This window comes from Sulfitobacter sp., from assembly GCF_039977885.1.
Taxonomy (GTDB): domain Bacteria; phylum Pseudomonadota; class Alphaproteobacteria; order Rhodobacterales; family Rhodobacteraceae; genus Sulfitobacter.
The window spans coordinates 1-109,103 of the sequence record NZ_JBDWCI010000020.1; the positions used below are offsets into that span (position 1 = coordinate 1).

Annotated in this window: 127 protein-coding genes, 1 tRNA gene and 1 other RNA gene (1 of these 129 running past the window's edge); 57 read left to right on the top strand and 72 right to left on the bottom strand. The window is 57.7% G+C overall.

The genetic code is table 11. The features are described from left to right. From ABJM03_RS13520 to parC, 5 genes are all read right to left on the bottom strand, one after another. The coding region (locus ABJM03_RS13520) for a GTP-binding protein (protein WP_348414884.1) at positions 1-138 on the bottom strand (138 nt) is incomplete at its 3' end. 140 nt (positions 139-278) lie between these two features. Beyond that, positions 279-884, bottom strand: a complete 606-nt coding sequence (locus tag ABJM03_RS13525; protein ID WP_348418315.1) for a hypothetical protein — start codon at positions 882-884, stop codon at positions 279-281. A 133-nt stretch (positions 885-1,017) separates the two neighbouring features. Beyond that, positions 1,018-2,154, bottom strand: a complete 1,137-nt coding sequence (locus ABJM03_RS13530; protein ID WP_348418317.1) for a M48 family metallopeptidase — start codon at positions 2,152-2,154, stop codon at positions 1,018-1,020. Next, positions 2,151-3,470 carry a DUF898 family protein gene (locus ABJM03_RS13535; protein ID WP_348418318.1) on the bottom strand — a complete coding sequence of 440 codons (1,320 nt, stop codon included), beginning with the start codon at positions 3,468-3,470 and terminating at the stop codon, positions 2,151-2,153. Before ABJM03_RS13535 ends, ABJM03_RS13530 begins: the two co-directional genes overlap by 4 nt. After that, complete coding sequence (parC, locus tag ABJM03_RS13540; RefSeq protein WP_348418320.1) at positions 3,451-5,754, bottom strand: DNA topoisomerase IV subunit A; 2,304 nt, start codon at positions 5,752-5,754, stop codon at positions 3,451-3,453. The genes ABJM03_RS13535 and parC overlap by 20 nt, the downstream gene beginning before the upstream one ends. A gap of 200 nt (positions 5,755-5,954) precedes the next feature. On the opposite strand from parC, the gene ABJM03_RS13545 reads away from it, so the two are divergent. The 6 genes from ABJM03_RS13545 to ABJM03_RS13570 all read left to right on the top strand — a co-directional run bounded on the left by ABJM03_RS13545 (position 5,955) and on the right by ABJM03_RS13570 (position 10,119). After that, entirely contained in the window at positions 5,955-6,527 is a 573-nt protein-coding gene (locus ABJM03_RS13545; protein WP_348418322.1) for an SH3 domain-containing protein, read from the top strand. Between the two features lie 75 nt (positions 6,528-6,602). Further along, positions 6,603-7,433: an SDR family NAD(P)-dependent oxidoreductase gene (locus ABJM03_RS13550; RefSeq protein WP_348418324.1), complete on the top strand. Its 831-nt coding sequence runs from the start codon at positions 6,603-6,605 to the stop codon at positions 7,431-7,433. Between the two features lie 60 nt (positions 7,434-7,493). Next, positions 7,494-7,691 carry a twin transmembrane helix small protein gene (locus tag ABJM03_RS13555; protein WP_348418325.1) on the top strand — a complete coding sequence of 66 codons (198 nt, stop codon included), beginning with the start codon at positions 7,494-7,496 and terminating at the stop codon, positions 7,689-7,691. Between the two features lie 5 nt (positions 7,692-7,696). Beyond that, positions 7,697-8,269 (top strand): cob(I)yrinic acid a,c-diamide adenosyltransferase, encoded by a 573-nt coding sequence (locus ABJM03_RS13560; RefSeq protein WP_348418327.1) that lies wholly within the window; start codon positions 7,697-7,699, stop codon positions 8,267-8,269. A gap of 165 nt (positions 8,270-8,434) precedes the next feature. Continuing rightward, positions 8,435-9,193 carry an electron transfer flavoprotein subunit beta/FixA family protein gene (locus ABJM03_RS13565; RefSeq protein WP_348418329.1) on the top strand — a complete coding sequence of 253 codons (759 nt, stop codon included), beginning with the start codon at positions 8,435-8,437 and terminating at the stop codon, positions 9,191-9,193. Then, the gene (locus tag ABJM03_RS13570; protein ID WP_348418331.1) at positions 9,193-10,119 is read left to right on the top strand and encodes an electron transfer flavoprotein subunit alpha/FixB family protein; all 927 of its coding nucleotides are present in this window, start codon (positions 9,193-9,195) and stop codon (positions 10,117-10,119) included. The genes ABJM03_RS13565 and ABJM03_RS13570 overlap by 1 nt, the downstream gene beginning before the upstream one ends. 61 nt (positions 10,120-10,180) lie before the next feature. On the opposite strand, the gene ABJM03_RS13575 is transcribed toward ABJM03_RS13570, so the two are convergent. Next, a complete protein-coding gene (locus ABJM03_RS13575; RefSeq protein WP_348418333.1) occupies positions 10,181-11,008 on the bottom strand; it encodes a DUF6473 family protein in 828 nt (275 codons plus the stop codon). Positions 11,009-11,168: 160 nt separating this feature from the next. On the opposite strand from ABJM03_RS13575, the gene ABJM03_RS13580 reads away from it, so the two are divergent. Continuing rightward, the gene (locus tag ABJM03_RS13580; protein ID WP_348418335.1) at positions 11,169-12,044 is read left to right on the top strand and encodes a 3-hydroxybutyryl-CoA dehydrogenase; all 876 of its coding nucleotides are present in this window, start codon (positions 11,169-11,171) and stop codon (positions 12,042-12,044) included. Positions 12,045-12,053: 9 nt separating this feature from the next. On the opposite strand, the gene ABJM03_RS13585 is transcribed toward ABJM03_RS13580, so the two are convergent. From ABJM03_RS13585 to ABJM03_RS13615, 7 genes are read right to left on the bottom strand one after another with little or no spacing between them, the layout of a single operon-like run. Continuing rightward, on the bottom strand, positions 12,054-12,923 hold the full coding sequence (locus ABJM03_RS13585; RefSeq protein WP_348419133.1) for a lysophospholipid acyltransferase family protein: 870 nt from the start codon (positions 12,921-12,923) through the stop codon (positions 12,054-12,056). A gap of 60 nt (positions 12,924-12,983) precedes the next feature. Continuing rightward, the gene (locus ABJM03_RS13590; RefSeq protein WP_348418337.1) at positions 12,984-13,253 is read right to left on the bottom strand and encodes an HPr family phosphocarrier protein; all 270 of its coding nucleotides are present in this window, start codon (positions 13,251-13,253) and stop codon (positions 12,984-12,986) included. A 12-nt stretch (positions 13,254-13,265) separates the two neighbouring features. Then, complete coding sequence (locus ABJM03_RS13595; RefSeq protein WP_348418339.1) at positions 13,266-13,658, bottom strand: PTS fructose transporter subunit IIA; 393 nt, start codon at positions 13,656-13,658, stop codon at positions 13,266-13,268. Then, on the bottom strand, positions 13,655-14,551 hold the full coding sequence (rapZ, locus tag ABJM03_RS13600) for an RNase adapter RapZ (RefSeq protein ID WP_348418341.1): 897 nt from the start codon (positions 14,549-14,551) through the stop codon (positions 13,655-13,657). The genes ABJM03_RS13595 and rapZ overlap by 4 nt, the downstream gene beginning before the upstream one ends. After that, a complete protein-coding gene (locus ABJM03_RS13605) occupies positions 14,548-14,979 on the bottom strand; it encodes an HPr kinase/phosphatase C-terminal domain-containing protein (RefSeq protein ID WP_348418343.1) in 432 nt (143 codons plus the stop codon). Before ABJM03_RS13605 ends, rapZ begins: the two co-directional genes overlap by 4 nt. A gap of 4 nt (positions 14,980-14,983) precedes the next feature. Further along, positions 14,984-16,678 (bottom strand): sensor histidine kinase, encoded by a 1,695-nt coding sequence (locus ABJM03_RS13610; RefSeq protein ID WP_348418345.1) that lies wholly within the window; start codon positions 16,676-16,678, stop codon positions 14,984-14,986. 33 nt (positions 16,679-16,711) lie between these two features. Then, positions 16,712-17,413 carry a response regulator transcription factor gene (locus ABJM03_RS13615; protein ID WP_348418347.1) on the bottom strand — a complete coding sequence of 234 codons (702 nt, stop codon included), beginning with the start codon at positions 17,411-17,413 and terminating at the stop codon, positions 16,712-16,714. Between the two features lie 393 nt (positions 17,414-17,806). On the opposite strand from ABJM03_RS13615, the gene ABJM03_RS13620 reads away from it, so the two are divergent. Next, a complete protein-coding gene (locus ABJM03_RS13620) occupies positions 17,807-19,405 on the top strand; it encodes a phosphoenolpyruvate carboxykinase (RefSeq protein ID WP_348418349.1) in 1,599 nt (532 codons plus the stop codon). Between the two features lie 103 nt (positions 19,406-19,508). On the opposite strand, the gene ABJM03_RS13625 is transcribed toward ABJM03_RS13620, so the two are convergent. After that, the gene (locus tag ABJM03_RS13625) at positions 19,509-20,411 is read right to left on the bottom strand and encodes a LysR family transcriptional regulator (protein ID WP_348418350.1); all 903 of its coding nucleotides are present in this window, start codon (positions 20,409-20,411) and stop codon (positions 19,509-19,511) included. Between the two features lie 172 nt (positions 20,412-20,583). Here ABJM03_RS13625 and ABJM03_RS13630 point away from each other — a divergent pair, with 172 nt between their 5' ends. Continuing rightward, positions 20,584-20,946 carry a helix-turn-helix transcriptional regulator gene (locus ABJM03_RS13630; RefSeq protein ID WP_348418352.1) on the top strand — a complete coding sequence of 121 codons (363 nt, stop codon included), beginning with the start codon at positions 20,584-20,586 and terminating at the stop codon, positions 20,944-20,946. On the opposite strand, the gene ABJM03_RS13635 is transcribed toward ABJM03_RS13630, so the two are convergent. Next, complete coding sequence (locus tag ABJM03_RS13635) at positions 20,947-21,714, bottom strand: sulfite exporter TauE/SafE family protein (protein WP_348418354.1); 768 nt, start codon at positions 21,712-21,714, stop codon at positions 20,947-20,949. Between the two features lie 145 nt (positions 21,715-21,859). On the opposite strand from ABJM03_RS13635, the gene ABJM03_RS13640 reads away from it, so the two are divergent. From ABJM03_RS13640 to ABJM03_RS13650, 3 genes are all read left to right on the top strand, one after another. Next, positions 21,860-23,545 carry an acyl-CoA dehydrogenase family protein gene (locus ABJM03_RS13640; RefSeq protein ID WP_348418356.1) on the top strand — a complete coding sequence of 562 codons (1,686 nt, stop codon included), beginning with the start codon at positions 21,860-21,862 and terminating at the stop codon, positions 23,543-23,545. 103 nt (positions 23,546-23,648) lie between these two features. Further along, positions 23,649-24,170, top strand: a complete 522-nt coding sequence (locus tag ABJM03_RS13645) for a TetR/AcrR family transcriptional regulator (protein ID WP_348418358.1) — start codon at positions 23,649-23,651, stop codon at positions 24,168-24,170. Next, the gene (locus tag ABJM03_RS13650; RefSeq protein WP_348418360.1) at positions 24,167-24,556 is read left to right on the top strand and encodes an META domain-containing protein; all 390 of its coding nucleotides are present in this window, start codon (positions 24,167-24,169) and stop codon (positions 24,554-24,556) included. Before ABJM03_RS13645 ends, ABJM03_RS13650 begins: the two co-directional genes overlap by 4 nt. Here the strand turns inward: ABJM03_RS13650 and recO are convergent. The 11 genes from recO to folK form a co-directional block, all read right to left on the bottom strand. After that, positions 24,540-25,265 (bottom strand): DNA repair protein RecO, encoded by a 726-nt coding sequence (gene recO / locus ABJM03_RS13655; RefSeq protein ID WP_348418362.1) that lies wholly within the window; start codon positions 25,263-25,265, stop codon positions 24,540-24,542. The two genes, ABJM03_RS13650 and recO, sit on opposite strands and share 17 nt — an antisense overlap. Continuing rightward, positions 25,265-25,594, bottom strand: a complete 330-nt coding sequence (locus ABJM03_RS13660; protein WP_348418364.1) for a DUF1491 family protein — start codon at positions 25,592-25,594, stop codon at positions 25,265-25,267. The genes recO and ABJM03_RS13660 overlap by 1 nt, the downstream gene beginning before the upstream one ends. A 28-nt stretch (positions 25,595-25,622) precedes the next feature. After that, a complete protein-coding gene (era, locus tag ABJM03_RS13665) occupies positions 25,623-26,540 on the bottom strand; it encodes a GTPase Era (protein ID WP_348418365.1) in 918 nt (305 codons plus the stop codon). Then, positions 26,537-27,223: a ribonuclease III gene (rnc, locus tag ABJM03_RS13670; protein WP_348418367.1), complete on the bottom strand. Its 687-nt coding sequence runs from the start codon at positions 27,221-27,223 to the stop codon at positions 26,537-26,539. Before rnc ends, era begins: the two co-directional genes overlap by 4 nt. After that, positions 27,220-28,056: a signal peptidase I gene (gene lepB, locus ABJM03_RS13675; protein WP_348418369.1), complete on the bottom strand. Its 837-nt coding sequence runs from the start codon at positions 28,054-28,056 to the stop codon at positions 27,220-27,222. Before lepB ends, rnc begins: the two co-directional genes overlap by 4 nt. A 53-nt stretch (positions 28,057-28,109) precedes the next feature. Then, positions 28,110-28,523 carry a holo-ACP synthase gene (gene acpS, locus ABJM03_RS13680; protein WP_348418371.1) on the bottom strand — a complete coding sequence of 138 codons (414 nt, stop codon included), beginning with the start codon at positions 28,521-28,523 and terminating at the stop codon, positions 28,110-28,112. Further along, complete coding sequence (locus ABJM03_RS13685) at positions 28,520-29,275, bottom strand: pyridoxine 5'-phosphate synthase (RefSeq protein ID WP_348418373.1); 756 nt, start codon at positions 29,273-29,275, stop codon at positions 28,520-28,522. The genes acpS and ABJM03_RS13685 overlap by 4 nt, the downstream gene beginning before the upstream one ends. Continuing rightward, the gene (locus tag ABJM03_RS13690; protein ID WP_348418375.1) at positions 29,268-29,951 is read right to left on the bottom strand and encodes a DUF2062 domain-containing protein; all 684 of its coding nucleotides are present in this window, start codon (positions 29,949-29,951) and stop codon (positions 29,268-29,270) included. The genes ABJM03_RS13685 and ABJM03_RS13690 overlap by 8 nt, the downstream gene beginning before the upstream one ends. Beyond that, entirely contained in the window at positions 29,948-32,101 is a 2,154-nt protein-coding gene (locus tag ABJM03_RS13695) for a bifunctional (p)ppGpp synthetase/guanosine-3',5'-bis(diphosphate) 3'-pyrophosphohydrolase (protein WP_348418377.1), read from the bottom strand. Before ABJM03_RS13695 ends, ABJM03_RS13690 begins: the two co-directional genes overlap by 4 nt. 41 nt (positions 32,102-32,142) lie before the next feature. Then, positions 32,143-32,496 carry a DNA-directed RNA polymerase subunit omega gene (gene rpoZ, locus ABJM03_RS13700; protein ID WP_348418379.1) on the bottom strand — a complete coding sequence of 118 codons (354 nt, stop codon included), beginning with the start codon at positions 32,494-32,496 and terminating at the stop codon, positions 32,143-32,145. A gap of 72 nt (positions 32,497-32,568) precedes the next feature. Then, positions 32,569-33,141: a 2-amino-4-hydroxy-6-hydroxymethyldihydropteridine diphosphokinase gene (gene folK / locus ABJM03_RS13705; RefSeq protein WP_348418381.1), complete on the bottom strand. Its 573-nt coding sequence runs from the start codon at positions 33,139-33,141 to the stop codon at positions 32,569-32,571. A 144-nt stretch (positions 33,142-33,285) separates the two neighbouring features. Between folK and ABJM03_RS13710 the strand changes: the two genes are divergently transcribed. From ABJM03_RS13710 to ABJM03_RS13740, 7 genes are all read left to right on the top strand, one after another. Continuing rightward, the gene (locus ABJM03_RS13710) at positions 33,286-33,855 is read left to right on the top strand and encodes an NYN domain-containing protein (protein WP_348418383.1); all 570 of its coding nucleotides are present in this window, start codon (positions 33,286-33,288) and stop codon (positions 33,853-33,855) included. Positions 33,856-33,997: 142 nt separating this feature from the next. Further along, the gene (gene ispH / locus ABJM03_RS13715; RefSeq protein WP_348418385.1) at positions 33,998-34,948 is read left to right on the top strand and encodes a 4-hydroxy-3-methylbut-2-enyl diphosphate reductase; all 951 of its coding nucleotides are present in this window, start codon (positions 33,998-34,000) and stop codon (positions 34,946-34,948) included. Between the two features lie 82 nt (positions 34,949-35,030). Then, positions 35,031-35,486: a DUF3429 domain-containing protein gene (locus ABJM03_RS13720; RefSeq protein WP_348418387.1), complete on the top strand. Its 456-nt coding sequence runs from the start codon at positions 35,031-35,033 to the stop codon at positions 35,484-35,486. Beyond that, positions 35,483-36,076 (top strand): class I SAM-dependent methyltransferase, encoded by a 594-nt coding sequence (locus ABJM03_RS13725; protein ID WP_348418389.1) that lies wholly within the window; start codon positions 35,483-35,485, stop codon positions 36,074-36,076. The genes ABJM03_RS13720 and ABJM03_RS13725 overlap by 4 nt, the downstream gene beginning before the upstream one ends. Next, positions 36,069-36,524 carry a ribonuclease HI gene (rnhA, locus tag ABJM03_RS13730; RefSeq protein ID WP_348418391.1) on the top strand — a complete coding sequence of 152 codons (456 nt, stop codon included), beginning with the start codon at positions 36,069-36,071 and terminating at the stop codon, positions 36,522-36,524. Before ABJM03_RS13725 ends, rnhA begins: the two co-directional genes overlap by 8 nt. Next, positions 36,521-36,880, top strand: a complete 360-nt coding sequence (locus ABJM03_RS13735) for a hypothetical protein (protein ID WP_348418393.1) — start codon at positions 36,521-36,523, stop codon at positions 36,878-36,880. Before rnhA ends, ABJM03_RS13735 begins: the two co-directional genes overlap by 4 nt. Continuing rightward, the gene (locus ABJM03_RS13740; RefSeq protein WP_348418395.1) at positions 36,877-37,500 is read left to right on the top strand and encodes a trimeric intracellular cation channel family protein; all 624 of its coding nucleotides are present in this window, start codon (positions 36,877-36,879) and stop codon (positions 37,498-37,500) included. The genes ABJM03_RS13735 and ABJM03_RS13740 overlap by 4 nt, the downstream gene beginning before the upstream one ends. A gap of 73 nt (positions 37,501-37,573) precedes the next feature. Here the strand turns inward: ABJM03_RS13740 and ABJM03_RS13745 are convergent, their stop codons facing one another. The 5 genes from ABJM03_RS13745 to def (ABJM03_RS13765) are packed head-to-tail and all read right to left on the bottom strand — an operon-like array spanning position 37,574 to position 40,236. Beyond that, a complete protein-coding gene (locus ABJM03_RS13745; RefSeq protein WP_348418396.1) occupies positions 37,574-37,810 on the bottom strand; it encodes a hypothetical protein in 237 nt (78 codons plus the stop codon). Between the two features lie 4 nt (positions 37,811-37,814). After that, on the bottom strand, positions 37,815-38,729 hold the full coding sequence (fmt, locus tag ABJM03_RS13750) for a methionyl-tRNA formyltransferase (protein ID WP_348418398.1): 915 nt from the start codon (positions 38,727-38,729) through the stop codon (positions 37,815-37,817). Between the two features lie 3 nt (positions 38,730-38,732). After that, positions 38,733-39,230: a peptide deformylase gene (gene def, locus ABJM03_RS13755; protein WP_348418400.1), complete on the bottom strand. Its 498-nt coding sequence runs from the start codon at positions 39,228-39,230 to the stop codon at positions 38,733-38,735. Further along, a complete protein-coding gene (gene def, locus ABJM03_RS13760; RefSeq protein WP_348418402.1) occupies positions 39,227-39,721 on the bottom strand; it encodes a peptide deformylase in 495 nt (164 codons plus the stop codon). The genes def (ABJM03_RS13755) and def (ABJM03_RS13760) overlap by 4 nt, the downstream gene beginning before the upstream one ends. Next, the gene (def, locus tag ABJM03_RS13765; protein ID WP_348418404.1) at positions 39,718-40,236 is read right to left on the bottom strand and encodes a peptide deformylase; all 519 of its coding nucleotides are present in this window, start codon (positions 40,234-40,236) and stop codon (positions 39,718-39,720) included. The genes def (ABJM03_RS13760) and def (ABJM03_RS13765) overlap by 4 nt, the downstream gene beginning before the upstream one ends. 97 nt (positions 40,237-40,333) lie before the next feature. Between def (ABJM03_RS13765) and ABJM03_RS13770 the strand changes: the two genes are divergently transcribed. Further along, positions 40,334-41,503 carry a MalY/PatB family protein gene (locus tag ABJM03_RS13770; protein WP_348418405.1) on the top strand — a complete coding sequence of 390 codons (1,170 nt, stop codon included), beginning with the start codon at positions 40,334-40,336 and terminating at the stop codon, positions 41,501-41,503. 290 nt (positions 41,504-41,793) lie between these two features. After that, positions 41,794-42,768 carry a glutathione S-transferase family protein gene (locus ABJM03_RS13775; protein ID WP_348418407.1) on the top strand — a complete coding sequence of 325 codons (975 nt, stop codon included), beginning with the start codon at positions 41,794-41,796 and terminating at the stop codon, positions 42,766-42,768. On the opposite strand, the gene ABJM03_RS13780 is transcribed toward ABJM03_RS13775, so the two are convergent. Further along, on the bottom strand, positions 42,765-43,148 hold the full coding sequence (locus tag ABJM03_RS13780) for a response regulator (RefSeq protein ID WP_348419134.1): 384 nt from the start codon (positions 43,146-43,148) through the stop codon (positions 42,765-42,767). The two genes, ABJM03_RS13775 and ABJM03_RS13780, sit on opposite strands and share 4 nt — an antisense overlap. Positions 43,149-43,327: 179 nt before the next feature. On the opposite strand from ABJM03_RS13780, the gene cobD reads away from it, so the two are divergent. From cobD to ABJM03_RS13795, 3 genes are read left to right on the top strand one after another with little or no spacing between them, the layout of a single operon-like run. Continuing rightward, entirely contained in the window at positions 43,328-44,278 is a 951-nt protein-coding gene (gene cobD / locus ABJM03_RS13785) for a threonine-phosphate decarboxylase CobD (protein ID WP_348418409.1), read from the top strand. Continuing rightward, positions 44,275-45,186: an adenosylcobinamide-phosphate synthase CbiB gene (gene cbiB / locus ABJM03_RS13790; protein ID WP_348418411.1), complete on the top strand. Its 912-nt coding sequence runs from the start codon at positions 44,275-44,277 to the stop codon at positions 45,184-45,186. Before cobD ends, cbiB begins: the two co-directional genes overlap by 4 nt. 21 nt (positions 45,187-45,207) lie before the next feature. After that, on the top strand, positions 45,208-46,386 hold the full coding sequence (locus ABJM03_RS13795) for a lytic murein transglycosylase (RefSeq protein WP_348418413.1): 1,179 nt from the start codon (positions 45,208-45,210) through the stop codon (positions 46,384-46,386). 59 nt (positions 46,387-46,445) lie between these two features. On the opposite strand, the gene ABJM03_RS13800 is transcribed toward ABJM03_RS13795, so the two are convergent. The 3 genes from ABJM03_RS13800 to ABJM03_RS13810 form a co-directional block, all read right to left on the bottom strand. After that, complete coding sequence (locus ABJM03_RS13800) at positions 46,446-46,793, bottom strand: hypothetical protein (protein WP_348418415.1); 348 nt, start codon at positions 46,791-46,793, stop codon at positions 46,446-46,448. A 42-nt stretch (positions 46,794-46,835) separates the two neighbouring features. Continuing rightward, positions 46,836-50,291, bottom strand: a complete 3,456-nt coding sequence (gene smc / locus ABJM03_RS13805) for a chromosome segregation protein SMC (protein ID WP_348418417.1) — start codon at positions 50,289-50,291, stop codon at positions 46,836-46,838. Between the two features lie 119 nt (positions 50,292-50,410). Next, positions 50,411-50,818 carry a hypothetical protein gene (locus ABJM03_RS13810; RefSeq protein WP_348418419.1) on the bottom strand — a complete coding sequence of 136 codons (408 nt, stop codon included), beginning with the start codon at positions 50,816-50,818 and terminating at the stop codon, positions 50,411-50,413. A gap of 198 nt (positions 50,819-51,016) precedes the next feature. On the opposite strand from ABJM03_RS13810, the gene ABJM03_RS13815 reads away from it, so the two are divergent. Both ABJM03_RS13815 and ABJM03_RS13820 read left to right on the top strand, forming a co-directional pair. Then, positions 51,017-51,559, top strand: coding sequence for a hypothetical protein (locus ABJM03_RS13815; RefSeq protein ID WP_348418421.1), 543 nt, complete (start codon positions 51,017-51,019; stop codon positions 51,557-51,559). Between the two features lie 71 nt (positions 51,560-51,630). Then, a complete protein-coding gene (locus tag ABJM03_RS13820) occupies positions 51,631-52,398 on the top strand; it encodes an FCD domain-containing protein (RefSeq protein ID WP_348418423.1) in 768 nt (255 codons plus the stop codon). On the opposite strand, the gene ABJM03_RS13825 is transcribed toward ABJM03_RS13820, so the two are convergent. The 6 genes from ABJM03_RS13825 to ABJM03_RS13850 form a co-directional block, all read right to left on the bottom strand. After that, a complete protein-coding gene (locus ABJM03_RS13825; RefSeq protein WP_348418425.1) occupies positions 52,395-52,880 on the bottom strand; it encodes a DUF2867 domain-containing protein in 486 nt (161 codons plus the stop codon). The two genes, ABJM03_RS13820 and ABJM03_RS13825, sit on opposite strands and share 4 nt — an antisense overlap. A gap of 74 nt (positions 52,881-52,954) precedes the next feature. Then, positions 52,955-53,515, bottom strand: a complete 561-nt coding sequence (locus tag ABJM03_RS13830; protein WP_348418426.1) for a F0F1 ATP synthase subunit B — start codon at positions 53,513-53,515, stop codon at positions 52,955-52,957. Positions 53,516-53,519: 4 nt separating this feature from the next. Next, on the bottom strand, positions 53,520-54,080 hold the full coding sequence (locus tag ABJM03_RS13835; RefSeq protein WP_348418428.1) for a F0F1 ATP synthase subunit B': 561 nt from the start codon (positions 54,078-54,080) through the stop codon (positions 53,520-53,522). Positions 54,081-54,166: 86 nt separating this feature from the next. Then, positions 54,167-54,391 carry a F0F1 ATP synthase subunit C gene (locus ABJM03_RS13840; RefSeq protein WP_348418430.1) on the bottom strand — a complete coding sequence of 75 codons (225 nt, stop codon included), beginning with the start codon at positions 54,389-54,391 and terminating at the stop codon, positions 54,167-54,169. 57 nt (positions 54,392-54,448) lie between these two features. Then, entirely contained in the window at positions 54,449-55,207 is a 759-nt protein-coding gene (locus ABJM03_RS13845; protein ID WP_348418431.1) for a F0F1 ATP synthase subunit A, read from the bottom strand. A gap of 62 nt (positions 55,208-55,269) precedes the next feature. Next, the gene (locus ABJM03_RS13850; protein WP_348418433.1) at positions 55,270-55,593 is read right to left on the bottom strand and encodes an AtpZ/AtpI family protein; all 324 of its coding nucleotides are present in this window, start codon (positions 55,591-55,593) and stop codon (positions 55,270-55,272) included. Between the two features lie 229 nt (positions 55,594-55,822). Here ABJM03_RS13850 and ABJM03_RS13855 point away from each other — a divergent pair, with 229 nt between their 5' ends. Next, positions 55,823-56,164, top strand: coding sequence for a metalloregulator ArsR/SmtB family transcription factor (locus tag ABJM03_RS13855; RefSeq protein WP_348418435.1), 342 nt, complete (start codon positions 55,823-55,825; stop codon positions 56,162-56,164). A gap of 187 nt (positions 56,165-56,351) precedes the next feature. Here the strand turns inward: ABJM03_RS13855 and ABJM03_RS13860 are convergent, their stop codons facing one another. Both ABJM03_RS13860 and ABJM03_RS13865 read right to left on the bottom strand, forming a co-directional pair. Continuing rightward, positions 56,352-57,248: a DMT family transporter gene (locus ABJM03_RS13860; RefSeq protein WP_348418437.1), complete on the bottom strand. Its 897-nt coding sequence runs from the start codon at positions 57,246-57,248 to the stop codon at positions 56,352-56,354. Continuing rightward, a complete protein-coding gene (locus tag ABJM03_RS13865) occupies positions 57,245-58,126 on the bottom strand; it encodes a LysR family transcriptional regulator (protein WP_348418439.1) in 882 nt (293 codons plus the stop codon). The genes ABJM03_RS13860 and ABJM03_RS13865 overlap by 4 nt, the downstream gene beginning before the upstream one ends. A gap of 324 nt (positions 58,127-58,450) precedes the next feature. Between ABJM03_RS13865 and ffh the strand changes: the two genes are divergently transcribed. The 14 genes from ffh (at position 58,451) to ABJM03_RS13935 (ending at position 68,485) form a co-directional block, all read left to right on the top strand. Continuing rightward, positions 58,451-59,938 (top strand): signal recognition particle protein, encoded by a 1,488-nt coding sequence (ffh, locus tag ABJM03_RS13870; RefSeq protein WP_348418441.1) that lies wholly within the window; start codon positions 58,451-58,453, stop codon positions 59,936-59,938. A gap of 94 nt (positions 59,939-60,032) precedes the next feature. Then, the gene (locus ABJM03_RS13875) at positions 60,033-60,332 is read left to right on the top strand and encodes a chorismate mutase (protein ID WP_348418443.1); all 300 of its coding nucleotides are present in this window, start codon (positions 60,033-60,035) and stop codon (positions 60,330-60,332) included. Between the two features lie 52 nt (positions 60,333-60,384). Beyond that, on the top strand, positions 60,385-60,771 hold the full coding sequence (gene rpsP / locus ABJM03_RS13880; protein WP_348418445.1) for a 30S ribosomal protein S16: 387 nt from the start codon (positions 60,385-60,387) through the stop codon (positions 60,769-60,771). A gap of 18 nt (positions 60,772-60,789) precedes the next feature. Continuing rightward, positions 60,790-61,419, top strand: coding sequence for a 5,6-dimethylbenzimidazole synthase (gene bluB / locus ABJM03_RS13885; protein WP_348418447.1), 630 nt, complete (start codon positions 60,790-60,792; stop codon positions 61,417-61,419). Continuing rightward, a complete protein-coding gene (locus ABJM03_RS13890) occupies positions 61,419-61,568 on the top strand; it encodes a hypothetical protein (RefSeq protein ID WP_348418449.1) in 150 nt (49 codons plus the stop codon). Before bluB ends, ABJM03_RS13890 begins: the two co-directional genes overlap by 1 nt. Next, entirely contained in the window at positions 61,565-62,098 is a 534-nt protein-coding gene (rimM, locus tag ABJM03_RS13895) for a ribosome maturation factor RimM (RefSeq protein WP_348418450.1), read from the top strand. Before ABJM03_RS13890 ends, rimM begins: the two co-directional genes overlap by 4 nt. Positions 62,099-62,100: 2 nt before the next feature. Continuing rightward, positions 62,101-62,883: a hypothetical protein gene (locus ABJM03_RS13900; RefSeq protein ID WP_348418451.1), complete on the top strand. Its 783-nt coding sequence runs from the start codon at positions 62,101-62,103 to the stop codon at positions 62,881-62,883. Further along, on the top strand, positions 62,883-63,671 hold the full coding sequence (locus ABJM03_RS13905) for a hypothetical protein (RefSeq protein WP_348418452.1): 789 nt from the start codon (positions 62,883-62,885) through the stop codon (positions 63,669-63,671). The genes ABJM03_RS13900 and ABJM03_RS13905 overlap by 1 nt, the downstream gene beginning before the upstream one ends. Further along, positions 63,668-64,465, top strand: coding sequence for a tRNA (guanosine(37)-N1)-methyltransferase TrmD (gene trmD, locus ABJM03_RS13910; RefSeq protein ID WP_348418453.1), 798 nt, complete (start codon positions 63,668-63,670; stop codon positions 64,463-64,465). Before ABJM03_RS13905 ends, trmD begins: the two co-directional genes overlap by 4 nt. 85 nt (positions 64,466-64,550) lie before the next feature. After that, the gene (locus ABJM03_RS13915) at positions 64,551-64,715 is read left to right on the top strand and encodes a DUF1328 family protein (RefSeq protein ID WP_348418454.1); all 165 of its coding nucleotides are present in this window, start codon (positions 64,551-64,553) and stop codon (positions 64,713-64,715) included. A gap of 226 nt (positions 64,716-64,941) precedes the next feature. Beyond that, entirely contained in the window at positions 64,942-65,316 is a 375-nt protein-coding gene (gene rplS / locus ABJM03_RS13920; protein WP_348418455.1) for a 50S ribosomal protein L19, read from the top strand. A gap of 5 nt (positions 65,317-65,321) precedes the next feature. Then, the gene (gene rpmE, locus ABJM03_RS13925) at positions 65,322-65,543 is read left to right on the top strand and encodes a 50S ribosomal protein L31 (RefSeq protein WP_348418456.1); all 222 of its coding nucleotides are present in this window, start codon (positions 65,322-65,324) and stop codon (positions 65,541-65,543) included. A 212-nt stretch (positions 65,544-65,755) separates the two neighbouring features. After that, entirely contained in the window at positions 65,756-66,565 is an 810-nt protein-coding gene (locus ABJM03_RS13930) for a division plane positioning ATPase MipZ (protein WP_348418457.1), read from the top strand. Positions 66,566-66,808: 243 nt separating this feature from the next. Beyond that, complete coding sequence (locus ABJM03_RS13935; RefSeq protein ID WP_348418458.1) at positions 66,809-68,485, top strand: ABC transporter substrate-binding protein; 1,677 nt, start codon at positions 66,809-66,811, stop codon at positions 68,483-68,485. Between the two features lie 21 nt (positions 68,486-68,506). Here the strand turns inward: ABJM03_RS13935 and ABJM03_RS13940 are convergent. The 5 genes from ABJM03_RS13940 to clpS form a co-directional block, all read right to left on the bottom strand. Continuing rightward, positions 68,507-68,583, bottom strand: a tRNA-Met gene (locus ABJM03_RS13940). A gap of 63 nt (positions 68,584-68,646) precedes the next feature. Then, positions 68,647-69,537 (bottom strand): oxygen-dependent coproporphyrinogen oxidase, encoded by an 891-nt coding sequence (gene hemF / locus ABJM03_RS13945; RefSeq protein WP_348418459.1) that lies wholly within the window; start codon positions 69,535-69,537, stop codon positions 68,647-68,649. Positions 69,538-69,609: 72 nt separating this feature from the next. Then, entirely contained in the window at positions 69,610-70,410 is an 801-nt protein-coding gene (locus tag ABJM03_RS13950) for an SDR family oxidoreductase (RefSeq protein ID WP_348418460.1), read from the bottom strand. Between the two features lie 20 nt (positions 70,411-70,430). Then, positions 70,431-71,423 carry a class I SAM-dependent methyltransferase gene (locus ABJM03_RS13955; RefSeq protein ID WP_348418461.1) on the bottom strand — a complete coding sequence of 331 codons (993 nt, stop codon included), beginning with the start codon at positions 71,421-71,423 and terminating at the stop codon, positions 70,431-70,433. Positions 71,424-71,426: 3 nt separating this feature from the next. Beyond that, positions 71,427-71,765, bottom strand: coding sequence for an ATP-dependent Clp protease adapter ClpS (gene clpS / locus ABJM03_RS13960; RefSeq protein WP_348418462.1), 339 nt, complete (start codon positions 71,763-71,765; stop codon positions 71,427-71,429). A gap of 91 nt (positions 71,766-71,856) precedes the next feature. On the opposite strand from clpS, the gene ABJM03_RS13965 reads away from it, so the two are divergent. Both ABJM03_RS13965 and ABJM03_RS13970 read left to right on the top strand, forming a co-directional pair. After that, on the top strand, positions 71,857-72,585 hold the full coding sequence (locus ABJM03_RS13965) for an HAD family hydrolase (RefSeq protein WP_348418463.1): 729 nt from the start codon (positions 71,857-71,859) through the stop codon (positions 72,583-72,585). Beyond that, positions 72,566-72,892, top strand: a complete 327-nt coding sequence (locus ABJM03_RS13970) for a hypothetical protein (RefSeq protein ID WP_348418464.1) — start codon at positions 72,566-72,568, stop codon at positions 72,890-72,892. Before ABJM03_RS13965 ends, ABJM03_RS13970 begins: the two co-directional genes overlap by 20 nt. A 69-nt stretch (positions 72,893-72,961) precedes the next feature. On the opposite strand, the gene ABJM03_RS13975 is transcribed toward ABJM03_RS13970, so the two are convergent. The 8 genes from ABJM03_RS13975 to ABJM03_RS14010 all read right to left on the bottom strand — a co-directional run bounded on the left by ABJM03_RS13975 (position 72,962) and on the right by ABJM03_RS14010 (position 80,024). Further along, positions 72,962-73,093, bottom strand: a complete 132-nt coding sequence (locus ABJM03_RS13975) for a hypothetical protein (protein ID WP_348418465.1) — start codon at positions 73,091-73,093, stop codon at positions 72,962-72,964. Then, positions 73,093-74,277, bottom strand: coding sequence for a formate dehydrogenase subunit gamma (locus tag ABJM03_RS13980; protein ID WP_348418466.1), 1,185 nt, complete (start codon positions 74,275-74,277; stop codon positions 73,093-73,095). Before ABJM03_RS13980 ends, ABJM03_RS13975 begins: the two co-directional genes overlap by 1 nt. An 80-nt stretch (positions 74,278-74,357) precedes the next feature. Then, on the bottom strand, positions 74,358-74,951 hold the full coding sequence (gene fdh3B, locus ABJM03_RS13985) for a formate dehydrogenase FDH3 subunit beta (RefSeq protein ID WP_348418467.1): 594 nt from the start codon (positions 74,949-74,951) through the stop codon (positions 74,358-74,360). 12 nt (positions 74,952-74,963) lie between these two features. Further along, positions 74,964-77,942 carry a formate dehydrogenase subunit alpha gene (locus ABJM03_RS13990; protein ID WP_348418468.1) on the bottom strand — a complete coding sequence of 993 codons (2,979 nt, stop codon included), beginning with the start codon at positions 77,940-77,942 and terminating at the stop codon, positions 74,964-74,966. Positions 77,943-78,000: 58 nt separating this feature from the next. Next, positions 78,001-78,192, bottom strand: coding sequence for a twin-arginine translocation signal domain-containing protein (locus ABJM03_RS13995; protein WP_348418469.1), 192 nt, complete (start codon positions 78,190-78,192; stop codon positions 78,001-78,003). A 55-nt stretch (positions 78,193-78,247) separates the two neighbouring features. After that, positions 78,248-78,859 (bottom strand): molecular chaperone TorD family protein, encoded by a 612-nt coding sequence (locus ABJM03_RS14000; protein ID WP_348418470.1) that lies wholly within the window; start codon positions 78,857-78,859, stop codon positions 78,248-78,250. After that, positions 78,856-79,461, bottom strand: a complete 606-nt coding sequence (locus ABJM03_RS14005; protein ID WP_348418471.1) for a DUF3306 domain-containing protein — start codon at positions 79,459-79,461, stop codon at positions 78,856-78,858. The genes ABJM03_RS14000 and ABJM03_RS14005 overlap by 4 nt, the downstream gene beginning before the upstream one ends. Then, positions 79,458-80,024, bottom strand: coding sequence for a DUF3305 domain-containing protein (locus ABJM03_RS14010; protein WP_348418472.1), 567 nt, complete (start codon positions 80,022-80,024; stop codon positions 79,458-79,460). Before ABJM03_RS14010 ends, ABJM03_RS14005 begins: the two co-directional genes overlap by 4 nt. A 289-nt stretch (positions 80,025-80,313) precedes the next feature. Here ABJM03_RS14010 and ABJM03_RS14015 point away from each other — a divergent pair, with 289 nt between their 5' ends. The 5 genes from ABJM03_RS14015 to ABJM03_RS14035 all read left to right on the top strand — a co-directional run bounded on the left by ABJM03_RS14015 (position 80,314) and on the right by ABJM03_RS14035 (position 84,782). After that, positions 80,314-82,263 carry a 4Fe-4S binding protein gene (locus ABJM03_RS14015; RefSeq protein ID WP_348418473.1) on the top strand — a complete coding sequence of 650 codons (1,950 nt, stop codon included), beginning with the start codon at positions 80,314-80,316 and terminating at the stop codon, positions 82,261-82,263. Between the two features lie 69 nt (positions 82,264-82,332). After that, positions 82,333-82,527 (top strand): DUF6494 family protein, encoded by a 195-nt coding sequence (locus ABJM03_RS14020; protein WP_348418474.1) that lies wholly within the window; start codon positions 82,333-82,335, stop codon positions 82,525-82,527. Between the two features lies 1 nt (position 82,528). Next, entirely contained in the window at positions 82,529-83,593 is a 1,065-nt protein-coding gene (locus ABJM03_RS14025; protein ID WP_348418475.1) for an Mrp/NBP35 family ATP-binding protein, read from the top strand. Then, a complete protein-coding gene (locus ABJM03_RS14030; protein WP_348418476.1) occupies positions 83,590-84,291 on the top strand; it encodes a biotin/lipoate--protein ligase family protein in 702 nt (233 codons plus the stop codon). Before ABJM03_RS14025 ends, ABJM03_RS14030 begins: the two co-directional genes overlap by 4 nt. Further along, positions 84,288-84,782: a DUF6505 family protein gene (locus tag ABJM03_RS14035; protein ID WP_348418477.1), complete on the top strand. Its 495-nt coding sequence runs from the start codon at positions 84,288-84,290 to the stop codon at positions 84,780-84,782. Before ABJM03_RS14030 ends, ABJM03_RS14035 begins: the two co-directional genes overlap by 4 nt. Here ABJM03_RS14035 and ABJM03_RS14040 read toward each other — a convergent pair whose 3' ends face one another. Genes ABJM03_RS14040 through ABJM03_RS14050 form a run of 3 tightly spaced genes read right to left on the bottom strand, consistent with a single transcriptional unit; the run spans position 84,783 to position 86,988 of the window. Next, positions 84,783-85,586, bottom strand: coding sequence for a substrate-binding domain-containing protein (locus ABJM03_RS14040; RefSeq protein WP_348418478.1), 804 nt, complete (start codon positions 85,584-85,586; stop codon positions 84,783-84,785). Further along, a complete protein-coding gene (locus ABJM03_RS14045) occupies positions 85,583-86,287 on the bottom strand; it encodes an ATP-binding cassette domain-containing protein (RefSeq protein ID WP_348418479.1) in 705 nt (234 codons plus the stop codon). The genes ABJM03_RS14040 and ABJM03_RS14045 overlap by 4 nt, the downstream gene beginning before the upstream one ends. Further along, the gene (locus tag ABJM03_RS14050) at positions 86,284-86,988 is read right to left on the bottom strand and encodes an ABC transporter permease (RefSeq protein WP_348418480.1); all 705 of its coding nucleotides are present in this window, start codon (positions 86,986-86,988) and stop codon (positions 86,284-86,286) included. Before ABJM03_RS14050 ends, ABJM03_RS14045 begins: the two co-directional genes overlap by 4 nt. 551 nt (positions 86,989-87,539) lie before the next feature. Here ABJM03_RS14050 and ABJM03_RS14055 point away from each other — a divergent pair. Continuing rightward, positions 87,540-89,039: a D-alanyl-D-alanine carboxypeptidase family protein gene (locus ABJM03_RS14055; RefSeq protein WP_348418481.1), complete on the top strand. Its 1,500-nt coding sequence runs from the start codon at positions 87,540-87,542 to the stop codon at positions 89,037-89,039. Here the strand turns inward: ABJM03_RS14055 and ABJM03_RS14060 are convergent. Next, on the bottom strand, positions 89,036-89,908 hold the full coding sequence (locus ABJM03_RS14060; protein ID WP_348418482.1) for a LysR family transcriptional regulator: 873 nt from the start codon (positions 89,906-89,908) through the stop codon (positions 89,036-89,038). The two genes, ABJM03_RS14055 and ABJM03_RS14060, sit on opposite strands and share 4 nt — an antisense overlap. Positions 89,909-89,998: 90 nt before the next feature. Here ABJM03_RS14060 and ABJM03_RS14065 point away from each other — a divergent pair, with 90 nt between their 5' ends. Continuing rightward, positions 89,999-90,145, top strand: a complete 147-nt coding sequence (locus ABJM03_RS14065; RefSeq protein WP_348418483.1) for a hypothetical protein — start codon at positions 89,999-90,001, stop codon at positions 90,143-90,145. 208 nt (positions 90,146-90,353) lie between these two features. Here ABJM03_RS14065 and ABJM03_RS14070 read toward each other — a convergent pair whose 3' ends face one another. The 5 genes from ABJM03_RS14070 to ABJM03_RS14090 form a co-directional block, all read right to left on the bottom strand. Beyond that, positions 90,354-91,934 (bottom strand): ABC transporter ATP-binding protein, encoded by a 1,581-nt coding sequence (locus ABJM03_RS14070; RefSeq protein ID WP_348418484.1) that lies wholly within the window; start codon positions 91,932-91,934, stop codon positions 90,354-90,356. After that, a complete protein-coding gene (locus ABJM03_RS14075; protein WP_348418485.1) occupies positions 91,934-93,046 on the bottom strand; it encodes an ABC transporter permease in 1,113 nt (370 codons plus the stop codon). Before ABJM03_RS14075 ends, ABJM03_RS14070 begins: the two co-directional genes overlap by 1 nt. Then, positions 93,046-94,191 (bottom strand): microcin C ABC transporter permease YejB, encoded by a 1,146-nt coding sequence (locus tag ABJM03_RS14080; protein WP_348418486.1) that lies wholly within the window; start codon positions 94,189-94,191, stop codon positions 93,046-93,048. The genes ABJM03_RS14075 and ABJM03_RS14080 overlap by 1 nt, the downstream gene beginning before the upstream one ends. 3 nt (positions 94,192-94,194) lie before the next feature. Next, positions 94,195-96,054 carry an extracellular solute-binding protein gene (locus tag ABJM03_RS14085; protein WP_348419135.1) on the bottom strand — a complete coding sequence of 620 codons (1,860 nt, stop codon included), beginning with the start codon at positions 96,052-96,054 and terminating at the stop codon, positions 94,195-94,197. Between the two features lie 256 nt (positions 96,055-96,310). Next, complete coding sequence (locus ABJM03_RS14090; RefSeq protein WP_348418487.1) at positions 96,311-96,811, bottom strand: cytochrome c family protein; 501 nt, start codon at positions 96,809-96,811, stop codon at positions 96,311-96,313. 128 nt (positions 96,812-96,939) lie between these two features. On the opposite strand from ABJM03_RS14090, the gene ABJM03_RS14095 reads away from it, so the two are divergent. Then, positions 96,940-97,794, top strand: a complete 855-nt coding sequence (locus tag ABJM03_RS14095) for a prephenate dehydratase (protein WP_348418488.1) — start codon at positions 96,940-96,942, stop codon at positions 97,792-97,794. On the opposite strand, the gene ABJM03_RS14100 is transcribed toward ABJM03_RS14095, so the two are convergent. After that, positions 97,785-98,255 carry an SRPBCC family protein gene (locus ABJM03_RS14100; protein WP_348418489.1) on the bottom strand — a complete coding sequence of 157 codons (471 nt, stop codon included), beginning with the start codon at positions 98,253-98,255 and terminating at the stop codon, positions 97,785-97,787. The genes ABJM03_RS14095 and ABJM03_RS14100 overlap by 10 nt on opposite strands. 109 nt (positions 98,256-98,364) lie before the next feature. After that, complete coding sequence (nudC, locus tag ABJM03_RS14105; protein WP_348419136.1) at positions 98,365-99,333, bottom strand: NAD(+) diphosphatase; 969 nt, start codon at positions 99,331-99,333, stop codon at positions 98,365-98,367. 167 nt (positions 99,334-99,500) lie between these two features. Here nudC and ffs point away from each other — a divergent pair. After that, positions 99,501-99,598: signal recognition particle sRNA small type (ffs, locus tag ABJM03_RS14110), an RNA gene on the top strand. A gap of 95 nt (positions 99,599-99,693) precedes the next feature. Here the strand turns inward: ffs and ABJM03_RS14115 are convergent. After that, complete coding sequence (locus tag ABJM03_RS14115; protein WP_348418490.1) at positions 99,694-100,530, bottom strand: neutral zinc metallopeptidase; 837 nt, start codon at positions 100,528-100,530, stop codon at positions 99,694-99,696. Between the two features lie 58 nt (positions 100,531-100,588). Between ABJM03_RS14115 and ABJM03_RS14120 the strand changes: the two genes are divergently transcribed. From ABJM03_RS14120 to recR, 4 genes are all read left to right on the top strand, one after another. After that, a complete protein-coding gene (locus ABJM03_RS14120; RefSeq protein WP_348418491.1) occupies positions 100,589-100,951 on the top strand; it encodes a DUF202 domain-containing protein in 363 nt (120 codons plus the stop codon). A gap of 86 nt (positions 100,952-101,037) precedes the next feature. Beyond that, positions 101,038-102,798: a DNA polymerase III subunit gamma/tau gene (locus ABJM03_RS14125; protein ID WP_348418492.1), complete on the top strand. Its 1,761-nt coding sequence runs from the start codon at positions 101,038-101,040 to the stop codon at positions 102,796-102,798. 64 nt (positions 102,799-102,862) lie between these two features. Beyond that, positions 102,863-103,207: a YbaB/EbfC family nucleoid-associated protein gene (locus tag ABJM03_RS14130; RefSeq protein ID WP_348418493.1), complete on the top strand. Its 345-nt coding sequence runs from the start codon at positions 102,863-102,865 to the stop codon at positions 103,205-103,207. 50 nt (positions 103,208-103,257) lie between these two features. Further along, on the top strand, positions 103,258-103,851 hold the full coding sequence (gene recR, locus ABJM03_RS14135; protein WP_348418494.1) for a recombination mediator RecR: 594 nt from the start codon (positions 103,258-103,260) through the stop codon (positions 103,849-103,851). A 110-nt stretch (positions 103,852-103,961) separates the two neighbouring features. Here the strand turns inward: recR and ABJM03_RS14140 are convergent, their stop codons facing one another. The 3 genes from ABJM03_RS14140 to ABJM03_RS14150 all read right to left on the bottom strand — a co-directional run bounded on the left by ABJM03_RS14140 (position 103,962) and on the right by ABJM03_RS14150 (position 107,346). Then, the gene (locus ABJM03_RS14140) at positions 103,962-105,140 is read right to left on the bottom strand and encodes a type III PLP-dependent enzyme (protein ID WP_348418495.1); all 1,179 of its coding nucleotides are present in this window, start codon (positions 105,138-105,140) and stop codon (positions 103,962-103,964) included. A 236-nt stretch (positions 105,141-105,376) separates the two neighbouring features. Then, positions 105,377-106,468, bottom strand: a complete 1,092-nt coding sequence (locus ABJM03_RS14145; protein ID WP_348418496.1) for an endonuclease/exonuclease/phosphatase family protein — start codon at positions 106,466-106,468, stop codon at positions 105,377-105,379. Between the two features lie 110 nt (positions 106,469-106,578). Beyond that, positions 106,579-107,346, bottom strand: a complete 768-nt coding sequence (locus ABJM03_RS14150; RefSeq protein ID WP_348418497.1) for a DUF1013 domain-containing protein — start codon at positions 107,344-107,346, stop codon at positions 106,579-106,581. 127 nt (positions 107,347-107,473) lie between these two features. Here ABJM03_RS14150 and ABJM03_RS14155 point away from each other — a divergent pair, with 127 nt between their 5' ends. Then, positions 107,474-108,112 carry a ribonuclease T2 gene (locus ABJM03_RS14155; protein WP_348418498.1) on the top strand — a complete coding sequence of 213 codons (639 nt, stop codon included), beginning with the start codon at positions 107,474-107,476 and terminating at the stop codon, positions 108,110-108,112. 86 nt (positions 108,113-108,198) lie between these two features. Here the strand turns inward: ABJM03_RS14155 and ABJM03_RS14160 are convergent, their stop codons facing one another. Further along, a protein-coding gene (locus ABJM03_RS14160) for an NAD(P)H-quinone oxidoreductase (RefSeq protein ID WP_348418499.1) crosses the window boundary here: on the bottom strand, positions 108,199-109,103 show its 3' portion. It continues 82 nt past the right edge of the window; only the last 905 of its 987 coding nucleotides appear in the window; its start codon lies off the right edge, out of view — the gene reads right to left on this strand; the stop codon is at positions 108,199-108,201.

A 109,103-nucleotide genomic window follows, 5' to 3' on the forward strand; every position in this document is an offset into this window, starting at 1 on the left:
GTCAATCTGGTCATAGGCTTTGAAGTCACCGAAGTACTTCGTGATCGCCGCTGTCAGTGTCGTTTTACCGTGGTCAACGTGGCCAATTGTGCCGATGTTGACGTGTGGTTTGGTACGTTCAAACTTTTCCTTTGCCATGGTAGGCGCCCTTCCAAAACTCAGATGGCCCAATTGGGACCTCTATTGCATATGGCGCGCGGCATATTTGGTCTGAGCGGTAAAATCAAGCACGTCTTGTCCCATGCGCGCAGTTTCCTGCTTTGCGCATTACTTCGGTCCTAGCCAGCTTCTTGTGCGGTGCCTTCTTGGGCGGCCTCGTCCGCCGCCGGCTCCCCCTCGAACCAACCCTCTTCCCGGTTTCTACCAACAAGGAATGTTTCAATTTGCTTGACGGCATTCTGGCTGAGATTCTTGAATTGCTCTTCGGCTGTGCTGGTAAACCCGGAGCCGACAATCGGCCCCTGATCAATAGATTCGATGACCGTAATCTGCTTGGCTTTGGGGGTAAGTTTGCGATTCTGCGCATCATCCCAAACGGTAATTCTGATAATCATCGCCGACTTTGGCGCCGCGACCAACGGCACACCCGGAGGCGCTAGAAAATAGCTCTCGATAGAGATTCCAAAATGATAAAGCTTGTCGCCATCATAGCGATCAAACCGCTCCGAGACCGCTTCTTGGAGCGTATTGATCATAACATCAGTATCAAGTTCGCGGCTAAGCGGCACTTTCTGAACTTTAGGCGCAACAACAATATTGTGCCCAAGTTTGAAATCACCCAGAGGGACAGCAGGCTTTTCCAGATCCCACGCCCCGTTACACGCGGCAAGAGCAGCAGCCAACATCATCGCACATAGCGTACGCCCAGAAATCATTCGACCCATTTACCGGCCCTCCCCCATCTCGCGCATTGCGATACCTCAACCACCCTTACGGCGCAATGCATGCTGCATTTGCCCCATTCTTTGGTCAGTCTACACATCAGCCAAACAGACACAAAGAGATAGCAGGCGCAGCTTAGTGACCGCACACCACTTTGAGGTCCGCCCAATCAGCTTCGGACAGGATATCATTATACACCTTGCCAAAACCGGCTGCTGCACGCGCACGTTCGATCCGGCTGCCCAAAGTGGGGTGGCTTACAAAATGTGCAATCACCCCTTCTGCGTCACCGTATTTGGCACGCAGCCGCTCGAACATATCGCCCAAGGCTGCGGGGGACACGCCAGCATCTTCCAGCACCGTATAGGCGAATTCATCCGCGCCCGCCTCAGCGCCTTGGGAATAGCTGGCGCTGACCAGACGTTCGGCGAGAAACAACACAGCGGCCCCGCCGGCGAAATCACCGAACAGCAGGCCGAGTATTCCGATGGATCCAGCCGAGCGTAGCGCATGACGCGTCGGGTCGCGGTTGACCACATGCCCCACCTCATGCGCCATCACCGCAGCAATTTCATTCGGGTTCTGCGCCGCATCAATCATGCCACGAAAAAACACCACATAACCGCCCGGCAAGGCAAATGCGTTGACCATTTCATGATCAAGCACAAAGACCTTCACAGCGGCTTCACCTTCCCGCTCAACGTTCAGCGCCACCAGCATCTTTTCCAGCGCAGCAAGGCCGGCAGAATCATCACAAGTGGCAAGGGGCGGTAGGCCCGAGCCTGCCAATGCTTGCCGGATTTGTCCGAATGTCGCCTCGCCCAGCGCGCGCTCTCCGGCGGGAGGCACATAGGTGGCCAACCGGTCCGCCAACGCGGGGATCAGCACGCCGATCTGCACCGCCACCGCAGCAACAGCCCCAAGCGCCCAAAGCGCAAGCCGGCCCCGCCCTTTCGGTGCTGCGCGCCTTTTCAGATAGGGCATGTGGTTCAATGCACGCGTATCAACAAGATGCAGCCGCGCCAGCGGATCGCCGACCCTGCGCAAAACAACACCACTATCGCCTGCCGTATCCTCAACTTGCCTAATCTCATCAAGCGGCCAACGTACACCGCCCAGCGCATTTTCAGGCAATCCGATCTCAAGCACACGCGCAGCCATATCTACCATCAGCGTGACAGGTTGCGGCACCGGCGCATCGCCGTCGAAAAACGCGCTGTATTGCCCGTCGAAGTAATGCTCATGCGGATTAAGCGGCGGCGGCTGGGTCATATGGCAGCCCCCAGATCAAGTGCTTCGGCAAAGCCTTCGGCCTCGGCAAATTCATCGCGCGCACGTTGGCTGATATCAGCCAGCCCTGCAACATCACGCAGGCTCAGCGTAACAGCCATGTGGCGCATCAACGGGTAGGTCACAAACACATTGTGCAGCACGCTCCAAAACAGGAAGACAGACAGGTAAAGCGCCGCAAGGATAGCAACCGAAATCAACCTTGGCAGCGCGCCAAACGGCTCTACCCCGCCGATCTGCGCCTCCAGAAATGTGCCGGCCCCCAACAGGCTAAGCGCCAATCCGAGGATGGAGAAAATACCAACGAACAAAAGCAGATAGGCGATGGTGGTGCCCAGAACATAAATCACAGATATACGCAGGCTATTGAGCTTTGACCGCATCTGCACGCCCACAGCGCGTTTATGGCTGGCCAATATGCGTCTGCTTGCAAAGCGGTAATGAACAGCCCCGTAGACCATGACAAGCATCGCAGGAATAAGCCAAAGCAAGCGGATCACTTGCATCAGATTACCAGCGATTCCCTCAGTCCAAAACTGATCCTCAATCCTTTCAGCATCGCCTGAAAACCATTCAGTCGAATAGGGTATGACCGGATCAAGCCAGAACAACCACAACGTCAGCCCTGCAAAAAGCACCAGCCCCAGCGCAAAGGGAATCGCGGCACGGTAAAGCATCCACCAATTACCACCCTGCTCCAATCGGGCCGAGCCAAAATAGGTGCGGTCCGTTTTGTACTTTTCCAGCCAGAAGGTCATGCGCGGCCACAGCAAGCCTGCGCTGACAATCGTGATCAGCCAATGCACCAACGCACGCCACGCATAGCCCCATGCGCCTTTTTCCAACCCGAATCGGACTCCCCGCCAACGCGTGCGGCCCAACACATAGCGGCGCGCGCGGTATTGCGCGTAAAACCACACGGGAATGACCCCGAGAAAGCTGGCGGTGTATCCTACGGCAGAGCTTTGAAAGACTGAAAAGCTTACAAACATCAGGGCAAGGTTCACGATGCCGATGTAGAAGGTCAGAATGACAACAGCGATGAAAAACCCAAGCAGCTTTTCCAGCGGATCCCCCACATATTCCAATGGATGCCCACCCGGACGAATCGCTGACCAATACCAACGGCGCAATCGTGTCTTCATCCAAAAGCGGTAAAACCCGAGGGTGAGCACCGTCCAGAAGCCCGACTTGAGCGCCAGCCAGAAAAGGGCCGAACGCTTACCCTCAAAAAGCACATCCAGACCCTGCAAAGGCAGGGGCGGCGGCGTTGCGCCCTCAGGTAAACTTGTTGTCACGCGGGAAACCACGGGGGGCCATACGGCCAGAACTCGCGCGCTTACCGGTCCACTCATCCAACTCGGTTTCCGTGCGGGTGCGGCCCGCAGGGTCATGCCAGCTCAGCCCCTCTGCGCGGGTAAAGGTGATCGCATCCGACAACCCGCCGTCCTTGTATTTCTGCATCCGCACGCCCTTGCCACGGCCCATCTCGGGCAGCTCGTCCAGACCAAACACCAGCACCTTGCGGTTTTCGCCCACCACAGCCACGCTGTCGCCACTGACCTGCTTGCACATCAGCGCAACCACATCACCGCGCACGTTCAGAACCTGCTTACCCGAGCGTGTTTGCGCAACGACATCCACCTCCGGCACGACAAACCCGTCCCCCGCGCTGGAGGCGACAAGCAGCTTGCCGTCGGGGCGGTGGATGAACAGATCAATCAATTGCACCTCATTGGGGAGGTCTACCATCAGGCGCAAAGGCTCGCCCATGCCGCGACCACCCGGTAGATTGGCCGCCGAAACGGTATAGAAACGTCCGTTGCTGCCAAAGGCCAGCAAACGGTCCGTGGTTTCCGCGTGGAAGGTAAAGCGCGGGCCATCACCGTCTTTGAATTTCAGCTCGCGGTTCAGATCAATGTGGCCTGTCATGGCCCTGATCCAACCCATCTCGGAACAGACGACCGTAATCGGTTCACGGTCGATCATCGCCTCCAGCGGCACATCCTCGATGACGCCGGCTTCGGCAAATGTGGTGCGCCGCGCGCCGCCATCATAGGCTTTGCCGAATTGCTTTTTCGTCTCACGCAGCTGGTCGGTGATACTGTCCCATTGCAGGTGCTCATGCTCCAGCAAATCCTCAAGACCTGCGCGCTCTTCCATCAGCTCCGATTGCTCGCGCAACAGCTCCAATTCTTCCAAGCGGCGCAAGCTGCGCAGACGCATGTTCAGGATCGCTTCGGCCTGCACCTCGGACAGCTCACCCGCCCCCGGCAACGGCGAGACATAGTCCTTTTCCTCCATCGCGCGGACGTGGTCCTTGCCCCAATCCTCACGCATGAGCGCTTCTTTGGGGTGGTCGTCATAGCGGATGATGTCGATCACGCGGTCAAGGTTGAGGAAAGCGACGATAAAGCCCTCCAATACCTCAAGACGGTGATCAATCTTTTCCATCCGGTGGCGCGACCGGCGCTCCAGCACTTCGCGGCGGTGATCAAGGAAAGCGCGAAGCACTTCTTTCATCGAGCAGACCTTGGGCGTCACACCGTCAATCAGCACGTTCATGTTGAGCGAGAATCGCACTTCCAGATCAGAGGCGCGGAACATCATGCCCATCAGGACCTCGGGATCGACGTTCTTGGAGCGCGGCTCCAACACCATGCGCACGTCTTCGGCGCTCTCGTCGCGGACATCCGCAAGAATCGGAATTTTTTTGGTCTGGATCGCTTCCGCGATTTTCTCGATCAGCTTGGATTTTTGCACCTGATAAGGAATCTCGGTGACGACGATCTGCCACTGGCCGCGACCAAGGTCCTCGACCTCCCACCGGCAGCGCAGGCGGAAGCCGCCTTTGCCGGTACGGTAGGCCGTGGCAATATTCTCGGGCGGCTCGACAATGACACCACCCGTGGGGAAGTCGGGCCCGGGCACGTAATTCAGCAGCGTATCATCCCGCGCATCAGGCGTTTTGATCAGATGGATACAGGCATCACAAAGCTCGGCGATGTTGTGGGGCGGGATATTGGTCGCCATCCCCACCGCAATCCCGCTTGAGCCATTGGCCAATAGGTTCGGGAACTGTGCGGGCAACACAGATGGTTCGGTTAGACGGCCGTCATAGTTATCGCGGAAATCCACGACATTCTCAGACAGGCCTTCCAGCATCGCCTCGGCGACGGCAGTCATGCGCGCCTCAGTATAGCGGCTGGCGGCGGGATTATCGCCGTCGATGTTGCCAAAGTTCCCCTGCCCGTCCACCAGCGGATAGCGGACGTTGAAATCCTGTGCCAAACGCGCCATCGCATCATAGATCGCAGCATCGCCATGCGGGTGGAAATCACCCATCGTGTCACCGCTGATCTTGGCCGACTTCAAAAAGCCGCCTGTAGAATTCAGACGCAAACGATTCATCGCATAGAGGATTCGCCGATGCACCGGCTTGAGCCCGTCACGGGCATCCGGCAGCGCACGGTGCATAATCGTGCTCAGCGCATAGGTCAGATAGCGGTCTCCCAGCGCTTGGCGCAGAGATTCGGATGTTTCCTCGTGGCGAGGCGGGACTGGGGAAGTTGTATCAGACATACGATCTGTTTAGCCGTGAGTCTGGCCGCCTACAAGCGCCACAAACAGCCCGCGCAACCCCAAGATGTAAAATCGTTGCAAAGCTGCGACGGAGGATATTTCATTTTTTTCCCCTGCAATAATTCCGCAATTCTGATAGTTACTTTACCAATGGCTCACACTAGGGAAGGAGCCGCTGCTGCTTACCTGGGGGACTACTTATGAAAACCTTTATACTATTAACGTTCGGATTTTTAGGCTTCGCTTTTTACGAACTCAGCGGAGGAGCCGATTTTGAACCTGCCAGTGCAAAATTCGCCGCCGCTACACCTGATGCGCCTGCCGGAAAAAAGACCACCACAGCACCAGCAGAACAGCCCGTGACAACAGCGTCGATCACAAAGATCGACCATACGCCTGATGTAACCAGAGTATCGCTGGACCTCACCGAAGTGGGCAATACCGCAGAGCAAGCCGCTCAAAAACCAACGGCCCGCGTTATCGATAGTACAGAAACACCGCAGATCATTCTGCCCAGCCTGATTGCGACCACGAATTCGACCACCACATTGAATTCAACGGCCACATCGCAAAGCAATGACATCCGCATCGTATCGGGCAACCGCGTCAACGTACGCGGAGGCCCCTCCACCAACCACAGTGTCGTAAGCAAACTGACCCGCGGCCAAGAAGTCCGCATTCTTCAGGACAATGGCGATGGCTGGGTCCGCATGCAGCCGGTAAACGGCGGTGAAAGCGGCTGGATGGCCGATTTCTTGCTCACATCGGGCTAATCCACGCGCTGGCAATTGCCAAACCGAACGAAACAACGCATTTGAGGCCTCGTACACCGTGCGAGGCCTTTTTTCATGACATCACCGACCATTCTGATCACCGGCTGCTCTTCTGGCATCGGATATGCTGCGGCTCATGGCTTGCGCGCGCGAGGATGGCACGTCTATGCCGCCTGCCGGCAGGAACTCGACTGTGCACGCCTTCGCGATGAAGGCTTTGACAGCCCTGTGCTGGATTACACCGACCCCGACAGCATAATCGGGGCGCTGGCTGATGTGCTTGAGCATACGGGCGGTACCTTGGATGCGGTGTTCAACAACGGCGCGCACGCCACCCCCGGCGCGGTAGAGGATTTGCCAACCGAAGCGTTGCGCGAAATTTTCGAGGCCAATTTTTTCGGTTGGCACACGCTGACCCGCGCCGTCATCCCCACCATGCGCGCCCAAGGACACGGACGCATTGTACAATGCTCATCTGTGCTGGGTCTGGTGGCTCAGCCTTGGCGCGGTGCCTACAACGCTACAAAATTCGCCCTTGAGGGCCTGACGGATACGCTGCGCCTTGAGATGCGCGGCACCGGCGTGCACCCTATCCTGATTGAGCCGGGACCTGTCACTTCAAAAATTCGCACCAATTCGATCCCCCACTTCGAGCGCTGGATTGACTGGGAGAACGCTGCACGCGCCGACGAGTACGAATCCGTTCTGGCCCAACGGCTTTACGGTGAAAAGAACGGGCCAGACAAATTCGAACTGCCCCCCGAGGCCGTGGTCAAAAAGCTGATCCATGCGCTGGAATCGAAAAAACCGCGTCCGCGCTATTATGTCACGACCCCGACATATCTCGCTGGTTTCATGCGCCGAATCCTGTCGACACGGATGCTGGACCGCGTGTTGGACCGCTAAAGGGTTGTACAGTAGCCCCCGTCCGCTACATCGTGCATCAAAGCGCACATGGAGGCCGGCATGGCAGACCCTTTTTTCATTCTGATCGTTATCGCGATTGTTGCGGTTGTTCTGGTCCTGATGGCCGGGCTTGGCGGCTTTGCCAGCGGCGGTGCGTTTAATAAGGCCAACTCGAACAAGCTGATGCGCTGGCGGATCATTGCACAGTTCATCGCAGTGGTTCTGATTATGATCTACGTCTACTTTCTCAAAGGGTAAGTCCAATGGTTGTTCTGAATAAAATCTATACCCGTACGGGCGACAAAGGCGATACTGCGCTTGGAAACGGTGCACGGGTTGCAAAACACGACCCACGGGTCGAAGCCTACGGCACCTCGGACGAGCTGAACTGTTTTGTAGGCACCGCCCGCCTGCATGCCTCTGATGAGACCGACGCAGCCTTATCGCGCATCCAGAACGATCTGTTTGATCTGGGTGCTGACCTATGCCGCCCCGATATGGAAAACGATGACAAGGCAGAATACCCCCCCCTGCGCATGATGCCCAATCAAGTTGACCGCCTCGAGGCTGAAATCGATGCGATGAACGCCAATCTTGAACCATTGCGCAGCTTTATCCTGCCCGGCGGCACGCCTTTGGCAGCCCAACTGCACGTGTGCCGTACCGTTGCCCGCCGCGCCGAACGCCTTGCAACCGAACTCGCGACAACACAGCCGATCAACGAGGCGGCCGTGCGCTATCTCAACCGGTTAAGCGACTGGCTTTTTGTTGCCGCACGCATGGCAAACAACGCAGGCAAAGACGATGTTCTCTGGGTTCCCGGTGCCAACCGCTGAAAAGCGATTGCGACCCAAAACGTCCTATCGGAACCGTAACGTGACGTGCCCTGCCCTCCATACGGCGATTTTATCCTGTTTTGCCCTCCCGCGCTTCGTTAGACATACAATACAATTCATGACCTGCCTTCGGGCTTTGAGTCGCAACCAAGGAGATATTCGCTCATGAAGGTGCTCGTACCTGTGAAACGCGTGATCGACTATAACGTGAAAGTGCGCGTAAAAGCGGACGGTTCCGGTGTCGATCTTGCCAACGTCAAAATGTCCATGAACCCCTTTGACGAGATTTCCGTCGAACAGGCGATCCGCCTGAAAGAAGCGGGTCAGGCCGACGAAATCGTCGTTGTCTCCATCGGCGTGAAGCAAGCCCAGGAAACCCTGCGCACCGCGCTGGCGATGGGTGCAGACCGCGCGATCCTCGTGGTTGCCTCTGATGATGTACACAATGACATCGAACCCCTTACCGTTGCCAAGATCCTCAAAGCGATCGTGGATGAAGAGCAGCCCGGCCTTGTGCTGTGCGGCAAGCAGGCAATCGACAACGACATGAACGCAACGGGTCAAATGCTCAGCGCGTTGATGGGTTGGTCACAGGCAACATTCGCTTCTGAAGTAGCGATCGAAGGCGACAAAGCCGTGGTAACACGCGAAGTCGACGGCGGCCTGCAGACCATCAAAGTCAACATGCCGACAGTTGTGACAGTAGATCTGCGCCTCAACGAGCCGCGCTATGCTTCGCTGCCCAACATCATGAAAGCCAAGAAAAAGCCGATGGATGAAAAGACACCTGCCGACTACGGCGTGGAAGTCTCCAACCGTCTTGAAATCATCAAAACCGAAGAGCCGACAGCACGTGCCGCAGGCATCAAAGTCGCCTCGGTTGATGAGCTTGTAGAGAAACTCAAAGAAGCGGGGGCTGTGTAATGGCTGTTCTACTCCTTGCAGAAGTAAACGATGGCGAACTGGCAATGGATGCGACAGCAAAAGCTGTGACCGCCGCACAAAGCCTGGGTGACGTGGTTGTTTTGGCCGCTGGCGGTTCTGCCGCAGCTGCCGGTGAAGCCGCTTCCAAGATCGCAGGCGTTTCAAAAGTGCTCATCGCCGAAGACGCGTCACTGGGTCACCGCCTTGCCGAATCCACAGCGGCGCTGATCGTTTCGCTGGCTGGTGATTATGACCACATCGTCGCGCCCTCCACCACGGATGCGAAAAACGTGATGGCGCGTGTTGCAGGCCTGTTGGACGTAATGATCATCTCGGACGCAACTGCCGTGATTGATACCGACACGTTTGAGCGCCCGATCTACGCGGGCAACGCCATGCAGACGGTCAAGTCAAACGACGCGAAGAAGGTTATCACCTTCCGCACGTCCACGTTCGACGCCGCAGGCGAAGGCGATTCCGCATCTGTTGAAACCGTTTCTGCAGCCGCCGATCCTGCCCTGTCCGAATGGGTCGAAGACAAAGTCGCCGAAAGCGACCGTCCCGAGCTCACCTCCGCTGGTGTTGTCGTCTCCGGTGGCCGTGGCGTTGGCTCCGAAGAAGACTTTGCCCTGATCGAAAAGCTTGCCGATAAACTTGGCGCGGCTGTCGGCGCATCGCGGGCAGCGGTCGACTCGGGCTATGCTCCAAACGACTGGCAAGTTGGCCAGACGGGCAAAGTTGTTGCTCCAGACCTGTACGTTGCCGTCGGCATCTCGGGTGCGATCCAGCACCTTGCGGGCATGAAAGACAGCAAGATCATCGTCGCCATCAACAAAGACGAAGAAGCGCCAATCTTTCAGGTTGCCGATTTCGGGCTGGTTGCCGACCTGTTCGAAGCCGTGCCAGCGCTGACAGAAAAGCTCTAAGCACCGCTTAAACCGAGGTTAAGCAAGGAGCCCGCCAGGTGTTTGGCGGGCTTTTTGCATTCTACATCAAATCATCCAATACACGGCGCAGTTTGTCAGCAGCGTCCTGATGGGCCGCAGGGCCAGCAACCGCGCGGGCCGCAGCCTCCTCGTGCTGACAATAGGCCAGACCCGCCGTGCTGTTGCCTTCTTGCGCCACTTCTACTTCTACAACAGCTGCGAGATTGCCGTGCAGCTGTTCCACCATCGCCCGCGTTACAAAAACAGGTTCCACACCGGCTGAAGCGGTCCAACCGTTTTCCGGTCCGGCCTGCGCCTTTGCGCCAAACTGAACCAACACCACACGCGAGCCAAGCCGCCCCACCAACCGAGCCATACGGCGACGCCAGACCTTTTGAAGCTGGGTTTTCACCTGCTCAAAGCGCTGTAGGTCCACATTGTGAAGGTGGCCCAACATATGCTGCACAAAACTGAATTCCGCAAAATCCACTTCCGGATACAGCATTTTCAATGAGGTAGAAGGCCCGAGAAACCGGTCATTGCGACGACCGTGCACCTTATACAGGGGATTCGTCATATGCGCCGCCCCTAACACCTCAAGGACAGTCACCCGCGCCCCTTGTGCGGCCTCAAGCACCACGGGATCACGCAAGAACACATCAACCCCCGCCCCAACCTGCCCGAAATTTACAGATGTCACCCCTGTCAAATGTTCAACCCGCAGCGGAAAAGGTTGTTTGATGAATTTCCCGAATGTCAGCGTGCCCCCCACAAACGCCACATAGGGTTCATCCAGCTGCCGTTTTGGCCCCCGAAACAACAATTTCGACGTACCATAATGGCACGGTAAGTAATCAATGGCTCTCGGCCCCAGTACATCATAGGTCATAACGCCCACCCTCTTTAAAAATTACCCACAGCCATCATCCCCCCCGAGCGTTGTGATTCTCTTAAAGAGCAGATTTGTGTCAGTTTTTCGCGGCTCGCTGCCCTTGCAGCAGGAGGCCGGTCCACCGTAAGCTGCAGCAACCACAGCAAAGGACCAGCTCATGGAAATCCAGACAATCGGTATCGTCGGCGCAGGGCAGATGGGCAACGGGATTGCACATGTCATGTCGTTGGCCGGCTACGACGTCATGCTCACCGACATCAGCGCAGACGCGTTGAATAAAGCGATGGAGACCATGCGCGGAAATATGTCCCGACAGGTTAGTCGCGACAAGATTACCGAAGCCGAAATGGAAGCCGCACTGGCCCTGATCAAAACCACCACGACCCTCACTGATCTGGGTCCGTCGGATTTGATTATCGAAGCCGCAACAGAGCGTGAGAGCGTGAAGCAGGCGATCTTTGAAGATCTGCTGCCACATCTTGGGCCGCATACGATCCTGACGTCCAACACCTCCTCTATCTCGATCACACGGCTGGCCAGCCGCACCGACCGGCCCGAAAAATTCATGGGCTTTCACTTTATGAACCCTGTACCGGTGATGAAGCTGGTTGAACTGATCCGCGGGATCGCCACGGACGAGCCGACCTTCAAAGCCTGTAAACAGGTCGTCGACCGGCTGAACAAAACAGCCGCCTCAGCCGAGGATTTTCCCGCGTTTATCGTCAACCGCATCCTGATGCCCATGATCAACGAGGCCGTCTATACGCTCTATGAAGGGGTCGGCAACGTCGAGTCCATCGACAGCTCTATGAAGCTCGGCGCCAACCACCCGATGGGCCCGCTGGAACTTGCTGATTTTATCGGGCTGGATACTTGCCTTGCGATTATGAACGTCCTGCATGACGGGTTGGCAGATACAAAATACCGTCCCTGCCCACTTCTTACCAAATACGTCGAGGCCGGATGGCTAGGCCGCAAAAGCCAGCGCGGGTTCTATGACTACCGCGGAGAAGTCCCCGTGCCGACCCGCTAAACAGCAGGCCTATTCATCCAGTGCGAGGGTATGGGCACGCAGCCAAGCCATGAACGCGCGCGGGTCGTCCTCGCGTGCGGCAATCTCAGCAGGGTCGATTGGCGCGCCGACAATAGGTGCCTGAGGCTTGTTACAGCTATGCACAACCTCATGCAGCAAAAGACCCTGTCGCAGCATCGGTGAAACGCGATTGGCAATCTGGTAGGCTCGGCTGTTTTGTCCGGGGAACTTCACCGGCACAACTGTTGCGCCGGATCGGCGGATCATCTTGGCGGTAAAGACGTTCCACTCTGCCTCAACGGCTGGCCCCCACCATGTGTCAGACGCGGCAACCACACCTGATGGAAACAGCGCCACAACGCCGCCCTCCTTGAGGTGTTTCATCGCTTTCGCCCGCATCTCGACGCCCTTACGCTGTGCATCAGCATCATGGGGGAAGGGCACTGGAATCATAAAACTACCTGCGACCTCATCAATAGAGGTCAAAAGGGACCGCGTCAGAATACGGTAGTCAGGTCGCACACGGCCGATCAAATCGCCAAAAATCATTCCGTCGACCATGCCGTGAGGATGGTTTGCAACGACGATGACAGGTCCCGTTTCGGGAATGAGATCAAGCTGCGACTGCGGCGTGGTCAGATCAATGCCCATGGTATCAAGTGCCGCGCGCCAAAACGCCTGACCTTGCGGGGCACCACGCTTTTCAAACTTGCGGACCATGCGCAGAATTTGGAGCTTACCCGTGAAAAACTCCATGAGCGAAATGCATCTCGACTTCCACGGGCTATCAAAAGTCGACGCATAGGAAAGGCTGCTGCGGTCGTATTTCTTCAAAGAAAATGTATCCGTCACCGCATCAATAGGGTCCTGAGATGCTATGGACTCGATCCTGTTGGTCACCTGAACACCTCCACGGGCCTATGCAATGCAATCGCCCCGCTACATCCCTTCGCCGAATTTGTCAGCCACCAGTGCTGTCAACGCATTTGCTAACGCTTCTGCATCCGGGCCGTTTGTTTCGATCTCAATAAAGCTTCCCTTGGCCGCTGCCAACATCAAAAGCCCCATAATACTGTCTGCAGAGGCATTCATGCCATCCTTGCAGACTTCGGCAGTGGCATCAAATCCCTCTACGACCTCAACCAACTTCGCCGACGCGCGTGCATGCAGGCCTTTTTCATTCACAATTTCGAGGGTAATTTTGGTCATGGAAGTGCCTTGTTATTCAGAACTGACGTTTTGCGCGTCAATGTATTTCTTGCCCGCTTCCAAAGCCGCACGTACGGCATCAGGCACCGATTTGCCCCTGCTTTTGGCCAGCTTGATCAGCATCGGCAAATTCGCCCCATAGATGATCCGTCGCCCTGCAGGCTGGCAGGCCATCAGGCTAAGGTTCGAGGGCGACCCGCCGAAAAGGTCCGTAACCACAACAACGCCATCCCCTTTATCTACAGCGTCGGCTGCCTGACAAATTTCGTTCTGCTTGGCACTGCGGTCATGATCTGCGCGGATTTCAATCGCACGCACACCGTTTTGCGACCCGACAACATGCTCAATTGCCGCAAGATATTCTCGCGCCAATCCACCATGTGCAACGATCACAATACCGATCACGTCTGCTGCGCTCCTTTACGTAGCCGGGCGTTAAGTTCTCTGTGCCTAATTGACACTTGCCACCCCTCCTGCGCAAGGCGCAATGCGTGACTTTCAGCCAGAGTGACAGAGCGATGCTGTCCCCCCGTACACCCAAACGCGATGGAGAAATGGCTTTTGCCTTCTTCCTGACACGCAGGCAAGATCAGCAGGCTTAGATCAAGCACCTTATCCGCAAAGGCATCATAACGCGGATCTGTGGCCACATGGGTTGCCACGGCGGCGTCCGTACCGTTCAACGCGCGCAGGCTCGGCTCCCAATAGGGATTTTTCAAAAACCGGCAGTCATAAACCATATCCACCGACCTAGGCAGGCCGCGCTTGTATGAGAAAGACTGGACCGTGACAGACAAATGCCGCTTGCCACCCGGCGCGAACCAATGCTCGACCTCCGCGCGCAGCTCGTGCACGTTCAGATCAGAGGTATCAATCAATACATCAGCACGTGCCAACAACGGCCCTAACAGGTCCTGCTCGGCCTGAATACCATCGGCAGGGCGGTCGGCGGGTGCCATCGGATGACGGCGGCGCGTCTCGGAAAAGCGCCGCAAAAGCACTTCGGTACTACAGTCGAGAAACAACAGTTCGGCCGCCACACCCGGACGGGTCGCCAATTGCCCCAAAAGATCAATCACCGCGTTGGTCGAAAAATCACGGTTACGCGCATCAATACCCAAGGCAAGCGGCCGGGTCTGTTCTGTCTCGCTAAACAGCATCGGCATCAAACGCATCGGCAGATTATCGATCACCTCATACCCTGCGTCCTCGAGCACATTCAGCGCAGAAGACCGCCCCGCCCCTGACGGGCCGGTCACAAGAACAACTCTTCGATGGGTCGGGTCAACTGCGTTCATGATATCTCGTTTTGGTTACACAACATATAAGCGCGGATTGCCGCAGCGAAATAGGGTGCGTCAACCTTGTGCAGGCAAGGCACCTTGATGTCCAGCACACAGGCTATGCGGGCCGGTGGCAACCGCGTGGTTTCAATCTGCTCCAGATCTACAATCAGAGATACCCGAGCTTGCGCCAGATAAGACACCCTCAGAATACCAACGCCGCGCGCTTCAATCAAACCCGCGATAGTTGAAGGCGCTGAGGCATATAATGTGCCCTCATCGACGCGCACAGACGTCCGGTCATCCGCTACCAACTGCCCGCCCATCGCCATCAATTGCAATGCAAGCGCCGATTTACCGCTGCCCGACGGGCCGATGATCAAGACACCCCTCCCCTCCACGGCAATACAAGTTGCATGGAGGGTGCATGTTCTATCGCCCATAAAATTAAATCGGCAAGCCTACGACAAAACGCGCACCCAATGGATCAGATGTAATATCCGCATCTGTGGGGCGGATGTTCTCAGCCCAGATCACGCCACCATGCGCCTCGACGATCTGCTTGGAAATCGCCAAACCAAGGCCGGAATTATTGCCGAAATGTTCCTGCGGGCGTTCGGAGTAGAAGCGCTTGAAGATCTTAGACAGCGCCTGATCCGGGATGCCCGGTCCGGTGTCTTCGACAACGACCAACACCCGATTTTCGCGTTTGCGCGCCCAGATGCGGATCGCGTCGCCGTCTTCGCAGAACGAAATACCATTGGTTATCAGGTTAACAAACACCTGCGCCAACCGCGCTTCCAAACCTTGAACGATGATCGGGTCCTTTGGCAGATCAACGATAAAGTCTATGCCACGGCCTTTGGCGTCCTCGCCCAGATACTGACCAAGGTTGCCTAGCATCGTCATCAAATCAAACGGCTCTTCTTCTTCCTTGACCAACTCACTATCAAGCCGGGAGGCGTTGGAAATATCGCTGACCAAACGGTCCAGACGGCGCACGTCATGATCAATCACATCCAGCAGCTTTTCGCGCTGGTCTTCGCGTTTGATCAAACGCAACGTACCCACAGCAGAACGCAGGGACGCAAGCGGGTTCTTGATCTCATGTGCCACGTCCGCAGCGAACTGTTCATTGCCTTCAATCCGGTTGTAGAGCGCGGAAATCATCCCCCGCAACGCGCCGGACAGGCGGCCGATTTCATCAGGCCGCGCGGTAAGATCGGGAATGCGAATCCGGCCCGGGTTCATTTTCCGCGCATCCTTGTCACGCCCCAATTCAGCAGCAGCTGCAAGGTCAGACAAAGGATTGGCAATTGTCGAAGCAAGAACAAGGCTCAGACCGATAGAGACAAGCGTGGCAATGATGAACATCTGCAAGACCCGCTCACGCTCACCGCGCACAAGGCGATCAATCTCGCCGCTTGCACTCGCAATAGCCACAGCGCCAACGGCCGAACCACCGGCTTGAATCGGTGTAGCGATCGCCAATAGCGTTGACCCGGCATCATCTTGTTCTTCACGGATCTGTGCCCCATCCGTCAGCGCCGCAGCGATCACCGGCTTCAGCCGTTCTTCGATGGTCATCGGCTTTGTGTCTGTCCGAAACGGTAAGGACACCGCATTCCACAGCCAGTTCAAGCCATCCGTCAAAATTGTCTTATTCTCTGAACCTTGCGTCAGACCGCGGGTCTGCGCATCAGCAGCGCCTTCCAGCTGGGAGATCAGCACACCGTCGGTTCCAAAGACAAAAACATGAATGCCACTGCGCAAATCAAGCCCCGCAAGCGTCTGCTCGATATCGACACCAGCATCCGCCGTCAGACCAACCGCGCCGCTTTCAGGCAGCTGCACCTCGATCACATCGGCGATCAGCTCGGCCTCCGAGACAAGCGAAGCTGCCCGTTGAACTGCAAGGCTTTCGCGTGAGGAATTCAGGTACAAAATCCCCGCAACCAGCACATTCAACGCAATCAGGTTGAAGGTGATAATCTTGCGCGTCAGCGGCGACGCCCTGAGCGAGAACAGGCCGCGCCGCTCGCGGCGCGCCCTCAGCTCATTCGGCGCAGCGTTATCGGGTGAGACCCAGTCATCACCCAGAACAACATCACCATCGCTTTTTGCGGGGCTTAAATCGCGCACGAAGTTCCTTTCAATAATCGCCAAAGCGGCGGCTTACTCTTCGTTGTATCTGTAACCGATGCCGTAAAGTGTCTCAATCGCTGAGAACTCATCATCTGCACTCCGCATCTTTTTGCGCAGACGCTTGATGTGGCTGTCGATTGTGCGGTCATCCACATACACCTGATCGTCATAGGCGACATCCATCAGCTGATCGCGCGACTTTACGAAACCGGGCCGCTGGGCCAACGCTTGCAACAACAAGAATTCAGTCACGGTCAGTGACACGTCCTTGCCCTTCCAGGCTACCGCATGACGCAATGGATCCATACGCAAATCACCGCGCTCCATTACTTTGGTCTCTTCTGTTTCGCCAACCTCTTCGGTTGCCACCGCATCCTGACGGCGCAAGAGGGCGCGAATACGCTCTACCAACAAACGCTGCGAAAACGGCTTTTTGACATAGTCGTCAGCCCCCATACGCAAGCCGAGAACCTCGTCGATCTCATCGTCTTTGGACGTCAGAAAGATCACCGGCATCGCGGTTTTCTGACGCAAACGCTGCAACAGATCCATCCCGTCCATGCGCGGCATCTTGATATCCAAGACCGCCATATCCGGCATACGTTTATTAAATGCGTCCAACGCGGCCTGACCGTCGTTGTATGTCTCCACCTCGAAACCTTCAGCTTCGAGAGTCATCGAAACGGACGTCAGGATATTCCTGTCGTCATCCACCAATGCAATTTTTGACATTGCCTGCTTCCTTATACTGCTCAATTTATTCTTGTTTTTTCATGCATTGATCACTCCTTTTCTGATCGAATCAATCCCAAAGTGCGAATCAGAGGGCTCTAGGGCCGTATTTCAGCCATAATTTATTTAGGAATGGCTAAATTGCCTCACCTCACGGTGATTTCAACCGGATAACGGTCCGCAAAAACGGTTCAAATCCCGCCAAGAAGCTCCGTTTTCAAAGCATCCATCACAATTGCAAAAGTGGTGGCGCTAACGGTCCAAACGCGCCTGTTCAATCAGTAAATCATCGTGTTAAGAGGCCTCATTCCCCCTTGCCCGTGTCGTTTTTGACCTCCGGGCATTCGCTAAATTTGCGGTGCAAACAAGCACCGCGTCCAAAGGAGACATTACATGCAAACCGGACGGGTAAACCCGAACTTCAGCCTCGAAGATCAAGGGATCAAAGGGCTCCGTAATGTCTATTATAACCTGATGGAACCCGCGCTGATCGAGACCGCGCTCAAGCGCGACGAAGGCACCTTGGGTAAAGGTGGCGCGTTTCTTGTCACCACCGGTAAATTCACAGGTCGATCCCCGAAAGACAAACACGTCGTCACCAGCGACAGCGTAAATGACACCATCTGGTGGGAAAACAACGCCAAAATGTCCGAAAGCGGCTTTGACGCGCTTTACAACGATATGCTCAAGCACATGGAAGGGCGCGATTATTTCGTTCAAGACCTTATTGGCGGCGCGGATCCGAAACACGCCATCAATGTCCGGTTTGTGACCGAACTCGCATGGCACAACCTGTTCATCCGTCACATGATGCGCCGACCCGACCGCGATCAGCTGGACGACTACCTTGCCGATTTCACTGTGCTGAACTGCCCCAGCTTTTCAGCGGATCCAGCCAAACACGATTGCCGCTCCGAAACCGTGATCGCGATGAATTTCGATCGCAAGCTGATCCTGATCGGCGGCACCGAATATGCCGGCGAAAACAAGAAATCGGTCTTTTCCCTGCTCAACTATTTGCTGCCGGAAAAGGGCGTAATGCCAATGCATTGCTCAGCCAACCACGCAGTCGGCAATCCCGTTGATACAGCAATCTTCTTTGGCTTGTCCGGTACCGGCAAGACGACCCTTTCCGCCGATCCAGAGAGAACCCTCATCGGCGATGATGAACACGGCTGGTCCGATACAGGCACCTTCAACTTCGAAGGGGGCTGTTATGCCAAGACAATCAGCCTAAGCGCCGAGGCAGAGCCGGAAATTTACGCCACGACCGAAAAATTCGGTACCGTCATCGAAAACATGACCTTTGATGACGAGACAAAAGACCTCGATTTCGAAGATGACAGCCTGACGGCCAACATGCGCTGCGCCTACCCGCTGCACTACATTTCCAATGCAAGCAAAAAGGCCATGGGCGGCCACCCCAAGAACATCATCATGCTGACCTGCGATGCCTTCGGCACTCTGCCTCCCATCGCACGGCTGACACCTGCTCAGGCGATGTATCACTTCCTGTCCGGCTTCACCTCAAAGGTCGCCGGCACAGAACGCGGCGTGACCGAGCCCGAGCCAACTTTCTCGACCTGCTTCGGCGCGCCGTTCATGCCACGCCGCCCCGAAGTCTACGGCAACCTGCTGCGCGAAAAGATTGCGCAACATGGGGCAACATGCTGGTTGGTGAATACGGGCTGGACAGGTGGTGCTTATGGCACTGGTTCGCGCATGCCCATCCGCGCCACACGCGCCCTACTTACCGCCGCGCTGGATGGCTCTCTCACGGCAGGTAAATTCCGCGTCGACGAAAACTTTGGCTTTGAAGTCCCCGTTTCTGTCGAAGGCGTGGCTGACATCCTCCTGGACCCTCGACGCACATGGGATGATGCTGAAGCTTACGACCGCCAAGTCGCCAAGCTGGTGGCAATGTTTGCCGAAAACTTTGAACAATACATGCCGCACATCGATGACGAAGTGAAAGCCGCTGCGATCCGCTAAACGTTCCAGACAATCAAAACAAAAGGCCGCGGCATACCCTGCCGCGGCCTTTTGCGTTACAGATCGAAGCGCGACACCGAGGGGAAAGCCCCCGAAACAAACATCACGGCACGAAATCAACACTCGCTTTCGCAGGCATACCGTCCAGAACGCTACCATCCAAATCCGAGATCCCCATTGTCCGTGCGCGATCCACGACTGAAATAATCGCCGGCGTCCCATCGGGCAAATGCACCCCAAGCAGAAGACGATCAAACGCAATGTACTGAAACGCTTCATCCTTCCCGAATTGCATTTTGGCAACCACTTGATCCAGCCTCACACCGTGCCCCAAGCTGACGTCAATGAACGGTTCAACTGTCAGGCTGGCAAAATCTTCCCCCCCTGGAAGATCCTGCAAATTTCGGCCAACACTGCTGCGCGCTTCAGCCCAGCCAAACCAGTTGGAGTAAAAAGATTTTTCTCCGACCTCGACACATACCCATCCATCTGAATTTTCGCGAAAGACCAAAATATAAGGTCGTACCTTCGCCAAATTGGGGCTTTCGATTTTCCCCTCCGAAGCAGTCCAGGCTTTCAAGGCAGCCCGTAAAAGCTCTGACTCCCCCGACCAGATAACACTGATTTGCTGTTGCTGCTGATGGTAGGCCGAGCCGGAAGGCGCTTCATAAGAAAATCTTAATAGCCCCCTGACATGCTGAAAATCACCTCGATACCAAACCCGTCCCTGATCCAACAACAACCGCGAAGGCTTTAGTGCCCTTGCACCCAAATCTGTCAGGCAGTACTGACGCTGATGCACCTCGAACAGCTTCCCGCCCATCGCCTCTTCGAGCTGGGCGATGTGACGGCGGACTGTCTGCCTTGTGCTACATAGTTGTTCGACAGCCTGACTAAGGTTCAGCGTTCGCGCCAGCGCTTCGAAAGAACGCATCATTTCGTACAAAAGCGCCGGTGGCACTACTGGTCCTTTGGGGTCATTTTGTATACGAAGCTGATCACTCATGGGCGTCTTGTATGCAAGAAAATCATTAATGCAACATTAATCACCCATCAAAGTATCACAAATCACCCAACGAGTGACTAAATTTTTACGAAAACGACCCAAAACTACCCAATTGATCACGAGCGGAAATTTGCCCAGAAGATACGGGCAGCACAACCAGAGGTTAATGAATATGGCACATCCTGTCGACGTCCACGTTGGTCGTAAACTCAAACAAATCCGGACGTTGCGCCGGTTCTCCCAGACTGACGTTGCCACGCGTCTAGGTCTTTCTTTCCAGCAGATCCAGAAGTACGAAATTGGCTCAAACCGTATTGCTGCAAGCCGCCTCTTTGAACTCGCACAAATATTCGACGTCTCCCCTGCCTATTTCTTTGAAGGCCTACACAATAGCGACACAGCTGATTCGGACTCCCGTGACACCGGCATGGAGATCGTGAATGCCTTGGCGTCCATCAAGGACGAAACCGTCAAAACACGGATCGTCACATTCATCGAAGATGTTTCCGGCCTAACGGTCGCGCGCCAGAATTAATCAGCCGAACCAAGCGCGGCGTAGCAGGTTGAGACCTGCGACCAGCAAAACAAACAATGTCGCACGGCGAAAGGCGGTTTGGTCAATCCGGTCCATAACCGCCATTCCGGCCCACATTCCCAGAAATGCTGGCGGAACCATCGCAATAGAAAAAGAGATCGTCTCTGCGCGCAGAACCCCTGAGCTGACATGCGCCCCTAATAGCGCAACAGCCCCCAAACCATAGATCACACCTTGAATGCGGATCTGGTCCTGCTTGGCCGTTCCCAGCGCCGTGAGATAGGCTACCGTTGGCGGCCCCCAAATCCCCGAGACTCCCCCAAGCGACCCCGCAATCACGCCGGCAGTGACTTCCACCGGCACGTTGCGTTGCGGCAGGCTCAGCTGATACCCGCTCAACTGCAGCAACGCGAAAAAGGTCACCGGAGCCCCGATAATTGCCATCATCACATGATCAGGAAACACCCGAACCATCTGCGCCGAAACAATCAATGCAAGCCCGCCCGCCAATAAAAACACACGAAAGCTGACAACCGATTTGATCGCAGGCTGCACCCCCTGCCGAAGGGCCTGATGCGTATTGGTCACCAGTGTTGGAATGATCAGTCCGGCCAGTGCCAGTTCGGGCGATATAAAAACGGTCAGACCTGAAATAAATATCAGTGGCATCGCGAAGCCAACCACACCTTTTACAAAGCCTGCAACAAGAGCGACACCGATAGCCAATGCCAATTCAGCAGGCGACAAAAGGGGGAAAAATGTATCCATGCGCCCTACATAGCAAAATCAAATCTGAGCGCGAGGCAAATCGGATGGGAAATTTTAGATCAAATATAGGCATCAAAACGTATCTTTATTGCGCTTCGGTTGCAAAGTGGTGTATGTAGCATCCAACCGGATAAGGAAGCTACTGATGGCACACGATGGACAGCTCAAACTAGACACGCCAATCCTCCTTGAGGACCTTCTGACACTGACCGCGCGTGCGATCCCACCAGTCGAACAAACCCTTGCGCGTGCGACTGAAGCAGTCCGTGCATTAACCAGTCAAGATGGGCGCATCTCGAACGCGTTGGTCGAACAGAACCAGACGGCCGCACATGGGCTGGCATGGTTGGCGACCTACGCTCAATCGTTACGCCAGATGCAATCATGGGCCGAAAGGCTCCATAGCCAAGGCAAGTTTAGCCAAACCGAAGCACTGATCCATCAGATCGCCTTTGGTGAATACCTCTGGCAGATTTACGGCGGCATCCAGATGAATCAAGGTGAAATCATCCGCCTGCAAGATCTCGGACTGAGCCAGGATGACCAGCGCGCACTGATGGATCCCGCCATCCAGAAATTAACCCAAGCCGGCAACACACAGGCCGCCCGCACCCGCCTTATGGAGCTGATGCAGGAACATTCCGCCAATGTCACTGTTGGCGTTACAGGCCTCGACGACGAGCTTGAAATGATCCGCGACCAGTTCCGTCGCTATGCGGTCGAGAAGGTCGAACCCTTCGCCCATGAGTGGCATCTCAACGACGAACTGATCCCGATTGAGATCATCAACGAGCTGGCTGAAATGGGCGTTTTCGGCCTGACAATCCCCGAAGAGTTCGGCGGGCTCGGCCTGTCCAAAGCTTCCATGTGCGTTGTCTCCGAAGAGCTCTCACGCGGCTATATCGGCGTAGGGTCCCTCGGTACACGGTCCGAGATCGCCGCAGAGCTGATCATCGCAGGCGGCACGGACTCGCAGAAAGAAAAATGGCTGCCCCGCATCGCCTCGGCCGAGACACTGCCCACTGCGGTATTTACCGAACCGAACACCGGTTCGGACTTGGGCTCATTGCGCACCCGCGCCGTAAAAGGCGATGATGGCGATTATTCCGTCACCGGCAATAAGACATGGATCACCCACGCGGCGCGCACCCATGTCATGACGCTATTGGCGCGCACGGATTCCGCGACAGACAACTACAAAGGCCTGTCGATGTTCCTCGCCGAGAAAACCCCCGGTGATGACGCCAACCCCTTCCCCACCGACGGCATGTCTGGTGGCGAGATCGAGGTGCTGGGTTACCGCGGCATGAAAGAATACGAACTGGCCTTTGACGGCTTCAAGGTAAAGGGTGAGAACCTGCTTGGCGGCGAGGAAGGCAAGGGCTTCAAACAACTCATGGAGACTTTTGAGAGCGCCCGCATCCAGACCGCTGCCCGTGCGATTGGCGTGGCGCAGTCCGCACTGGACATCTCCATGCAATACGCAATTGATCGCAAACAATTCGGTAAATCGCTGATTAACTTCCCGCGCGTGTCCAGCAAACTGGCCATGATGGCTGTTGAGATCATGATCGCGCGTCAGCTCACCTATTTCTCGGCCTCGCAAAAGGATGGCGGCCGCCGGTGTGACGTTGAGGCCGGCATGGCGAAACTGTTGGGTGCACGTGTGGCATGGAGTGCGGCAGATAACGGTCTGCAGATCCACGGCGGCAACGGATTCGCGCTGGAATATAAGATAAGCCGCGTGCTGTGTGACGCACGTATCCTCAATATCTTTGAGGGAGCAGCGGAAATTCAGGCTCAGGTCATTGCCCGACGCCTGCTGGGATGACTCCCGAAGGTATCATGAGAATATCCCTCTATGCGCTAAACTTCGCCGACCTCAATCGGGCGCGCCCTTGCAGCGCGCCTACCGGCACCATACCTTTTGAGCTATGAACAGCACACGCCTTTCGCCGGAGAAGTGGATAGACGCAGGTTTTGCCGCGCTGACCGCCCACGGCCCGTCCGCTCTTGCCGCCGAGCCGATGGCACGTGCTCTGGGCACCACCAAAGGCTCGTTCTACTGGCATTTCAAAGATGTACCCACCTATCACGCCGCCCTTGTGCGCCAATGGCACAGCCAAGCCCTATCCGACGTGATGACACGGCTCACCGACAACAACCCGCCCGACATCCGTTTGCGCAGCTTTGGTCACAGCATCCTTGATAACCCGACCGAGACCGCGCTGCGCGTCTGGGCCCAAAATGATAGCATCGTCGCGGCCAGTCTGAACGAGGTCGATGCCGAACGGCTGACCTTCCTAAACCACCTTCTTAAGCAGTTCGACCTGCGAAATCCTGCATTTGGCGAAGCCATCCTCGCCACCCTAGTCGGGCTACCCCAGATCAGCGCCGACACCCCTTCTCACGCGGCGTTTGATGCGCTTGTAGACACTGTGGTGGCGCTGGCGTGAAGCTGGCGCTTCTGATTGCTGTTGGCGTGGCCTTCGCCGGCTGTCGCGGTGAGGACCCAGTGAACTATGGCGGGCCTGATCGCATATGGACCTTGCAACAGCTCAACAATAAGCCTTTTGCGGCCCCCGCAACTCTGACCTTCCCGACAGCGCAAGAGATAAACGGAGAAGGCCCATGCAACCACTATTTCGGCGCAATCAACGGAAGCTATCCCGACTTTAATGCAGGTCCCATTGGCAGTACCCGCCGCGCATGCCCCGAACTCGCTGCAGAATCGTTGTTCTTTGAAGCACTACAAACCGTGAACCTCGCCTCTGTGGACGGCACCACATTGACCCTTACTGGTCCAGACGGGCTCAGAATGGTGTTCACAGCCGACGACTGAACGCGTCCACAAATCGCGCACGTGCCACAGGCAGGGGCTTGTCTCCCAAATCCGCCGCCAGATGGGACGACAGAAAATATCCCGTCGTAATGAGCCCTTGCGCAATTTCGGCATCCGCCCCATCGCCCAGCCCGCGCAGAACGTCAGGCAGTGGCAACAGCCGCTCTGCCCATTCACCGGCCCCCACGCGCGATACCGCCCGCCCCGACTTGGGCGAGACATAGGCCAGATCGTCGACCGCCCCCGTCACAGCGCAGCTACCCAGTTCAAGCTCATAACCCAATTCCTCGAGCAGGCTCAGCTCCCAACGCAGATATGCCAACGGCCAAAGGTCGGTATCATCCAGCAAATCCAACAGGTTTTCTGTGCGGTGATAAAGCGGCACGTGGGGCTCGCGCTCTGGTAGGCTGAAACTGATCAGTGCTGTCACTGCGTTCAGCCCCGCAAGCGCCAACCGGTCCCCCATTGCCGCCACCGCACGGCTGCGCACCGGCTCTACGGTGAAGGCGCCAATGTGATCCTCCAAACGCGCGCGCCAAGTGAGATCAAGCTGCGCACCCGGTTGCAGGATCGGGGCAATCTTTCGGCTGGTCCCGCCCCGCACCACACCCGCATGACGCCCGTGCGACGGGGTGAACACCTCAATGATCAGCGATGTTTCCCCATGACGGCGCGTGCCGAGCAATATGCCCTGATCGCGCCACTCCATCAGGCCAGCCCTTCTTGATCCAGCAGATGCCGACCGGCGCGGTCCTCTACCTCGACCACCCAAAGATCAGGATCAAAGCTGCGCTGTTTTGATACGGCCTCATCCACGTCATGCTCTGCCCCCTTGGACAGCTCGACCCAGATGCGATCACCGCTCATCAAATCAAATGACCGCTGGAATAGTACCGCCTGCCCGTCCAGCGTGGAAAGCTTCACCAGAACCGCACCACCCGTGTCATCCCCATGCGCGACAACAAACGCCGGAATATCGTACATCCGCAACCGCGCAAGATAGGCGTCGACCCAGAACCGAGCCGTTAGACGCGCCACAGTGCCCCCTCCGGTCGCGCTGCAGAAGTCACTGGTTGCCGTCCTTGAACTCCAGCCCCATCTCGGAATACCGCTCGGATTCTTCCAGCCAATTGGGTCGGACTTTTACTTGTAAAAACAGATGCACCTTGCGGCCCAGAAACTCTTCAAGCTCCTCACGCGCCGCTTTGCCTACAGCCTTGATGGTTTCGCCCTTGTTGCCCAGCACGATACCCTTGTGCCCATCACGCACGACATAAACAAGCTGGTCAATCTTGGCCGAACCGTCCTTGCGCTCTTCCCAATTCTCGGTCTCGACGGTCAGCTGATAGGGCAATTCCTGATGCAGCCGCAGCGTGAGCTTTTCACGCGTCATCTCGGCCGCGATCATGCGCATGGGCAAATCGGCGATCTGGTCCTCAGGATAAAGCCACGGCCCCTCGGGAACCTCCTTGGCCAACCAGTCGCGCAAGACATCGACGCCGTGCCCTCTCTCGGCCGAGATCATAAATGTCTCTTCAAACGGGTAAACTTCGTTAAGCTTGGCGCTCAACCCCAACAAAACCGGCGCTTCTACGCGGTCAATTTTATTGATGGCCAAGGCCACGCGCGCGCCTTTGCCGATTTCGTTCAAACGCTCCAGAATACGCTCGACGCCTTCGGTCAGCCCGCGCTGCGCCTCGATCAACAGCACGACAACATCCGCGTCAGCCGCTCCGCCCCATGCTGCGGCAACCATTGCGCGGTCCAAACGGCGACGCGGCTGGAACAGGCCCGGCGTGTCGACGAAAACGATCTGGCTTTGCTCTGCCATGGCGACGCCGCGAATACGGGCACGGGTTGTCTGCACCTTATGTGTCACGATCGAGACCTTGGCCCCCACCATCCGGTTGAGCAGGGTGGATTTACCTGCGTTCGGCTCCCCGATGAGGGCCACGAATCCTGCGCGCGTGGGGGTGGTGTTCATGTCTTTTGCTCCAATTGCGCCAACAGCTTGGCTGCGGCGTCTTGTTCTGCGACGCGCTTTGATCCGGCTGTGGATGAGGCGGTCTGCCCTGTGGACAGCTTTGCCGTGATGGTAAACACCGGCGCATGGTCCGGCCCGCTCCGCCCTGTCAGCACATAGGCCGGCGGATCAAGTTTGCGCGCTTGCGCCCATTCCTGCAACGATGTTTTTGCGTCCCGTGCATCTTCTTTTACGGATGTCGGCCGCGAACCCCATAACCGCAAAATCAACTCTCGCGCTGCATCAAAACCGCCGTCGATATAGACCGCCGCGATCACAGCCTCCATCGCATCCCCCAAAAGAGCCTGCTTGCGCCGCCCTCCCGAAAGCATCTCGGACCGCCCCAAACGCAATACTGCGCCAATGTCGATCTCGCGCGCGACATCGGCACAGGTTTCCTTGCGCACCAGCGCGTTGAAACGTGGGGCCAGCTGCCCCTCGGATGCGCCCTTATCAAGGTTTAACAATGCCTCGGCCATCACAAGGCCCAGAACACGGTCCCCCAGAAATTCCAGACGCTGGTTATCGTCGCGGTTAGGCGTCGACATAGAGGCATGCGTTACCGCTTCACTTAGCAGTTTTGGCGACTTGAATTGATATCCAAGCCGCGCTTCAAACGCTTTGAGTTCAGCCGATAGCTTCACTTGACCGCTTTAAAGAAACGGTCGCTGCGCCATGTCCAGAAATACAACATCGACCGACCTGCCGAGCTGAACATGATCCGATCCGCGCGACCAATCAGGTTTTCGTAAGGAACAAATCCGACGCCCCCTGCTGTCTGCGCCAGACGGCTGTCAGCAGAGTTGTCGCGGTTATCACCCATGAAAAAGTAATTGCCCTCCGGAACCGTATAGACGCCGGTATTGTCCGAAGCCTGCCGACCAATGTTCAGCACGTCATAGCTCACCCCGTTGGGCAGGGTTTCGGTCGCGCGTTCCTTGACACAGATGCCACCCTGACCAACAGCACCGTTGGCACAACGTGGGCGAAGGCCTTGCGGACCCTGCAGCTCGGCCACTTCCTCGAACTGGCCGTTCGGCTCTTGCGGGATCGGTTCGCCATTGATCGTCAGCTTGCCGCCCGTGACCTGAATCCGGTCACCCGGCAAACCGATCAAACGCTTGATGTAATCACGGCCCGACACCGGATGACGGAACACCACAACATCGCCGCGCTCAGGATCGCCCCCGAACAAACGATTGTTGTCACCATCAAACATCCCACAAAGCTTTTTGGCGTCCAGATCAACACCGAACCGCGGGATGATCACGCTGGGACAGGACGCATAGGAATAACCGTAGGCGAATTTGTTCACAAACAAGAAGTCACCGATCAAAAGCGTCTGCTTCATCGAGCCTGAAGGGATCCAGAACGGTTGAAACAGCAGCGTCCGGAACACCCCTGCAATCAACAGCGCATAGACGACCGTTTTGATGGTCTCGACAATTGCGTTGCCCGTCTTTTCTTCCTTGGCCATGCGGCGCTCCTATGGGTTTTGTTGCGGTTACATGCGCAGGGCGAGGCGCAGTGTCAAGGTGCGCCGGCCCCCACAGGTCGCGCTTCGATCACGACAAAGGCCTGGGCCCAAGGATGATCATCTGTCAACGTCACATGAATGATAGCCTCATGCCCTGCAGGTGTCATATCCGCCAACCGCTTGGCAGCCCATCCGGTGACCTCCATAACCGGCTGTCCGGTTTTCAGGTTACTCACCGCCATATCACGCCAGCTGATCCCCATGCGCAGCCCTGTTCCCAATGCCTTTGAGCATGCCTCTTTGGCGGCCCATCGTTTGGCATAGGTGCCCGCATCCTCATTGCGCCGCGCCGCCTTGGCCAACTCGCGCTCTGTGAATACCCGATGGCGAAACCGGTCGCCAAAACGGTCCAGCGTGCCCTGTATCCGCTCGATATTCGCCAGATCTGTACCGATACCGAGGATCAAACCGCGCCTCGCGCCTCATCCATGAGCCGGCGCATTTCGGCCATTGCGGGGGCCAGCCCCAGAAAAATCGCCTCACCGATCAGGAAATGCCCGATGTTCAACTCTGCCACCTCGGGAAAAGCTGCAACCGGCCCGACAGTGTCATAGGTCAAACCATGCCCCACATGCATCTCGAGCCCCAGAGAATGGCCGAATGTCGCCATCTCACGCAGCTTTGCCAGCTCGGCATCCGCCACGTCATACCGCCCTTCATGATAGGCATCGCAATACGCCCCCGAGTGCAGTTCGACCACTTGTGCACCGATGCGGTGCGCCGCCTCGACCTGACGCATATCCGCAGCGATAAAGATCGACACGCGGCACCCCGCCTCACGCAGGGGGGCAATGAAATGCGCCAGCTTGTTTTCCTCGCGCGCCACTTCAAGCCCGCCTTCGGTTGTGCGCTCTTCGCGCTTCTCGGGGACAATACAAACCGCATGGGGTTTGTGGCGTAGCGCGATCTGCTGCATCTCGCTTGTCGCTGCCATCTCGAAATTGAGCGGCACGTTCAGGACTTCCATCAGCCCCTCGATATCAGCATCCGAGATATGGCGGCGGTCTTCGCGCAGGTGGGCGGTGATCCCGTCAGCGCCTGCATCTTGCGCGATGCGCGCCGCGCGCAACGGATCCGGCGTATCGCCGCCCCGTGCATTGCGAACGGTGGCCACATGATCAATGTTCACACCCAAACGCAACTTGCCCAACTCAGCCATTGGCCTGTTCCTTTTTCTCACGCGCTGAACGCTTTTTTTCCTCGGCCTTCGCAGCCGTCTTCGCCTTAAGTGCTTCGAATTTTTGTTTAATCAAGCCGCGCCGCCGCTTTTGGTAGGCGCGCAACACAGGCACTGCCAGATAATAGGCGATTGTCGCGAAAAACACACCGGACATAATGCCACCGACCAAATACGGATAGAACACATCCCGCGCAAAAATCGCAAGGCCCGACCAATCCACCGCGTCAGCGGTAAAGATGGCCATGATATTGTGCCATAACTCGCTCCCCGCATTCGCGAACTTCCAGCTAAGCGATCGTAGCTCCCCATCGCGCAACTCCGAGCCTAAAATCCAATGCCCCGATTTCATGGAGGCCAGCGCGATAAATACAAATGTAAACGGATTGCCAACAAACGTGGCCATCAAAGAGGCAAGAATGTTGCCCTTCATCAGCTTGGCGATCAACGCCGCAAGGAACAAATGAAAGCCGAACAAAGGCGTAAAGGTTATAAACACCCCCGCCCAAATGCCACGTGCAATCCGCTCGGGGCTGTCCGGCAGGCGGCGCATGCGATGTTTGACATAATGGAACGCCCGCGCCCATCCACCACGCGGCCACAGCAATTCCGCCACCCCCCGCAGAAAAGGCTTAGGGTCGCGGCGTTTGAAAATCACTGCGGCTGCTCCACGCCGGCAACCGCATCTGCCGCGCGCCCTGAATCCCGATAGCGGCTCAAAGCTGCAACATTATCCTCGGCCTCCAGCGTCAGCATCAGTGAATGCAGCTGTGCCACATCGCGGAATTCCGCCCGCAGCAGAACCCTGAAGAAATCGGGCTTCCGCTCGATAAAGCTCAGATCGGCGATATTCGCACCCGCCTCGCCGATCATCGTACAAATGCGCCCCAAAACACCGGCGTCATTGGCGACCGTCAGGTCAATCGTCGCCCCGTAGACCGCAGGGTGGCTACCGTCATGCCAACGCAGGTCAAGCCAACGCTCGGGCTGGTCCTCATAGTCACTCAGCCGTTCACAATCGATCGCGTGCAGGCTGACTCCTTTGCCGCGGAAGGTAATGCCCACAATCCGCTCACCAGGCAAAGGCTCACAGCAATCGGGCCTGTCGAACGACTGCCCCGGCTCAAGGCCGATCACCGCGCGCTTGCGGTCAATCTCTTCGCCGCGGTTGTCCGCCAGTTCGGGATACACCGCTCGTACGACTTCGCGGCCTGTCTTCTCGGCACTGCCGAGCTGCTCAAGCAGCTCTTTGACACCGCTCAACCGCAATGCTCGCGCAGCCGTGGCCAGCACTTTTTCTGTAGGTCTCTTGCCGACCTGTTCAAACGCCGAGCGCGCCAATTCGCGGCCCAATTTGGCAAACCGCGCGCGATCAACATCCCGCAGCGAGCGGCGGATGGCCGTCTTGGCCTTACCTGTCGTGGCAATATCCAGCCATGTCGCCTGCGGCGTTTGCCCTTCGGCGGCGATAATTTCGACCGATTGACCGTTTTTGATCCGCGTCCAAAGCGGCACGCGGATACCGTCCACTTTGGCCCCCACGCACAACGACCCCAAACGGGTGTGAATGGCATAGGCGAAATCAATCGGCGTGGCCCCCCGCGGCAGTTTGATCACCTCGCCCTTGGGGGTAAAACAGAACACCTTGTCCGAATACATCTCGAGCTTTACCGCCTCGAGAAAATCTTCGTGGTTGTCCTCACCATCGAATTGCTCAGTCAGTTGTGCAATCCACTTGACCGGATCCACGGCAAAGGGGTTCCGCGAGCGAACACCGTCACGGTAGGACCAATGCGCAGCTACGCCCGTTTCGGCAACGTCATGCATCTGCTGCGTACGGATTTGCACCTCGACACGTTTGCCGTCGCGCCCCGATACAGTGGTGTGGATCGAGCGGTAGCCATTGGTTTTGGGCTGACTGATGTAATCCTTGAAACGTCCGGGTACTGCACGCCAGCGGCGGTGGATCACGCCCAGCGCGCGGTAGCAATCTTCGTCTGTCTCGGTGATGACGCGAAACCCGTAGATATCCGACAGGCGGGAAAAAGATTGCTCTTTTTCCTCCATCTTACGCCAGATCGAATAGGGTTTTTTGGCACGCCCGAACACTTCTGCCACCAACTCTGCCTGCCCGAGCTCTTGGCGCATATCGTGGGTGATGCGGCTGATTACATCACCCGTTTCTTTTTGCAGCATAATAAAGCGACGCATGATCGAGCTGCGTGCATCGGGATTAAGCACACGAAATGCCAGATCCTCCAGCTCTTCGCGCATCCATTGCATCCCCATGCGCCCTGCCAGCGGCGCGAAAATATCCATTGTCTCACGGGCTTTTTGCGCCTGCTTTTCAGGACGCATGGCCTTGATCGTGCGCATGTTGTGCAACCGGTCTGCAAGCTTGACCAGAATAACCCGTAGGTCCTTGGACATCGCCATAAACAGCTTACGGAAATTCTCTGCCTGTTTGGTCTCGTTTGAATTGAGTTGCAGATTGGTGAGCTTGGTCACCCCATCCACCAACTCGGCCACATCTGAGCCGAATAACTCCTGCACTTCGGCGTAAGACGCAGGCGTGTCCTCGATCGTGTCGTGTAGTAAAGCGGTGATGATGGTTTTGTCATCCAGCTGCTGCTCGGCCAGAATGGCCGCCACAGCAACAGGATGGGTAAAATAGGGCTCGCCAGAATGGCGAAACTGCCCTTCATGCATCCGTTCGCCATAAGCATAGGCGGCACGAATTAGCTTTTCGTTTGCTTTGGGATTAAACCCGCGAACCAATGTGACAAGGTCATCGGCAGTTGTGGTCATTATCTGCCTCAAACTTCAGGCAGGAACATGTCCTGCCGCAATCACCCCTGCCCTTGCGCAGCCATCAGCTGCCGCAAAAGCATTTCTTCGGACATGCTGTCTTCTTCCGGCTTGTCTTGCTCGGCTCCCATGAGAATCGCCATTGCGTCCTCTTCGGGCTCATCCACTTCGATCTGGTTCTGATTGCTTTCGATCAGACGCTCGCGCAGATCATCCGCCGACTGCGTCTCGTCTGCGATCTCACGCAGGGACACAACGGGGTTTTTATCGTTGTCACGGTCTACGGTTACAGAAGAACCGGCTGCAATTTCGCGGGCGCGGTGCGCGGCCAACATAACCAGCTCAAACCGGTTCGGGACTTTATCAACACAATCTTCGACGGTGACGCGGGCCATTGGACGCTCCAATACAATATGTCTGCTAGAAAGGGCTACTTATGCCCGTTCCCCCTGATTTACAAGCGCCAATTACAGCGCGACGACCTCGCACCGCGCGGCCAGCGGCAATGCGTCATGCATCGCCCGGACCGTCTGCCCCGTAACCGGATGAACCCAATCGGGCGCAACATCCATCATCGGGACAAGAACAAACGCCCGTTCGGCCAGACGTGGATGGGGAACGATAGGCTCCTGTGGAGCCGTCGTTGCTTGCGTCTCAAGCGGCAATTCCCGCCAATATTGATGAATCTTGGCGTTCGGCAGCACCGCTTCCCCACAAGCGAGCAAATCAAGATCCAGCGTCCGCGGCCCCCATCTCACATCACGCGACCGGCCAAATGTAGCCTCGATCTCATGCAGCGCGGCAAGCGTCTGTTCGGCCCCGAACGGCGCCTCCACCTCAACAACCGCATTGATAAAATCCGGTCCCGACCCGGCGGGAAACGCCGGCGACGTAAAATCACGGCTGCGCGCGCGAATCGCAAAGCCGGCCTGGCGGAGCGCGTCGACGGCTTCGGTGACTAGTTGACCTTTGGTTAACTTCTCGTGACTAATGTTTGAACCCAAAGCGATAAAGCTTATGTGATCAGTCGTCGGCGACATACTGCTGTTATTCCCCATGACCACGCCTTGCTAGATACGGCATTTTTGCTACAAAGCCTTTACGAGATTAATGCCAAAATTATTTATATTTGAGTGCTTAATTTAAATCGCTGCGCGCGGCAAAAATTCATTTAGGAAAATGGAATGTTCTACAAAGATGAACGACTCGCCCTCTTTATAGACGGCTCAAACCTCTACGCCGCCGCCAAAACGCTTGGTTTTGACATCGACTACAAGCTGCTGCGGTCAGAGTTCATGCGCCGCGGCAAGTTGTTGCGCGCCTTTTACTACACGGCCCTGCTCGAGAATGACGAATACTCTCCGATCCGGCCTCTTGTGGACTGGCTGCACTATAACGGCTTCTCGATGGTCACCAAAGCAGCCAAAGAATACACCGATTCCATGGGCCGCCGTAAGGTCAAAGGCAACATGGACATCGAGCTGGCCGTAAACGCGATGGAGCTTGCGCCGCATCTCGACCATATCGTGATTTTCTCTGGCGATGGTGATTTCCGCCCACTGGTCGAAAGCCTGCAGCGTCAGGGCGTACGCGTCTCTGTTGTTTCAACGATACGCAGCCAGCCACCAATGATCTCCGATGACCTGCGCCGTCAGGCCGACAATTTCATTGAACTTGACGATCTGCGTGATGTGATTGGCCGCCCCCCGCGCGAACCGCGTGAACCCGCCGCAACCACGCCCGCCGAAGACTAATTCCACCCCCCATTTTGCCAAAGGCCGCGCCACACCAGCGCGGCCTTTGGCATTTGCAGCACATAGCCCGCATTGTGTCCCGCGCGGGAACTGGACGCGGGCAGCCGAAAGCCCTACCTGTAACAGGACGCAGGAGAACCCGATGACCAAACCGCCCCTCACTCTTTATCTTGCCGCGCCGCGCGGATTTTGCGCCGGCGTGGACCGCGCCATCAAGATCGTCGAAATGGCGCTGGAAAAATGGGGGGCGCCTGTCTACGTGCGCCATGAAATCGTGCATAATAAATTTGTCGTCGACGGCCTGCGCGATCTGGGTGCCGTGTTTGTCGAAGAGCTATCCGAATGCCCTGATGACCGCCCCGTGATCTTTTCCGCCCACGGCGTGCCCAAATCCGTGCCCAACGCCGCACAGGCCCGCAACATGGTCTATGTCGATGCCACCTGCCCATTGGTGAGCAAGGTCCACATCGAGGCCCAGCGCCACGCCGATGCAGGGCTGCAAATGATCATGATCGGCCACGAAGGACATCCCGAAACCGTGGGCACCATGGGACAACTCCCCGAGGGCGAAGTCCTGCTGGTTGAGACCCCCGAAGACGTGGCCCATGTGACCGTGCGCGATGAGACAAAGCTGGCCTATGTCACGCAAACCACACTAAGCATCGATGACACCGCAGGCATCGTCGCGGCGTTGCAGGCCCGTTTCCCCGCCATCGTCGGTCCGCACAAGGAAGACATCTGCTATGCCACGACCAACCGGCAGGAAGCGGTCAAAGCGATCGCGCCCAAATGCGATGCCATGCTTGTTGTAGGGGCTCCCAACTCTTCTAATTCAAAACGCTTGGTCGAGGTCGGCTCCCGTGCGGGCTGCGCCTATGCGCAACTGGTCCAGCGCGCGGGTGATATCGACTGGCGCGCATTGGAGGGCATCTCCAGCATCGGCATCACCGCCGGGGCCTCTGCCCCCGAGGTGCTGATCAACGAAGTCATCGACGCCTTCAAATCCCGCTACACAGTCACCGAAGAACTGGTCGAAACAGCCGTAGAAAACGTGGAATTCAAAGTGCCGCGCGTGCTGCGCAAAACAGGGTAATCCGGAAAGGACAATCAATGCTTCCCGTCTACCTCTTTTTAACATCTACCGTCCCCCCGCAACCGACCCCCAAGCCTTGCTGATGTTCGGCATTCCTCGCATGCCTCTTGCATTGGGCCTTGCCGGCCTGTTGCCTTTTGCTGCCGGTGCATTGGTTGCCACTCTCGCCGATGTGGCTCCCCCCGACACAGACAGCCCCGCACTTCTCTCAAGCGACGGCACCGCGATGCTTGTTCTTTATGGCACTATTATCCTGTCGTTCATGTCCGGCGTTCTTTGGGGCTTCGCGACCAAAACAGACGGCGCGGCGGCCACCACCGGCTATGTGCTGTCCGTCATTCCCGCCCTTTGGGCCTTCTTCGCACGCGGCATAACACCTGCCGAAACCCTATCCTACCTTATCGCCGGCTTCCTTGGTTTGCTCGCACTTGATTATTTCTTTTCCCGTCAAAAGCTGACACCGCTGTGGTGGATGCCCTTGCGCATCTTGCTCACCAGCATCGTCGTGATCTGCCTCGCTGTTGGAGCCTATGCATGAGCGACCCCGAAACCCTTGCCGTCTACGCCGATCAATCCGCCCGCTATGCCGCACTGACAAGTGACGCACTGCGTAATGATCCACTGCTTGCCGCCTTCATCGACGCGTTGCCCAAAGGCGCAGATGTCCTTGATCTGGGCTGTGGGCCCGGCATCGCCGCCGCTGCAATGGCTCAGGCGGGCCTTAAGGTTCATGCGACCGATGCCGTCCCCGAAATGATCGCGCTCGCCGCGGATCATCCCGGCGTGCACGCCGAGGTCAAGACCTTTGATCAGATCACGGGCACCGATGCCTACGATGGCATCTGGGCCAACTTCTGCCTGTTGCATGCCGACCGTGCGGCCCTGCCCACGATCTTGGCCGCACTACATTCCGCCCTGCGCCCCGACGGCCAGTTTCACATCGGTATGAAACTAGGGCACGGCACCAAACGGGATACCATCGGGCGGCAGTACACCTATGTTTCCGAACCCGAGCTGCGCGGCCTGCTCAAAGATGCCGGCTTTACCGTGACCAAAACGACCACCGGATGCGATAAGGGGCTGGACGGCACCTATGCGGATTGGATAGCACTCGCCGCATATGGCTAAATTATACGCATACACAGACGGTGCCTGCTCAGGCAATCCCGGCCCCGGCGGCTGGGGTGCTCTCATGCAGGCAATGGACGGCACACAGGTCGTCAAAGAACGCGAGCTCAAAGGCGGTGAGCCGAACACCACGAACAACCGCATGGAGCTGCTCGCCGCTATTCACGCGCTCGAGGCACTGGACCGCGACACCGAGATCACCGTGGTAACCGATAGCAACTACGTCAAAAACGGCATCACCGGCTGGATCTTCGGCTGGAAGAAAAACGGCTGGAAAAATGCCGCGAAAAAGCCGGTCAAAAATGCCGAACTCTGGCAGCGTCTGGATGCAGCCAACGCCCGCCACCGTGTCACTTGGGAATGGGTGAAAGGCCACGCGGGCCACCCGGGAAACGAACGCGCCGATGCATTGGCTCGCGCTGGCATGGCCCCGTTCAAACCCAAATGAAGCAGCTCGCCTGCGCCATCGCCCTCCACCCTGACGGCGCCCCCCTGCGCCTCGCATTGGAACAGGGCCAGACGCTGCCGCCTATGGCCGAATTTGACCAACACGCCGCCCCCTTTGCGGCCCGTCACCTGTTCAACACACTTGGGCTGGAAACCCGAAATGCCATCACCATCGGCACCTGCCCCCAAGCGGTGGCAGGCAGCACCGTGCATTTCGTGCTCTGCCGCATCGCCCCTCCTGTCAGGCCACAGTGGAAACACCAACAGCCAGATGGTACAGTCATTACCGGCCATTGGGAGCCCTTCGATGCCCTGCCAGACAATGATGTCCTCCGCTGGATCGCAAACACCCTATGACCCTGCTCAGCTTCCTCGACTACGCCTCTGTCATCGTCTTCGCAGTGACCGGCGCACTGGTGGCCAGCCGCGCACAGCTTGATCTGGTGGGCTTTGCCTTCATCGCATGCCTCACCGCCGTTGGCGGTGGCACAGTGCGCGATCTATTGCTGGACCGCGACCCGATCTTCTGGATCGCACAGCCCTCCTACCTCGCGGCCGCAGGCTCTGCCGCCTTGATCATCTTCTTTACCGCCCACCTCTTCGAAAGCCGCATGCGCACACTCATCTGGCTCGACAGCCTCGCCCTCGCCGTGGCCGTCGCGGCCGGCACCGGCATCGCGACCGCCATGGGCCATAGCGCATCGATTATCGTGCTCATGGGCATAGTCACCAGCTGCATGGGCGGCCTGATGCGCGATGTCGTCGTCGGCGATGTCCCCGTTGTTCTAAAACAAGGCGAACTCTACGTCACCGCCGCCTTCGCCGGTGCCGCCACAACCGTGCTGCTACAAAACTACCTACCAGATATCCCCTACCGCCTCCTGATCGGCGCAGGCGTCACATGGGTGCTGCGCGCAGGTTCAATCCAATTCGGCTGGAACCTGCCCGTCTACAAAAGCAAACCACCACGAAGCTGAAACCCTATTTTCTCTAGCTGAAAATACTCCGGGGGAATTGGCCCAAAGGGCCAAGGGGGCAGCGCCCCAACTGTCATTTGCGCCAGTGAAACGGCACGATCACAAGCGCCCCAATCGACGCAGCAATCGCATTCAGCCCCGGCGACGCAAACCCGAATCCGAACATCAACCGCACGAAATAGAATACAAACGCCCCACCGATACAGATGATGATAGATTGTAAAATCCCGTTGTGGGTAAAGCCCGTGCGCTCGGCCAAGTACCCCATAATCCCCGCAATCACTACGGTGCCAATCATCGTTGGAAACATTGCGCTACCCCTTGCTCAAATCCGCCCCAACGGCGATCTGCATCCCGCGTTGGAAAACATCCACATCCTGCGCGCCCTTGCCCGCTTTTTGCAACCGCGTGAGCGCAACCGCCCCGCTCCCGCATGCCACGCGCAGCGCATCATCCAGAACCGTACCAGCAGTACCTTCCCCGTCCACACGCCGCGACCCCAATACCTTGATCCGTGTGCCCTGCAATTCGAACCACGCCCCCGGAAAAGGAGACAAGCCTCGGATCATCCGGTCCACCTCTACGGCAGGCTGCGACCAATCAATGCGCGCCTCCGCCTTGTCGATTTTCGCCGCATAAGTCACGCCTGCATCCGGCTGCACCTGAGGCACCAGATCATCCAGCCGCGTCAACGCTTGCACAATCAAATCCGCGCCCAGCGCGCTGAGCACGTCATGCAATTGCGCGGCCGTCTGCTCTGCCTCGATTGGCACTGCTTCGCGCAGCAAAACCGGACCCGTATCCAGCCCCGCCTCCATCTGCATGATGCAAACACCCGTCTGCGCATCCCCCGCCATAATCGCACGGTGAATGGGCGCCGCCCCACGCCAACGCGGCAGCAGGCTGGCATGGATATTCAAACACCCCTGCGCAGGCGCATCCAGAATGGCCTGCGGCAGGATCAACCCATAGGCCACCACCACGGCCACATCAGCCTTTAGCGCTGCAAACTCGGCCAAAGCCTCATCCGTGCGCAAGGATACCGGCGTCCGCACCTCCAACCCCATCTCGATCGCACGCGCATGTACGGGACCGGGGCGGTCTTTTTTGCCACGTCCCGCAGGGCGCGGCGGTTGGGAGTAAACGGCGGCGATCTCATGGCCTGCATCGACCAGCGCCTCAAGCACCGGCACAGAGAACTCCGGCGTGCCCATGAAAACAATCCGCATCTGCTAGCCTTTCACTTTGCGCGCACGGCGCAGCAGCATGTCGCGCTTCATCTTGCTCAACCGGTCAAAATACATCTTGCCCGCCAGATGATCGATCTGGTGCTGCACACTGGTCGCATCCAACCCGACAAAGTCCCGCTCCACCAGCTCGCCTGCTTCATCCATGAACCGCACCCGCACACCGCGCGGGCGGTCGACCTTGGCCCAGACACCCGGCAAACAAGGCGAGGCTTCCTCATGGGTGTTCATAATCGCCGAAGCGTCAATCACCTCAGGGTTGGCCATCCTGATCCGCGTATTGCGCGCCTCTGAGGTATCCACCACAGCAAGACGCTGCATCACGCCAATCTGCGAGGCCCCAAGCCCCACACCAGGCATGGCATCCATCGTGTCGATCATATCATCCCAGATCGCACGCACCTTATCCGTCACCGCATCTACGTCAGCACAAGCTGTCCGCAGCCGCTTGTCCGGCCATTGCAAAATCTCACGCACGCTCATGCTGCATACTCCGCTTCCAGTTTCTCGCGGGTCGCCGCGTCCAGATGATCAAAGGTGACCACCCCATCCAGATGATCCAACTCATGCTGCACACAGGCCGCGGCAAAGCCGTTGAAACCCTGCGTATAGCGCCCGCCATTCAACCCCGTCCACACCATCTGCACCTGCGCAGGGCGCGAGATTTCGGCGCTGATACCCGGAATGCTAAGGCAGCCCTCGGCCATCACAGCGCGCTCTTCGCTCACCTCTTGTAGCATCGGGTTGATGCAAACCAGCGGATCGGATTTCCCCTCTTTCCAGCCAGCATCCATCACAAACATCCGCAGCAACACCCCCACCTGAGGGGCCGCCAAGCCGCGCCCCGGAGCGGCATACATCGTCTCCAACATATCCGCCGCCAACGCCTCGATCTCGGGTGAGATCGCCTCAATGGGTGCGCAAATCTCTTTCAACCGCGGATCAGGCCAAAGCAGAACCTCGCGCAGGCTCATCCGCGCGCCAGCTCGCGTTTGAATTTCACCATTTTGCGGGTGATCATCTGACGGCGCAGGGGCTTGAGATAATCAATGAACAGCTTGCCGTCCAAATGGTCGATCTCATGCTGCACACAGGTCGCCCAAAGCCCGTCCATAACCTCACGGCACGGCTTGCCGTTTTCATCCATCCACTCCACCTCGACCTCGGCAGGGCGGGTGACATCGGCGAATTGGTCCGGCAGGCTCAAACACCCCTCTTCATAGGTGTTCAGCGCATCTGACGCGGCCACAACCTGCGGGTTGAACATGACCAAAGGACGCGGTGTCTCCCCCTCCTCCTTCACACAATCAAGCACGACAACACGGCGCAGCACGCCCACCTGAGGTGCGGCAAGGCCAACACCGGGGGCGTCATACATCGTGGCCAACATATCCTTGGCAAGGCTGCGCAAATCGTCCGACACATCGTCAACGGCGCTACATGCCTTTTTAAGGCGCGGATCGGGGTGATATAGAATTGGGCGTTTCATGCCCGTTGATGTAGGGCATGGCCCCTCTTGCCGCAAGCAGGGCTTGCACATAACCCACGCGCCGCTAGGTTTGCCCACGCTAATACAGGAGATCAGCATGAGTTTTGACACCCCGATCGAGCGCCGCGGCACCCATTGCGTTAAATGGGACAGTATGGAGCAAATCTTCGGTGTGCCCGCAGAGACGGGTATCTCCATGTGGGTCGCCGATATGGACTTTGTCACCGCCCCCGTGGTGCAGAAGGCGGTGCAGTCCATGGTTGATCACGGCGTCTACGGCTATTTCGGAGACGAATCCGAATACCTCGCCGCAATCCAGTGGTGGATGAAAACCCGCCATAACTGGGATCTGGAGCCCGCACATGTCTTCACCACCCACGGCTTGGTCAATGGCACGGGCATGTGCGTGGACGCCTTTACCTCCGAAGGGGATGGCGTTGTCTTGTTCACCCCCGTCTACCATGCCTTTGCCCGCGTGATCAAAGCCGCCAACCGCAACGTCGTCGAATGTGAACTTGTGCGAGAGAACGGCCGCTACCACATGGATTTTGAGGCCTATGACGCGCAAATGACCGGCAATGAGAAAATGGTCATCCTGTGCTCGCCACATAACCCCGGCGGCACGGTCTGGACCGTCGAAGAGCTGCAACAGGTCGCGGCCTTTGCCAAGCGGCATGATCTGGTGCTGGTCTCTGATGAAATCCACCATGATCTGGTAATGCCCGGCCATAAACACACCGCCATGCCACTGATTGAGGGCATCGAGGACCGTTTGGTGATGATGACCGCCACCACCAAGACCTTCAACATCGCCGGTAGCCACTCGGGCAATGTCATCATCGCCGACCCTACGCTGCGCGCCAAATTCGCCGCGCGCATGGCCGCGCTTGGCATGTCGCCCAACAGCTTTGGCCTGTTCATGGCCACTGCCGCCTACTCTCCCGAAGGGGCCGCATGGCTTGATGAGCTGCTCGCCTATCTCGATGGCAACCGCAGAATCTTCGATCAGGCGGTCAACGCCATTCCCGGCCTGAAATCCATGCCGCTCGAGGCGACATACCTCGCCTGGGTTGATTTCACCGACACCGGCATGAGCCGCGAAGAATTCACCAAACGCGTCGAGCAAGGCGCGAACATCGCAGCCAACCACGGCCCCAGCTTTGGCACTGGCGGCGACAGCTATTTGCGCTTCAACCTCGCCACCACACGCGCGCGCGCAGAAGAGGCCTGCACCCGCCTCGCAGAAGCGTTCAAAGACCTGCAATAACAAAACGGGGTTGCCTGATAGCGGGCAGCCCTTTCTCACTCCAGTGGCCTCAGGCCATCTTTTTAGGGCCACACGGCGGTGCGACCCCATCGCGCCCGATCCCGGTCAAATCCCTCTGGCAAAATGTCTCCCTCAATCTCCTCCCTTGCCTGAACCAGAATGAAGCGAAAACAGTTTCGCCAATTATATTCTGCCCTGTGCATTCACGCACATGGATTGCGCGCCCAGCGCCCTCGCATCCAAATGCGCAGCTCTTAAGTTTCTTTCAAACAAGATAAGGGATTCGCCTCATGGGACTACTGATCGACGGCCAATGGCACGACAAATGGTACGATACCAAAGAAAGTGGCGGTGCCTTCAAACGTCAGGAATCGACCTTCCGCAACTGGGTTACCGCAGACGGAAGCCCGGGCCCAACGGGCGAAGGTGGCTTTGAAGCCGAGGCAGGCCGTTACCACCTTTATATTAGCCATGCCTGCCCTTGGGCCCACCGCACAATGGTCTTTCGCGCCCTGAAAAAGCTTGAGCCGCTGATTGATGTCTCGGTTGTACACCCTGACATGCTTGGCCAAGGGTGGACCTTTTCCACAGACTTTGACGGAGCAACCGGCGACCAACAATTCGGCCTGCCTTTTGCGCGTGACGTTTACACCCGCGCCGTGGCCGATTTTACCGGCCGTGTGACCGTGCCAATCCTGTGGGACAAAAAACGCGGCACCATCGTATCGAATGAATCCTCCGAGATCATCCGCATGATGAACAGCGCCTTCAATGGCATCACAGGCAACACCGACGACTACTGGCCGGCCGAGCTTCGCAGCGACATCGAAACCATCAACGAACGCATCTACAAAACCGTCAACAACGGCGTCTACAAATCCGGCTTTGCCACCACACAAGAAGCCTATGACGCAGCCGTGCACCCGCTGTTTGAAACGCTCGACTGGATCGAAGACATCCTGACGCGCAACCGCTACCTCATGGGCGATCGCATCACTGAAGCGGACTGGCGGCTGTTCACGACTCTAGTGCGCTTTGATTGCGTCTATCACCAACACTTCAAATGCAACCGTAAGCGGATCGTGGATTACCCCAATCTATGGGCCTACACCCGCGAGCTGTATCAATGGGAAGGCGTGGCGGGCACCGTGCATCTGGATCATATTGTCCGGCACTACCACTACAGCCACGACACGATTAACCCCAACCGGGTCATCCCGATCAATCCGGTGATCGACTGGAACGCGCCACATAACCGCAGCTAGGCGACCCGTTTTTCAGAACCGTAATGCGCGACCATCGCCGCCAGATCCTCCGGCGGCGTATTGCTTTGGACAAAGGCGCACGCATTAGCCGAATGGGCGAAAATCGACCCGTCCGAGAAAAAGCTGGTGTTGGTCACAAAGATCACCCGCGCGTTCGGCTGCCGGTAGTTCGCATAATCCGAAATCGCCAAAGCACCGCCCTGATCAATCACCAGATCCTGAATGATAATATCCGTTTCATGCTCCGACAGATGCGCGATGGCATCCTCTTGTCCCTGCGTACAGGTCACGGACATCCCCTGCCGCTCAAGATGACGCTGCCAGATCCGCGCGAGCTCCGGCACACTTTCCACGATCAATACGCGTGTCTTCGTTGGCATATTCAAATCCATCCCGATGGTGCCCCCCAGCACGAAATTAATCCAGCCGAAAAGGGCCAGCACGCGTGACCCAAACACATGAACGGGCCGCAGCATGCCTTGCATCTTACCCCAAACTCCGATTTGACAAACGGGAAAATCGGCAAAAACCTACCCGAAACCAAAGCTGGGCAAGAAAAGTGATCACTTTAACGTCAAACGACCATGGCGGCGGGCTCGATGCTGCGGCGAATCAATATGGCGGCGACCGCGCGGAATGGATTGACCTGTCGACCGGAATTAACCCCTTGCCCTATCCCACAGGAGAAATTTCCCCACAGGCATGGACCGCCCTGCCCGACAATAACGCCCGCGCGGCCCTGATCAATGCTGCGCGCCGGTTCTGGAATGTTCCCGCCTCGGCTGCGGTCCTTGCCACACCGGGTGCCTCTGCGCCCATCGCGATGATCCCCCGATTGGCAGCCGCAGGTCAGGTGCACATCGCGGCACCCACCTACAACGAACACGCAAGCGCATTTATCGCAAACGGATGGCAGCCAGCCAACCCACCCAAACAGGCCCAAGCGCAGGTGGTCGTGCATCCCAACAACCCCGATGGCCGCCTCTTTTCCGCATCTGATCTGCACGCGCCCTTGCGCATCATCGACGAAAGCTTTTGCGACGTGGCCCCTGATGCCTCTCTCATCGCGCAGAGCAACACCAAGGGCACATTGATCCTCAAAAGCTTTGGCAAATTCTGGGGCCTCGCCGGTTTGCGCCTGGGTTTTGTGATCGGCGACCCCGAACATGTCGCAGCACTTGAACAGATGTTGGGCCCTTGGCCCGTGGCAGGCCCCGCGCTTGAAATCGGCACACGCGCGCTCTGTGATCCCGACTGGGCCACCCAGACCCGCAGCCGTCTTGCCCGCGACGCGGCCCGTCTGGATACGCTTGCCCAACAGGGTGGTGCCACACTGGTCGGCGGCACCACCCTGTTTCGCCTGTTTGAGGTCGATGACGCCGCCCAATGGCAAGACCGCCTTGCCCGCCACCACATCTGGAGCCGCGTCTTTCCCTATAATCCAAAATGGCTGCGCCTTGGCCTTCCCGCGCCCGACGCATGGCACCGGATCGAGGCCGCACTGGCATGAGCCATGCCGCCATTCTCTTGCTGGCTTTGCTGCTTGATGCCGCTTTGGGAGAACCAAAATGGCTCTGGAATAAACTGCCCCATCCCGCGATTTTGATGGGTCGCGCGGTCGCCGCTCTCGAGCGTGGCCTGAACCGCAGCCAAAACAGCATCGCGGCAGGGGTGCTCGCCCTTGCTGTGCTGGTAAGCGCCGCCTACGGGATCGGTGCGCTGCTTGCCGGGCTTGGCCCCCTCGTCCAGATCATCCTTGCCGCCATCCTGTTGGCCCAACGATCGCTGGTGCAACATGTGCGTGCCGTCGCTGATGGCCTGCGCGTCTCTCTTGACGAGGGCCGCAATGCCGTTGCCATGATCGTCAGCCGCGACACCCGCCACATGGACCCCTCCGCTATTGCCCGCTCTGCCATCGAAAGCGCGGCCGAGAACCTGTCAGACGGGGTGATTGCGCCAGCTTTCTGGTTCCTGATCGCCGGCCTGCCGGGGCTTATGGTCTATAAAATCGTCAACACCGCAGACAGCATGATTGGCTACCGCACCCCCCGCTATGAAGCCTTTGGCAAGGCTGCCGCCCGCGCCGATGACCTGCTCAACTGGATTCCCGCGCGGCTGACTTGTGCGCTCATCGCGGTCCCGTCAGGCGTGGCTAGCCATTGGTTCTCCATCGCCGCAGACGCCGCGCAACACCGCTCGCCCAACGCGGGCTGGCCCGAGGCCGCAATGGCGCGCGCCATATCGGTCGCCTTGGCCGGCCCGCGTGCCTATGATGGTGTAATGCAACAGTTTCCTTGGGTCGGCGGCGACGGAAAGCGCCAGATCGGCCCACCCGAAATTGACGCCGCACTACGCAAGCTCTGGCTTGCTTGGAGCATGATGCTGGCGCTGACGACTGCGCTGGCTTTGGTCGGGTAAATGACAAATCAGAGGTATTTCATGCGTTCTACTTTCTTCGCCGCCCTTTGCACCCTTCTACCGCTGCCCGCCTTGGCCGCCACATGCGGCGGCGATTTTGCCACCTTCAAAAACGCGCTTGTGGCCGAAGCCCCCGACCATGGCGTGCAAACCCTCACCGCGCGAGAGTTCCTGCAAAATGTGCGTCAAGACAGCGCTGTTTTACGCGCGGACCGATCGCAAGCCATATACCAACGGCCCTTTGTCGACTTCTCCCGCCGCCTGATTTCAAACGCCCGCATCGACAGCGGACGTCAAAACAGCCAACGGCATGCGCAAATCTTTGACACCATCGAAAACCGCTATGGCGTGGACCGCAATGTGTTGCTTGCCTTTTGGGCTTTTGAAACCGACTACGGAAATTTCCAAGGCGACTTCAACACCGCCAATGCCCTTGTAACCCTTGCCCACGATTGCCGCCGCCCCGAACTCTTTCGCCCTCAGGTTTTCGCGGCAATGGAACTTTTCGCCCGCGGCGATTTTGACCCGGCGACCACAACCGGTGCATGGGCAGGTGAGGTCGGCATGGTCCAGATGCTTCCCGAAGACATTATTCAAAACGGCGTGGACGGCGATGGCGACGGCAAAGTGTCTCTGAAAACCTCGGTCTCCGATGCGCTTTTGTCCGGTGGCAGCATGCTACAGGCGTTCGGCTGGCGCAAAGGCGAACCGTGGATCGACGAAGTCACCATGCCTGCCAATTTCGACTGGTCCCTGACAGGGCTTCACACCCAAAAATCCGCCGCCGAATGGGCGCGTCTTGGTGTGCGGCCCCGTGACGGTGGATTTGCCGATAACCTTCGGGCCTCGATCATCCTGCCACAAGGGCGCTTTGGTCCAGCCTTCCTCACCTACCCCAATTTTGAAATCTATTTCAAATGGAACCAAAGCTTTACCTATGTGCTCACAGCGGCCTATTTCGCCACCCGTCTGGGTGGCGCGCCCGTCTATAACGCGGGCACCCCCGAAACCGCGCTAGACGGCGACCAGATGCGCCGGCTTCAGAGCCTGCTCCAACAGCGCGGTTATGACGTCGGAAAAATCGACGGCATCCTTGGCTCCGGCACCCGCAATGCCGTGCAAAAAGAACAAATCCGCCTCGGCCTGCCCGCCGATGCATGGCCAACCCCTGCATTTCTAACTGAGCTGGAGCGTAGCTGAAACCGTTGAAATAGTCGCTCGTGCCCGCGTATCGAAGACATCGAAGACATCGAAGACGGCTAAGGCCGGATGGCAAACCTCTGACCATCCTCGGTCAACATCACCAGCCTGCCATGACTGTTTACAAAACGGTCACAGCGGCTGCGCCCGTTTTGATATTCGATACAAATCACCCCATCCTCCCCGATGGAGAAGGCACCAAAGGCCGTGGCCCCCTGATCATAGGTGTAACTATATGCACCATCCGCCGAATAGCGCGACTGCCCGCCCTCATAAAAAGTCAGCAGCCCGCGCTCGGTCATCTCCACAACTTCTTGTCGGGTTAACGCGACATCATCTTTCAGCAGCTGGAAATCAGCAGCCCAAAGGGCACTTGGCAGGCTCAAAAGCAGGATCAATAAACGCATGCCCCCAAGTTAGAACACCGCCGCACACCTCGCTATGCACGTTTACGCGACCAGCGTTTCTGCCTTCTTGAGATCAACCGAAACAAGCTGGCTTACGCCCTGCTCGGCCATCGTGACCCCGAACAAACGATCCATCCGCGACATCGTCACCGCGTGGTGGGTGATGATCAGGAACCGCGTGTCGGTCTGTCGGCACATCTCGTCGAGCAAGTCACAGAACCGCGTTACATTGGCATCGTCCAGCGGCGCGTCGACCTCGTCGAGCACACAAATCGGCGCCGGATTGGCCAAGAACACCGCAAAGATCAACGCCATCGCGGTCAACGTCTGCTCACCGCCCGACAACAAGCTCAGCGTGCTCAGCTTCTTACCCGGAGGTTGGCACATGATCTCAAGCCCGGCTTCCAGCGGATCATCGGATTCCACCATCACAAGGTTTGCCTCACCACCGCCAAACAGATGTGTGAACAGCAACGAGAAGTTGGAATTCACCTGCTCGAACGCGGTCAACAGACGCTCGCGACCCTCGCGGTTCAGACTGGCAATCCCCGAACGCAGCGTCTTGATCGCCTCCTCCAGATCGGCCTTCTCGGAAACCAACGCATCATGCTCTTCGCGCACTTCTTTCGAGTCTTCCTCGGCCCGCAAGTTCACCGCACCAAGACTGTCGCGCTGGCGTTTGAGCCGGTTTACATCCGCCTCCAAAGCATCCGCGCCCGGCATCTCATCTGGGTTCACATCCAGCTGCGTCAGCAACTGGTTCGGCGTCAACTGCTGACCCTCGGCAATCCGCTCGGCTGCTGCGGTTGCGGTTTGTTTGGCCGCATCGCTGCGCGCCTCTGACCGCGCCCGCGTTTCACGGGCTTCCGAGGCTGCCCGTTCTGCTTCGCGCTCGGCCAAGGTTGCCTCACGCAGAACCGCCTCGCCGTTGCCCAGCTGATCCGTCGCAGCCGCACGGCGTGCCTCGGCGCTTTCGATCTGGCTGCCCAGCTCATCTCGCTTTGCCGCAATCTCGAGTGGTGCCGCGCTTGCCTCTTCGAGCTCCGCCTCCGAAGCTTCCTTGCGCTCGACCAACTCTGCACTGCGGCGCTCGGCGGTTTCCAAACGATGCCGCCAGCCGCTCAATTCCTTGGTCACCTCCTGTGACCGCCTCAACCGCGCGTCCCCTTCGCGGCGCAACTCGTCGTGGCCCGACCGACGCGACATCATGGTGATCCGCGCGGCCTCAACCGTCATGCGGATATCCTCCACCGATGCACGTGCCGCATCCAGATCGCCCAAATCAGCCAAGGCCCGCTCGGCCTCAAGCACCCGTGCCCGCGCGCCCATCGCCTCTTCTTCATGACGCGCCACAGCAAGTCCAAGACTCTCCAGACGGCCCGCCGCAAGGTTGCGGTCGGCCTCCACCCGACTCAGCGCACGGCCTGTATCGGCAACCATCCTGTCGGCGTTCCGCCGCGCTTCGCGTGCGCTTTTGTCGGCCTCGGTCTGCTCGGCCAGCTGCGTGGTCAGCCGCTCATGCGCGGCCCGCGCACCTTCGGCCCGTTGGCTCGCCTGCTCCAACGCCTGCTTAAGAACCTCCAACCGGTTGAGCTGTTGCAGCCGCAAGGCCGCTGCCGATGGTGCATCTTCGGCCCATGCACGAAATCCGTCCCAACGCCACAAATCCCCCTCAAGCGACACAAGCCGCTGGCCGGGCTTCAGATCCGCCTGCAAGCGCGGGCCATCATCCACATCCACCAACCCGATCTGCCCCATCCGACGGTCCAGAACATCAGGGCAAGACACATGATTGGTCAGCGGCGTCACGCCTTGCGGCAGGCTTTGGGGCTCGGCATAAGCCATCAACCCGGACCAGCCCGACGGGCCGTCTGCATCTACCTCGGGCGCGCGCAAATCATCGGCCAAAGCGGCACCCAATGCCTTCTCAAAGCCATGCTCTACCTGCATGCGATCCAGAATCTGGCCACCCTCGGCGGTGTCGCGCTCGACCAGCTTTGCCAAGGCAGCCGCCTCAGCACGAAGAGCGTTCATCTCCCCCTCGGCCTCTGATCGCTCGGCCCGCGCATCCGCTTCCAGCGTTTGCGTGCGCGCCCGCGCTTCCTCAGCCGCATTCAACGCCTCATCGGCTGCTTCTGCAGCTGCGACAGCGACCTCTTCGGCCTGCGCTGCGGCCTCGAAATCATCCGCGGCCTTGGCAAGGGCCGCCTCACTGTTGGCAACCGCATCCCGCGCACGCTCGGCGTCAGCTTCGGATTTCGCCTGTGTCTTGCGGCTGTCTTCCAACAACCGCTGCGCCGAACCATAGCGCGCCGCAAGCCGTGCAACATCTTCGGTCCATTGGGCCAGATCACCCTCGCGGGCTTGCAGGATCGCCGCAGCCTCATGCGCCGCATCCGCTGCTGCCTCAAGCCGGTCGTCGTGCCCCTCGCCGGCCTTGGCCAGCTCTCGTGCCTCCCAATCCAGCCGCTCGATCGTCTCGCCCGCGTCGCGGTTCAACCCGCCTTCACGCTCAATATCATGGGCAAGCTGGGCAATCCGCCCCCGCAATGTCCCGATCAATGCATTTGCGCGGCTTTCTTGATCGCTCAGCGTGTCGCGTTGCGCTACTAGGCGCTGCACAACCGCTGCCGCAATCGCATCTTCTTCGCGCAGTGCGGGCAACACATCTTCGGCTTCCTGCCGCGCCTTGGCGCTGCTGCGGACCAATGTCTCGGCCTGCGCCGCCGCAGTGACCCGCGCACGCAGCTCCTCTTCGGCCTGTGCGCGCAACTCATCCGCCTCACGCCAACGACGGTACAACAGCATTCCCTCGCTGCGCCGCAGCTGATCCCCGATCTCGCGGTATCGCGCCGCCTGCCGTGCCTGCCGCGTCAATTGCGCCAACTGCGCGGCCAGCTGCTCGATCACATCCTCCACGCGGGCCAAATTCGTCTCGGCCCCGTTCAGCTTTAGCTCGGCCTCATGACGGCGCGCATAAAGCCCCGAAATCCCCGCGGCCTCTTCCAGAATACGACGGCGGCTTTTGGGTTTGGCGTTGATCAGTTCGCTGATTTGTCCCTGCCGCACCAGCGCAGGCGAATGCGAACCGGTAGAGGCATCCGCAAACAGCATCTGCACATCCCGCGCGCGCACATCCTTGTCCGCCGCCTTATAGGCGCTGCCCACATCCCGCGTGATCCGGCGCACAATTTCCAGCGTGTCATGGTCGTTAAATCCCGCAGGGGCCAAGCGTTCCGAGTTATCAATACTCAACGCGACCTCAGCAAAATTGCGTGCAGGGCGCGTGGCTGCACCGGCAAAGATCACATCCTCCATGCCACCGCCGCGCATCGCAGTCGGGCGGTTCTCGCCCATGACCCAACGCAACGCCTCCAGCAGGTTCGATTTACCGCAGCCATTCGGCCCGACAACCCCCGTCAAACCGTCAGCAATGATCAGATCGGTGGGGTCTACAAAGCTTTTGAAGCCCGTAAGCCTGAGTTTCGAGAAGCGCATGTTTCGCCTTTGCGGTGATTCCAGCCTGATGCGCTACGTGACGGTTTTGCCCCCAAACTGTCAACACTACCCCCGCCGTCAGTCCAAGCAAAGGCGGAGTTATCCACAAGATAACGCATCTAAAGCACGGGTTCGCAGTCAATCTCGACGGCAACGCCGCCCAATTGCCTAAGCTTGGTTCCCCGCACCCGCACACATTCAAGTTGCACTGGCACCGCTCGCGGGCTGCGCGTGCCCTTGCCGCATTTCAAAATGCCCGTGGCCTGCGCCTGATCCCCGCGCACCTCGCGCACCTCACAACCGCTCACCATTGCCATAGCCAGCCCCGCTCGCTCCTGTATAGGACCAAAGCGCGGCGCATATTCCATATTTGTACGAATGGCCTCTGCCAGCTCCCCGCGCACCCGCACATCAAAGGTTGATCCATCCACCGTCACAGTGGTCGCGGGCAAGCCGCGAAAATGCGGGCCAGCCGTGTTGCAGCTGGCGGTCGCGAGGGATATTGCGAAGATGAATAAATTTTTCATAAACTGATATCAGCACCAATCCCCTAACAATTCGTAAATCGGTACAAAGCCACCTCCCCATGGCCCACAAACCTGCCGTCCAGCAGCCGTGTCCTTTCGGGCACAGCGCCATGGGATATGCCTTTTGGTTGTAAGATTGTGCCTCAATAATCTGGGCGTTCCTGTTAAGTTAATGTTCTGAATTACAAGGAAATAAATATGCGCTTTACTTATTACGCTGTTGTTGCCGCAGCCCTTTTGTCCGCCTGTGCCCCCGCTGAAATCACAACTCCACCTGTATCAATCACACCCAAAAACAAAGCAGACGCCGTGGGGCTGGACGTCTACGCCGGTCCCCGCCGACGCGGTAATCCCGTTCCCTCATTCCGCGGTCAGGAAACCCTCGCCGTCCGCTCAGTGGGTATTGGCAAAGATGGTCAGCGCACTGAGCTTTCAGGCGTACAATGTCTGTTGGATGCCGGTGTCTATTCCGCTTCGTTCACAACCCCGGCCAATGTAATTGTTCCCGACTACGGCCCCAATTCGCCCGCGATCTTTGTGCGCTGCACCCATGAAGATCAAAGCGGGTCGACCACAGTGACCGCCTTTAACGCGACCACCCAACAGCGCATGCAAAATGCTGCCGCAGGGGGCGTTCTGGGTGTGATCATCGTCGGCGCGGTCACGGCCGCAAAGGTCGACAACGAGAAGGACGAATTCAAATACCCGGCCGTCTCCGTCACCCTGCGCAAGAAGAAATAAGCGCGCCAATCGCAACTTAGTTGCCGCCTCCTTTGATTGGTCATATAATTTGACCAATCAAAGGAGAACCTATGCCCTTTCGCCCTGTCACGTCGGAAAAATTATCCTCTGCTGTTGTCCGGCAGGTCGAAGAACTGATCCTGCGCGGCATCCTTTCACCAGGCAAACGGCTCCCCTCCGAGCGTGAGCTTGCCGAACGTCTGGGCGTGTCACGCCCTTCCCTTCGGGATGCCATCGCCCAGCTGCAAGAACGCGGATTGCTGAGCGCAAAGGCAAGTGCAGGCGTCTTTGTCTCCGATAGCCTCGAGTCGGGCTTCTCCCCCGCGCTAGCCGAACTTTTTGCCCGCCACGACGAAGCCGCAATCGACTATATCGCCTTTCGCCGCGATATGGAGGGCTTGGCCGCCGAGCGCGCGGCCCGTCTGGCATCCGACACCGATCTGGCCGTCATCAGCGCGATATTCACCAAAATCAAAGATGCCCCCGACAATCAACCTGCCGATCAGGCGGCGGCCCTTGATGCCCAGTTTCATATGGCCATAATCGAAGCCAGCCATAACGTCGTCATGCTGCATATGATGCGGGCCATGTATGATCTGCTGCGTGGCGGGGTGTTTTACAACCGCCAGATCATGTTCAAACAACAGACCAAGCGCGCCGAACTGATGGACCAACACCGCGCTATCCACGATGCGCTTATGGCCCGCGACGCGCCCGCAGCCCGCGCCGCTGTCGAAACCCACCTCACCTATGTTGAACGCGCCCTGCTCGACCAACAGCGCACCGCAAGACACGAAGACGTTGCCCGCCAGCGGCTCGATCAGGAACTGGGCAACTAGCCAGACAGCTTGCGCAGCATATGCCGTACGATCAACCGATGTGCGGGGCCCACAGGCAGCATGTAAAGCCGCCCGAACCAATTATGCACCTTCACCGACGAGGTGATCGTCACGCTGTGATCAACACAGGTAATACAGGTCAGAACATCCAGATGGCGGTCCCGCGCGGACAGGCTCATCACCGTGTCATTCAATGTCTCGACCAGAAAGAAATCAATCTTGTCTCCGGCTTGCACAAACCCCGGCACCTTGCCGGAAAAACCGCCAATCCGCTTGACCCCGAAACGGGCGGAAACCGCATCGCGTAGCTTGAACGCAACATCTAGAAACGGCAGCGGCTCGGCCATAACGCGCCGCCACACCTCTAGCGAGGTCAACGGATCAGCAGCAACAACCGATTGTTGGTCAAAGAAATCCAACGCAGCGCGCGGTGCCACCAGCTCGACCTGAGCAGTGGCGATACGGCCCATTCCAACGCTCATCGCGTCCCCCTTACAAATGCAAAAAAGCCCCACCGGCGCGGCAGGGCTTTTGCTATTCTCGACACAAGCAAAGATTAGTGCAGCTTGGTGTCCACTTGGGCAATGCCCTCATCGATCAGCTTGTTCGCATCGGTGGCTGTCATCTGCTTGCCGATGATCTCACGCGATGCAGCAACAGCAATCTGGATGGCCTGATCACGAACTTCCTTGATCGCGGACGCCTCGGCAGATGCGATCTGCTCTTGCGCACCGGCAAGGCGACGCTCAACCGATTTTTCCAGATCAGCCTGCGCTTGCGCACCGGCTTCTGCAGCTTCCTGTTTCGCAGCAGCCACAATACGGTCTGCCTGCTCCTGCACTTCTTTTTGCTTCCGCTCATAAGAGGCCAACAGCGTCTGCGCGTCTTCGCGCAGCTTGCGGGCTTCTTCGATCTCGGTCTGAATGCCTTCGGCACGACCATCAAGCATCTTGGCCATCATCGAAGGTACTTTGAAGTAAACCAGAATACCGATGAACACCAAGAAGGCGAGCAGCACAACAAAGTCGGTGTTGCGCAGTGAGAAGAACGGACCACTTGCCGCAAACGCAGGGCTTGCAACCATCATGGCGAAAACGGATGTGAGTGTGAAACGCATGACGTTATCCTTTCATCCGGGCAGTGACTGCGGCGGTGATGGTTTTGGCGTCTGCCTTGCCACCCATCGCAGTGATGATTTCTTTTGCCGTGCTTTTCGCGACCGCTTTCACGCTCTCGACCGCACCGGCCCGAATTTCGGCAATCGCCGCTTCGGATTCAGCAGCTTTTGCAGCGATTTCACCGTCGGCCTTGGCAATTGCCGCGTCCAGATCGGATTGCATCTCTGCTTTTGCTTGCTCGATAATACGCTGTGCTTCGGCGCGGGCATCAACCAGCGCTTTGTCATAGGCGGCTTCGGCGTCAACCGCTTTGGCCTTCAGGTCTTCGGCAGCCGCAATATCGTTCGAAATCGTGCCCTGACGCTCTGCCAAAATGGCCGAAATACGCGGCAAAGCCACGCGAGACAAAATCAGGTAGATCGCGATCAGCGCAAGCGCCAGCCAGAAAATCTGGTTACCCCAATGAGAGGTATCAAGCTGTGGCATGCCTGTGTTTCCGGCAGAATGCTCTGCCACGCCAATAGCGTCCGCCAGACCATCGCCATGTGTAGTTTCGGTTGCCATGATGGCCTCCTGTCAGAACACTGATATTCAAAAGGGCGGTGCAGCGTGCCGCACCGCCCCAAGCGTCGGAATAATCCGTGGATCGCTTATGTAGCGAACATCAGCAGAAGCGCTACGAGGAACGAGAAGATGCCCAGAGCTTCGGCAAAAGCGATACCGATGAACAGTGTTGCTGTTTGTGCCGCAGCAGCAGATGGGTTGCGAAGCGCGCCGCTCAAGAAGCTTGCTGCAACGTTACCAACACCGATGGCTGCGATGCCTGTGCCGAGTGCTGCGATACCTGCGCCGATGTGTGCGAGTTGACCTTCCATGAGAATTCTCCTGTGAATTGGAAGTGGATAGAGAAGGCGGGTTACCCCGCCGATTGTTCAGTGACTTGGGTGCAGTGCATCGTTGAGATACACGCATGTAAGGATCGTAAAGACGTAGGCCTGAATGAAGGCCACGAGAACCTCCAGACCGTAGACCGCGGTGATGCCGAGAATGGCAACCGGAGACACGATGGTCAGCGCCGCAAAACCTGCGAACACTTTGATCACCGCGTGACCCGCCATGACGTTACCGGCAAGACGAATAGAGTGGCTGACCGGACGCACAAAGTACGAGATCAGCTCGATCAGGCCCAGAACGGGGCGCAGCGCCAAAGGAGCCGACGAAACCCAGAAAAGACCCAAGAAAGAAACACCGTTTTTGACAAAGCCCAGAACGGTCACACCGATAAACACCAAAAGCGCCAGCGGGATTGTCACGGCGAAATGCGATGTAGGCGTGAACGCCGTCGGGATCAGGCCAAGGAAGTTGGCGCAAACGATAAACATGAACAGCGTCATGATGTAGGGGAAGTACTTAACGCCTTCTTTGCCACAGATGTCTTCAACCATCTTGTAGATAAAGCCATAAGCCAGCTCTGCGACCGATTGCATCCGACCCGGCACAACCGCGCGCTTGGACGTACCAACGACCAACAGGATAAAGACAACGCCAACCGCGAGGCAGGTCCAGAGGGCTGCGTTGGTGAATGTGAACCAGTGAACTGCTCCGTCACCACCCAAAGGCGTAACCATAAACTGATCCATCGGATGAAAGACCAGACCGCCTTCTTCCCCGCCGTGTGCCTCTGTTGCCATCTGTCGGCCCCTTCACTCATCACCCCAGCGGGGTGGTTTAACCCTATGCCCCTGTCGGGGCGTTATTCTTGCGCGGCGTCTTTTGCCGCATTTTCGTCCTGCATCTCCTTGGCAGAGCGGAGCATCGTCTTCACCCCCGCCGCAAGGCCCAGCATAACAAACAGCACCATAAATATGGGCAGCGTTCCAAAGAACAGATCCAACCCGTATCCGATGCCAAAACCAATCCCAAGACCGGCTACCAGCTCGATCACCATACGCCACGCCATCTGCGCGCCGGAATAGTGTTCGTCCATCCGCGGCTTGGGCGCATTTTGTGCGCCCTTGGCTGCTGCGATCCGCGCCTCAATCGCCGCCATTTGCGCTTTGCGATCTAGGTCTGACACAGGCCTGTCCCCGTTTGGATATCTTGGGCATTAGCTACTTTGGGCCGCCCTGTGAGTCAACGCTGTGTAGATATTATATAAACACCTGATAAATATGAATAATGGCATTTCGCGCAAGACTTCCAAAGGCCAAAAACCTGGAAATACGCACCCTGAGCTTATTCAACCATCTGGTTGATCTTGACCGCGACAGCTTCCCCTCAGCCTGCACAGCCGCTAGAGTACGGCCATGGCTTCCAACCTCGACACGACCTTTGCCGCACTGGCCGATCCCACCCGACGCGCCATCCTCGCGATGCTGCTGGAGGACGATATGGCCGTCACCGATGTGGCCGAACCTTTTGACGTGTCGCTGGCCGCGATTTCCAAACACCTCGGCGTGCTCACGTCCGCCGGCCTCATCTCACAAGAGAAACGTGGCCGTGTAAAATGGTGCAAGCTCGAACCCGACGCCCTGCGCGCGGCCTCGGTCTGGATGCAGGGCTTTGGCCAGTTCGAACCCGTCAACCTTGACGCATTCGAGCGCTTTTTGCGGCACGAACTGCCCGACCCGGAACAAACCGCAGGCTAGACACAAAAAAAGGAGCCCTAAGGCTCCCTTTCTTCAAAATATGCAACTGCGCTATCAGAGTACGAATTGCACAATCGCCAATACAATTACCACAAGGCCGACGAGATAGATAATGTTACGCATGTTCTGTCCTTCTATATCAGTTAAATAGACAACACCCTCAGCGCGACATTGGTTCCCGATTTATTCACGACCTCGTGATATCATCGTCATTGCGCAGCAACAGCAACAACGCCACCACCGTCAGCGCCACGCCCCCGGCGATCATCACCGGCGGCAATTCATTGCCAAGCGCTGCCTCCCACCCGATCACCCAGCTAGGCACCAGATAGGTATAGGCCATCACCTTGGCCGAAGGCAGGCGCAGCGTCGCAAATTGCACCAGAACAAAGGTGATCGAACTGGCGCAAACCGCCACATAGAACAGAGTGACCCACACAATCGCGGGCAATGCGAGCCAATCAGTCGCCACAATATCCCGCGCCCCCAACACAATCAGCCAAAGCGCCCCGGCCACCAGCACACCAAAGGTGAACACAATAACCGGCTCTCCGCGGTTCAGCCGCCGCACCAGCGGCGTATAGACCGCATGTGCAATACACCCGAAGAAGAACACCACTTCCCCGCGCCCCACATCAAAGGCCAGCAACGCCCCCACATCAGCGCGAAAAATCACCCAAAGCGCGCCCAGCGCACCGATCCCCAGCGCCAGCGCCATCCGCCCCGTTATGCGCTGCCCCAACAGATACCATGCGAACACCCCCGCCATCGCGGGCACCAGCGTGAACACCGCCGCCGAACTTACCGGAGAAGAGGTCTTTAGCCCCTCGAACATCAGCACGAAATAGATCGCAAACATTCCGCCCAACAGCAGATACCGCCACGGTGCCACAAAGGCCGAACGCTCGATGCCCGTAGTCGCCCACGCCACAATCCCCACCAGAATGCCCGCAACCACAAACCGCACCGCATTCAATGCCAGCGGCGCAATATCGTTCGCCGCCAAGCCACCCAGAGAAAAGGACCCCGCCACCAAAGCCGAAAACGCCAACATCGCCAGATGCCCCTGCGCCTGAGGGCTCACAGCGCGTGGTCTTTCATCGCATCCTTGAGAAACGCCAGAAACGCCTGCACCTTGCTGCTGCGGTGCAAATCCATATGCGTGACCAACCACACCGGCGCGGACCAGCTTTGCCCGGCCTTGGACACCACGACCAAATCGCCAAACTCGGCCGCCTCTTGTGGCGACAAAAATCCAAGCCCTGCACCATGTAGCACCGCAAGGCTGCGCGCATGGGAATCGTCACTGCGAAATGTCACACGCTCCCGCGGGATCTGCTCATCGAGCCACTGAAACCACGGCGCGCGGTTTTTGGGGTCTTCCGGCCCCACAAAACAATGGCTGCCAAAGCCGTCATCCGCATCCGGCATCCCGTGGCGCTCGATATATCCTTTCGTCGCATAAAGATGGACCGGCTCGGTGCCGAACCTTTGCACGACATTATCGGGCTGATCAGGAGGCGCAGCACCCCCGCGAATGGCCACATGCGCCTCGCCGTATTCCAACCGGAACAACCGGTCGCCCGTCAAATAGCGCACAACCACATCAGGGTGCTTTTGCTGAAAGGCCACCAACAGCGGCGTGATCCGCGGGGCCAGCGCCACCAGCGATGTCACAACCAGATCCCCCGCAACCCCCTTGCCGCTGCCTTTCATGCGGCTCGCCAACTGGTTCAGCTGATCATCGGTGGCCTGCGCCACCCGCAAAAGATCCTCTCCCGCCTCCGTAGGGGTGTAGCCCCGCGCATGACGCTGAAACAGCTTGACCCCCAAACGCGCCTCAAGCGCATCAATGTGGCGGATGACCGTGGCGTGATGCACGCCCAGCGCCTCGGCCGCACCGCTTACCGTGCCGCGCCGTGCTACCTGATACGCCGTGCGCACCTCATCCCAGCTTTCCATTCAAAACCTCTCCACTCTGCCTGTGCAGCCACGAACACCAACGCACCGACTGTGCCGTTTACGTTGATTTTTGCAAGGTCAAACCCGCACCGGCGCGCATCCTTGACTCACAACTGCTATGGCCTTAAACGCAACCCAAATCTCCGGAAGCCCATGCCTTCCGGTCCTGACCCGATGTCAGGATCGCCCCCCGTCAGCGTCTTACGCCCACGGGGGCAAAACCTTTTGGTTTTGACCCATCTATGACGGGGGCGGCATTTGTGTATTCTCGCGGGGTTCCTACATGGAACATATCCCGCAACCGACCGAAAGGGGCCAACGCCCATGTTTGAAAATCTCAGCGAACGCCTCTCTGGTGTCTTTGACCGTCTGACCAAACAAGGCGCACTCTCGGAAGAGGACGTCAAAACCGCCCTGCGCGAAGTCCGCGTGGCCCTGCTGGAGGCCGATGTCTCCCTGCCGGTGGCCCGTGATTTCGTCAACGCCGTACAGGAAAAAGCCACCGGTCAGGCCGTCACCAAATCCATCACGCCGGGCCAGCAGGTCGTCAAAATCGTACATGACGCGCTGATCGACGTGCTCAAAGGCGAAGGTGAGCCGGGCGCGCTGAAAATCGACAGCCCCCCTGCCCCGATCCTGATGGTCGGCCTGCAAGGTAGTGGTAAAACCACCACCACCGCCAAATTGGCAAAACGTCTCAAGGAAAAAGACGGCAAACGCGTGCTGATGGCGTCGCTCGACGTGAACCGCCCCGCCGCAATGGAGCAGCTGGCGATTCTCGGCGTGCAAATCGGCGTCGACACCCTGCCCATCGTCAAAGGCGAAGACCCCGTTGCCATCGCCAAACGCACCAAGACCCAAGCCGCCCTTGGCGGTTACGATGTCTATATGCTCGACACTGCGGGCCGCCTGTCCATCGACGAAGAGCTGATGACCCAAGTCGAAGCCGTACGCGATGTCGTTGATCCACGTGAAACACTGCTTGTTGTCGATGGCCTGACCGGTCAGGACGCCGTGCAAACCGCCGATAACTTCAACCAGCGCATCGGCATCTCCGGCGTTGTCCTGACCCGTATGGACGGCGACGGTCGCGGCGGTGCTGCCCTCTCGATGCGCGCCGTAACCGGCAGCCCGATCAAATACGTGGGCCTTGGCGAAAAGATGGACGCGCTCGAGACATTCGAGCCCGAGCGTATCGCAGGCCGCATCCTTGGCATGGGCGACATTGTTGCGCTTGTCGAAAAGGCGCAGGAAACCATCGAGGCCGAACAGGCCGAAAAAATGATGCGCCGCATGGCCAAGGGTCAGTTCAACATGAACGACCTCAAGATGCAGCTGGAACAGATGATCAAAATGGGCGGCATGCAAGGCATGATGGGCATGATGCCCGGCATGGGCAAACTGGCCAAACAGGTCGGCGATGCGGGTCTGGATGACAACATCCTCAAGCAACAGATTGCCCTGATCAACTCGATGACAAAGAAAGAGCGCGCCAACCCCGCGCTGCTCCAAGCCTCCCGCAAAAAGCGCATCGCCGCTGGCGCAGGCATGCAGGTGTCCGATCTCAACAAGCTGATGAAAATGCAGCGCCAGATGTCGGACATGATGAAGAAGATGGGCAAAGGCGGCATGATGAAAGCCGCCATGAAGCAAATGATGGGCAAAGGCGGCATGGACCCCGCCGCGATGGCCCAAGGCATGGATCCCAAAGCGCTTGAGGCTGCGGCCAAGCAAATGGGCGGCAAGCTGCCCGGTTTGGGCGGCGGCATGGGCCTGCCCTCCGGCCTGTCCGGTTTCGGGAAAAAGAAATGATCCGCGGCGCAGTAACATACCGCGATGTCATACGCTCGGTGTACGCCCGGTGCACACTGTGTGACTCACTCAAAACGCCACTTTGGGGGACCCTATGACCGATCCTGTCAAACAAGCCGCCGAGGTCCTCAAAGAGCACCGCGCGAGCATCGACCGCCTTGACGCCATCCTCGTTTATACGCTGGGCGAGCGGTTCAAACATACTCAGGCTGTGGGTAAACTCAAAGCCGAGCACGACCTTCCCCCGTCCGATCCCAACCGCGAAGCGGACCAGATCGCGCGGCTCGAAGATTTGGCGAAACAGGCCGATCTGGACCCTGTTTTTGCCAAGAAGTTTCTCAACTTCATCATCGCTGAAGTCATTCAGCACCACAAACAACACCAACAATCTTAACCCACTGCGCACCTCTGGTGCGACAAGACAAAACCTAAAGGAAACCAATACCATGGCTATGAAAATTCGCCTCGCCCGCGGTGGCTCCAAAAAGCGCCCCTTCTACCGTATCGTTGCAGCAGACAGCCGCATGCCACGTGATGGCCGCTACATCGAAAAGCTGGGCACATATGCGCCATTGCTGCCAAAAGACAGCGAAGACCGCGTAAAAATGAACATGGAACGCGTTCAGTACTGGTTGGACCAAGGCGCACAGCCTACCGACCGTATCGAGCGTATGCTCGAAGCAGCAGGCGTGCGTCCTAAGAAAGAGCGCGCAAACCTGAAAAAAGGTACGCCAGGCAAGAAAGCCCAAGAGCGCGTTCAGGAAAAAGCAGACAAAGCCGCCGCAGCAGCAGAAGCCGCAGCAGCACCAGCCGAAGAAGCAGCGGCAGAGTAAGCCGGAGGGTAGCCCGGCATGCATGCATTCTCAGACGAATTCCGTGCCGGGCTAACCGACCTGATGAAATGGCGCCGCGATGTACGCCAGTTCAAGACAGACCCTGTAGACGAGGCGCTCGTGACCGAGTGCCTCTCTACGCTCTCTCTTGCCCCATCTGTGGGCCTGTCAGAGCCTTGGCGCGTGATCCGTGTTCGCTCTGACACCGCGCGCAAGGCCGCGCTGGAGAACTTCAAAACCGCCAACAAACAAGCACTTGAAGGCTATGACGGCGACAAGGCTGCGCTTTATGCCACGCTCAAGCTGTCGGGTATGCAGGACGCGCCCGAACATTTTGCTGTCTTTTGCGATGATACCACGGCCAAGGGCGCAGGGCTTGGCGCGGGCACCATGCCCGAGATGCGCCGCTATTCCGTAGTGGGGGCCGTTACCCTGATGTGGCTGCATGCGCGGACGCGTGGATTAGGTATTGGCTGGGTCTCGATCCTTGATCCCGCACAGCTGTGCCGTGATCTGGATGCACCTGATGGCTGGAGCCTTGTCGCTTACCTTTGCCTTGGCTGGCCGCAAGATGTATCCCTGACACCAGAACTTGAAACCAAAGGCTGGGAAGCGCGCGCCGCTGCCCTGCACATCGAGGACCGCTGATGTTCCGACTGTTAAAATTAATCATCACCCTATCGGTTGGTGCCTTTCTGGGCTTCCACTTCCATGGTTTGTTGATGAAATCCGAATGTTCCGCCTCGGGGGGCACATGGGGCGGCACAATCTGCTTTGGCGCGGAGGCTCCACAATGAGCAATGAGCGTATTTGCGTGGGCGTGATATCCGGCTCTTACGGTGTGACAGGCGAACTGCGTATCAAAAGCTTTTGCGCCATCCCCGAAGACATTGAAAGCTACAGCCCGCTGACCGATGAAACCGGCGAGCGCGATTATGCGCTAGCGATCCTGCGCCCGATCAAAAACGGCTATGCGGGCCGGTTGCCTGAAATCTCGAACAAAGAAGACGCCGATGCCCTGCGCGGCACCAAACTGTTCGCCCGCCGCGAGCAGTTGCCGTCTTTGCCCGACGACGAATTCTACCATGCCGACCTGATCGGGCTTGAGGTATACGACACCGGCGGCGTCCTGCTGGGTCGTGTCAAAACCGTACAGAACCACGGGGCCGACGATCTGTTGGAGCTTCAGCTGAGCGGCTCATCCACCACAACCTTTCTGCCTTTCACCAAAGCAGCAGTGCCTACCGTCGATCTGGCCAGTGGTCGCATTGTGGCCGACCCGCCCGAAGGCGTCCTTCCTACGTCGAAACCCGCCGCCAACAGCTGATCATGCAGCGCATTATCATCCACCCGGGCTTTCACAATACCGGCACCGCGCATCTGCAACAGACGTTGCGCGCCAACCGTGACGCACTAAAGCCCGATGTCAGGCTGGTGTTAAAGCCCGGTATGAAAGCCTTATGCGACAGCGCACGCGCCTACAGCCGCTCGCGTGAAGATGTCGATCTGGGGATGGTGAAATTCGAAGCGGCAAGCCTTATGGAGCAGCTATCAACCGAGGATGCGGCCCGCATTGTGTTGAGCAGCGATAATCTGTGCGGGGACATGCCGGGGCTGCGCAAGCTGCACGGCTATGGCGCGGCCCCTCACCTGATGCGTGCGCTATCCGTTGCTTTTGGCATGGCAGCCCCTGCGGCCGAACTGTCGTTCTTGTTCACCACCCGCGCGGCCGATCCATGGTTGCGGGCCTGTTATACCCAACATCTGCGCAAGGGGCGTATGGTTTGGGACGAGGCCGACTATCTCAAACGCCTGGCATCCAGTGCAGATCACGATGCAGCACTGGACCTGATCAGGCGTGAAATTCCCGACCACCCTCTGCATCAGGCGCGTCTGGAAGATTACGAGGGCAAGCCGCTTGGCATTGCTACGGCTCTGCTCGACCTTCTGGATTTACCGGCGGCACGCTGCGCACAGTTGCAGCCCGTCAAACGTTCCGAACGGGCCGTTTCTGACAAGCTCAATGCGCAGCTTCTGACGCTCAATCGCTCTGACCTCGATGCTGCCGCGCTGCGCAAGGCCAAACGCACTCTGATCAAAAGGGCCACCTGATGCCCCGCAAGATTGTCATACACGCAGGTTTTCACAAGACAGGCACCTCAACGGTGCAAGCCGTGCTGCGCGAGAACCGCAAGCTGTTGATGCCTGCCTTGGCGATCCGCCTCAAATCACAGATGACGGACCTGTTGCACGCGACCCGTGGCTATTCCACCTATTTGACGCCCGATGGGTTGGACAAAGTCAGCCGCCGCTTTGATGCGTTGCTTGCGGAGCTACCCGGCATGCCCCGCCGGACCCTGTTGCTAAGCGCCGAGGAATTGTCAGGCCATCTGCCCGGACGCGGAGAACTGGCAGATTACAGCGCGACGCCCGTGCTCATGTATCTGTTCTGGCAGCGTGCGCAGGAAGCATTCCCCAAGACGCCCGTGGTGTTCTGTTTCGGCATCCGTAAGGCCGAAGACTGGCTTCCCTCTGCTTGGGCCGAGCATGTGAAATCATCCAATATGCAGCTTGATTACGACGCGTATCTGGCCCGCTACAAGGCCTCTGCAAATCTTGCGCAGATTGTGCAGGAAACCAAACGCCGCGTGCCTGCCCCTGTGCACAGCTACGCATTGGAGGACTGCGCGAGCTTGCGCCTTGGGCCTGCGGACCCGGTGCTGGATCTATGCGACATTCCAACAGCCTTACGCGCAGGGCTGATCCCACAAACGCCCAAGAACACCCGTCTGAACGCCGCCATATTAGCCGACCTGCTGACCATCAACCGCACGCATGCGGACTCCGAAAGCCGCAAGGCAGCAAAAGCGCGCCGCATAGCCCAAGGAACATCAACATGACTTCGCCTTCCCGCTCTCATGGTAAGCAACGGGTGATGCCCACACTCAAACCCCGCGAACTGATGCAGGACACACCTGATTACGCCGGCGTGTGGCAGGCCCATGTGATCACCCTGTTTCCAGAACTATTCCCCGGCGTTCTGGGAGGCAGCCTGACAGGGCGCGCCCTCAAGGAAGGCGCATGGCAGTTGCATGCACATGATCTGCGTGCGCATGGGCTGACCAAACACCGCAATGTCGATGACACACCCGCAGGTGGTGGCGCCGGCATGGTGCTGCGCGCAGATGTCGTTGGCCCCGCGATCGAGGACGTTCAGGCGCGTGCGCGGGGCCGTTGGCCAATTTTGTACATGTCCCCCCGCGGGCGCCGTTTTGATCAGGCCATGGCGCAGGACCTGTCAACATGTGCAGGTGTGACGATGTTGTGTGGCCGGTTTGAAGGCGTGGACGAGCGCGTGATCGAACACTACGGCATCACCGAGGTGAGCCTTGGGGATTTTGTCATGACGGGCGGGGAGCTTGCCGCGCAGGCGATGATTGACGCGACTGTGCGCCTGCTGCCGGGCGTGTTGGGCAATTCCGAAAGCACCGTAGAGGAAAGCCACTCCTCCGGCCTTCTGGAGCATCCCCAATACACCAAGCCCGCCGAATGGCAGGGGCGCGCCATCCCGCCCGTATTGATGTCGGGCAATCACAAAGAGATTGCCAAATGGCGACGCGAGATGTCCCATCGCTTGACCCGCGCACGTCGTCCCGATTTGTGGGCCAGACATCCCGATAACAACGACAAATAACACTGCCGCCAGCGCGCTAGAGCCATCGCAGGGAACCAAACAAGACCTCACGCCGTTGTGATAGTAACAACTGGAGGTCGTCAAAATGCTGAAGCTTATCCTTATCCTGCTCATTGTTGCCGCTGTTGCTGCCCTATTGGGGTTCGGGACATTATCCGGCGTCGCCCTGACCGGCGCGAAATTCCTGATCGGTCTTGTGCTGGTGTTGTTCCTGCTTGTCGTGCTGGGCATCATCGCGGTCGTAAAATAGCATATGCTTGTTGTTGCCTGCGGGGCTTGATCCGCGCGGGCAACCCGCCTATACGGCACCAATCTGGACGCATCCGCGATTCCGGACGTTTGCGTTATGCGCAAAGACCAAAGCAAAGAAGATGCTACCTTTGGCGGGCTGTGCGCAGACCCGATAGACAGGCCAAAGCTCTTGGATCACGTCAAAACCTTCGTGGCATACCACGAGCATTTATAGGAGCTATCAGATGAACCTGATTGCAGAAATCGAAGCGGAGCACATCGCCGAGCTTGCCAAGGAAATCCCTGATTTCCGCGCCGGTGACACAATCCGTGTTGGCTTTAAAGTAACCGAAGGCACACGCACCCGTGTGCAGAACTACGAAGGCGTTTGCATCTCTCGCAAGCACGGCAAAGGTATTGCCGGTGCATTCACAGTTCGCAAAATCTCATTCGGCGAAGGTGTCGAGCGCGTGTTCCCGCTGCACTCCACCAACATCGACAGCATCACCGTGGTCCGCCGTGGTCGTGTACGTCGCGCCAAACTGTACTATCTGCGCACACGCCGTGGTAAATCTGCGCGTATCGTCGAGAACACACACTACAAAGCGCCAAAGGTGTAAATCAGATGAAAACCGATACACATCCCGAATACCACACGATCAACGTCAAAATGACCGACGGCACAATCGTGGAAATGAAATCGACATGGGGCAAAGAAGGCGACCAGCTGTCGCTTGATATCGACCCTTCCGTGCACCCCGCATGGACAGGCGGCACAAGCCGTTTGATGGACACCGGCGGCCGCGTGTCCAAGTTCAAAAATAAATACGCAGGTCTTACTCTGTAAGCTTTGCTTTTTGTGTGACTTTGAAAGGCGCGGCCCACATGGGCTGCGCCTTTTTCGTTTGGGCGGGCATAGATCATCCAAGGATGACATTGTGTGCCGCCTCAATACGCCCCCTTCCGTCGTTCCCTGCTTTTCAAAGGCTCAAACCCCACATATAGTGTGAAAAAGTTGGTCCTGCGCAGCAGCAGGAAAGGAATAAAAGGGCATCGGGCATGGCGCATATCATCGTCGTCGGTAACGAAAAAGGCGGCGCAGGGAAGTCTACGGTTTCCATGCATGTGGCGACAGCACTGGCACGTATGGGCCATAAGGTCAGCGCGCTGGATCTGGACCTGCGGCAGCGTACGTTTGGACGCTATGTCGACAACCGCAAAACATTCCTCAAAGAGTCCGGCCTTGAACTGGCCAGCCCGCGGTGTCACGAGCTGCCCGAGGTAGACGCAGCCGAACTGGCCCCCGGTGAGAATGTCTATGACCACCGCCTGTCCGCCGCCGTGGCCGAGCTTGAGCCGAACAACGACTTTATCCTCATTGACTGCCCCGGATCGCACACACGGCTTAGCCAAGTAGCCCACAGCCTTGCCGATACGCTGATTACACCCCTAAACGACAGCTTCATCGACTTTGATCTGTTGGCGCATACGGATATGTCCGGCGACAAGATTACCGGCCCGTCGGTCTATTCTGAAATGGTGTGGAGCGCGCGTCAGCTACGCGCGCAGGCAGGCCTGCCTCCGATCGACTGGGTCGTGGTGCGCAACCGCATGGGCGCACAGCGCATGGTCAACAAGGACAAAATGGAACGTGCAGTTCAAAACCTCAGCAAGCGCATCGGCTTTCGCATCGCACCCGGTTTCAACGAACGCGTTATTTTCCGCGAGCTGTTCCCACGCGGGCTGACTCTGCTCGACCTGAAGGATATTGGCGTCAAACAGCTCAACATCTCGAATATCGCGGCCCGTCAGGAACTGCGCGAGCTGATCAAGGCGCTCAACCTACCCGGCGTTGACGCCGATTTTTAAGGCAGGCTTTTACAGGCCTCCAACCACGCTGTCGTCGCCTTTGCCCGCCGACGAATCCGCTGGCCCCCACGGGGTTGACCTAGCGGCCATATCCTTGGATCATCAATTTATGGTGCCTCCCTCACGCCACCGCTGCCTGCGGGTGGGCTTTGGCTGGCTCCGGGCCATCACCCTGCCTACAACACCCCTTTGCCAAGGGTCACCCTGTCGCGGCTGACCGGCTTTATAGCACAGAGGAATATCATGACGTTCAGAACGCGCACCAGAAAGCCGCTTCCTCATTCTATTCTGAACGCCGCAGAACAGGCCAAATCCGACCCTGTCAACCGACGAGAGTTTCTGGCCATGGCCAGTGCCTTTGGGGCGACCTCGACCACGGCCTATGCGATGATAGGCATGGGCACACCTGCGCAGGCTGACAGCCACAGCAGCACAAAGACAGGTGGCACAGTACGGATCCAGATGGAGGTTCGTAGCCTCAAGGACCCGCGCACCTATGACTGGCCCCAAATCGCAAATGTCTCACGCGGGTGGCTGGAATATCTGGTTATCTTTGAAAGTGATGGCACTTTCTCACCCAGTCTACTGGAAAGCTGGGACATCAACGAAGATGCCACCCTCTATACCCTGAACCTGCGTAAAGGTGTCCGGTGGAACAACGGTGACGATTTCACCGCACAGGATGTAGCGCGCAATATCACCGGCTGGTGTGACAAAACCGTTGCGGGCAATTCAATGGCGGGCCGCTTTGCCACGCTGATTGACCCTGCGACAGACCAGGCATTGGAAGGTGCTATCGAAATCGTCGATGCACATACCGTCAGGTTAAACTTACCGACCTCTGACATCACGTTGATCGCTGGTATGGCCGATTACCCCGCCGCCATTGTCCACAAGTCGTTTACAGCCGAAAACATGCTTGAAAACCCCATCGGCACCGGCCCCTTTCTGCCCGAAACAATCGAGGTCGGTGTGAAGGCCGTGCTGGTCAGGAACACCAACCACATATGGTGGGGCAGTGACGTACATGGCGGTCCCTACATCGACCGCCTCGAATACATCGACTATGGCACGGATCCGTCAGGATGGATCGCCGCCGCCAAAGCCGGTGAGGTTGATGCCCTCTATTCTATGGAGGGCGAATTTATCGACGTCATGAGCAGCCTTGACGGTTGGGTTGAACATGAGATCGCCACCGCAGCGACCCTTGTGATCCGGCCAAACCAATTGGCTGAAATCGACGGGAAGCGCCCCTATGAGGACCTTCGCGTGCGGCAGGCGCTCGCTATGGCGGTAGATAACGATATCCTGCTTGAGCTTGGCTATGCGGGGCGCGGGATCGTGGCCGAAAATTTCCACGTAGGGCCAATGCACCCCGAATATGCGCCACTGCCACCGCGTAAAGTTGATCCTGTCGCTGCCAAAGCCCTCATGGAAGAGGCTGGCATGGGCCAGTATGAGCATGAGCTGTTTTCGGTTGATGACACATGGCGCAGGGATACCGCCGACGCCGTTGCCGCACAGCTGCGCGATGCAGGGATCAAGGTAAAACGCACCATCGTGCCCGCGCGCGCCTACCGGAACGATTGGGTCAGCTATCCATTTTCAACGACAGACTGGAACGCACGACCGCTGGGCGTGCAAATCTGGGCATTGGCCTATCGCTCTAACGAAGCATGGAACGAATTTGGCTGGCAAAACGCCACGTTCGACGCCCTGCTAACCGAGGCACTCGCAACACCCGACATCGAAAAGCGCCGTGCAATCATGGCAAAAGGCGAGGCGCTGATCCAAAGCGAAGGGGTAACGATCCAGCCCTACTGGCGCTCGCTGTTCAACCATACCAAAGAAGGTTTGATTGGAGCCGAGCATCACATCAGCTTTGAATTCCACCCCGCACGAATGGCGTGGGTAGGTTAGGAAAACCGAATGGGGGGTAAGTGGTGGCGTTACCTGGATTTGAACCAGGGACCTAACGATTATGAGTCGTTCGCTCTAACCAACTGAGCTATAACGCCGTGGGGGCTGAACTATGATAGAGGCCTGCCTGCGTCAAGAGACAAAACGCGCAGAAACATGCCTCAAATCCACTTGGCCATCGGAGGCAGGCTCATCAGCACCGCATTGGCGTCATGACCCGTCTCCAACCCGAACTTTGTGCCGCGATCATAAACCAGATTATACTCGGCATAGAGACCGCGATGGACCAGCTGCGCGTCTTTGTCAGCCTCGGTCCAGACCTGCGGCTTGCGCTTTTCGACCAACGGCACGTAGGCAGGCAAAAAAGCACGACCGATATCTTGGGTCAGGGCAAAATCCGCCTCCCAGTCACCGGTGTTACGATCATCCATAAAGATACCGCCCACCCCGCGCGCGCGGTGGCGGTGGGGGATGTAGAAATACTCATCCGCCCATTCTTTGAGCTTGGGGTAAATCTCGGTACCATGCGGGTCTAGGTATTGTTTTTGGGCGGCGTGGAAATGCGCGGTGTCCTCATCGTATTCGATGCAAGGGTTAAGATCAGATCCACCGCCAAACCACCACGCGCCGGGTGTCCAGAACATGCGCGTGTTCATATGCACCGCCGGTGCATGCGGGTTCTGCATATGCGCCACCAGAGAAATGCCAGAGGCCCAGAACCGCGGATCATCGGCCATTCCCGGCACACCGCGTGCCGCCATCGCCTTTTGCGCCCGATCACCCAACGTCCCGTAAACAGTGGAAATATTTACGCCCACTTTCTCGAACACACGCCCACCGCGCATCACACTCATCAGCCCGCCACCCACGTCCGAGCCATCCTCGGAGGTGCGGGTTGTCTCGCTCACCTCGAAACGACCGGGAGCCATATCGGTAAGCGGGCCCTCGTCATGGGTATCCTCAAGCCCCTCAAAAGCGATGACGATATCGTCGCGCAATGTACGGAACCACGCGCTCGCGCGGGCTTTTTCGGTCTCGAAGGGTGCAGTCATGGGAGGTTTCCTGTCAGGCGTTTGCGGCAGTTTACAGCACAGATAAACTACCTTGAACAGAGACAGTTTGGCTTAGTGGGCAGGTGCGCTCACCGCATCCAGAAGCGAACGGCCGCCATCCACCACCATCACCTCACCTGTCATAAAGCTGGAGCTTTCTGCGGCGAGGAATTGCACCGCCTCCACCAGCTCACCGGGAGACGCGATGCGCCCAAGGGGGGTGTGGCTCCGGATATCTTCGCGCCATTCACGGTTGTCCGCCACAGATGCCTTAAGCGAATCAGACATAACCGAGCCAAAGGAAACCGCGTTTACCCGAATCCGGTGCGGTGCCAGCGCCAGCGCCATCGAGCGCGTCATCTGATCCAGCGCCGCAGAGGCGATAGAATAGGCCATCAGCTCGGGGTGGGTGTGGTGTGCCGCGACAGAGCTGAGGTTAATAATCGAACCAACGGGCCCTTCCTCTTGGGATTTTGCCTGTTTCATCATGCGCTTGGCCACTTGTTGTGTCAGGCGCAAAGACGTCATCAGATTCTGCTCCAACAGCATTTCGATCGAATCATCATCTACGTTAAGGGCTTCGGTCACCATGACCTGCCGCGATGCATTGACCAGAATATCCACCTGATCAAACGCATCAATCGTCGCAGAAACCAGATTTGCGATGGTCAGGCGCTGGCGCAAGTCACCGGCAAAGAAGCGGATATTTCCCTCGTCCCGCACATCGCCCAGTTCTTCTTTGAGCTTTTTCTCGTCCATATCGGCGCACATCACATTGGCACCTTTATCCGCAAAATTGCGTGCAATCGCGAGGCCGATACCATTCGCCGCCCCTGTCACGATTGCCGTTTTGCCTGCGATTGAGAATGACATAATCTGTCCTTTAAACCGGCCTAGCGGCGTTTACGAAGCGGGCGCTGTGCGTGAAACAGTTTGAACCGCGCATCCCCGCCCACTTCGGCGACCTGGGCAAAGCGGGTTTTCAATTCGTCTTCATAGGGCAAATGGCGATTCGCCACCATCCAAAGGTGCCCCTGCGGGGCCAACAGACGCGCAGCAGCGGCCACAAATGCCTGTCCGATCTGCGGCTCTGCCGCGCGACCTACGTGAAAGGGCGGGTTCATCACGATTGTATCCAGCTTATGGGCCGGATCCCACGTGGTCGCATCGTCCCAATGGAACACTGCACGCGGGTCGGTCACATTGCGCCGCGCACATTCGATCGCCATATGACCGGCCTCAACCAGATGCACGGCTTCGACACCTTCGCGGGTCAAAACATGTGCCGACAAAAAGCCCCAGCCCGCGCCCAGATCGCCTACATGCTTGCCCAGTTTTTCAGGCAGCGCATCGACCAACAACGCCGAGGCAAGATCGACACCATCGGCAGAGAAAACACCCGGTGCAGTCCAAAAGCCACCCTCGCCCAGTTCGGGCCCTGCGGCCCAATCGGCAAAATAATCTGCGGCGGGGGCTTCGATCCAGAACAGCTTGCCGTGGGCCTTGGTCACAGGTCCATGCACATCGACGCGCGCTCTCATTGATTTGAGGATACCCTCGATGCCGTCGGTCTTTTGACCGTCTATCACGACGACGCCCGCGCTTTGCGCGCAGGCCTGTGCAATCATGGCACGTGCCTGTTGTTTGGCGCGCGGCAAGCAGACCAATGCGGCTGCATAACGCCCCTCCCCCTCGACCGCGACAGCGTAGCCACGGGCGGCCCAGCTGGCGTGGGCGGGATATAAATCGTGAATGATCTCGGAGCGGTCCTGCGGGACGCCATCCAGATCGGCCTCCGGCGCAGGGTTGAACACGGCAATAGTGCCCTCAGCGGGCCATTCCAAGCCGCCGCCATCAAGCGCCAGCGGCAATCGCGAATCGAGCATCGCTTATTCTTCTTTTTCCATAGTGCATTGAAGCGGGTGTTGGTGACGGCGTGCAAAATCCATCACTTGGGCCACTTTTGTCTCTGCGATTTCGTGGCTGAACACACCAACCACGGCCAGCCCCTTTTTATGCACAGTTAGCATAATTTCGAACGCCTGCGCGTGGTTGAGCCCGAAAAACCGTTCTAAAACATGCACAACGAACTCCATCGGGGTGAAGTCATCGTTCAACAGCATCACCTTATACATCGGTGGCCGCTTGGTCTTTGGCTTCACTTTGGTCAGCAGCTCGGTGTCGTCACCGTCTTGCGGACCGGCCATGCGTGTGGGCGTAAGGTGCATTGCTGCTCCTGAGGATTATGCGGGTTCATCGGGATGTTATTGCAGTCTATATAACGTGATACCCCCTTTAGAAAAGAGGCTGCGCGCCAATATGTCCAATCCAATCACGACCATCGGTTTCGATGCCGATGATACACTATGGCATAACGAGCGTTTCTTTACCCTGACCCAAGACTATTTTGCCGACCTGCTGAGCCCCCATACAGACCGCGCAACGCTGATGGCCCGCCTTTTGGAAGCCGAGCGGCGCAATCTGCCGCATTACGGGTTCGGCATCAAAGGCTTCACACTCAGCATGATTGAAACCGCAATCGAGGTCACCGACGGGCGTGTGCCTACCTCTGTCATAAGTGAGCTTTTGTATGCGGGGCGCGATATGCTGTCCCACGCCGTAGAGCTGTTGCCTCATGTTACCGGAACGCTCGAGGCGCTGCGCGGGTCTTACAAGCTATTGGTCATCACAAAGGGCGACTTACTGGATCAGGAACGCAAGCTGGCGCAATCAGGGCTGCGCGATCTGTTTGACGGGGTCGAGATCGTGTCGGCCAAGACCCCGCCAACATACACCCGTATTTTTGATCAACACGGCACCGGCGTCGATCAGGGGATTATGATCGGGAACTCGATGGCCTCGGATGTCATTCCGATGATCAGCGCAGGCGGCCACGGCGTTTATGTGCCCCACGGCATAACATGGGCCGTTGAGTATGCACCGCCCCCCGATCATGAAAAATTCCACGAAATCGAAACTCTTGAGGGTCTTGTGCCCTTGTTAACCACGCTTGCCAAAGGATCAATAAATGCCCCAAGCCAACCTTAGCTATTCCGCGCATATCAAACTCGATGCCCCTGCAATCCTTGCCCGCGCCGAAGAGGTCATTAAAGCCGCCGACGCAGGAGCCGGTAGTTGCAAAGGCCGCGCCTATCCACTGACCCAAACCCACCATGACCATGTGTTTTTGCATATCCGCGTGCTGGACAAACCGCACCGCGATGCCCCGTTTATGAAGGCACTGCTTGCGGATTTGCACGGGGCGTTGGACCCGATGATCGCAGGGCCTTGCACCTTTTCGATCGAACTGGGTTTCCAGTCACCATACGGCAGCTCTGCGGACATCCCTGCATAGCGAAATTAAAATGGCAGCGCGTATGTTATACCCGCTGCCATAAGCCCATCGGTTTAGACGACCTGGCGTCTATTCCGGCAGGCGAACATTGGCGGATGACGTGCCCGCCTCCTGGCTTGAAAAGCCGATTGTCGTCAGGATCCGGTTTGCTCCGACCGCGATCACAACAAGTGCCACAAGGGCAACCAAGAAAGCTTTCATCAGTTCGACTCCCGTGCTTTGGCATCGGCTTCCAACACTTCTTCAGCCCAAATGCTGTGGTGTTCCCGGGCCCATTGCTCTTCGACTTCGCCTTTACCCATCGCATCAAACGCGCCCTCCATACCAATCGAGCCAAGATAGATATGCGCAAAGATAATCGCGGTTAGCACCAGACTGATCAGCGCGTGCCAAAGCTGTGCAAACTGCATTTCCTCCTGCGGCTCAAGCGGATAGGGCAGATCGGCCAGGCCGAACCATCCCGAGACACCCCAGCTGTTCAATGTTTCGAAGGTCGGGCCAAACAGTGTGATCTGGAACGGGAACAGCAACGACAATCCCGATACGGCGATTGAGCCGCCCAAGACGATCACCGCCCAGAAGATCAGCTTTTGACCGGCGTTGAATTTCTTGGCAGGAGGGTGTCCGCCACCGAAAATCCCGCCACCTTTTGCCAGCCATTTCAGGTCGGTCTTATCGGGTATGTTATGCATCACCCATGCGACAAACACGATCAACAGCGCGACGATGAAAGCCCAAGAGATGTTATTGTGAATCCATTTGCTCACGACCGCCAGAGAGGAAAATGCCTCATGACCAAAAGCGGGTATGATCACTTTACGCCCGAACAGCGAGATCAAGCCGGTGATCCCCAACACGATAAATGAAGACGCCAGAAGCCAGTGACCGAACCGCTCGACCGCTTTGAAACGGACCAGCGTTCGACCGGTCTTTTCCCCGTCAATACGAATGCGCCCGCGGATCAGGTAGAACAGCGCCAGCAACACCAATGTGCCACCCAACAGATAAACTGCGATCTGCAACAGCGGCCCGCGGCGGAACTCCAGCCACCACATGCCGCCATCCTGCACCATCGTTGTCGCCGCAGGGCTACGCGCCTGTGTGATGATGTCGGCAGTGCCATAGCGATATGCCCGCCATAGCTCGGGGTCCGACGCGCCCCCCAAAGTGCCCAACTGACCACTGATGGAGGCTGCCGCATCCGGATTGCCGGTGGCATCACTGCGGAAGCTGTCGTCGATCTTTGCCCCTTCCTGACGGCGCATAATATCTTCGAGAGTTTGCGCACCACCTGTCGACGCACGCGGATCAGCGGACGTTTCTTGAGCAATGGCAGGTGCGGCAAGGGTAAACAGGAGAGCAAGCAGGCCAAACAGACGCAACATCAAAACTTCCTTATGGCTGGATAAGACAGGGGCGACCAAACATAGGCCGCCCCCTTTTTACAATATCGAAAAAGGGGCGTTTAGCCGCCCTTTTGTTGATACGCAGTACCCCAGCCCCATGCGCCGGATCCGAAACCACGTGCAACAACCCGTTCACGGTAGATGCCCGAAACGACATCACCATCACCGGCAAGCAACGCTTTTGTCGAACACATCTCGGCGCAGATTGGCAACTTGCCCTCCGCGATCCGGTTCCGGCCGTACTTCTGGAACTCGGCGGTGGAGTTGTTCTCCTCTGGGCCACCGGCGCAGAAGGTACATTTATCCATCTTACCACGCGAACCGAAGTTACCCGCTTGCGGATATTGTGGCGCGCCAAAGGGGCACGCGTAAAAGCAATAACCACAGCCGATGCACAGATCCTTAGAGTGCAAAACCACCCCTTCTTCGGTCTGGTAGAAACAATCGGTCGGGCAAACAGCCATGCAGGGTGCGTCCGAACAGTGCATACACGCGACCGAAATCGACCGCTCACCAGGAACACCGTCATTGATGGTCACAACCTTGCGGCGGTTGATACCCCACGGCACCTCATGTTCGTTTTTACACGCGGTAACGCAGGCGTTGCATTCGATGCAGCGTTCAGCGTCTACGAGAAATTTTGCTCTTGCCATTCTACTTCTCCCTTACGCTGTCCAGATTTTGCAAAGAGTGGCTTTCGTCTCTTGCATCTGGGTTACGCTGTCATAGCCATATGTTTGTGCAGTATTGGTGCTTTCGCCCAGTACATAAGGATCGGCCCCTTCGGGGTATTTGTCCCGCAGGTCCACGCCTTCGAGGTGGCCACCAAAGTGGAACGGCATAAAGGCCACGCCTTCGCCGACACGCTCGGTCACCATAGCCATCACTTTGACCTTGCCGCCTTCAGGGCCTTCAACCCAGACCTGCGCGCCGTCCCGAACACCAAGGTTATTGGCGTCGCGGGTGTTGATCTCGACGAACATATCTTGCTGCAATTCGGCCAGCCACGGGTTTGATCGTGTCTCGTCCCCGCCGCCTTCATATTCGACCAGACGTCCGGATGTCAGAATGATCGGATAATCCTGTGAGAAGTCTTTTTTCTGAATGGACTCGTACATGGTGGGCACGCGCCAGAACTTCTTATCCTCGTAGGTCGGGAATTCACCCACCAAATCGCGGCGGTTGGTATAAAGCGGCTCGCGGTGGATTGGCACCGGATCAGGGAAGGTCCAGACCACTGTGCGCGCCTTGGCATTGCCAAAGGGTGCACAGCCACGGGCAATGGCCACGCGCTGGATACCGCCCGACAGGTCGGTCTTCCAGTTGATGCCGCCAACAGCTGCCGCGTAATCCGATGGCACCGCTCCCGTTTGCGATGTCTCGCCAACCGGTTGCGTACCCTCATCGGCCTCATGTGCTTTCTCATAGCCCGCAACGGCCTCGATCGAGGCACGTTCTTGGGCGGTCAAATCACCGTCCCAACCAAGATCAATGAGCATCTGCATGGTGAATTCGGGATACCCGTCTTCGATCTGCGACCCCGGCGTAAAGACGCCTTCGGCCAATAGGTTTTCGCCGTTACGCTCCACCCCAAAGCGGGCACGGAAGGTCAGCCCCCCCTCGGCCACGGGGATCGACATGTCATACAGGTTTGCCGTGCCCGGGTGCTTCATGTCGGCGGTGCCCCAGCAAGGCCATGGCATACCGTAAAAGTCGCCATCTGCTGGTCCACCGACCGCACGCAAAGTTGTGCGGTCGAATGTGTGCTGGTTTGCCATGTGCATTTTCATGCGCTCGGGGCTTTGGCCGGTATAGCCAATAGTCCACATGCCTTTGTTGAACTCACGGGTGAGGTCTTCGATGTTCGGCTCGCCATTTTCATCAATCGCGATGTTGCGGAACAGCTTGTCATGGAAGCCGAACTTTTCGGCAAATTTCGCAACGATGGCGTGATCGGGCAAGGATTCAAACAAGGGCTCAACCACTTGCTCACGCCATTGCAACGACCGGTTCGACGCAGTGACAGAGCCGCGCGTCTCGAACTGAGTACAGGCAGGCAGCAGATACACACCGTCTGTCCGGTCCTGAAGCACAGCCGTGACTGTCGGATATGGATCGACCACAACCAACATGTCGAGCTTCTCCATCGCCGTCTTCATTTCTTTCTGACGGGTTTGGCTGTTGGGGGCATGGCCCCACAGAACCATAGCGCGGGTGTTGTCGGGCTGGTCAAGGTTGTCCTTGCTTTCCAACACACCGTCGATCCACCGGCTCACTGGAATACCGGTGAGGTTCATCATCGCGGTGTCACCGACAGTCTCACTTGAGAACCGCCCCTTGAGGTAATCAAGGTCTTCTTCCCAGACCCGCGCCCAATGCGCCCACGCGCCTTCAGACAGGCCGTAGTATCCAGGCAATGTATCGGCCAGAACACCAAGGTCGGTAGCACCCTGCACGTTGTCGTGGCCGCGGAAAATATTGGTCCCGCCGCCTGCAACGCCCATGTTGCCCAACGCCAGCTGCAAAATGCAGTAGGCGCGCGTGTTGTTGTTACCATTGGTGTGCTGCGTGCCACCCATGCACCAGATCACGGTGCCGGGGCGGTTGTTCACCAACGTGCGCGCGACCCGCTCAAGCTGTGCACCGGGGGCACCCGTAACCCGTTCGACCTCTTCGGGTGTCCATTTGGCCACCTCGTCGCGGATTTGCTCCATCCCCCAGACACGGGTGCGGATGAATTCCTTGTCTTCCCAACCGTTCTCAAAGATGTGCCACAAAATGCCCCAAACAAGCGCCACGTCCGAACCCGGACGGAAGCGGACATATTCATCGGCATGGGCTGCTGTACGGGTAAAGCGCGGGTCACAAACGATCAGCGGCGCGTTGTTTTCCTCTTTAGCTTTGAGGATGTGCAACAGCGAAACCGGATGCGCCTCGGCAGGGTTCCCACCGATCACAAAAAGCGCTCTGGAGTTGTGAATGTCGTTGTAGCTGTTGGTCATGGCGCCGTAGCCCCATGTGTTGGCCACACCCGCAACTGTCGTCGAGTGGCAAATACGCGCCTGGTGGTCGACGTTATTCGTACCCCAGTAAGCCGCGAATTTACGGAACAGATAGGCCTGTTCATTGTTATGCTTGGCCGATCCCAACCAATAAACAGAATCCGGCCCGCTTTCTTCGCGGATTTTGTTCATGCCATCGCCGATCTCATTGATGGCATCGTCCCAGCTCATGCGGACCCATTCGCCATCGACCTTTTTCATCGGGTACTTCAGGCGGCGTTCGCCGTGTGCGTGCTCCCGCACCGACGCCCCTTTGGCGCAATAACCACCAAGGTTGAATGGGCTGTCAAAGCCGGGTTCCTGGCCGATCCAGACGCCATTATCGACTTCGGCCTCGACGGTGCAGCCCACCGAACAGTGGGTACAAACGGATTTGACCCGCTCGACGGCGCGCGTCGCAGCAGTCTGCGCCGTGGCCTGTGTTACTGTCCCACCTGTCGCAGCAATCGCAGCCAAGCCACCAATGGCAAGGCCCGAGCCACGCAGGAACCCGCGACGGTCAATCCCGCCTGTACCTTTACCTGCAACGATTGGCGTCCGCCCGGAACGGCGTGTGATTCCGCTGGTCTTTTTCCTCAGCATGGTCTTCCTCCCTGATCCAGCTCCGCTGGATGAATTCGTAAAGCGCGCTGCGCTGCTATTAGAAACGTGTACTTTCGAGATAGGCACGGGTGTGAGCCGTATCCTGCATTTTGTCTGACGACAGATCGACGGGCTGCGGCTCGGCTTGGGCGGCAGTGCCCCCTGCGGCCACAGCTACAACTGCCGGTGCTGCTGTTCCGGCCAACTTCAAGAAATCGCGGCGGCTTGCGCCTTTGGTTTGCTCACTCATGGAAGTCTTCCCTTCTCTTTGTTAAGCGGGTGAACCCGCCGGTTACCTGACAAGGCTATGCGCTTGCCGTCATGCGAAATGCTTCGCGTTCGATGTCCATCAATGCCAGCCCGACAGCGCCGACCGATGCATAAAGCACCGACGACTTTGCCGCCTGCAAATCCGTGAAATAATGCGTGGCCCATGTGCCGATATGCGCATTGAAAAACTGTTTCTGCTCTTCGACACTGGCCACACGGCCAAAACGGCCAACAATCATGCCGGCCATCATCTCCATCAACGATGCGATATTGTCTTCGGGCTCGAACTTGTCCGCTGCGCGGGTCATGCCGAAACTGGCCATAGTCGCGCGCAGATTGGCAAGCGGCTTCTCGTTCAAAAAACCCGTCAGATAATAGCTGGCATAGGGCAATAGCTCTCCTCGGCCCAAACCGATGAAAAGTGTGTTGAATTCGGTTTCCACAGCTTTTGGTGTGGACACTTTGGCGACCCGCGCGAGCCCTTGGATCGCCTTGCCAAGCGGAGATTCATCCCCACTCAAAGCCGCCGTTTGCTCCAGAAGCATCTGGTCAGCCGGTGCTGCCAACATCAGCCCGAGGTAGTTATAAAGATCCCCGCGCATGCGGTCTTCTTCGGAAACCTCTATCACAGGTGCGGCAAGGGTCATGCAGCATCCTCCTCAAATTGAAACGTCATGCGGCGCGGGGCTGGCAAAGGCTGCGCGTCCTCTTGTGGCGCTGCGGCAACTTCCTCTTGAGGGGCGGCCGGTGACACATCTTCCGCCTCGGGCAAATCTTCCACCAGCGCGGCATCAACAGCGACAGCCGGTTCATCATCCTCAGCGGGCTGTACCGATGCAGCTTCTTTCTGGCGCTCCATCTCGACAAGATGCGACAGCATACCCTTGCCGACCTGATAAGTCGTGGCAATTGGTCCCTGCCCGTAACTGCCTGTCAGATAATCGTCATCATAATCATTCAGCCCGTCCACACAGGCCAACACCGGATTGCTACGCCACAGGTTGCGAAGCGCCCGCTTGCGTAGATGCGCAGGCACAGTTTTGGCCAAAAACGCCTTAAAGTCGTCGCCTTGCACCATCGCATCCGGATCAGGCAGGCCGAGCTCTTCGAGTATTTCCGCATCGCTTTTTTCGGCCAATGCCTCTTGCTGCTGCGCAATGATGGCGGCTTGTGCGGCTTGTTCTTCGGCTGCGGCCTCTGCGGCAACAGCTGCACGCCGGCGCGACCAGGCGGATTGCGGTTTGGTCATCCGGCCACCTCTTTGCGGCGTGGCGCGCGATAAACATCACTGATCTGACGGATACGTGCATCGCCGATCCCGTCCTCGACCCGATCCACCCGCGCCCGATCACGACGCCGCTTAACAAACACTTCTTCTTCGTAATGCTCATCCACGAAACTGGCGACCCAAGCATGCAATCCTTCGGGCATGGCGACTTTCTCGACCAACTCCTCGGCCGAATCGCAATAATCCTGCGCCTCGTAAGGGGACGCGGTCACCAAAGCGACCGACCACGGCATATCAGCACTATGATCAGCAGGACGCAGCACCACATAGACGGAAGGCACGCGGGCCTGCAACTCATGCGCGTAGGCTTCGGCCTCGGAAACATACAGGGTAAGTGGCAGGGTTGCTGCGTGAAACTCTGTCACATCAGCCTCTTCGCGCAGAACTTTCCAATCCGCAGAACCGGCACCGGGCAGCACAGAGGACACGGTCCAAGCGAACTTGGCCCAGCGTGTCACACCCGGTGCACGACGCACGACAACACCGACCGGCAGTGCCTGCGCATTTGGATAAGCATGGCTCAAGAAGTAATCCCTCTTTTGGCTGGGGGCATGATGGCGCATTTTAACGACTAGAAAAAGAGCAAAATACATCGCCTTAAACCAAAGGTAGAATTTCAAAGCCCCGAAATGCGTTTTTTTGATTTTTCCGGACTATCTTGGACAACACATTTAGTTTACTGGCAAATTTTACCCGATAATGCTGCGGTCGCACAATCATCCTGCACTAGATTCAAAACGATTGACGGTTTACTGCAAGGGCGATTCCTGCCTAGTTGCGCACCTGCGCTGATTGCAAATTCCGGGGGAAACCATGTCAAAAACCTTGCTCTTGTGTGACTGCCTTGGCTCTCAATCGGTTGATGCCACAGGCTTGGGCGCTGCGACGGGCCTGGCCTGCACAGGCTGCTTTACCAGCTTATGCACCACCCAAGCGGATATCGCAGCAGAGGCGATTAAAGATGGCGATGTCGTCATAGCCTGCGCACAAGAAGCCCCCCGTTTTGCCGAAATTGCCCAAGATTTCGAGGTAGATGCGCCAACCTTCATAGACATTCGCGACCGTGCCGGCTGGACCGATGACAGCGCCTCTACGACACCCAAAATGGCGGCATTGATCGCAGACGGGCTAATGGACGAGCCTGACTATAAGTCCATTGATGTCGTGTCAGAAGGCACCTGCCTGATTCTCGGCGCATCCGATGTTGTTTTACCCGCTGCACAAACACTCGCCGAAACGCTATCGGTGACTGTCCTGCTTGGACCACAAAGCGACATCGTGCCTCACCCAGCCTTTGATACATATGTCGGAAAGCTAAGACAGGCGACCGGGACGCTTGGCGCGTTCGAGGTCAGGATTGATGCCTTCCAACAAAGCCTTATTGGCGGCCGCGGGACGCCGGATCTAAGCGCGCCGCGGGACGGCGCAATGTCACAATGCGACATTATCCTTGACCTGTCCGGTGCAACTCCCCTGTTCCCCGCAGATCACAAGCGCGACGGATATCTACGCGCCGACCCCAAAAGCCAGCCTGCTGTCGCCCAAGCCATTTCCGAAGCAAGCCTGCTGATCGGCACCTTTGAAAAACCGCTATATGTGCGCATGGAGCCCACTCTGTGCGCACATTCCCGCGCGGAAAAGCCTGCTTGCTCTAACTGCCTGAACGTCTGCCCTACCGGCGCTATCGTTTCAGCCGGAGAGCATGTCGCCGTTGATCCGCTGATCTGTGCAGGCTGCGGGGCCTGCGCCTCGGTCTGCCCATCGGGGGCCATCAGCTATGAGATGCCGACAACAGATCACATTTTCCGCCGGATCAGCATACTTGCCACGGCCTACCGCAGTGCGGGTGGTCAAGATGCGCGCCTACTGGTGCATGACGCATATGGCGCAGAAATGATCCAACTGTCATCACGCCACGGACGCGGGCTGCCTGCTGATGTGATCCCGATGGAGGTGAACGCCCTTTCCGGCTTTGGCCATGCGGAAATGCTGGCGGCGTTAGCAGCAGGATTTGCCCGCGTCGAGATTCTGGCCGGACCGGAAACCGAACGCGATGCCCTGAACCCGCAGCTTGCCCTCACGCTCGCGATTGCCCCCGAGAAGGCTGCGATTCTCGATATGGCCGATCCTGACGCGCTGTCGGACTACCTGTTTGATGCTACCGCTGCTACAGCACTGGATGCGCCGATTTTACCGCTAGGCACACGCAGGCAGGTCGCACGCCTTTCTGCAAAAGCCCTGAACCCCGCCACAGAAACATTGGCACTACCGCAAGGCGCGCCATACGGTGCCGTATTGGTCGATACAGATGCCTGCACTCTGTGTCTGGCCTGTGTATCGCTGTGCCCCTCAGGCGCGCTAGGTGACAATCCCGACATGCCGCAACTTCGCTTTCAGGAAGATGCCTGCCTGCAATGCGGGCTGTGTACCAACGTCTGCCCTGAAAAGGCGATCAGCCTTGTACCGCAGTTCGACCTGACAGATGCGGCCTATACGCAGAAGGTCGTGAACGAAGAAGAACCATTTGCCTGCGTCGAATGCGGTACGCTTTTCGGGGTAAAATCCACAGTTGAAAAAATCATGGAAAAGCTGTCTGGAAACCATGCCATGTTCGCTAATCCTGCCGCCGCGCGCATGATCCAGATGTGTGACGGTTGCCGGATCAACGCGCAGTACCATTCACAGAACAACCCCTTCGCAGGCAACGAACGCCCGCGTCCGCGGACCTCTGATGATTATTTTTCGAAACGCAAAGATCACTGAACCCGCCGCGATAGCGGTCCCGCGCACTGCGCAGACCTGCACGCAGCCCAGACAACCGGAGAAAATCCAATGAGCGAAGACTTTAACATGTCCATGCGCAAGTTCCTCAAGCAGGTCGGCGTAACCTCCCAACAAGCCATCGAGGAAGCCATGCGCAATGCAGGCGATACCTCCGGCCGCAGCTTTGAGGCGAAAATGGTCCTGACCATCGACGGTGTCGACCTTGAGCATGTGGTGACCGGTCAAATCGAAGGTCAGGCATAACGTGAGCGCGACCAGAGAAGACATCCTTTCCATCCTGTCAGGGTTGGAAGACCCGATCAGCGGCACATCCATTGTCGAGGCAGGCATCGTCAAAGCGCTGACCGTTGATGCGGGCACTGTCCGGTTCGTCATGGAAGTTAGCGGCTCCCATGCAGCAGCCTATACCGCCATCAAAGACGCGGCCGAAGCGAAAATACGCGCGCTTGACGGGATCAGCACCGCCTCAATCGTTATGACAGCCCACAGCAGCAAAGCGCCGCCCGATCTCAAACCCCAGCGCAGCGCGGAACCAAGTGGACCACAAAAGATCCCCGGCGTGGACCGGATCATCGCGGTCGCATCCGGCAAGGGCGGCGTTGGCAAATCCACCGTGGCCTCCAACCTTGCCTGCGCACTGGCCGCCGAAGGCCGCCGTGTCGGGTTGCTTGATGCGGATGTTTACGGACCTTCGCAGCCGCGCATGCTGGGTGTCTCTGGTCGCCCTGCCTCACCGGATGGCAAGATCATCCTGCCGATGCGGAACTTTGGCGTCACGATGATGTCTTTAGGGTTGATGACCAACGATGATCAGGCCGTGGTCTGGCGCGGTCCGATGCTGATGGGTGCGTTACAGCAAATGCTCACGCAGGTGCAATGGGGCGCGTTGGATGTGCTGATTGTCGACCTGCCCCCCGGAACCGGTGATGTCCAAATGACTTTGGCGCAGAAATCCCACCTCGATGGCGCGATCATCGTTTCCACGCCACAGGACATTGCGCTGCTGGATGCACGCAAGGGGATTGATATGTTCAACCAGCTTGGCACACCGCTGATCGGGATGATCGAAAATATGTCTACCCATGTCTGTTCTGCCTGCGGGCACGAGGAGCATCTGTTTGGCCATGGTGGCGTCGCTGCCGAGGCTGAAAAGCTGGGTGTCCCCCTACTGGCTGAAATACCGCTCCAGATGGATATCCGCCTTGCCGCCGATGGAGGAGCGCCGGTCGTGGTCTCGAAACCCGATAGTGCCCCCGCCACTGCATTCCGCGGCATCGCAAAAGACCTCATCGCCAAGGGGCATGCATGAGCGAACCGCGCTTTCCGCCGCTCTTTTCGGGCCAAGATGCACAGGGTGCCGATCCGTTTTCTCTGGCAGTCGATTTGGCAAAGGCAGGCTGTGACGCGGGGCTGGTGATCTATGATCTAGCCCCTGACCGCCTGCGCGCAGCCATGGTTTTTGCCCCCGAGGTCGCGCTATCCGAGGCGGCGGTTATGTTGCCCCTATGCGGTGTTGGCCTGCAAAATGCCATTGGTGCGCTTGGGCCGCCCGAAGTCGGCGTTCATCTGGGCTGGGACGGGACCGTTTATGTCAATGGCGGGCGCTGCGGTGCCTTGCGCATGGCCGCTTCGGGCACCCCCGAGGTCGAACCGGACTGGTTGATTGTAGAGCTGACCCTGTCGCTATGGCCGGAAAGTGACGACATGGGCCTGACCCCCGACCAAACGGCGCTTTATGCCGAAGGCTGCGCCGAGATCGACGCTGTGGCGCTGCTTGAAGCCTGGGTGCGGCATACGCTGGTCGGGATCAACACCTGGCTCGATAGTGGCACTGCACAGCTTCATCGCGAATGGCAGGGCCTTGCGCATGGGCTTGAAGGCGAGGTCACTTTTGCAGGGCAGACCGGCACGTTCATCGGCCTTGATGACCGTCTGGGCCTGTTGCTCAAAGCCGGTGACAAGACTATGCTTGTCCCGCTCACCGAAACCCTGACGAGGCCTCTATGAAACTTGCCCGCGCAATCCATTTTGATGAAAGCGACCAACGGGTTTTCCATAACCCTGCACGCACCGGTGAATGGTGCATTTCGGGCGGCTTCGAATATTCGAACTGGGGCGAAGCCGACCTTGTCGGTAAGGCCCGGCAGGCCTTTGCAAACGGCTGGATGGGCTGTGAGACCTTTGGACGTGTCAGCTGTGTCGCGGTCACCCAGATCGAGCCGCAGGAGCGCGATGTGATCGCCACCCTGCTGGCCCAACATTTTGTTGATATCTACGGCGCGCCCTCTGTAGAGGCCGCACGCGGCACGGCATTGGAAGAGGTCGACCAAATGGCGGATCTATGCGCCGATCATGCCCCCAACACTTTGCTGACCCTCACCCGCGAACTGACCCCCGCGGGGGTATTGGAAAGCTACCGTGTCATTGAAGCGCAGCAAGCTGATATTATGCAGTTTGCGGTCCATGGTCATCTCGACGATGAACCGCATCAGCACTGATTAATCGGCAGCTGCGTTGAAAACAAACAAGGTTTCACCGTCGATCGTATAACCGTTGATCAGCTCTGCCGCGCGCGGGCTGGTCAGCCAATCCTCCAACTCGATAGCAAGATCATTGCGGATGTTGGCGTTTTTGTCCGGGCTCACAGGCAGGAACGCATATTGGTTGAACAACGCCGGATCACCGGAATATAGCAACGCCAACCCCTCCTTGTTGCCAAAATTGAGCCAGCTTGCGCGGTCCGACAGAACATATGCGTCCAGCCCTGCAGCTGTATTCAACGCAGCCCCCATACCGGCCCCTACCGCGTGATACCATGCACCGGCAGTTTCGGGGTCGATACCGGCGCTCACCCAGATGGCCTTCTCGGCTTTATGTGTCCCGCTGTCATCACCACGGCTCACAAAGGGGGCCTGTGCTGCCGCAATCCGCCCCAGCGCGTCTGCTGCACTGCTGGCATCGGCAGTTTGCGCTTCATCCGCGACCGGACCAACAACAACAAAATCGTTATACATGATCTCGCGGCGGTGCGGCCCATGGCCAGCAGCGACAAAGGCTTCTTCAGCGGCTTTTGAATGCACCAAAATCGCGTCTACGTCTCCGGCCTCGCCAAGACGCAAAGCCTGCCCCGTCCCCACAACCAAAAGCTGTAGATCGATATCAAGGTCTTCCTTGATTGCCGGTAGCAGCACATCAGCCAGGCCCGAGTTCTCGAACGATGTCGTCACAGCCATCCGCATAGGATCCGCTGATGCCGTTTGAGCCCAAACAAGGGCCAGAAAAGCACATATAATACGTTTCATGTCACGATATCTCCTCTAAGGAATGCGGCCAGAGAGCCGGTGCCGGGATTGGCAAAAAGGGCGTCTGCTGGTCCATTTTGGTGTACCTTCCCGTCCAGCATAAAGACAAGATCAGTTGCAAGCCTACGGGCCTGCCCCATGTCATGGGTCGCCATGACCAACCGCGTACCAGCCTTTGCCTGCTCCTCCAGCAATGCCTCGATTTCGCGCGTGGCGTGGCCGTCCAGATTGGAACAAGGTTCATCCAGAAAAAGCACATCTGGCTTCCGAATAAGAGCCCGCGCAATGGCGAGCTTTTGCCGCTCCCCTCCCGACAGTCGCGTGGCCTGATTATTACCGGCAGCGTCAAGTCCGATCCGCAACAGCCAATGATCAACGGCCTGTCTGATCTCATGTTTCGGCGTGCCTAGTAGGACAAGCGGATAGGCCAAATTGTCAGCTACACTACGGCGCAAAACAATGGGGGTCTGGAAGACAAAGGCATGTTTGGCCGGATTGTCACAGGCCCATGTAACCTCTCCACGGCTCACCCGCTCAATCCCGTGCATCACCCGTAGCAGCGTTGTTTTGCCCGACCCATTCGGCCCGATAACAATCGTCGTCCCCTTCTCACCCAGCGTCAGATCAAGTGGCCCCAGCAAAGACCTGCCTTGCCGGCGTACATGCACGCCTTGCAGCGTCAAAGGAAATGCAGCACTCACCAGCGGCCCTCCCGTTCAGTCCGTGACAGCGTATGGATGGCAAGGTTTACGACCACCGCAAGGCCGATCAGCACAAATCCCAGACCCAGCGCCAATGCAAAGTCCCCCTTACCCGTCTCCAGCGCGATGGCCGTGGTCAGGACGCGGGTGGCATGGTCGATATTGCCCCCTACGATCATAATCGCCCCGACCTCTCCTATGGCGCGCCCGAACCCTGCCAGCGCTGCGGTCAACAGATTGCGCCTGCCATCAAAGATCAACGTAAGTATCCGCTGACGTTTGGTTGTGTTGAGGGAAATCAACAAGTCATGATATTCCGCCCAGAGCTCACGCATGGATTGATGGGCAATGGAGGCAATCACAGGCGTGATAATAACCACCTGCGCAATAATCATCGCCGTTGGCGTGAACAACAGATCGAGCACACCGAAAGGCCCCGAGCGCGACAAGAGGATATAGACCACCAAGCCGACAACAACCGGCGGCAACCCCATCAAGGCATTGATCATCGAGATCACAAAACGGCGGTAGCGAAAGCGCTGAACAGCAAGGTAGGTGCCCAGCGGAATGGCAATCACACTTGCAATCACAAGCGCGCTTAACGTCACGCGCAAAGATCTCAGGCTGATCTCCCAGAGCTCCGCATCAAAGCCCACAACAAGCCAGAATGCCGCTTTTAACCCGTCCAGAATCTCGATCATAAACTGCCCACGTCGGCCCCCTCAGCGCGTGGGGGAACCTCCCGCCTGACGGCCCAAAACACAACCCTCAATCCGACCAATCCGCCTGATTTCAGCAAACTTGCTGCCGTTAGGGAAATGGCTTGGTAAATTGCGGCCCGCGCACATGCGACTCGCGGATCAGCACAGCAGCAGGTGCCTACCAGCCACAGATCAGACCATCACAAACCTCTAATAAAAAACAATATAATAAGCAAAATTACATCCCTCACCTTAAGGCCACAATATCAACTCCGCCCAATCCAGGCTGGACCATTGCAACTTACGGCTCAAATCGGCGATTCAGAATGAGGCAACTGCCGTCCAATTATCGCCACATTTTCGCCTCATTGCGCAGTGTTGTGGGAGAGCCGGATCAACCCCCTATATCTGCTACGCCAGCCCGCAGAAAAACTGATAAATACTGCTAGAATACGACTTATCAGAAACCCCTTCCCGTGCTACGATGCAGGCAATCAAAAAATAAGACCACTCGAAAAATCGGGGGTCAGAGGCAGATTAGGCAGGTTAACATGAAGGTTCGGCGCTCTCAGCCGGCCCGTTTCGGGCTATTAATACTAGCAGCGCTATGGCTGTTCGTCCTCGTCCCAATGAGCGCGAAGGCGGCACCCTACGCAGCATATGTAATTGATGCACGTACCGGCGAGGTACTGCACTCACGCAATGCAGATACACGGCTACACCCCGCGTCCCTGACAAAAATGATGACGCTATACATTGCGTTTCAGGCGATCGAACGTGGTGAGATTTCCCTTGATACCAAGGTGACCATTTCACGGCACGCCGCCTCTGAGCCGCCCAGCAAGCTAGGCCTTCGGCCAGGTCAGAAAATCGCTCTGCGCTATCTTGTGCGCGCTGCTGCGGTGAAATCGGCCAATGATGCGGCCACGGCCATCGGCGAAGCCATCAGCGGTTCCGAGGCGAAATTCGCCCGCCGCATGAACCGCACCGCCAAACAGATCGGGATGACCCGCACCACATTCAAAAACGCCCATGGCCTGACCGAAGAAGGCCACCTGTCCACCGCCCATGACATGACGCTCATGGGGCGGCACCTGCTATATGATTTCCCCGAATATTATAACCTGTTCTCCCGTATCACTGCGGATGCCGGGATCAAGAAAGTGAACCACACCAACCGCCGTTTCCTGAACTCATACAAAGGGGCGGACGGGATCAAGACAGGCTACACGCGTGCAGCAGGCTTTAACCTCACTGCTTCGGCAGAACGTGGCAATGAACGCATCATCGTAACCGTCTTTGGTGGACAGTCCACCGCATCGCGCAATGCCAAAGTCGCGGAACTGATGGATCTGGGCTTCCGCCGCGCGCCCTCGAATGCACCGCTTCGCAAGCCGGAAGAACCCGCCTATGTTGCCGAAGCAAGCCCATCGGGCACAACATCGCCCGGTGCCAAGGGCAAAACCATACGATTGGTCCGGGCTGTCAAAACATCCTGGCGCCCACATCTACGCCCTCAAACATCAGAGCCTGTAGCGGTTGCTGCTGCTCCTACGTCACCTGACCCGATGACTGCCCTGCTCAACTCAGCGATTAATGACGCCGTAGCCGAAGCGGTGAATGCGCCAACACCGACGCCGGCGCCTTCCCAACCGGTCGCAGCTGCTGCTGATGTTGTATTGGCCTCCGCAGCAACCAGCACGACCATCCGGCCGACACTTCGGCCAAAGGGGCTTGTCGTGATTGGCGCGCAGCCCAAGACAGCCAAGGAACCCCAACCACAAGAAGTGGTAACACGCGTCTCGACTTCTGGCGGACGGCAATGGGGCGTGAATGTCGGGCGCTTTGGCAGCCATTATGCTGCTGAAAAAGTGCTGATCAAAACGGCGCTGGCGGAAATGGCAACGCTGGACGGTTCTCTGCGCAAGGTCGTGCGAAAGCCACAGGGCTTTGACGCGAACTTCCTCGGCATGACACGGGAGACAGCCGACCTGGCCTGCCGCCGCCTGCAGGCGCGCAGTGTCAGCTGCATTATGATCGGACCGGGTTAAGGGTTACGCCCTTCCCGTTTGAGCCATGTCACAAAAGCCTTGAGCGGTGCGCGCATAACGCCGCTGCGCGTCACAATGTGATAACCAGCCCCCCTGCCGGCTTCCTCATGCAGCACGCGTAGGCGGCCCGCCTGTATATCCCGCTCTACAAAGCGGCGCACAGTCACCGCAATTGCCTGCCCGTCCCGCACCGCGTCGATCAACAGGTTTCCGGGCACTTGCAGCAGACTGCCTGATTGGGTCACCCCGTGACGCCGTAGCCAACTGGTGGATTCCGAATTCCCGAATTCCTCCACCCAAGGGAACCCCGCCAAGGCCGCTATGTCACCACAGGCGGCGTTCCCGACCAACGCAGGCGCACCAACCACAACCATCGTACTGTTCCAAAGCAGAACCGAGTCCAACCCGTCCCATCCCCCGTTACCAAAGCGGATGGCCAGATCGATCCCGTCCGGGCCAAGCGTGACCACCTGCGCTGTGGGGTCAATCATCAGATCAATATCTGGGTGCGCAGCACGAAAACCCGACAGCCGTGGCATCAACCATGATGCAGCGAAGGTAGGCGTGACAGAGATATGCAAGGGGCGGGCATCCCGCGCGCCGGTCAGGGTCGCGACCCCCTCCCCTATCATATCAAAGCCGGTGCGGATCGCGCGGGCCAATTGCTCCCCTTCGGCAGTCAATCGCATTGCACGTCCAGAGCGGTCCAGCAGAGCCGTGTCCAGATCTGCTTCGAGCACCTTCAATTGCTGGCTGATTGCAGCATGGGACACACCCAATACCTCACCAGCGCCGATAACACTTCCGCTTTCAGCGAAAGCCGCAAAAGCCCGCAACGCGGATAAAGGTGGCAGGCCACGCCAATCCATATGTCACCTATACTTACATGTTATAAATTTCCATGAGTCGCATTTGAAGTCGCTTTCGTCAAGGATGGGCTCACATCAAGGAGAGAGCACATGATCAACATCTACGCAAAAAGCTTTATGAATGCCACTCGCACCGGTCAAATTCGCCTTAAAGACGTTCCATCAGTCCCTGAACCTAAACGCCACCGCTGGTTCACCCGCCGCAAGACCCGCGAGACAACATCGCGCGACTCTTAAGAAAAACGGACATAAGGGTGTTTAATTCGTCGACATCAGTGCAGAAAGCGCCAATTTCATACAGCGCCTATGGCTTGCGCGAAAAAAGCCGCGCAAGCGCGCCACACAAAGATCGACACAATTGCGGGGCACGTAGAAAGGGCAACATGCGGCGGCGTGAATACCGCAATTCTACTCCGGCGCTTCGGAGCGTTGACCCGACCGTGATCTATGTCGCGGCTTGCAGCAAATTGCGCGTGTAATCGGTTTGGGGATTGTCATAGAGCACGTCCACATCACCGTACTCAACCACATCGCCCCGCTTCATCACCATCACACGATGCGACATTGCACGCACAACCTTAAGGTCATGGCTGATAAATAGATAGGCCAGCCCGTATTTAACCTGCAAGTTACGCAGCAAGTCCACGATCTGAACCTGTACGGTCATATCCAGCGCGCTTGTCGGCTCATCCAGTACCAGCAGGCGCGGACGTAGAACCATGGCGCGGGCGATGGCGATGCGCTGCCGTTGACCGCCAGAGAACTCATGCGGATAGCGATCCATCGTCGCCGGATCGAGACCCACTTCAATCATCACATCATGCACCAGCTCGCGCTGATCGCGGGCCGGATCGACCTTATGGATGCTAAGCCCCTCCGCAATGATTTGCATACAGGTCATACGCGGGCTCAGGCTGCCAAAGGGGTCCTGAAACACGATCTGCATATCTTTACGCAAGCGGCGCAGGTCCTTTGTGGACCATTTGCGAATATCATCCCCCATAAAGGTAATCCCGCCTTCGGAGGCAATAAGCCGCATGATGGCCAAGGCCAACGTCGTCTTGCCAGAGCCGCTCTCACCCACGATGCCGATGGTCTCACCTGCGCGCACGCTCAGGCTCGCGTCATTAACAGCTTTTACATGGCCAACGGTACGGCGCAGCAACCCCTGCTGGATCGGGAACCAGATTTTGAGGCTATCAGTTTCCGCGATCACTTCGGCATTTTCTGGCACAGGCGCAGGGCTACCGGATGGCTCGGCCCCCAACAGCTTTTGCGTATAGGGATGTTGCGGGTTGTCAAAAATCTCTGCCGTTGGCCCCTGCTCGACAATCTCGCCGTGCTGCATCACGCAAACACGATCCGCGATGCGGCGCACAACGCCCAAGTCATGGGTGATGAACAACAGGCCCATGCCTTCGCTGTCTTTAAGCTCTTTCAGCAGGTCGAGGATTTGCGCCTGAATGGTCACATCCAGCGCGGTCGTCGGCTCATCCGCGATGAGCACATCAGGCTTATTGGCCAATGCCATGGCGATCATCACACGCTGGCGTTGGCCGCCCGACAATTGGTGCGGATAGCTGCCCAAGCGGCTCTCGGCATCGTTGATGCCTACCTTCTCCAACAGCTCAAGAATACGCGCCTTCAGCGCATCACCCGACAGCCCTTGGTGCAAGGCCAACGACTCTGCCAGTTGCTTATCAATAGTATGCAGCGGATTGAGCGAGGTCATCGGCTCTTGGAAAATAAAGCTGATGTCATTGCCACGCACTTTGCGCAGCAGCTTGTCCGAGGCGCCAATCATCTGTTGGCCGTCATAGGTGACAGAGCCCTCAACATGCGCGGTTTCACCCAACAACGACACGGTGCTGAGGGCGGAAACGGATTTACCCGATCCACTCTCCCCTACCAGCGCAACAGTCTCGCCGCGCTCGACGTGAAAGGAGATGCCTTTGACTGCCGGAGAAAGCTTGCCATCCTGCCGAAAAGACACGCGCAGGTTTTGTACATCCAAAAGCGGGGCCATCAGGAAAACGTCTTTCTGGGGTCAAACGCATCGCGGATCCCCTCGAATATAAACACCAGCAGCGACAGCATGATCGCAAAGGTAAAGAATGCGGTGAAGGCGAGCCATGGCGCTTGCAGGTTTTGTTTGGCTTGCAGCGTCAGCTCCCCCAGTGACGGGGCCGAGGATGGCAGGCCAAAGCCAAGGAAATCAAGCACAGCCAGTGAGGAAATCGTGCCGGTAATGAGGAATGGCAGCATCGTCAGCGTGGCCACCATCGCATTGGGCAGCATATGGCGGAACATGATCGTCGTGTTGCCCACGCCAAGCGCACGGGCAGCACGGACATATTCAAGGTTGCGCGCCCGCAAAAATTCGGCACGCACCACGCCAACAAGCGCTGTCCAACTGAACAGCACCAACAGGAATACCAACAGCCAGAAACTTCGCCCCAAAATCGCGAACATGATGATGATCACATAAAGCGACGGCGTAGAGGTCCAGATCTCGATCACGCGCTGGAAAATCAGGTCCAGCCAACCGCCAAAGAAGCCCTGCACCGCGCCTGCGGCGATGCCGATGATCGTGCTTAGGCCGGTGACAAGGAGGGTGAAAACAATACTCAGCCGGAAACCGTGGATGACGCGGGCCTGCACGTCACGCTTGGTCCCGTCTGTGCCCAGCAGGTTCTCGCCATTGGGTGGCAGCGGAGCTGCACCGGGGCGATCAACGGCGGTGTCAAAGCTGTAGGGAATGGGGGGCCAGATAGACCAGCCTTTGGCAAAACCTTCGGTATCGGCATCAAAACTGCCCTCCCTGATCTGCGCAACCATCCCTTCGGGATCGTCAAAACACGCCTCCAGCCCGCCACTGGCGATAAGGCACTGCACCTCGGGGTCGCGGTAGGCGGCTTCGGTCTGGAAATCTCCGCCAAAGGCCGTTTCGGGATAAAATTTGAAAATCGGCGTATAGAAATCCCCGCGGTAGTTCACAAGGATCGGCTTATCATTGGCCAAAAATTCGGCGAATAGCGACAGGGTGAAAACCACAAGGAAGATCCACATGGACCAATAAGCGCGCCTGTTGCGCGTGAAATTACGCCAGCGGCGCTGGTTGAGCGGAGACAATGCCATCAGCCTTCCCTCTTCTCGAAATCAATGCGCGGGTCGACCAGCACATACATCAGATCGGAAATAATCCCGACCACCAGCCCGATCAGTCCAAAGATAAACAACGTACCAAAGACGATAGGGTAATCCCGCGCCACGGCGGCCTCAAACCCCAAACGCCCCAAACCGTCGAGGGAAAAGATCGTCTCGATGATCAGGCTTGAGCCGAAAAACACGCCGATGAACACCGCAGGAAAGCCTGCGATCACGATCAACATCGCGTTGCGGAACACATGGCCGTACAGAACCTTACTCTCGGACAAGCCCTTGGCGCGGGCGGTCATGACATAGTGTTTCTTGATCTCGTCCAGAAAGCTGTTTTTGGTCAGCAGCGTCAGTGTCGCAAAGGCCGAGATGGTCGAAGCAAGCACCGGCAGCGTGATGTGCCACGCGTAATCCTTCACTTTGCCCCATGCGCTAAGCTGATCGAAGTTGTCGGACGTCAAGCCCCGCAGGGGGAAAAGTTCGTAGCAGGTCGGGTTATACGTCGCCCCGCCGGGCCACATATCGGCCAGACCGGGAATGCGGAAACAGTTGGCAGGCACAAACAGCACCAACAAAAGGATCGCGAACAAAAAGCCCGGAATGGCGTAAGCCGCGATAATCGCGCCGGATGTCCAAGTGTCGAACTTTGACCCATCGCGCACGGCTTTCTTAATCCCCAACGGGATCGAAATCATATAGGCGATCAAGGTCGACCAAAGCCCCAGCGTGATCGAAACAGGCAGCTTTTCCTTGATCAGATCAATGACCGAGATCGAGCGGAAATAGCTCTCTCCGAAGTCGAACATCACGTAATTGCCAAGCATGTTGAAAAACCGCGCCACGGGCGGTTTGTCAAAACCGAATTCCTTTTCCAGCTCTTCGATAAATTCAGGTGGCAGACCACGTGAGCCTACGTAATTATCACTGCCCCCCAGATCGACTGTCTCTCCATCGGAACCGGATCCGGCAAAGCCGCCGAACACGTCACCGCCGCCCTGGATGCGGGCAATCGCCTGCTCCACGGGGCCGCCCGGCACAAATTGCACCAGCGCAAAGTTGACCAACATGATCCCGAACAACGTAACCGGGATCAACAACAACCGTCTGAGAATATAGGCGCCCATGATCTACCTCAGCGCGCCAGCCGCACGCAGTTTTTCTGCTTTTTCAGCGTCGTACCACCAGAAATCCAGATAGCCCAGCGCATAGGCGGGTTGGTCTTTCGGGTGGTCATATTGGTCATAATAAGCGGTCCAATATACATCATTGTACCATGTGGGAATGATGAAGAACTCATGCCGCAAAGCACGGTCAAGCGCCATTAGCGCGGCATCTTCTTCTTCGCGGGTATCCGCCTGAAGCGAAGCCTCGATTATGGCATCCACCATGGGGCTCGCAAGGCCTGCGGGGTTGAACAACGAGAAGCTTGCCGCCTCGGAGCCATAACGCTGGGCAAGCCCCGTCCCCGTCCCGAGGAAGGAGGCGTATTGATCATACACCAGATCATAGTCCCGATCACGCTCACGTGCCGTATACTGTGAACTGTCGACCCTTTCCAAAACAGCTTCGATCCCGAAAGCGGTCAGGTTGGACATGAAATTCTCAACCACCGCTGATAGTGTCGCAGAGCCAGCCGAGTTCAACAGGAAGGTCACGCGTAGCGGCTCTCCCTCGGCATTGCGGCGCTTACCATCGTCTCCCACAGGCCAGCCGGCCTCATCCAACAACTTGGATGCCGCGCGGGCATTGCGCCGGTCCAACAAGCGCGCAGCGCCAGAGGTATGCGGCATCCGCGCCTCTTCTGTCAGCAGCTCGGGGTCAATCACATCGCCCAGCTCTTGCAGAAAGGCCAGTTCGGCCCCCTGTGGCGCGCCAGCCGCCATCAACGGCGTATCCTGGGTAAAGGAAGCGCGCTGTTTGAACAGCCCGTATTGCAGGGATTCGTTGGTCCATTCAAAATTGAACGCCAAGGAGATCGCTTCGCGCACACGCTTGTCCTGCATCACCTCGCGGCCAAGGTTGAACACGATCCCCGAAGGCGCAGGCGGGGAGCCATCGGGAATTTCTTCTTTTACAACATAGCCATCAGCCACTTTTGGAAAATCATAGGCCGTAGCCCATTGTTTGGAATTCCCCTCGTTGCGGTAGGTATATTCACCGGATTTAAATGCCTCAAAGGCCGAATTTTCATCGCCGAAATATTCTACGCGAATACGGTCAAAGTTATTGCGCCCTACATTGAAGGGCAGATCATTGCCCCAATAGTCAGGGTTGCGTTTGTAGACGATGCGGCGGTTCACATCGACGGTTTCAATCATATATGGGCCTGAACCCGGAGAGGTCTCCAGACGGCTTTCATCAAGGCGCGCACCGGACTCTTCATACCATTTCTTTGACCACGCAGGCACAAAGCCGACCTGTTCGATCATTGATCGGCGTGAAAGCCCTTCGGTGAAGTAGAATTTGATCCGGTGATCATCCAGCACCTCAACCTTGGGGATGCGCTTGCGCACCGCCTCGGCATAAGATTGCAGGCCTTGGTCCAGCAAAAGGTTGTGCGAGAATTCGATGTCATATGCGGTGACCGGATCCCCGTTCGAGAATTTGGCATCAGGGCGCATATTAAAGATCACCCAATCCTTGGTCTCGGGGTATTCGACGCTTTCGCACAGCAGGCAGTAGTATTCTGAATACACATCCGCAGGCGCGCTTTCACCGCCGACGCCTTCGCCCAACAGGCTTTCGTACATGATCGTGCTAAGCGCACCCCCGCGGCCCTTGCGCGAATAGGGGTTCATCGAATCAAATGTCCCAAGGGTCGAGATCGAAATCTCGCCGCCCTTCGGCGCATCAGGATTCACATAGTCGAAATGTGGATAATCCGCAGGGTACGTCAGATTACCATAAAAAGAGTAACCGTGGCTTTTCACGATCGGCGCATGTTCTTCGGCACGCAAATCAGCGCCCCACAACGCGGCCGTGGCCATCACTGCAAATGTAGCAGTCAACCGGGCGGGCACGCGATCGCGGGTTTGAACACGGGCAAATGAAATCATGAAAAGTCTCCTCTGTTCCACACCAAAGGGCGGCGCCATTCGTGACATAGGCTAATGTCGGGACGCGCCAAGTTACAAGTTGCAAGTCTGTGATCTTGGGGAAATCCGCTGCCCGAGATCAAAGCAGACACTAAAAAGGCCGCCCCTTCGGCGACCTTTTTAAAACACAACAACACTTGCGTGTGTTTTAATTGCTAAGCGTTTGAAGATAGGCGATCACGTCCGCCCGATCCTCTGGCTTTGCCAGACCTGCAAAACCCATGGTCGTGCCCGGTGCATAGCCGCTTGGCTTTTCCAGAAACTCGTTCAGGTTTTCAGGCGTCCAAGCCTCGGCCACCTGCGCCAGAGCGCCGGAATAAGCAAAACCCTCAGCGGAGTCGGTGGGACGGTTCACAACACCATGCAAATAGGGGCCTGTCGCATTCGCGCCTGCTTCGGCCTTGTGGCACGCGGTACACTTGCGGAATACTTTGGCACCATCATCAGGTGAGGCCGCCGCCAACAGCTCTTCGAACGGCACTTCAGGCTCTGCGTCCACAGGCGCATCGCCTGCAACCGCGATCTCATAGGATGGCTCACCGTGCAGCGAAGCGTGATACAACTCTTCAGCGCCCCATTTTCCAAGCAAAAGCACCAGCCATGCACCAAGCACGCCAGCAGCAACTTTCGTAAGGGTCATTGTATCCATGGGTCCGTCCATCGCTTTGATTTATTCATCTGATTGCGGAGATATCTATTGCTTTCCCTCTGTGCAGGCAAGGTGTAGTTACCGCCACCAAACAACCATTTGACACGATTTCACACGGGAATACCGCGATGACCGCAAAACAGCCGCCACGTATCGCTTTCCAGGGGGCACTTGGTGCCTATAGCCACGAGGCCTGCCTATCGGCCCGGCCCGACGGAATCCCCGTGCCTTGTACCACCTTTGAAGGTGTTTTGCGCGCCGTGCGCGAAGGCCGCGCCGATCTTGCCATGCTTCCGGTCGAGAACACGACCTACGGCCGCGTGGCAGACATCCACCGGCTACTTCCCGAAAGCGGCATGCATATCATCGAAGAAGCCTTTGTGCGTGTGCGCATCGCCCTTATGGCCCGCCCCGGCACCACGCTGGAGCAAATCAAACACGTGCGCGCCCATCTGGTGTTGCTACCACAGGCACGCAGCTATCTGGACACCTTGGGCATCACATCAGAAGCCGCAGCAGACAGCGCCGGCGCCGCAGAGGAGCTCGCCGCGGGCGGCCCTGCGCATGAAGGCGTGCTGGCCAGTACTGTCGCCGCCGACATACACGGGCTCCAAGTCTTGGCCGACGGGATCGAAGACCTCGACCACAACACCACCCGCTTTTTGCTCATGGCACCCGACATTGACACCACGCCACGTGGCGAGCGCATGATGACCACTTTCATCTTCGAGGTCCGCAACATCCCCGCCGCGCTTTATAAAGCGATGGGTGGATTTGCGACAAATGGCGTCAACATGACCAAGCTCGAAAGCTACATGGTCGGCGGATCTTTCACCGCAACGCGCTTTTATGCGGATATTGAGGGCCACCCGGATGACCCGGCCGTCAAGCGCGCGCTGGACGAGCTGGGGTATTTCACCAACATGCTGGATATTCTAGGGGTCTACCCCGCGCACCCCGACCGGTGGAACGCTCAGACCTGACCGGGTTTATAGCGCGTTTCCAAATCCTTAGCGAATTCAGCCACGCGTAGCTTGAATTTCTTGGTCAATGTCGTCTTTGCCAGCTTGAGTGACTGAACCAACAGCCGTGCCGACAGGTTCAACGGCTTGATATCGAAGGTTAGCATAATCCGCGTGCGGTTTTTCGAAAGCGCTGCCAGCTCTAGCGTCATCAGGCACAACAACCCCTGCGAACGGCATTCGATCACCATTTCCTCGGGCTTGTCGAAGCTGATCATTTCCAGATCGACCTGACGCCGTTTGCCACGCAAATTGAACGCGGCGCGCCATCCCATACCAACACCGGGAACTGTTTTTGTGTCTGTCCGCTGCACCTCGGCCCCGCGGCGCATGGCGGCCCGCTCAAACCCTTCGAAATCGCACATCATGGCAAATGCGGCGTCAATCGGAACTTCTACATCTTCTTTTGTCGAGAATTTCATTGCCGCCTCATTCTTACTGGTCTTTACGCCATGGTCTTGCACATTAAACGCCGACAACCATCGGTCAACAGCAGATAGGCAATAATCGTCAACAGATGGTAAATTCGACTTAAGCGAGTGTATCCTGCAGCCATCGTTCAATCAGGAAATGGGCGATTGCCCCTTTTCGCGCAGGCAAAATTTCGGGGTGTGTCCCTTGTGAGATTGTCATCATTTCTTCGCGCGTGATCCATCTGGCATCTTCGATCTCAACGGGGTCGATTGTGATATCCGTGCTGGTCGCATGCCCCCAACAGCCAAACATCAGCGACGCGGGGAATGGCCATGGCTGACTCCCCAGATAGCCCACTTCACCGACCACAACGCCTGCTTCCTCGAATACCTCACGCCGCACGGCCGCTTCCAAGGTCTCACCCGGCTCAACAAACCCTGCCAACAGTGAGTACATCCCCTGCGGCCACCCCGGAGAGCGCCCCACAAGAATGGAATTCCCATGCGTGACAAGCATGATCACAACCGGATCCGTGCGCGGAAAATGCGCCGCACCACAAGCGGGGCAACCCCGCTGCCAACCGCCTTGCGTAGGCTCGGTCGGCGCGCCGCAGCGCGCACAAAAAGGGTGCCCTTCATGCCAGGCAAAAATCGCCTTGCCCGAGGCGGCAAGCTCTGCCTCCCGCGGTGAAAGCCATGTCATCACGCGGCGAAGCTCCGCAAACACCATCTCCTCGGGCAGGCCGGGGTGGTGTTGCTCGCTCGGGTCCAGAAATCCGCCAAGGGTGCTTTCGTCCAACGCCTCGGGTGTCCAGCCTGATATATCAACGGCAAAGACCGGCACGCCCTCTTCGCGACCCAGCAAAACGGGCGGCTCCTTGGCTTCGGCCAACACCGCGTGATCCAGCGCCAAACGCACCAGTCCGGCAGGCCGCGCAAGCGACATGAGCGGCTTGCCACGCCAGAAAACAATCGCGCGCGCGGCAGGATCCGCAGCAGCTTTGGCAAGAGCTTGGGGATTGCCCCGCAGCTCACCCGCGCGATCAAGGCCAGACCCGCCAAAGGTAACATGCTCTGCGTTTTTCATCTGCTCGTTCCGTTTCTTATCCATGACCGCACCGGACAGGCGATGTCGCGGCAATTCCGGTCCCCATGACTACATCAAGAAGCCGTTGATACAAGGCACCGAGCAGAATCGGACAGCAAAGCGCAGGAGGTCTTGCAGCACATCGACCAATTGCCTATATCACCTCCCGAGAGGTTGGTGCGGGCAGGCACCTCGCCAACCTGGTCAGGTCCGGAAGGAAGCAGCCACAACGAGTCCCGCTTGGGTCGTTATCAATCTCTCACCTAAGCGTTTTTGCAAAGCAAAAGCGCAAAGCCCGACAGGGGTATCCAAAGGATGCTCCCGAGAGGGCAAACATCTTTCACACCGCGCCATCTCCCCCTACAACCGCTGTGCTGCGAATGTATCGCATTGCCCTACATCACCCGAATCATAGCCGCGCTGGAACCAGCCTGCGCGCTGCGCGGATGTGCCGTGCGTATATGTATGAGGTTGCGGCACCTGCCCTGCGGAACGCTGCAAATGGTCATCGCCAATCTTGCGCGCCGCATTCAGCGCCTCTTCCAGATCACCACGTTCCATCAAGCCTTGCACATTTGTTGCCCAGATGCCCGACAGACAATCGGCCATCAGCTCTAACCGCACAGTGAGCGCGTTCGCCTCGACGGTTGAGCTGCGCTGCCGCGCCGCGTTCACCTTGGGTAAAATGCCAAGCTCGTTCTGAACGTGATGCGCAACCTCATGGGCGATCACATAGGCCGCAGCGAAATCCCCGCCTGCCCCCATCTGCCTGTCGAGAGCTACGAAAAAATCGGTATCCAGATAGGCTTTGTCATCCGCAGGACAGTAGAACGGGCCTGTTGCGCCGCTGGCGTTTCCGCAGGGGCTTTGGGTGACGCCATTGAAAATCACCAAAGTCGGTGGTGTATAGCTACGGCCCAATTGCTCGCGGAATATCTTTGTCCAGACATCCTCGGTTGTGGCAAGCACCTGTTCGCTAAACACGGCCTGTTGTTCGTTTTGCCCTGTACTGGCCGAGGTTTGCTGTTGTGTGCTTTCGCCCTGTAATAACGGGGTGACGTCGATGCCTGTGAAATAGCCGATGGCCAGCACCGCCAGCACACCAACAACCCCCAAACCTCGGGCCTTGCCCCCGCTTCGGCCACTGCTGCCGCGCCGCTCTACATTACTGCTGCGCCGAATACCTTTGAGCCGCATTACGTTCTCCCGCTGAAATCACTCTTGCTGTTTAACACGATTGCACCATCATTGCTCCATGAACAAAAACACCGAACTTGCAGAAAACCGCACCAACTGGGCCGAAGACAGGACTATTTTGGCCAATGAACGCACATTTGCAGGCTGGATGCGCACGGGAATGGCCTGCGTCGCCCTTGCCTTGGGGCTGCGCGCCGTATTCAGCGAATTCGAGCCCACATGGATTGCCAAAGGAGTGGCCTCGGTGTTCATCCTTTTGGCAGTATTCATCTTTTGGGCGGCACAGAACTCTGCGGCACAGACCCTATCACGGCTCACTGAAACCGAGGCCTGCGCACAACCCTTGCGCCGCACTCGGCTCATCGCGGCGTTTCTATCCATCGGCGCGCTGGCAACGGGCGCGATATTATGGCTGCTGTAAGGCGGCAAAACGCTCTGCCCCGTTGCCCCTGCCCGTCCCAGCGCATACCCTAGGCCCAACATCAGAATCCCACCGACAGGATACCCATGTCTGACGCAACAGCCTACCGCGTGCTTGCTCGCAAATACCGCCCCGAAACCTTTGCCGATCTGGTCGGGCAAGAGGCGATGGTGCGCACGCTGAAAAACGCGTTTGATGCAGACCGTATTGCGCAGGCCTTTATCATGACCGGTATTCGCGGCACCGGGAAAACCACAACCGCCCGGATCATCGCCAAAGGGATGAACTGTATCGGAGCCGATGGCAGCTCGGGTCCCACCACCGACCCTTGCGGCGTGTGCGAACATTGCACCGCCATTATGGAAGGCCGCCATGTCGACGTGATCGAGATGGACGCCGCCTCCAACACCGGCGTCGGCAACATCCGCGAAATCATCGACAGCGTGCACTACCGCGCGGCCTCGGCCCGCTACAAAGTCTATATCATCGATGAGGTGCACATGCTGTCCACGGGCGCGTTCAACGCCCTGCTAAAGACGCTTGAAGAGCCGCCAGAGCACGTCAAATTCATCTTTGCGACCACCGAAATACGCAAGGTGCCGGTCACCGTGCTTTCCCGCTGTCAGCGCTTTGATCTGCGCAGGATCGAACCGGAGGTGATGATCGCCCTGCTCAAAAAGATCGCCGGTGCAGAAAATGCCGAGATCGCTGATGACGCGCTGGCGCTCATTACCCGCGCGGCCGAAGGTTCGGCGCGCGATGCGACCTCATTGCTGGATCAGGCCATCAGCCACGGCGCAGGCGAGACCACAGCGGTGCAGGTCCGCGCCATGCTGGGGCTTGCTGACCGATCTCGGGTAATGGACCTGCTCGACATGATCCTGCGCGGGGATGCAGCCAGTGCGCTAACCGAGATTGGATCGCAATATGCCGAAGGTGCAGATCCCATGGCCGTGTTGCGGGATCTAGCCGAGATCACCCATTGGGTCAGCGTGGTCAAAATCACCCCTGACGCGGCCGAAGACCCGACGATTTCCCCCGAAGAACGCGACCGTGGTACCGCCATGGCCGAAGCATTGCCGATCCGCGTGCTTACACGGTTCTGGCAGATGCTGCTCAAAGCGCTTGAAGAAGTTGCAAGTGCGCCCAACGCGATGATGGCCGCAGAGATGGCGATCATTCGGCTGACCCATGTGGCCGACCTTCCGACGCCAGGCGAGCTGGTCAAAAAGCTGCAAAACACACCCGTCCCCACAGCGCCCCCTGCTGCCCCACAGGGCGGTGGCGCGCCAAATGGCGGCGGCAGCGCTGGCGGCCCTCAGGCAATGCAACCTGCGCAAACCCAAATGGCTGGCGCGCCGAACGGGGCCGGTCAAACCACCGCTTTGGCTCAGGAGCCTGCATCGGCACTGGCCCATTACCCCACGTTTGAACATGTGCTGGAGCTTATCCGCCACAACCGTGACGTAAAGCTGCTGGTCGAAGTCGAAACCTCCCTTCAGCTTGCCGCTTACCAACCCGGCCGGATTGAATTTGTCCCCACTGACACCGCGCCGCTTGATCTGGCACAGCGCCTTGGCAACAAGCTACAACTGTGGACCGGCACCCGTTGGGCGGTGAGCGTTGTCAACTCTGGCGGCGCGCCCACCATTGCCTCGCTGCGGGACGCCAAAGAGAACGCCCTGCGCGCCGATGCCGAGGCACATCCCCTGATGCAAGCCGTCATGGTGCAGTTTCCCCGCGCCAAGATCACCGCCATCCGCACTCCCGAAGATATCGCCGCTGCCGCCGTGAACGAAGCATTGCCCGAGGTGGAAGACGAATGGGATCCCTTCGAGGACAGCTGACCCACCCTTGCCGATTGGCGTGCAAGGCAACATATATAAACTAACTCAACGAATGGAGAACACAATGTTCAAAGGACTAGGTGGCCTCGGCGATATGGCCGGTATGATGAAAAAAGCTCAGGAAATGCAGGGCAAAATGGCCGAGATGCAAGAAGAGATGCACAACGTCATGGTCGAAGGTGAAGCCGGTGCCGGCCTTGTCAAAGCTACCTGCACTGCCAAGGGTGAGTTGAAGGCGTTGGATATCGATCCGTCGATCTTTAACGGTGACGACAAAGAAGTCGTCGAAGATCTGATCCTTGCCGCCATCAAAGACGCGCAGGGCAAAGCATCCGACCGCGCGCAAGAAGAAATGAGCAAGCTGACCGAAGGCTTGGGCCTGCCGGCCGGCATGAAGCTGCCGTTCTGAGCCGCCCTTGCAGGTGATCCGCCCCCTACAGATGTCGCGAGCGTAGACAAATGAGTTCCACCCGCGACATCGACGCGTTGATCGAGCTGATGGCAAAGCTGCCCGGCTACGGCCCCCGCTCGGCGCGGCGCGCGGTTCTGCACCTGATCCGTAAACGTGCGCTGCTGCTGTCTCCGCTGGCGGATCAGATGCAACAAGTGGCTGCGACGGCCCGCGAATGTCTGAACTGCGGCAATGTAGGCACCGCAGATATTTGCGATATCTGTGACAGCAACAAACGGGCCAACGGCGAGCTATGCGTAGTAGAAGACGTGGCCGACCTATGGGCCATGGAACGCTCGGGCGTGTTCAAAGGGCGCTATCACGTGCTGGGCGGCACGCTATCAGCGCTGGACGCTATCGGCCCGCAAGAGCTTCGGATTCCACGGCTGGTTGATCGTGTCCAAAGCGAAGGCATCAATGAGGTAATCCTTGCCTTGAATGCCACGATAGATGGCCAAACCACCGCCCACTACATCGCCGACCAGCTTGACGGGCAGGTCCAGCTGACCTCTCTGGCTCAGGGCGTGCCCATCGGGGGTGAACTGGATTACCTCGATGACGGGACCATCACCGCCGCCATGCGCGCGCGGAAAAATATCTAGGCTGAAACGGAAATAGGGCCGGACTTCGCAAGAACCCCTGCCCTATCTTGTTTGTTGGCCACCCGCTCCTCCCAAACCGGGCGGCCCTTCCACCTCTAGCGATCCAATTCCTAAAGAACGATCACATCCAGTGGCGGAAAACCGTTGAACCCCACAGAGCTATAGGTGCTGGTATAGGCACCACAGTTGCGGATCATCACCTTATCGCCATGACGCAGCGCCAATGGCAAGTTCATCGGGCGCTTTTCGTACAAAATATCCGCGCTGTCACAGCTGGGGCCGGCCAGCACACAGGGGCCGGTTTCACCACCATCGTGCGGCGTTGTGATCTGATACCAGATCGCTTCCCCTTCGGTTTCGGCCAAGCCCGAGAACCGACCAATATCCAGATAAACCCAGCGGTGCATATCATCGGCTGATTTGCGGCTCACCAACAAGACTTCGGCCGCGATGTGACCTGCCTCGGCAACTAAACCGCGACCCGGCTCTGCCATCAGATGCGGCACATCGCCAAAGCGCGCGGTCACGGCGGCTACAACAGCTGCGGCATAACTGCGCGGGGATTGTACATGCTCACCATGAAAGGCAGGAAAGCCGCCACCGATGTTGAGCAATTGCAGATCATGCCCCGCCGCGCGCGCCGCGTGCCACAGCGCACTCACATCATCCAGCACAGGGTTCCAGAACGCGGCCTGCCGGGTTTGCGATCCGACATGGAACGACAGACCATAGGCCACCAGCCCCAATTCGACTGCATAATCCAACAGCCCCATCATGGACGAAGGCGCGTAACCGAATTTGCGCGACAATGGCCAGTCGGCCAGCGAATTTTCAACGATCAGGCGGATGTAAACTTTTGCGCCGGGCGCATGTTTGGCGATCTTTTCCAGTTCCGCCTCGCTGTCAGCCGCAAAAAGCTGCACCCCCGCCTCATAGGCAAAGGCAATATCTGCGCCGCGCTTGATGGTATTGCCGAACGAGATGTCCTGCGCCCGCGCCCCTTGGGACAGGCACAGTTCAATTTCCTGCCGCGAGGCCGCATCAAAGCCCGAACCTTTCAGAACAAGCGTGCGAATAATCTCGGGCGCAGGGTTCGCTTTGACTGCGTAGTGGATGTGGGCGTTACCCAAACCCGACTTCAGCGCGTCAAAGGCTGATGCGACACGTTGGCGGCTTACAACAAGCGTAGGTTTGTCGAAATCATTCGCGGCGATATAAACAGCGGCGGGATCGGCGTAGACAGGGCTGGCACCACGCAGGGCGCCGGGAACAGTAGCATTCATGGTCATCTCCAAAGAGCAGGTGGGGCGGGAGCACCCCAAGTGTCGTTTCAAGAGACGTTACCGTCGCTGCATAAACGCGGGTCAGTCAGAACCCTGAGGGAAAACTGACCGGCCAGAGGCGCGTGCGTTGGCGTCTGTATCTGCGCATTTACGCCCTTTATGGATTCGCACAAGATAGAAAATCATGCAGTTCGCATTTTTCTTTGTCGGCCTGTCTTCGCGTGAAAATCACTCCGTTGACGTCAGTCTTCCCAATCCGCACCAATCGGATCGCGGTCACGTTGTTTTTCAGCCTTTATCATCTGCCTGACCTCCTGCGTCTCAGAGGCATCCGCCTCGCCCACATCACTGATTTGGGCCTCGGTGTCGGCCAATGCCAGCTCGAACAGCATCGGAAAGTGGTCCGAGCCGATCTTTTCAAGCCGCGCCATGTGCAACAGGCGAAACTGCGGATCATGGAAAAGATGATCTAGCGGCCAACGCGCCCACCAGTGATAGGCATGAAACGAATTGAAGAAACCGCGCCCGACGCGCGGATCAAGCAGCCCTGACAGGCGCTGAAAACGCCGCGTCGTTGTTGACCACGCCACATCGTTCAGATCACCAGTCACAATCACCGGCATCTCGTCTTTTGCGGCCTCTAGGCCAATATGCGCGATCTCGCTGTCCCGGCCTTTTGAATCGTGATTGATTACTGGGGGCTCTGGATGGACCACATAAACCAAAACGTCTTCGCCGGAACGCAGCGTGGCAACCATGCGCACAGATGGCACACCTTCGGTCACAACCTCACGTACCTTGATGCCCGAAAGCGGGAGCCGCGACAGAACGCACATGCCATAAGTATTGTCCTTTGGCACCTCTACCCAATGATCATAGGCATGACCCAACCCCTCTTTGAGGGCTTCGATCCACGGGCCATCCACCTCAACCGCGCTGACCACATCCACATCGTATTTGCGCACCAAAGCAATCAGGTTTTCATAATCGCGGTTGGATTGCTTTACATTAACCGACAGCACCGAAATGTGGCGTTCGGTCTCCTGCTGAAGCACCAGATCCGCCTCAACAGATTGTTTGGGCCAGATTGGTGTAAATTTAATGATATAAAGCAGGTTCACACCCGCAAGAAGCAACGCGCCCAGTTCAAGCCAAGCAGGAAGGCCCATAACTGCGCCGATTGCGGCCAGCAAACTGGCCACCCAGAAAATTTGCACACGGACAAAGGCACCGCCGTGCACGACCCCGTGGCTTAGTTTGCTCAGCGGCAAGAAGGTGAGGATGACCAACAGGCCAAAAATGCCACTACCGATCCAATGTACGACGTCTGTCATTGTGCAACTGCCTCGCCCAAGATCAAAAAAGGCGCCCGAAACCGGACGCCTCACTTAGTTTAACACATAAATTGCTATAGCGGTTCCCGAACACCGCAAGCGACACCAACTTATTTGGTGTCGTCTTCGTCGTCGTTCGCGCCACCGGGAATGTTAAAGAAGCTTTCCGCATCCGAGAAATCGCTATCGCTTTTCTCTTTCCCATCCTCATCGTCGTCCAGATCAGCCGTCAAGCTGAAGGTCTCCAGACCCTCGATCGCGCTCGGGATTTTTGGCTCTGTATCCATACCAAGGCTTTGCTCGGTGCTCACCAGCTTGCGACGCTCATCATCGGACATAACACCGCCTTCGGCGGCTTTCTTGGCGGCTGCAACTTGCACCATCCCGTCCAATTCGGACTGCTTACACAGGCCCAGCGCAACGGGATCGATCGGCTGAATGTTCGCGATGTTCCAATGGGTCCGCTCACGGATCGCCTGAATGGTCGGCTTGGTCGTGCCGACCAGTTTGCTGACCTGCGCATCCGACAGCTCGGGGTGGAATTTCACCAACCACAAGATTGAGGCCGGACGGTCCTGACGTTTGGACAGCGGCGTATAGCGCGGGCCGCGGCGTTTTTCTTCGCCCGAAGCCGCAGCGTTGAATTTCAGCGTCAGCTTGTACAGCGGGCTGGCTTGCGCCTTGTCGATTTCTTCTTGGGTCAGCTGGTTGTTGGTGACGGGATCAAAACCCTTCACGCCTGCTGCCACATCGCCGTCCGCAATGCCCTGCACTTCCAGCTCGTGCATGCCGACGAAATCCGCAATCTGTTTAAAGCTGATGGTTGTGTTATCCACCAGCCAAACGGCGGTGGCTTTTGCCATAATCGGTTTAGCCATGTCTCTCTCCTATAAACGCACCTTCCCCGTCGCCTGACTTAGGCTGTCCCGGATGCCGGAACCGTTTCCAATTTGGGGGAACTTATGGCTTATATAAACAAAGCCCCTCCATAAGGAAAGACCCCAGATGCGCCGCACCCTTCTCAGCCTGCTTGCTTGCCTCATAGCCGCCCCTGCCTTTGCCAAGGGAGAGCGGGCAGGCGAATTTGATTATTATGTTATGGCGCTCAGCTGGTCGGCAAATTGGTGTGCCCTTGAGGGAGATGCCCGCAATTCACCGCAATGCGATGCACGTGAGGATCATGGCTGGATCCTGCATGGGCTTTGGCCGCAATTCCACCGTGGCTTTCCGTCATTTTGCCAAACCGCCAAACGCCCGCCTTCGCGCAGCATGACCAATAACATGGCTGACATTATGGGCACCGGCGGCTTGGCAAGGCATCAGTGGAACAAGCACGGCACCTGCACCGGTCTGAGCGCCACAGACTACTACGCCTTGTCGCGCCGCGCCTATGCCAGTGTCACACGCCCCCCCATCTTTCGAAAGCTCGACAAAACGGTCAAACTCCCCGCCTCTGTGGTCGAGGATGCCTTTATGAAAGATAATCCAACCCTCACCCGCGACAATATCACAATCACCTGCCGCCAAGGCCATATCCAAGAGGCACGCATCTGCCTGTCCCGCGATCTTACCCCCGTTCCCTGCGGTGCCGATGTGATCAAGGATTGCTCCCTGAAAGACGCGATATTCACGCCGCTCCGCTAGGCCTACCTGTAGCCCAGAAAAAAGGCCGAACGCAGCGTCCCGCGTTCGGCCCTATAGAATGTGCTGCGCCTCAGCAGAGCCTGCGATCAACCGCCGACTTTCAACACGATTTTGCCGATGTGCTGGCTGGCTTCCATATGCGCATGGGCTGCGGCTGCATCCTCAAACGCAAAGGTGCTATCCATAACAGGTGCCACGCGCCCGGCCTCCAGCAGGGGCCAAACCGCCTCACGCAGCTCGGTAGCGATCTGCGCCTTGGCCAAATCCGATTGCGGGCGCAGGGTAGAACCGGTCATCGTCAAGCGCTTCATCATCAGCGGAGCAAAGTTGATCTCGGCTTTTGGACCGCCAAGAAAAGCGATCTGCACCAGACGCCCCTCGAAATCCAACGCCTTGAGGTTACGCGCAATATAGTCACCGCCAACCATATCAAGGATCACATCCGCGCCGCCCTCGGCCTGTATGATCTCGACAAAATCTTCGGTCTTATAGTTGATCGCCCGCTCGGCCCCCAGTTTTACGCAAGCCTCACCTTTCGCATCATTGCCAACCGTGACAAAGACCCGCGCCCCAAAGGCATTGGCCAGCTGGATCGCCGTTGTCCCGATACCGGACGAGCCACCATGGATCAAAATGCGCTCCCCTGCTTTCAGCCCGCCGCGCATGAACACATTGGACCAGACCGTAAAGAACGTCTCGGGCAGGCAGGCCGCTTCCTTGAGCCCCATGCCGCGTGGCACGGGCAGGCAATGCGCCGCTGGCGTGGCCACATATTCCGCATAACCGCCACCGGGCAGCAACGCACAAACCTTGTCGCCAATAGCCAGCCCTGTCACGCTATCGCCAATGGCTACGACCTCCCCCGAGGCTTCGAGCCCCGGCAGATCGCTTGCTGTGGGGGGCGGCGCATAAGCGCCTGCACGCTGCAACGCATCCGGGCGGTTCACACCGGCCCAGGCAACCTTGATCACCACCTGCCCCTGCGCGGGAA

Bases quoted from the DNA above. Each gene is read 5' to 3' on its own strand.
- ABJM03_RS13525 (WP_348418315.1), bottom strand. From the start codon at position 884: ATGGGTCGAATGATTTCTGGGCGTACGCTATGTGCGATGATGTTGGCT.
- ABJM03_RS13530 (WP_348418317.1), bottom strand. From the start codon at position 2,154: ATGACCCAGCCGCCGCCGCTTAATCCGCATGAGCATTACTTCGACGGG.
- parC (WP_348418320.1), bottom strand. From the start codon at position 5,754: ATGTCTGATACAACTTCCCCAGTCCCGCCTCGCCACGAGGAAACATCC.
- ABJM03_RS13545 (WP_348418322.1), top strand. From the start codon at position 5,955: ATGAAAACCTTTATACTATTAACGTTCGGATTTTTAGGCTTCGCTTTT.
- ABJM03_RS13550 (WP_348418324.1), top strand. From the start codon at position 6,603: ATGACATCACCGACCATTCTGATCACCGGCTGCTCTTCTGGCATCGGA.
- ABJM03_RS13555 (WP_348418325.1), top strand. From the start codon at position 7,494: ATGGCAGACCCTTTTTTCATTCTGATCGTTATCGCGATTGTTGCGGTT.
- ABJM03_RS13560 (WP_348418327.1), top strand. From the start codon at position 7,697: ATGGTTGTTCTGAATAAAATCTATACCCGTACGGGCGACAAAGGCGAT.
- ABJM03_RS13565 (WP_348418329.1), top strand. From the start codon at position 8,435: ATGAAGGTGCTCGTACCTGTGAAACGCGTGATCGACTATAACGTGAAA.
- ABJM03_RS13570 (WP_348418331.1), top strand. From the start codon at position 9,193: ATGGCTGTTCTACTCCTTGCAGAAGTAAACGATGGCGAACTGGCAATG.
- ABJM03_RS13575 (WP_348418333.1), bottom strand. From the start codon at position 11,008: ATGACCTATGATGTACTGGGGCCGAGAGCCATTGATTACTTACCGTGC.
- ABJM03_RS13580 (WP_348418335.1), top strand. From the start codon at position 11,169: ATGGAAATCCAGACAATCGGTATCGTCGGCGCAGGGCAGATGGGCAAC.
- ABJM03_RS13590 (WP_348418337.1), bottom strand. From the start codon at position 13,253: ATGACCAAAATTACCCTCGAAATTGTGAATGAAAAAGGCCTGCATGCA.
- rapZ (WP_348418341.1), bottom strand. From the start codon at position 14,551: ATGAACGCAGTTGACCCGACCCATCGAAGAGTTGTTCTTGTGACCGGC.
- ABJM03_RS13605 (WP_348418343.1), bottom strand. From the start codon at position 14,979: ATGGGCGATAGAACATGCACCCTCCATGCAACTTGTATTGCCGTGGAG.
- ABJM03_RS13615 (WP_348418347.1), bottom strand. From the start codon at position 17,413: ATGTCAAAAATTGCATTGGTGGATGACGACAGGAATATCCTGACGTCC.
- ABJM03_RS13620 (WP_348418349.1), top strand. From the start codon at position 17,807: ATGCAAACCGGACGGGTAAACCCGAACTTCAGCCTCGAAGATCAAGGG.
- ABJM03_RS13625 (WP_348418350.1), bottom strand. From the start codon at position 20,411: ATGAGTGATCAGCTTCGTATACAAAATGACCCCAAAGGACCAGTAGTG.
- ABJM03_RS13630 (WP_348418352.1), top strand. From the start codon at position 20,584: ATGGCACATCCTGTCGACGTCCACGTTGGTCGTAAACTCAAACAAATC.
- ABJM03_RS13635 (WP_348418354.1), bottom strand. From the start codon at position 21,714: ATGGATACATTTTTCCCCCTTTTGTCGCCTGCTGAATTGGCATTGGCT.
- ABJM03_RS13640 (WP_348418356.1), top strand. From the start codon at position 21,860: ATGGCACACGATGGACAGCTCAAACTAGACACGCCAATCCTCCTTGAG.
- ABJM03_RS13645 (WP_348418358.1), top strand. From the start codon at position 23,649: ATGAACAGCACACGCCTTTCGCCGGAGAAGTGGATAGACGCAGGTTTT.
- recO (WP_348418362.1), bottom strand. From the start codon at position 25,265: ATGGAGTGGCGCGATCAGGGCATATTGCTCGGCACGCGCCGTCATGGG.
- era (WP_348418365.1), bottom strand. From the start codon at position 26,540: ATGAACACCACCCCCACGCGCGCAGGATTCGTGGCCCTCATCGGGGAG.
- lepB (WP_348418369.1), bottom strand. From the start codon at position 28,056: ATGGCCAAGGAAGAAAAGACGGGCAACGCAATTGTCGAGACCATCAAA.
- ABJM03_RS13685 (WP_348418373.1), bottom strand. From the start codon at position 29,275: ATGGCTGAGTTGGGCAAGTTGCGTTTGGGTGTGAACATTGATCATGTG.
- ABJM03_RS13695 (WP_348418377.1), bottom strand. From the start codon at position 32,101: ATGACCACAACTGCCGATGACCTTGTCACATTGGTTCGCGGGTTTAAT.
- rpoZ (WP_348418379.1), bottom strand. From the start codon at position 32,496: ATGGCCCGCGTCACCGTCGAAGATTGTGTTGATAAAGTCCCGAACCGG.
- folK (WP_348418381.1), bottom strand. From the start codon at position 33,141: ATGTCGCCGACGACTGATCACATAAGCTTTATCGCTTTGGGTTCAAAC.
- ABJM03_RS13710 (WP_348418383.1), top strand. From the start codon at position 33,286: ATGTTCTACAAAGATGAACGACTCGCCCTCTTTATAGACGGCTCAAAC.
- ispH (WP_348418385.1), top strand. From the start codon at position 33,998: ATGACCAAACCGCCCCTCACTCTTTATCTTGCCGCGCCGCGCGGATTT.
- ABJM03_RS13720 (WP_348418387.1), top strand. From the start codon at position 35,031: ATGTTCGGCATTCCTCGCATGCCTCTTGCATTGGGCCTTGCCGGCCTG.
- ABJM03_RS13725 (WP_348418389.1), top strand. From the start codon at position 35,483: ATGAGCGACCCCGAAACCCTTGCCGTCTACGCCGATCAATCCGCCCGC.
- rnhA (WP_348418391.1), top strand. From the start codon at position 36,069: ATGGCTAAATTATACGCATACACAGACGGTGCCTGCTCAGGCAATCCC.
- ABJM03_RS13735 (WP_348418393.1), top strand. From the start codon at position 36,521: ATGAAGCAGCTCGCCTGCGCCATCGCCCTCCACCCTGACGGCGCCCCC.
- ABJM03_RS13740 (WP_348418395.1), top strand. From the start codon at position 36,877: ATGACCCTGCTCAGCTTCCTCGACTACGCCTCTGTCATCGTCTTCGCA.
- ABJM03_RS13745 (WP_348418396.1), bottom strand. From the start codon at position 37,810: ATGTTTCCAACGATGATTGGCACCGTAGTGATTGCGGGGATTATGGGG.
- fmt (WP_348418398.1), bottom strand. From the start codon at position 38,729: ATGCGGATTGTTTTCATGGGCACGCCGGAGTTCTCTGTGCCGGTGCTT.
- def (WP_348418400.1), bottom strand. From the start codon at position 39,230: ATGAGCGTGCGTGAGATTTTGCAATGGCCGGACAAGCGGCTGCGGACA.
- def (WP_348418402.1), bottom strand. From the start codon at position 39,721: ATGAGCCTGCGCGAGGTTCTGCTTTGGCCTGATCCGCGGTTGAAAGAG.
- def (WP_348418404.1), bottom strand. From the start codon at position 40,236: ATGAAACGCCCAATTCTATATCACCCCGATCCGCGCCTTAAAAAGGCA.
- ABJM03_RS13770 (WP_348418405.1), top strand. From the start codon at position 40,334: ATGAGTTTTGACACCCCGATCGAGCGCCGCGGCACCCATTGCGTTAAA.
- ABJM03_RS13775 (WP_348418407.1), top strand. From the start codon at position 41,794: ATGGGACTACTGATCGACGGCCAATGGCACGACAAATGGTACGATACC.
- ABJM03_RS13780 (WP_348419134.1), bottom strand. From the start codon at position 43,148: ATGCCAACGAAGACACGCGTATTGATCGTGGAAAGTGTGCCGGAGCTC.
- cbiB (WP_348418411.1), top strand. From the start codon at position 44,275: ATGAGCCATGCCGCCATTCTCTTGCTGGCTTTGCTGCTTGATGCCGCT.
- ABJM03_RS13795 (WP_348418413.1), top strand. From the start codon at position 45,208: ATGCGTTCTACTTTCTTCGCCGCCCTTTGCACCCTTCTACCGCTGCCC.
- ABJM03_RS13800 (WP_348418415.1), bottom strand. From the start codon at position 46,793: ATGCGTTTATTGATCCTGCTTTTGAGCCTGCCAAGTGCCCTTTGGGCT.
- smc (WP_348418417.1), bottom strand. From the start codon at position 50,291: ATGCGCTTCTCGAAACTCAGGCTTACGGGCTTCAAAAGCTTTGTAGAC.
- ABJM03_RS13810 (WP_348418419.1), bottom strand. From the start codon at position 50,818: ATGAAAAATTTATTCATCTTCGCAATATCCCTCGCGACCGCCAGCTGC.
- ABJM03_RS13815 (WP_348418421.1), top strand. From the start codon at position 51,017: ATGCGCTTTACTTATTACGCTGTTGTTGCCGCAGCCCTTTTGTCCGCC.
- ABJM03_RS13820 (WP_348418423.1), top strand. From the start codon at position 51,631: ATGCCCTTTCGCCCTGTCACGTCGGAAAAATTATCCTCTGCTGTTGTC.
- ABJM03_RS13825 (WP_348418425.1), bottom strand. From the start codon at position 52,880: ATGAGCGTTGGAATGGGCCGTATCGCCACTGCTCAGGTCGAGCTGGTG.
- ABJM03_RS13830 (WP_348418426.1), bottom strand. From the start codon at position 53,515: ATGCGTTTCACACTCACATCCGTTTTCGCCATGATGGTTGCAAGCCCT.
- ABJM03_RS13835 (WP_348418428.1), bottom strand. From the start codon at position 54,080: ATGGCAACCGAAACTACACATGGCGATGGTCTGGCGGACGCTATTGGC.
- ABJM03_RS13840 (WP_348418430.1), bottom strand. From the start codon at position 54,391: ATGGAAGGTCAACTCGCACACATCGGCGCAGGTATCGCAGCACTCGGC.
- ABJM03_RS13845 (WP_348418431.1), bottom strand. From the start codon at position 55,207: ATGGCAACAGAGGCACACGGCGGGGAAGAAGGCGGTCTGGTCTTTCAT.
- ABJM03_RS13855 (WP_348418435.1), top strand. From the start codon at position 55,823: ATGGCTTCCAACCTCGACACGACCTTTGCCGCACTGGCCGATCCCACC.
- ABJM03_RS13865 (WP_348418439.1), bottom strand. From the start codon at position 58,126: ATGGAAAGCTGGGATGAGGTGCGCACGGCGTATCAGGTAGCACGGCGC.
- ffh (WP_348418441.1), top strand. From the start codon at position 58,451: ATGTTTGAAAATCTCAGCGAACGCCTCTCTGGTGTCTTTGACCGTCTG.
- ABJM03_RS13875 (WP_348418443.1), top strand. From the start codon at position 60,033: ATGACCGATCCTGTCAAACAAGCCGCCGAGGTCCTCAAAGAGCACCGC.
- rpsP (WP_348418445.1), top strand. From the start codon at position 60,385: ATGGCTATGAAAATTCGCCTCGCCCGCGGTGGCTCCAAAAAGCGCCCC.
- bluB (WP_348418447.1), top strand. From the start codon at position 60,790: ATGCATGCATTCTCAGACGAATTCCGTGCCGGGCTAACCGACCTGATG.
- ABJM03_RS13890 (WP_348418449.1), top strand. From the start codon at position 61,419: ATGTTCCGACTGTTAAAATTAATCATCACCCTATCGGTTGGTGCCTTT.
- rimM (WP_348418450.1), top strand. From the start codon at position 61,565: ATGAGCAATGAGCGTATTTGCGTGGGCGTGATATCCGGCTCTTACGGT.
- ABJM03_RS13900 (WP_348418451.1), top strand. From the start codon at position 62,101: ATGCAGCGCATTATCATCCACCCGGGCTTTCACAATACCGGCACCGCG.
- ABJM03_RS13905 (WP_348418452.1), top strand. From the start codon at position 62,883: ATGCCCCGCAAGATTGTCATACACGCAGGTTTTCACAAGACAGGCACC.
- trmD (WP_348418453.1), top strand. From the start codon at position 63,668: ATGACTTCGCCTTCCCGCTCTCATGGTAAGCAACGGGTGATGCCCACA.
- ABJM03_RS13915 (WP_348418454.1), top strand. From the start codon at position 64,551: ATGCTGAAGCTTATCCTTATCCTGCTCATTGTTGCCGCTGTTGCTGCC.
- rplS (WP_348418455.1), top strand. From the start codon at position 64,942: ATGAACCTGATTGCAGAAATCGAAGCGGAGCACATCGCCGAGCTTGCC.
- rpmE (WP_348418456.1), top strand. From the start codon at position 65,322: ATGAAAACCGATACACATCCCGAATACCACACGATCAACGTCAAAATG.
- ABJM03_RS13930 (WP_348418457.1), top strand. From the start codon at position 65,756: ATGGCGCATATCATCGTCGTCGGTAACGAAAAAGGCGGCGCAGGGAAG.
- ABJM03_RS13935 (WP_348418458.1), top strand. From the start codon at position 66,809: ATGACGTTCAGAACGCGCACCAGAAAGCCGCTTCCTCATTCTATTCTG.
- hemF (WP_348418459.1), bottom strand. From the start codon at position 69,537: ATGACTGCACCCTTCGAGACCGAAAAAGCCCGCGCGAGCGCGTGGTTC.
- ABJM03_RS13950 (WP_348418460.1), bottom strand. From the start codon at position 70,410: ATGTCATTCTCAATCGCAGGCAAAACGGCAATCGTGACAGGGGCGGCG.
- ABJM03_RS13955 (WP_348418461.1), bottom strand. From the start codon at position 71,423: ATGCTCGATTCGCGATTGCCGCTGGCGCTTGATGGCGGCGGCTTGGAA.
- clpS (WP_348418462.1), bottom strand. From the start codon at position 71,765: ATGCACCTTACGCCCACACGCATGGCCGGTCCGCAAGACGGTGACGAC.
- ABJM03_RS13965 (WP_348418463.1), top strand. From the start codon at position 71,857: ATGTCCAATCCAATCACGACCATCGGTTTCGATGCCGATGATACACTA.
- ABJM03_RS13970 (WP_348418464.1), top strand. From the start codon at position 72,566: ATGCCCCAAGCCAACCTTAGCTATTCCGCGCATATCAAACTCGATGCC.
- ABJM03_RS13975 (WP_348418465.1), bottom strand. From the start codon at position 73,093: ATGAAAGCTTTCTTGGTTGCCCTTGTGGCACTTGTTGTGATCGCGGTC.
- ABJM03_RS13980 (WP_348418466.1), bottom strand. From the start codon at position 74,277: ATGTTGCGTCTGTTTGGCCTGCTTGCTCTCCTGTTTACCCTTGCCGCA.
- fdh3B (WP_348418467.1), bottom strand. From the start codon at position 74,951: ATGGCAAGAGCAAAATTTCTCGTAGACGCTGAACGCTGCATCGAATGC.
- ABJM03_RS13990 (WP_348418468.1), bottom strand. From the start codon at position 77,942: ATGCTGAGGAAAAAGACCAGCGGAATCACACGCCGTTCCGGGCGGACG.
- ABJM03_RS13995 (WP_348418469.1), bottom strand. From the start codon at position 78,192: ATGAGTGAGCAAACCAAAGGCGCAAGCCGCCGCGATTTCTTGAAGTTG.
- ABJM03_RS14000 (WP_348418470.1), bottom strand. From the start codon at position 78,859: ATGACCCTTGCCGCACCTGTGATAGAGGTTTCCGAAGAAGACCGCATG.
- ABJM03_RS14005 (WP_348418471.1), bottom strand. From the start codon at position 79,461: ATGACCAAACCGCAATCCGCCTGGTCGCGCCGGCGTGCAGCTGTTGCC.
- ABJM03_RS14015 (WP_348418473.1), top strand. From the start codon at position 80,314: ATGTCAAAAACCTTGCTCTTGTGTGACTGCCTTGGCTCTCAATCGGTT.
- ABJM03_RS14020 (WP_348418474.1), top strand. From the start codon at position 82,333: ATGAGCGAAGACTTTAACATGTCCATGCGCAAGTTCCTCAAGCAGGTC.
- ABJM03_RS14030 (WP_348418476.1), top strand. From the start codon at position 83,590: ATGAGCGAACCGCGCTTTCCGCCGCTCTTTTCGGGCCAAGATGCACAG.
- ABJM03_RS14035 (WP_348418477.1), top strand. From the start codon at position 84,288: ATGAAACTTGCCCGCGCAATCCATTTTGATGAAAGCGACCAACGGGTT.
- ABJM03_RS14040 (WP_348418478.1), bottom strand. From the start codon at position 85,586: ATGAAACGTATTATATGTGCTTTTCTGGCCCTTGTTTGGGCTCAAACG.
- ABJM03_RS14050 (WP_348418480.1), bottom strand. From the start codon at position 86,988: ATGATCGAGATTCTGGACGGGTTAAAAGCGGCATTCTGGCTTGTTGTG.
- ABJM03_RS14055 (WP_348418481.1), top strand. From the start codon at position 87,540: ATGAAGGTTCGGCGCTCTCAGCCGGCCCGTTTCGGGCTATTAATACTA.
- ABJM03_RS14060 (WP_348418482.1), bottom strand. From the start codon at position 89,908: ATGGATTGGCGTGGCCTGCCACCTTTATCCGCGTTGCGGGCTTTTGCG.
- ABJM03_RS14065 (WP_348418483.1), top strand. From the start codon at position 89,999: ATGATCAACATCTACGCAAAAAGCTTTATGAATGCCACTCGCACCGGT.
- ABJM03_RS14070 (WP_348418484.1), bottom strand. From the start codon at position 91,934: ATGGCCCCGCTTTTGGATGTACAAAACCTGCGCGTGTCTTTTCGGCAG.
- ABJM03_RS14075 (WP_348418485.1), bottom strand. From the start codon at position 93,046: ATGGCATTGTCTCCGCTCAACCAGCGCCGCTGGCGTAATTTCACGCGC.
- ABJM03_RS14080 (WP_348418486.1), bottom strand. From the start codon at position 94,191: ATGGGCGCCTATATTCTCAGACGGTTGTTGTTGATCCCGGTTACGTTG.
- ABJM03_RS14085 (WP_348419135.1), bottom strand. From the start codon at position 96,054: ATGGCCACGGCCGCGTTGTGGGGCGCTGATTTGCGTGCCGAAGAACAT.
- ABJM03_RS14090 (WP_348418487.1), bottom strand. From the start codon at position 96,811: ATGGATACAATGACCCTTACGAAAGTTGCTGCTGGCGTGCTTGGTGCA.
- ABJM03_RS14095 (WP_348418488.1), top strand. From the start codon at position 96,940: ATGACCGCAAAACAGCCGCCACGTATCGCTTTCCAGGGGGCACTTGGT.
- ABJM03_RS14100 (WP_348418489.1), bottom strand. From the start codon at position 98,255: ATGAAATTCTCGACAAAAGAAGATGTAGAAGTTCCGATTGACGCCGCA.
- nudC (WP_348419136.1), bottom strand. From the start codon at position 99,333: ATGAAAAACGCAGAGCATGTTACCTTTGGCGGGTCTGGCCTTGATCGC.
- ABJM03_RS14115 (WP_348418490.1), bottom strand. From the start codon at position 100,530: ATGCGGCTCAAAGGTATTCGGCGCAGCAGTAATGTAGAGCGGCGCGGC.
- ABJM03_RS14120 (WP_348418491.1), top strand. From the start codon at position 100,589: ATGAACAAAAACACCGAACTTGCAGAAAACCGCACCAACTGGGCCGAA.
- ABJM03_RS14125 (WP_348418492.1), top strand. From the start codon at position 101,038: ATGTCTGACGCAACAGCCTACCGCGTGCTTGCTCGCAAATACCGCCCC.
- ABJM03_RS14130 (WP_348418493.1), top strand. From the start codon at position 102,863: ATGTTCAAAGGACTAGGTGGCCTCGGCGATATGGCCGGTATGATGAAA.
- recR (WP_348418494.1), top strand. From the start codon at position 103,258: ATGAGTTCCACCCGCGACATCGACGCGTTGATCGAGCTGATGGCAAAG.
- ABJM03_RS14140 (WP_348418495.1), bottom strand. From the start codon at position 105,140: ATGACCATGAATGCTACTGTTCCCGGCGCCCTGCGTGGTGCCAGCCCT.
- ABJM03_RS14145 (WP_348418496.1), bottom strand. From the start codon at position 106,468: ATGACAGACGTCGTACATTGGATCGGTAGTGGCATTTTTGGCCTGTTG.
- ABJM03_RS14150 (WP_348418497.1), bottom strand. From the start codon at position 107,346: ATGGCTAAACCGATTATGGCAAAAGCCACCGCCGTTTGGCTGGTGGAT.
- ABJM03_RS14155 (WP_348418498.1), top strand. From the start codon at position 107,474: ATGCGCCGCACCCTTCTCAGCCTGCTTGCTTGCCTCATAGCCGCCCCT.